The following is a 115,343-nucleotide window of genomic DNA, read 5'->3' on the forward strand; positions in this document are numbered from 1 at the left end:
GAAAGGTCTTCTAGCTCCCACTTTAATTGGGCAATGCCTAAACGGTTAGCAAGCGGAGAAAAGATCAACTGCGTTTCTGCAGCAATTTGGTGGCGTACCTGTTCCTCTTCAAACTTCAAGTGGCGTAAACGGGCAACGCGATAAGCAAGCTTGACAATCATAATGCGAATATCAGAAGTCATGGCGAGCAACATTTGACGTAGTCGTTCATTCTGAACGTCATCCGATTGCCTCACAATATCAAATTCTTTGAACTGATTGAGTTTACGGATACCAGAGACCAAGTCCGCTGTCGCTCGACCAAAACGCTCTTCAATCATCTCATCGGTATAAATGTTCTCCAGATTTCCATCACTCACCAGGGTTGCTATTAAGGTCTCTACATCCATATTTATCTTGGCTAGGATTTCCGCTACATCGGCACTGCGAACCACGGTAAGCTCAGGTAAGCTTTGCGCCTCAAGGGCAATCGCGCAGGCGAGTTCGCACCGGTGCAGTTGCTCCGGTGTTAAGCGCTCTGTTTTAAAGAGGCGTAAAAATAGTTCTCTTGCTTGATTCATAGTGCTTTAGTGTTCATATCTAGAGTGATGACGTTATTTAAAATTTTGTTTTTTGATGGGCTATTCTAGCTATTTTTCCGTAGCAAGCCTATTTATTTCAGCCTTACTCTTTACTATCAGGGTATAGATTGTTTGCAAAATAAGCATTAACAGCCCGGTAAGTTGCATAATTCAGGCATAATTAATGTCAAAAGAGGGAGGTGTTTGATTCATTTATTTTAGACATAAAAACCGATTTTAATCGGCTACTTTGTTTACTAATTTGCTTTAGTCGTTGAGTTTAATTGCTCGTAGCATAGGTGGTGTTCTAGTATTAATACGGTTTGACGGAGAGAAGTTGATGTAAGCTCCTCTAGAGAGCTTACATCAACTTCTCTAAGCGCTCAATCTCAGCCTGCACGTAGAACTTGATCTTCTTTGCCTCTTTCAGCATATCACGGTTTGATAGCATACTGTAACGATAGCAAGCGCGGAACACTTCCCCAATTTGGCTATTCATATTACGATGGCTAATAAGGTGTTGTAGCTCAGTTGATCCGTTAGGAAGTTTGTAGTGGTTCGCGGTACAGCTATCTAAGGGAACTTTTTTACGATTAACTTCCATATCAGGCGCAGTAATCACTTGCTCCTCTTTGATTTCTTTTTCACGCTTCATTGCCCAAGTCTTCGCAGCAGACTCCTTTGAAAAGGTTTTACTTTCCGAATGAACTAATACACCTTGTTTGCTTATCCTAATCTTAGCCATATATGAGGACGAGCCATCTAGATTTTTTCTTTCGACTATTGTTGCCATAGCACTTCCTTTTACGTTGTCACAACCATTCTAAGTGACATCTTTTGTTGGATTTAAAGTGACACTTAATGTGACAACTATGACTCACTGATGTGACAAACTTTACAAGCCATGTGACAAGAAAGTGACAGTCCAATATTCCTGAATAGTAATGCATAGTGACAAAACAGTAAAGAACAATATATTGCTGAATGTACATGGAAGTATCAAACTAGCGGCCAATAAAAACCTCAAATCTAACCTTAGAAAACCACTGGTGCTTGATTGTTATGCCATCATATTGGAACCAAGTGACAAAAAAGACTTAAATGGCTTAAAATAGTCGAAAATAACTGAAAAAAGTAAAACTAAACGAATGATAAAATCACCAATAGCCCTTGAATCTTATGGTAAATCCAGTGATAACAGTCACTTAAATAGTGCTAATCAATTCAGCGTAGCGCCCATGCTGGATTGGACCAACCGTCATTGTCGCTACTTTCACCGTCAGCTCAGTCAGAATGCTTGGCTCTATTCTGAAATGGTCACGACCGGTGCCATTATTTATGGCAATAATTTAGAGCGCTTTTTAGGGCATGACGAATCTGAAATCCCCGTTGTCTTACAACTAGGCGGCAGTGGGACTAAAGATATGGCCATCTGCGCTAAGCTTGGTGAGGAGTGGGGCTATTCTGAAATAAATTTGAATATCGGCTGTCCTAGCGACCGTGTGCAAAATAATATGATTGGTGCCTGTTTAATGGCGCATCCTGAATTGGTTGCTGAAAATGTGGCGGCGATGAAAGCGGTCGTAGACATACCTGTTACGGTAAAGACTCGTATCGGTATTGATGACCAGGAAGAGTTCGAAACACTTTATCAGTTTATCAATGGCTTAGTGGAGGCAGGGGTGGATGGTGTTATTATTCATGCTCGTAAAGCCTGGCTACAAGGGCTTTCTCCTAAGCAGAATCGTGATGTACCTCCGTTGAACTATGCTTGGGTTCATCAAATTAAGGCCGAATTCCCTCAACTCTCAGTAGCTATTAATGGGGGGATTAAAACCCTTGAACAAGGTCTGGTACATCTAGAGGATTATGAAGGTTTACCCGCAGTTGATGGCTTAATGTTAGGCCGTTCGGCTTATGAACAGTCCTATTTATTAGCGCAAGTGGATCAGCAACTCTATGGCAGTAAGCGGACTATTATTTCACGTGAGCAAGTTTTAGAGAACATGAAACCTTACATAGAAAACCATCTTTCTAATGATGGTAAATTAAACCAGGTCACTCGTCATATGCTAGGCCTGTTCCACGGACTACCAGGTGGTCGAATTTGGCGACGTCACCTTTCTGAACACGCTTTTAAAGCAGGTGCAGGTATCGAGGTCGTTGAGCAGGCTTATCGTTTAGTCGCGGATGAAATCCAAAGAATGGAGGATCAAAAGTGATTTTTTTAGACGTACCATTTCGAGAGAAAGACGAAGCTAAAGCGCTAGGAGCGCGCTGGGATGGTGTGAGTAAAAAATGGTATATTCCGCAAGAACTTTCTGAGCAACCAGAACCCTTTCAGAGATGGCTAACGAACGTAAATACAATCAATACAAATCAGGTTTTAAATCATGATCTTCAGCAAACCCTGACACAAACACAGCACCATATTTATAGTGAAAACAGTCCTTTACAAACGGGTGCACAAGATAATTCGAACCCCAAAAAGACTGAAAAGGGCGCTTTGCTTTCTACGGTATTACGCAAAGTTCAACAAGCCCTTCGCCAAAGCTTCCCAGGTGCGACTTGGGTGGTTGCTGAAATTGCTAATCTGAATAATAGTCGTGGACACCTCTATCTTGAGTTGACTGAAAATAATGAGCAAGGACAATCTATTGCCAGTTGCCGTGCCATGATCTGGCAAAGCCAGGCACAAAGATTGTTACAACGCTTTGAAACGGAGACCGGCAGTCCATTTAGCATCGGCCAAAAAGTATTGCTCTTAACGGAAATTAGTTTTCACGAAAAGTACGGTTTTTCGATGGTGGTGCAGGATATTGATCCAAGCTATACTCTTGGAGAGCTGGAACTGAATCTAAGTAATATTCGAAAACAGCTTATTACTGATGGAATCTATCAGCAAAATAAACAGTTTACGCTTCCTAGTGACTTCTTTAGAGTGGCGGTTATCGCACCGCCTAAAGCCGCAGGCTTGGGTGATTTCCGGGCTGATGCTGATAATCTTCAAGCCGCAGGACTTTGTGATTTCAAATATTTTTACAGTACTTTTCAAGGGGATTCAGTTGAAAATGAAATGCTTTCAGCGATTGAAGCAATTCACGCATTGCATCATAGCCAGGCGTTTGATGCCTTAGTTATTATTCGCGGAGGCGGCGCTAAACTTGACCTAAACATGCTCAATTTATACTCTGTAGCCAAGCAGTTATGCATGGCTCAGCTTCCCGTATTAACGGGGATAGGTCATGAGCGTGACTCAACAATACTGGATGAAATATCTAACCATCGTTTTGATACGCCAAGTAAAGTCATCGCATTTATCCGCCATGAAATATTCCAAAGAGCACAGCAAGCTAAATCAGATTGGCAAAAAATAGAGCACTCTAGCCGTTTAATGGTTCAATATCTAGAGCAAGATTTATCTCAATTAAATCAAGAGATTACCCATAACAGTCAAGGGGCTATCTATCGTTGGAAGCAAGCGATGGAGCCGCTTCAGTTTCAGATTCAGCGGTTGAGCGAAAATCGCATTCAGTCTGCTTTGGTCAGTATTAATGAACTGAGACAAACCATTGATGTTCAACTTAAAAGCAGCCTTAAGATGATTAAGGCTAATCTTGATTTATACCAACATACGACAGAAAAAGAGTCTAAAAGGGTGCTCGAAACTAAGCATCAGCAAATCATTCAATGGATTGCACTGGTATTGAGCTCAGGCCCTAAAACACAGTTGAACCGTGGTTTTAATATCGCCAAGAATGCCATTACGGGTAAGCCTGTTACAACCGCCAACCAGGCACTGAAGACCAAATCCATTCAATTGGAATTCGTTGATGGTAAAGTATTGGCAGAAATTGACCAAGCAACCGGTATTCTAATAGAATGAAAGATTATTCCAGTATTGAGTTTTTATTGTTTAATCAGTCATTATTAGCCGGATAGATGAAGCTAAAATACATAAATAAATTCATAAAAATCGTAGAAAAAGGGCGCCATAATGAGCCAGAAATCCGAAAGCTTTAAAGAGAATTATCAAAAATTACAGAAAATAGCCCAAAAACTATCCGATACTTCAGAAGTGGATATTGACGAACTTGTGCCAATGGTTGATGAAGCAACCAGAGCTTATCAACTTTGCAAGTCGAGAATAGAAGCGGTTGAGACGGCTCTAAATAATCGTTTAGATGCTGAAAAGCCTCTTTCAGCGGAGAAAATAGATGGTTAAAGCGGTTATTTATCACAATTCGAGATGCTCAAAAAGCAGGGATAGCCTAGCGATACTGGAAGAAAAGGGCTTAGAAATTGAAGAAATCCATTATTTGGATACGCCGCCTTCTAAGGAAACTCTGGCTGAATTGTGTCAAATGATGGGCTTGAAGCCACGTGATATTATTCGTAGTGGTGAAACTTTATTCAAAGAGCTTGGATTAAACCAATACGATGTTAAGACAGATGGTGAGTGGCTTGATCTCTTAGTCAGTCATCCGCAGTTGATTGAACGTCCAATTGTTAGAGTAGGTGATGCAGCCATTATCGGACGACCGCCAGAAAATATTTTGAAAATCTGTTAGAAGCTGAAAGTCACAGTTGTGATAAAAATATCATGCCCAATCATGCAGTCACATTTTATTCAATTTGAAGTTTAAAACAAAACAACCAGGCCTGGTTGTTTATGGAAATCCAAAAAGTCTACTCATTATTCTTTGGACTGGCTAAAGCAAAAAATAAAATATACAACCTCCAAGGAACATACATTGTTCTTTTTGGTGCAAACCTTAAAAAGCCTTGTTTAATATCTAGTAAGGCTCATGCGGATTAAATATTCATTTCACTGCATGAAAGTTCAATCCACCGTTCAGTAGACTTTAATTAATGACGTATATTAAAAAGTGGGGCAATAGTTGCTCATGAATGCCATTCCATACAAATACCAATTTAACATAATATATATTATACGAACTTAACATATGGTTTTTTATGAAGAGTTTATTCAATATTACGCCAGATAATCTAGATTTACTTTGAACATGGTTTTATCGTCTTGACGATAACGCTGTTCTCTATCGTATACAAACGTATACAAAGCATTGTCCAAACAGAATATTTAAAAACTGCCTTCTAAGCTTTATTTTTCAAAGACGGAAATTAGATACAAAAAAGGCCGAACCATTCGGTTCAGCCTTTTAGTGTATAAAGATATTTAAAAAACGTTTTAAACAGGATCAAATATATTATTCATATTTGTTAACCTGCAAGCCCAGCATCACCAATGAGCAAAATCGTCATCATTGGAATGGCTGAGACTAATGATAATAGAATTGGCACCCACGCCTTTTCCTCTTTGTTTTTTAAGCCAATAACACCTGAAATAAATGCAACTGGTGCCGCTATCCAGGCAATTGGTGGAAACACAAAGCTGAATAAAATGGCAATCACCCCTGCAACCATCCCCAGTGTAGATGCATTCCCAGGCTGATAAGTTCGTGTATTTCGCATGTCTGTTGGCTCTGAACTGGAGGATTCTATGCGCCCTAAAATAGAGTTGATATCCGAGTCTGTTAATTCAGGTTGCGCCACTTCAAGAGCCGTCATTCCAAGAGTTATTCTTTTCTTCTTATAGAGTAACTTAACCAAATCATCCCAATCTGCATCGTTAGGTAATTGATCAACCAGTGCATGTGCATCTTCTTTAATCGACATAAACCCCTCTCTTTTGTTAAATGTTGAATATTTTTTACTTAAATGAACTGAATACAGTGGCGTTACTTAAAAGCCTTGAATATAAAGACGATCAGAGTAATAAATACGCGCTTGCAAGTGCTTTTAAATTACCTTTCCTGCTTTTTTAGATTATTATATCTATAATAATTTGTTTTACGAATCCAAATTTCCGTTTAAACAAAATTACCCTTATCAGGAGTCGTTTTTAGTATGGCACTAATGCCCGGTCTACAGTTAAATATTGGTCAGCAACTTAAATTGACGCCGCAATTACAGCAGTCAATTAAAATATTGCAATATTCCGCTTTAGAGGTTCAACAAACCATTGAAGCGACACTCGAAACAAACTTTATGCTTGAAATCGATGAAGAACTCTCCCTAGATGATGAGCTTTCATCTGAGCAAAACTCCGATACGCAGAAGGATGCTAAAGAGACAGAGTCCAACTCTACTGAAGAAAAGCCTCTCGATATAAATGAAGCTGACAGCATCTCTGACGAACTTGATATCGATTGTAACTGGGAAGAGGTTTATTCTGACCATACGGTAAGCTCAAACTCCCAATCCGCTGAGGACTACATCGGTGCTGAAACCTATACAGCTTCGGAAAAAACATTGCATGACCATCTACATTGGCAGTCAGACATCTACCCTTGGGATGAAGCTGATGAGGTTTTAGCTTCCTATTTAATTGATGACATCAGTGATGAAGGCTATTTATCAACGGAGCTGTATGAGCTGCTTGAGGAAATCAATCTTAATGAAGAGTCCGACTATAACCTGGACGCATTAACGTCTGTACTCACAATTATTCAGCAATTTGAGCCGACCGGTGTTGGCGCTAGAAGCATTCAAGAGTCTCTTTTATTACAGTTAGCAAATATGCCAAACAACCCTTTTGTGGTGACGGCTGCTCAGCTGATTACAGATAATTTTGACTGGCTCTCTTTTCATGACAGTAAACGCATTAAAAAACTTTACGGCCTAGACGATGAACAACTTAATCAACTGTTTAGATTAATCCAGTCTTTAAACCCCCGCCCAGGTCGAGACTTTTCATCGACACAATCTGAAATCATCATTCCGGACTTACGCATCAAGCGTTCTAAACAAGGTTGGTTGGTTGAGTTGAATGCAAAGGCTTTTCCTCGCCTTGCAGTAAACTCTACTTATATTGATTTGGCGAATACTCTGGACAGTAGTGAGCAGTCTAAGAAAATTAAAGAACAGTTGATTGAGGCTAAAGGTTTGATTAAAAGCATTCATAGTCGAGGTGAAACCCTACTTCGCGTCGGTCGGTTCATCGTTGAAAAGCAGCATCTTTTCTTTGAAGAAGGTGAGCAAGCCATGCAACCTCTTGTTTTACGCGAAGTGGCTGAAAATCTAGAGCTGCATGAATCCACAATCTCTAGAGCAACGAGTCAAAAATACATGCAAACGCCGCGTGGCACTTATGAATTAAAGTACTTTTTTTCGACAGGTGTGAGTCAATATGGCAGTGCAGACCAATCGGCAACGGCAATCAAAGCACATATTAAAGGTCTCGTAGATCAAGAAAATGCCAAAAAGCCCTTAAGTGATAATAAACTTATGGCACTGTTAGAAGAAAAAGAGATTTCTGTTGCCCGTAGAACCATTGCTAAGTATCGGGAGGCACTAAACATCCCCTCTTCCAGTGAACGTAAGAAACGTAACCAATTCAAGATGTAGAATTGCTTGCCCTTCACATTACTCTTATAATACGCAGATTAATAAATAAAATTTTAGCGAAGGTTAATGGATATGAATCGAATAAATATTGAACAAATACAAGTTGCCGCTCAGCAAAAATGGGAACATCAAGCGCAAGTAAAAGAATACATGTCGGCTGTTAACCCATCGATGCCTAAAATTGATGTCGTTGACTATCCAAGTAGCTTACACGAAGGTGGCGATACCCGCATTATTCCGTTTGATTTGTCTACAACCCTAGAAACACCCTATCCAGCGACCTCTCCTAACTTAATGGCGAATTATCTGCATATTTGCGAAGGTGATACCCTAAAAACAGATGTTTCTGCGACGTCTCAAATGTTTTACATCATTCGTGGCCATGGTCGTACACAGATGGAAAACGGAACCATTGAGTGGAAACAAGGGGATTTATTCACCTTGCCTGCCATTCCAGATGCACTGCATTCCGCTAGCTCGGATGTCGCTATTTATTGGGTGCATGATGCACCTCTTTTAAAATATTTAGGGGTTGGACCAACGGTTCAGCGTTTTGAACCCGTTTTATATACCCATGAACGCTTAACGCAGGAATTAAACTCTATTCGTGAGGTTGCTGCTGGCAAAAATCGTACTGGCTTCTTACTGGCACATCCAAATTTTCCACAGACGCTGACATTAACTCATACTTTATGGGCGCTTTATAATGTATTACCTGCTGGTGTTGTTCAAAAAGCGCACCGTCATAATTCAATTGCATTGGATTTCTGCGTCTCAGCAGGCCCAGATACTTATACGATGATCGGTAAGGATATTGATGAAAATGGCAATATAATCAATCCAATTAAAGCGATGTGGACTCCGGGTGCAACTTTCATTACACCACCCGGTTGGTGGCATTCTCACCATAATGATTCTAATGAAGATGCCATTGTATTACCGATACAGGATGCTGGCCTTATTATGAATATGCAAGTTTTAGATTTTCAGCTTATTAGTTAACAACTGATCCCTTTTATCTTGTTACGGAAAACGGAGTTTTATGCAAAATACAGATTATCGAATCGCCGTTATTGAAGACGATCCAATTCAATTAGAAAACCTTGTCACAGCACTTGAGCAACAAGGGTTTATGGTCGATTCTTTTGATAATCGCCAAAGTGCAGAAGAGAGCTTTGCTGCAGGCCTGCCTAATTTAGTGATTTCAGATATCATTCTTGGATCTGAGGTCGATGGTGGGTTTGATTTAGCAAAACACCTTCTCGGTTACAACCAACCTATTCCAATCATCTTTCTCTCTGAAAGACAGTCTGAATTCGATATATATACTGGACATACTCTTGGTGCGATTGATTACCTACCAAAACCAATTAGTTTAAATATGCTGATTGTTAAGGTTAAAAATCTGCTTAGAATTACAGGGAATACCAACACAAGCAATGCTGATGAAGAAACTTCAAAAATCCCCAACTTAGCTTTGGTTCAAGATCAATTCAAGGCATATTGGTTTGAAAAACCTTTAGATCTGACGGCCACTGAATTTGAAATGCTCAAGCAGTTTGCCGTTGCTGGTGAATCGAGTGTTGTTTCGTATGATGCTTTGCAAGCTTCGACACAGGGCGTGGTGGAACGAAACACCATTAACACACATATTTGTCGTATTCGAAATGCTTTTAAAAAAATTACACCTGAATTTAATTCAATTCATAATGAATATGGTCGTGGTTATAGCTGGCAGAAGGATGTTTAGTATTTTTTAATGGCTTTTGAAGTCAATGCATTAAACCCTTTAAAAAACACTACGACACGTTAACATTCGTCAGTTCATTCACCTCAAAGAGAGGTTAACTTTTGTCATTCAACATTAAGCTCATCGGCCTAAGACTTTCTATTCGAACAAGATTTTTTGTCTTGTTGCTACTTCTTACGATCCTTCCCTTTTTGGCCTATCGATTTGCGATTGATTTACATCGTATTATGCTGAATAACCAGGCAATCGTTCAACAGCAAACCGTTGAAAATTTAGCGCTTATTTTGGAGAATCGCACCGACTTATGGGCATTACAAATTCAATCAGGAACACCGACTCGACTCTCTCACTTAAATTTAGCTAACTCTGTACTTTGGGTGGTCAATGAACGAGGCCAAACGACCTATGTCGTGGGTCAGCTTCCACAAGAAAGTAGTCATGAAAAAACGGACCTGTTTACGGCTGTCGGTAAAAGCCTGATTAAAACGCTGGCTACTTTTCTACCCTACTCGCTCCCCTATCCTTACCCTCAGAGTGAAATGCCTGAACGCAATCTTATCAACCAATCACTTAAAGGTTCAACCATTCAGCAATATCGGATGGATAAAAGCCAACAACCGGTGTCACTCATGTCGGCGACCCCTTTAATGGTGAAAGAGCAAATTATTGGTGCATTGATACTTGAACAGCGTATGGAAACTCTTTTCAGCAAAAGCCTGAATTATTTTTATCGACTCATTGGAATTGGGGCCGCTATTTTCCTCATTGTTATTATTGGGGCGATTATACATACTGCCTCATTATCCAATAGAATCATGCGCTTAGATAACGATGTAAAAAAGACTTTTAATGCTCAAGGGCGCTTAACAGATTTGGGTTTTCCTGACAAAATCAACCGATTCTACCAAGATGAACTTTCTGACTTAAGGCATCATATCCATGAAATGCTCAAACAGTTGGGGGCCTATGAGCGTTACCTAAAGCAGTTGCCAAAAACATTACGGCATGAATTACACAATCCTTTAAACCGCCTAGCGATGTCGTTAAGCCTCTTAGAGAAAGAGACTCAACACACACAATTGGATTATGCTCAGCACGCTGTCGCGCAGTTAAAACAGATTATTGCATCCCTTTCAGAAGCAACAAGTATAGAGGATAGTCTCAATCTTCAAGCACCAGAAGCATTTCCGATTGGCAAAATGCTTAATCACTATATGAAAAATAATATTGATCTGCACCCTGATTGGAATTTGGCGTTTAAGAATAGTGTTCCTGAAACCACCTTGATTTTGGGAGATGGGTTTATGCTCGAACAGATGTTGGATAAATTATTAAGTAATGCCAAAGATTTTTCGGATGGCAATATGCCTATTACCGTACAAGCTCAAGTTAAATCTCAGAAAGTTAAGATAATGGTTGAGAACTCAGGTCGACATTTGCCTGCTGGTCATGAACAACAAATTTTCGATGGTATGACGTCTATCAGGCATCTAAATCAAGATGAACAAACACATCTAGGCCTGGGCTTATACATTGTCAAACTCATAACCGACTTCCATCGAGGAAAGGCTTACGCAGAAAACTTTGAAGAGTATCAAGGACGAGAATTGCAAGGAGTACGCTTTATTGTTGAACTGCCCATTCTGAAATCAGAAATTTAAGCACGTTATGTCCAAAATCTTAACGCGGCTTATGATATGCATTTTGGTATATTGAGCCATTCAAGCATTTCTTATTAAATATTGATTTTTACTTTAAAGGCGAGGTAAAGGAGGTGTTGATTTAAAGAGAAAAGGATTGGCAGTGCCATACAATGGTGAGGTTTAAGTTTGTCATCGTTATGCTAGAGTTAATTTCTTGGCATTATGAACATAATGAGTTCAACCTCCTCCCTTTTATTTAACGCGTGCCGTTATATTCTTCACTTTGCGGACCCATGGGGAAATACCAAATTCCATTTTATACTGTTGAGCAAATTTATCTGCCGTTTTACGACTCTTAAAAGAGCCTGTCAGCAAAATATAGTTAGTCGTTTGGTTCCTCGTCTGTGGAATAATTCTAACATCGGTCAGATTTTTTTTGCGGACAACAGCTTCAACGGATGGCTGGTCAGGCATGCTTGCTAACTGTAAAGTATAATTGAGAGCAGGTTCATTCATTAACCACTTTACGTCAGCAGTATAGTTCTCAATAGGTGCGCTTGCCTCCTGGGGAGCCACCGGTGCTTTAATGGATTGAACAGACTGAACCTGTGGCTGAGTAATAACGGGGGACTGGGTTTCTATCACACTGGGTTCTGCTATTGTCATGGCTACTGAAGGCTCTTTTTCAGTGGCGGGTTGCATATCTTCGCCCACAGAACTTATCTCTGAAAAGGGTTCTTTTCCGGATGACAAGAAGTTAATAATCGTTTGTAGCTTTTGATCAATTTTCTGTTCAAGTTGCTTAAGTTTTTCATCTAAAACGGCTTCAGTAATGATTTTATTAGAGTCCACCGATACATCAGCTTGTTGAGCGACTTGTGATGTACTGTTGAGTGCCGAGTTTGAACCTATTGTGCTATTTGTTGTTACTGATTTTTTGAGCGCTGTCTGTAAAGCAAGAACCTGCGCTTCTAATGCAAAGACTTTATCTTCTAATGAAATGAACAATTCTGGCTTACCACCCGATGAGGTCGATTTCTGTAAAGCATCCATATCAATCTGTAGTTGATTCATTTTATTGGTATTGTGCTGATTGGACTCTAAGACACTTTGTAACTCTTTATGCACACTGGTGTAAGCGATATAGAGCACTCCTAATAAAGTGAGCAGTAAAGAGAGCATAATAATGACACCAAAGAAGGATGCTTTGTTTTTAGCCGGTTTCATCACTTGTGTTGAGTAACTTGAACGAGTTTCACTATTTTTCATGTCTTGCGTTTCCTTTACGGGTTCTGATGTTGGCATCACCTCTTCGGCCGCCTTTAACCAATCTTTCAAAGAGTGATTTTCTCCAGCGCTCATTTTACTAGAAGAAATACTTTGAGCTTTGCTCTCAATTTCTTCCAATATTTTGGCTCTTTCTGATTCAAGTTCCGAAATTGTTAATGACATATTTTTAGACAAACCCTAAGTCAAAATTAAAATTTATTGTAAAATGCTTTAGATTAAAAAGATACTGAAAACATAACTCTTTGGAGAGATAAATATGCCTGATATGGAAAGCGTTGGATCTGCTCTACTCATTACCTTTGGATTGCTTGCAATATCCATTATTGTTGTCAGCCTATCAATGTGGTGGCTGTATCGTTTCTTTAAAAATAAAGAAGACTAAATTTCTAGCGAATCACTCTTAAGTCGTTAAAAATGACCATTAGAGTCTTCATAAAAATACGACCATTTTCTCAAAATTGAGAGTTTGATAATCTAGACATTGAACTCTCCATCCACATAACACCAATGTCCTTGTCCATCCCGTATAAAATAACTTTTTTCTTGTAATGTTGCACGGTCCAATCCCACTTGATAAGATGCCGTAAAGCTCACCCACCCCTGCTGGTCTTTAAGTCGACCTTTTTTGCAACGACCAATGATTAACGACTTCCAAGTCAATCCATTATCAAACTCAAACTCACCAGGCCTGGTTGAAATATCCCATGTTTCCAGCAAGTAGTTTTTTAAGTGCAAAGCGTAAGCCGTGTAGCGCGACCGCATCAACTGCTCTGCCGTTTCTGGATAGGTTTTTCGGGTATGAAAAGCAAGGCAGCAAGATTCATAGTTTTGACCGGAGCCACATAAACAGAGAGCATCATTAGCATTTTTAGACAAAATGGACATGATAGATCTTCTTCAAACGTAATGATAATAAGATTGCAGCCAGCAATAATCCTAGGATAATGCCTAGCCAAAAACCTTGAACCCCCATCGGCTCAACAATCCAATCCTTAAAGGCGAATACATAACCCAGCCCAATACCCACTCCCCAGTAGGTTACAAATGTCACAAACATTGTTACCTGAGTATCATGAAAGCCTCTTAAAGCACCAGCAGAGGTGACCTGTATGGCATCAAAAACCTGATAGATGGCCGCAAAAATAAGCAATGAACTTGCGATAACAATAACGGAAGTATCATCAGTGTATAGCCCCACAATCTCTAACCGGAAGAAGTAACTTATAAATGCCAATAAGAAACCAATCAACAATGCAAACGTAAAACCGATGATTAGGCTGATACGAATCTGGTCACGGTTATTTCTACCGAAACCGTTGCCTACTCTGACCGTTAATGCCATCGCCAGGCTTAACGGCACCATAAAGGCCATAGATGTGAAACTTAAAGCGATTTGATTGCCCGCAATGACTTCTGCCCCTAATGGAGCGATAAATAGAACAATCATACTGAATAGACTGACTTCAAATAATATCGCTAATGTATTAGGAACCCCAAGAGCAAGTATTGGTTTGATGCCTAATGCCCAACTAGGGCGTAATGGAATGCGCAAGGCAATGACTGGCCAGCAAAAAGGTCTGGTCAACCTGGCGTTAAAAACATAGAGAATTCCTGCTAAAAGCATTACCCACATAACAATCGTACTAGCTATACCACAACCAGCAGCGCCTAAAGGTTCAATAGGCCCCATTCCATAGATAAAAAGGGTATTTAACGGCACATTTAAGAACAGAGCAAAAAAACTAATCCACATCGTAGGGAGTGTCGTACCTAACCCCTCCCAAAAAAAACGAAGAGCCTGATAGAGTGCGATAGCAGGCAAACCAAATGCAATATAGAATAAATAATCTTGAGTCAAATGGTAAATAGAATGGTTTAAATCCAATAAATTTAAGACCCATTCAAGATTCATTAAAACCCATAAGCTAACAAAGCCAAGGGGCAAAGCCAGCCAGAGACCTTGATATAGGAATCCAGTGATTTTATTGACCTGATTCTGACCATTTGCTTTAGCGACTAAAGGTGTAATCGCGAGCAGTATTCCTGTCGAAAACATAAAAACAGGCAACATGATGCTTGATCCAAGACCAATGGCAGCCAAATCATTGGTGCCAACCCAACCTGACATCAAGGTATCTATCACCCCTAAACCAGTGAGCGCCCACTGCGCTAATAGAATAGGCATGGCTAATTTTAATAAAAGCGATGTTTCAGTCTTAAGCTCAGACAATCTATTATTTTTCATAGAGATACATGAATGGCTTGATTGTCACTTGATTTCATCGAGTGCTTTTTTGTTGGCTTTTGAAGGGTCTGATTCTAAAGAAGCCTCATCCTTTGCCCAATACTCAGAACCATGCCTCTCTTCCAAAGTTTGGATATGATCTTCTTCAACTTGCTCTTGTAATGCATTTTCCTCTGGTTCTGTGGGCATAATGAATTTTGGTAAAGCAAAAATAATCAGTATCTTACAGGTCCAGTAAATGGTGGCATAAACAACGACAGCCATCATTAATACTAAAGGTAAGCCGAATACTAAATCAACAATTAAAGCATCACCGCTCATGACCATATTGACCAATGATTTCTCAATAATAGTGAAATACAACCACCCTATCACGCCAGAAAGACTTAATAAAATGACATAGCGATTCAAACTAGGGTGAATATGTGAATTTCTAAATAAGCAAAACATAATTTTTTCTCTAAATAAATTTATTGAGTATGGTGTACTAATATTTTTGACGGTTTAATTGAAATCAAATACATTAAATCGTATAAAGAAGTCACCAAAAAAGACAAACCGAGTAGTCAAACCACAAGTTTCTGAAAAAATAGCCATTGCAGTGCAATATAGGTACTGGCCACATTAAATTCCGCATTTAACAACCTGCGCTTCGCTTCTGTAAAAGAGAGCTTGATGACTCGAATATCCTCATGATCATTCGCTACCCCAGCAAACTCACTGACTTCACTTGCACAAATATCAGCGGCATATAAGTGCAAAATTTCATCACAGCCTCCTGGACTCGGATAGAATTGGCAAACATATTCCAATTCTGAAACATCAATGCCGGCCTCTTCACGGGACTCTCGCACGCCTGCATCAATAGCGGTTTCACCTAGATCTATCATGCCCGCCACAGGTTCAATTAACCAGGCCTGTTCAGGTTTATTCAACTGTTGGGCGTGTTGTAAAGCACCAGGACGACACTGTTCAACGAATACAATTTGGTTTAACGTTGAATCATAAAGTAAGACGACTACCGCTTCTCCACGACAAAACAACTCCCGCTTAATTTCTGGTGAGCAACCACCTTGATATAAAGAGTGCTTAAAAAGTAAAGACTGAACTTTGAAAAACCCCTGAAACTCAGTCGCAATGGATCTGATATCAATCTTTTTTTCGGGTGTCACACGCATTGTCATCTGGCTATTGCTTTGCTCAACATTTGATGACATACACACTCCTACTGTATTTCTATCATCGGAACACGTTGTGTAATCCCGCACAATAGTTCATAACTAATCGTTCCAGCCCATTGCGCGACTTCATCGACACTTAAAGAGTCGCCCCAAAGTTCAGCCATACTCCCGACTTCGATTAAATCAATATAATCTGTTATATCGACCGTAATCATATCCATTGAAACTCTCCCAACCAAAGGCACTCGATAGCCATTGACTAAAACAGGAGTGCCTGAAGGGGCATGCCTTGGATACCCATCTCCATACCCAATTGCAATCACAGCAATGACTGAATCACGCTGGGCTGTCCAGCTATTACCATAACCAACGGATTCGCCCGCATTGATCTTCTTAATAGCAATGACGTTGGATTCTAGCTTCATCACCGCTTTAAGTTTTAATGTTGAATTTTGTAATTGTCCTGAACCGTACAACATGATACCGGGACGTATCCAATCGAAACCTTTACTAGAGAAGTGCTGAACGCCTGAAGAGTTGAGCAAGCTTCTGGGCAAGTTATAATCAGAACTGACTTGTTCAAAAGTCATGACTTGGTGCTGGGTAAAGTTGAGAGCAGCGAGAGTATCCTCATCCGCGGACGCCAAGTGTGACATTAAATGTAAGTGAAAGTCACTTGAACTCGCCTTTAGTTTGTTAATAATAGAATCAATTTCATCAGGATGAAAGCCTAAACGATGCATTCCAGTGTCTATTTTAATCCACACATTAATCCTAAATGGGGCTGAAAATTCAAGCAACCACTCTAGTTGGTAGTGAGAATGGACAACTAAATCAAGATGATTTTGAATGACTAAAGGTAATTCAACCTTGGAAAAAAGGCCTTCGAGTAATAAGATACGGTGTAAAAAACCCTTTTGACGTAAAATCAACGCTTCGTCAATGGAAGCAACGCCAAACCCATCCGCATGGCTTAATTGTTGAGCGACTCGACTGATCCCATGCCCATAACCATTCGCTTTGATGACGGCCAGCACTTTGCTATTGGGAGCAAGCTTTTTAGCGACCGCCAGGTTATGACCTAATGCGGGTAAATTAAGATAAGCCTTCGCAGGACGGTAAAGCACTTATAAACCTGCTTCAGGTGTCAATTTTAAACTAAAAAAGCAGCAAATTATCATAAACGTTTTAACCATTAATACCTTAATAATGTCCATCGGCCACGGCAAAAGCCGCATGATTCTCAAAACGTGTATATTCACCGATAAAGGTAAGTCTGACCGTCCCTAAAGAACCATTACGGTGCTTACCGATAATGATTTCCGCAGTGCCTTTGTCTTCAGTTTCTGGGTTGTAAACCTCATCGCGATAAATGAATACGATGATATCTGCATCCTGCTCAATCGCACCTGATTCACGTAAATCTGACATAATGGGGCGCTTGTTTGGACGCTGCTCTAAACTTCGGTTTAACTGAGAGAGTGCAATCACTGGAATATTAAGTTCCTTTGCTAGCGCCTTGAGACCACGTGATATTTCTGAGATCTCATTGACTCGGTTTTCAGCATTCGCCGAGCCACGCATTAACTGTATATAGTCGATTACAATGAGACCCAAGCCCGTTACCTTCGTTTCAGGCTCAGCATGCCCTGCTTCAAGTGCTTCTTTTAACTGCTGTTCGCGTATGTCTTTATCAATCCTACGGGCACGAGCTCTTAATTCTGTAATCATAAGAGCGGGAGTATCATCAATAAAGACTTTAGCTTGAGATAGAAGGTTAATGGCTTTATTAAGCTTAGGCCAATCATCTTGAGCTAACTTTCCTGTTCGCATTCTACCCGCATCAATACGACCTATCGAGCTAATCATACGCATTGCAAGAGACTCTCCCGGCATCTCCATACTGAAGACAGCAACGGGCGTATTATTTTTGGTGGCTATATTCTCTGCAAGGTTCATTGAAAAAGTGGTTTTACCCATTGAAGGTCGACCGGCAACAATAATTAAATCCGCTTTTTGTAAGCCCGCGGTAATCTCATCAAATTCCGTTAAGTGCGTCTCTTGACCAGTGATCGTGCCTTCAGAGTTAAACAATTCATCTATTTTGTTAATGGCTGCTTCTAATAAAACATCCATCGATTTGTACTGGCGCTCTTTACCTTCACCATGTTCAGCAATTGAATTAATCTTAGCTTCGGCAATATCGAGAATCTCTCGAACATCACGACCCTGTGGAAAATAAGCGGTTTCAGAAACTTCATTACTGGCTTGAATTAAACCTCTTAAAATCCCTTTATCTCTGACTAACTGCGAGTAATATAAAATATTAGCGGACCCTGGCGTGTTTTTAACCAGTTCAGCAAGATACGTTCGTTCACCTGCAAGCTCTAGCTGACCTACTGAGTCGAGATACGCGACACAAGCGACTAAATCAAAAGGTTTGTTATGGCGGCTTAAAGCCGTCAAGGCAGAATAAATTGCTTGGTGTTGTTTAGTATAAAAGTCATTTTCATTGACGACAGCACTTACGTCATCATAAGCACTATTAGACAGCATCAAGCCACCCAAGACCGATTGTTCTGCCTCAATGGAGTGCGGAGGGACTTTAAATAACTCTTCTGATTTAACTAACTTGGCGGATTTGTGATTCATAGACTAACAGTATGTTTTTAACTCAAAAATGAAGAGTCATTATACCGTCAAGCATGCTTAGATGACTTTAAATATTCAAGTCATTTTCATGAAAATACATCGGGTATTTAAAAGAGGACACAAGAGCCAAGCTCTATGCAATAGAAGTAGTTTTTAGAAACTCAATATTTTATTCTTAAACAAAAAAAGCGAAGCCATTCTAAGAATGAACCTCGCTTTTTTAAACAACCGAGAGAACATTACTCTGCGATTGGTTTGATCTCAACTGTAATTGAAGCAACCACATCGGAATGTAGTTGAATATCAATTTCATAAGTACCGATATGACGCAGTACACCTTCAGGCATACAGACATCACGGCGCTCAACTTCGAAACCAGAAGCCTTAATGGCATCAGTAATATCTTGAGTACCAACAGAACCGAATAACTTACCTTCGTCTCCACAAGTTGCTTCAATCGTGACCACTTGACCATTTAAGTTTTCGTAAACACCTTGTGCTACGGCTAATTCAGCAGCTGCCGCTTTTTCAAGCTCAGCGCGGATTTCAGCAAATGCTGCAACGTTTTCTTTAGTTGCTGCTTTTGCTTTACCTTGTGGAATCAAAAAGTTACGAGCATAACCAGACTTAACTGATACTTCATCGCCTAAAGACCCTAGGTTTTGTACTTTTTCAAGCAGAATAACATTCATAGCTTAAACCTCTATAATTCTTCTTTTTCCCAACGGTTTCGAAAGTCTACCCAAGTATCTACTAAACCGATGGTTGCTAATATCAACATCGTTTGAGGAAATAAAAATAACAGGAGATAAAGCCCCACTAACCAAGCCGTGTGTAACTGCTTAATTGAGACGGTTTGATGTGCAATAGCAATGCCTTGAAACATCAAACCGACAATGACAATACCGGATAAATCATAAACCAAGCCAGCTGACTGACCTGATACCAAACCTAAAATAGCTAGTAAAACTGCTACATAAGCTGTTGATTTAGGAAGTCTTAGTTGATAGAAATCAGCTTTAAACTGCCCTGGATTGTATAACTCACTTTGCCACCAGCGCCCCACTGTTAAGATTGAAAACCAAAGTATCACAGCAAAAACTGCTAATAACATGGTGACCATCTTAGTCATTTCAGCGACTATGTCCGATTGATAAACAATCTCTGCAGTCTCTAAAATTGGAGCGACATGTTGGTTAAATAAAGCTAACCACCATTCCGCTGGATTAGGGATCATTAGATGAAACCCTAGGATACCTAACCCAGTCATAATCATTGCTGCTTGAAGTGCTGATGCTAATGAATCTGTTTGTCGTAAGACAACACTCATTAACCATACGGGCAACATATACTCTAAAACTGAAATAATCGCAGGCCAATAAGCACCAGAAATTACAACCGTCAATAACACATGACTCGTAACACCCCAAACAAGGGTTTTAAAGCCTTCTGCAACCGAAACTCTCAAGGTCACTAAGGCAATAATTGCACCTACAAATATACCAAGTGGTGCAACCCATACACTGAGTGCGGCGAATAGACAAGTCGCGATGATTGCCTGCGAAGGGCCTTTCATGGAGTATTTGGCTATTGCTAACATTCAGTACCTGTTAAATTTAACTAATCTTCAAATTTCTATTTATGTTGATCAGTGTATGGCAATAAAGCAATATAACGCGCACGTTTGATTGCAGTCGCCAATTGACGCTGATACCTAGCGCTTGTTCCTGTAATACGGCTAGGAACAATTTTTCCTGTTTCCGTAATATAGGCTCTCAAAGTATCTAGGTCTTTATAGTCAATTTGTTTTACGCCATCAGCGGTAAAACGACAAAATTTCTTTCTTCCAAATCCTCTAGACATTCTTCTCTCCTTGTCCGCGGGAATCATTTGAGCGAGTGTCTGGGCGTGCATCTTGACGTGTATCACGACGCTTATCAAACTTCTCATCTTTCTTGCTAAGCACGACTGAAGGCTCAGTGATAGCTGTTTTTTGCTTAACGATGATGCTACGTAAAACCGCATCATTGTAAAAGAAAGCATTCTCTAATTCATCAAGTGCTGCTTGGTTACATTCGATATTCATCATAATGTAATGGGCTTTGTGTACCTTATTGATAAGGTACGCAAGTTGACGGCGACCCCAGTCTTCTAAACGGTGAATTGAACCACCAGACTGTTCGATAAGGGCGCGGTAACGCTCTAGCATTGCAGGAACCTGTTCAGATTGATCAGGGTGCACTAGAAATACGACTTCATAATGACGCATTCATTCTCTCCTTATGGATAATAAAAAGTTTCCTGACACTCTCGCAAGAGTACAGTGAAACAAGGAATTTTCAGACACACTGCCTGAAAAGCGCGAATTATAAACGATATTGATAGTGGTTACAAGGCCTTATCTCGGCAACTCCCAACAACAAATCTAGACAAGGCTATCATTCACCTCTTTAAGAACTTGCAGAGGAAATCTCGATTGTGTAATTGGACGACCGATCACAAGATAACTTGAACCCGCATCTATAGCCTGTCGAGGTGTCATAATGCGTTTTTGATCATTGTTATCACTTCCATTTGGGCGTATACCAGGCGTCACTAAGCAGAAATCAGGCCCTAGCCTCCTACGTAACAGCTTTGCTTCTTGTGCTGAGCAGACTACCCCATCCAGGCCTGAAGACTGAGCGAGTTGAGCTAATCTAAGCACGTTATCCTTAGGTGAGCCTTGTAGACCGATCTCAACCAAGTCCAATTGTTCCATGCTCGTTAATACCGTCACGGCAATCAGCAGAGGGCGTTCCTCAAACTCATCTAAGGCCTCCCTAGCCGCTTGCATCATCTTACGCCCCCCTAAAGCGTGCACATTCACCATCCAAACGCCCAAACGTGCTGCAGCCTTAACGGCCTTGGCAACTGTATTTGGAATATCATGATATTTCAGGTCTAAAAATACATCGAAGCCTCTGGATATTAAAGTGGCAACAAAACTAGGCCCCGCAACGGCAAACAACTCTTTACCGACTTTTAAGCGACACTCTTTCGGGTTTAAGCCATCCACAAAATTCAATGCAGATATTTCATCCGCAAAATCTAATGCAACCAAGACCTTAGGATCGACTAAATGAATTAATGATGGGTTATTCTGTAACTTTTCTTGACTCATGAAAGACTCTACTTTTCCAATTTTAACAAGGCGTTATCGGACTCTTTTAAAGCCCTATTAACATTTACTTGCTCTTTTTTAAGTTGAATTAATTGACTGGATTGTTTTTGGTTAACCTTAACCTGCTTACGTAAGCGCCATTTAAGTTGTGCGACCTGCACAAGCATAACGCTAGCCCCCAGAAGGACACCTAAAATAAGCATCGCAGCCAATACAAGACTCAAAGGTAAGGTAGGCCTAATCAAGAAAAGATCTAGTGTGACGGGTGCTGGATTGAGTACACCTAAAACCATGCCTATCGCAAGAATAAATAAGGTTACTGTAAACGAAATGAGTTTAAACATAATCAATCTCTCCATGATAAGAATAGATGGATTATAGAGGAATAAAAAAAAAGGGGCTACATAAGTAGCCCCTTTTTTAGGATTAAACTAGAATATCCGTTGTCTCTTTAGAGGAGTCAACGCGTTCTCTTAGAGATTTACCTGGCTTAAAGTGCGGAACGCGCTTATCAGATAACTCGACCGTTTCCCCCGTTTTGGGGTTACGACCTACTCTAGCTTTTCTATGATGAAGACTAAAACTCCCAAAGCCACGAATTTCAATTCGCTCACCTTCGGATAATGTATCAATCATAGAATCCACGATTTGATTCACCGCAATCTCAACATCTTTTTGAGAAAATTGAGTTTGTTTTCTTGCGATGAACTCGATGATTTCTGACTTAGTCATTTGATCATTCTCTTAATAATCTCTAAAAAAAGAGAGTGTTAATTAAAACTAGCACCGTGGTGCTAATAAGATCAAAGAGTGACTCATATTTTACTGCATGAGCCACAAGTAAGTAACGGCTTGCTACTTACTCTCAGATTACATCTTATCCTTGAAAAGGTCACCGAATGTGGTGCCCGCAGTCGCGATAGTTTGTTGCTCAGAATAACCTTTAACAGCTTGAGCTTCTTCATGCGCTTCTTTTGCTTTCATAGAAAGTGAAACTGAACGATTCTTACGGTCGATATTTGTAATTTTAGCAACGACCTTATCACCTTCTTTAAGAACGCTTGAAGCATCACGAGTGTCTTCGACTAGCTCTGAAGCGCGAAGATAACCTTCAACTTCTGGACCTAGATCGATAACCGCACCACGCTCATCAACAGACTTAACGACACCTTCAACATCAGCGCCTTTACCATTGTCAGCAACAAACTGACCGAATGGGTCTTGCTCTAACTGCTTAAGACCCAATGAGATACGCTCACGATCAGGATCAATCGATAGAATAACCGTTTCTAACTCATCGCCTTTCTTGAAGTCGCGAATGGCATCTTCACCCGTTTGCTTCCAAGAAATATCCGTAAGGTGAACAAGACCATCAATTCCACCTTCTAGACCGATAAAGATACCGAAGTCAGTGATTGATTTAATAACACCAGAGATCTTATCGCCTTTCGCATGAACCGCTGAGAAACCTTCCCAAGGATTGATTGCACATTGCTTAATAGACAATGAAATACGACGACGCTCTTGATCAACATCAAGAATCTTAACGTTAACCTCTTGACCAAGGTGAACGACTTTAGATGGATGAATATTACGGTTAGTCCAATCCAATTCTGAAGTGTGAACAAGCCCTTCAATCCCTTCTTCGATTTCAATGAAAGCACCGTAGTCAGTAATGTTTGCAACTTTACCAGAAACTTGCGCACCCATTGGATAACGAGCAACCATGTCTGCCCAAGGATCTTCTTCAAGCTGCTTAAGACCTAGAGATACACGGCTACGCTCTTTGTCGAACTTAAGAACTTTAACGTCAATCTCATCGCCAACATTAACGATTTCAGAAGGATGGTTAACACGACGCCAAGCCATATCAGTAATGTGTAGAAGGCCATCAACACCACCAAGGTCAATAAATGCACCGTAGTCAGTAAGGTTCTTAACGATACCTTTAAGGACAGAACCTTCTTCCATGTTTGCAAGAATAGCTTCACGCTCAGCAGAACTTTCAATTTCGATAACTGCGCGACGAGATACAACAACATTGTTACGCTTACGATCAAGCTTAACAAGTTTCAACTCTACTTCTTTCCCTTCTAGGAAACCGAAGTCGCGGATTGGACGAATATCCACAAGTGAACCAGGTAAGAAACCACGAACGCCTTCAACGTCAACAGTAAGACCACCTTTAACTTTACCAGTCACAAGACCGATAACAACTTCACCCTCTTCCATCGCTGTCTCAAGACGATCCCAAGTCTTAGCGCGCTTCGCTTTTTCACGTGATAAACGAGTCTCACCCAAACCATCTTCTAATGATTCTAGGTAAACTTCTACTTCATCACCGATTGCGACTTCAAGGTCACCGTTAGCGTCTAAGAACTGGCTCTTAGGAATAGTTGACTCAGACTTCATGCCTGCATCAACAAGTACGGCTTCTTTATCAATACCGATTACAGTACCGATGATTAAAGCACCAGGGTTAAATTTTTCTTGAAAAGATTCTTCAAATAGTTCAGCGAAAGATAATTCACTCATGGATATAGCTACCATTTTTTTTCATACCGTTTTCTAATGGCTGATGGGAGTATTAATCAGTCAACGGGTCAGTTAGTTAAATGTCAGCATCCCAATTGCCAACAAAATACAAATCCCCAGCCTAAAAACAAGACCAGGGATTTAAAAAGCTTTCATAATCAAGAGGTTGATACCTTATAAAGGCGATACAACAACTAAAAAAATTTGACTAAATTATTTAATCAAGCCTCTATCCCACAATAAAGAGTCTATTTTTTTACAGACATCTTCAATGTTTAAATACGAGGTATCCACAATGATTGCGTCATCGGCTGGCTTTAATGGCGCAGTCTGACGATTTAAGTCGCGTTCATCACGTTCTTTTATGTCTCGAGTTATTTTGTGAATGTTAGCACTAACCCCTTGGTTTTTCAACTGATTAACACGTCTTTCTGCTCTAATTTCTGCCGAGGCGGTTAAATAGAGCTTTAAATCTGCACTTTGGAAAACGACTGTCCCCATATCACGACCATCTGCGACCAGACCTGGTAACACTGCAAACGCCTTCTGTCTTGCCATTAGAGCGGCACGAACCTCAGAAATGACAGCAACTGTTGACGCAACTCCAGCCACCTCTTCAGTGCGAACTTTAGAGGTTACATCTTCTCCTTCATACAAAATACTTGTTGCTACAAATTCAACCGGCAAGGATTCTGCCAAAGTCACCAGGCCTGATACATCATCTAAAGCCAGCCGGTTTTTGACTGCACCAAATGCTAAAGCGCGATAGATTGCACCGCTGTCCAGTAAATGAAAGTGTGTCTTACCGGTTAGATACTGTGCAAGCGTGCCTTTGCCAACACCACTTGGGCCATCGATAGTAATCACTGGAACAGTTAACTGCGTCATTCTTAAGATTCCTTAACCGCTTCAACCTGCATACCGACTTGATTAATTAACTCAAGAAAGGTTGGGAATGAAGTATTTACATTAGCGCAATCATCAATCACAATTTCAGAAACTGCATTTAAGCCGGCAATGGTCATTGCCATAGAAATCCTGTGATCATGATGGCTTTGAATGACGGCCGATTGCTTTGTTTGGATGCCGCCATTAATCACCATACCATCCTCTGTCGGTAAAGCATCAACCCCTACGGCTTGCAAGGCATCCGCCATCACCTGTATACGATCCGACTCCTTAACGCGTAATTCTTCTGCACCCGTTAGAACGGTTTTCCCTGATGCACTTGCGGCCACCACAAACAATACTGGAAACTCATCAATCGCCAAGGCGACTAATTCTTTAGGAATGTTAATCCCTTTTAAGGGTGCATATCGTACGTGTACATCCGCGACGGGTTCACCGCCGACTTCATGTGCATTTTCGAGTGTAATATCGGCCCCCATTAACTGCAGGATATTCACAATACCAACACGGGTAGGATTCATCCCAACGTGTTCAATCACTAAATCTGAATCCTTAGAGACGGCCGCAGCCGCCATAAAAAATGCAGCGGATGAAATATCGGATGGTACATCAATATGACGCCCGGTTAATTTACCGCCACCCATTAAACAAGCCTTCATCTGCTGGCTATCAATCTTTTCTGAAATGACTTCATAACCAAAGCCATTCAACATACGCTCTGTATGATCTCGCGTGGGTGCAGGTTCTAAGGCACACGTTCTACCTTTCGCATACAAGCCCGCTAATAAGACACAAGATTTAACCTGAGCGCTGGCCATGGGTAAAACATAGTCAATTGCAGTCAGTGACCCATCGCCCGTCCCCGTAATCTTTAGAGGCGGCATACCGCCTTCTGCTGTCTCTATTTGGGCACCCATGGCACGTAAAGGATCTGTAACACGTTTCATAGGACGTTTTGACAAAGAGGCATCACCGATTAACTCACAATCAAAGTCTTGCCCAGCCAAAATACCAGCCATCAAGCGCATCGCCGTTCCAGAATTCCCCATATCTAAAGGTTTATTAGGTTTCTTAAGCCCTTTTAAACCAACACCTTGAATCGTTACATTGCCTTTGTTAGGCCCTTCAATTTGAACACCCATTTCCTGAAAAGCTTTTAAGGTCGCTAAACTGTCGTCACCTTCTAAAAAGCCAGTAACCGTTGTAGCGCCTTCAGAAATAGCACCCAACATAATACTTCTATGTGAAATAGATTTGTCACCAGGTACACGAATGCGACCTTTAATAGTGCCACCAGGTTGAACTTTGAATTTTACGTTTGCCATAATTTTGATTCTTTTTGTTTTGACTGTTCTTGTGTCATTTTTTTAAATATAGATTGGTTAATCATGCATTACGACATCAGTGACCGATATGACGATCACGTGTACTCTTAGCATCTTCAAACAGTTTAAATAACTGCTCACCTTGTTGGGTTTCAACCAACTCAGTTAAAGCTGCAATTGATGCTTGATAATTCTTTAACCACTTTACAATCGCAGTTGAATTCGTTAAAGCAATATCCCGCCACATGGTCGCATCACTCGAAGCAATACGCGTAAAGTCTCTAAAGCCACCGGCCGTATAAGGGAAAACATTGCCAAGTTCAGGATGTTCATTCAATAGATCAACCAGCGAAAAAGCTAGTAAATGCGGCAAATGGCTGGTTGCAGCGAAAATATCATCATGCTGCTCAGCGCTCATGACTTCAACATTGGCCCCTAAAACCTGCCACAATTCCGTAACCAGTTGAACAGCGTCGGCATTGGTATGTTCAGTGGGCGTCAAAATGACACGATGTTTGAGATAAAGCGCTGGATCTGCAGCCGTTACACCGCTTTTTTCTTTGCCTGCAATCGGGTGACCTGGCACAAAAAACTCTGGTAACTGACCAAAGACTTTTATTGCCGAAGTAATTACACTGCTCTTAGCACTACCTGCATCTGTAATAATCGTGCCCTGCCTGAGATAAGGCTTCATTTCCTCAAGCACCGCTTCCATAACGCCTAGAGGCACAGCCAACAGAATCAAATCACTGTCCACGACCGCCGTTTGCATATCGGTACTGAATTCATCAATAACACCAAGCTCAATGGCTTTACGTAAACTAGATTCATCTTGACCAAACCCCATGACGGTCTTGACCAGGCCTGCATCCTTTAATCCCTTCGCAAAAGAGCCGCCGATTAATCCTACGCCAATAATGGTGATTTTATTGAGTGACTTCAATTTATAAATCCTTGGACATCGAGAATAAAATGGACTTAAGTGCATCAATAAAATGTTGGTTTTCAACCTGGGTGCCAATTGACACACGCAGAAATTGAGACAAACCATAATTACTCAAAGGACGCACAATCACACCTTCTTCCAATAACTTCTGATTCACCTTAAGCGCTTCTTTACCTAAATCAATACACAGAAAATTTCCAGCAGAAGGAATTGAGTCAACGCCTAATGTTGCCAAAGCATCCTTTATTTGGCGCATGCCTTGTTGGTTCAGTAGCAATACTTTTTCAACAAACCCCTGATCATTCAAGGCTGAAATAGCGGCGATTTGAGCATAATTATTAACATTAAATGGCGCTCTTATCTGATTGATATATTGGATTATTTCTTTACAACCAGCCATATAACCCACTCGCAAAGATGCCAAGCCATAGGCCTTCGAGAAGGTTCTAGAAACCAATAAATTAGAATGAGTGGTCAGGTAATCAATGCCATTAGCATACTCATCATCACTGAGCTGTGCTTGAGCGTACTCAATATAAGCTTCATCCAGCACCACAATCACATTTTTAGGGACTTGGTTAATAAAGTCTTCCCATTCAAGACGACTGAAAACCGTGCCCGTTGGGTTGTTTGGGTTCGCAAGATAAATCAATTTTGTTTTATCGGTGATGGCGGCTAACATGGCTTGTAAATCATGCCCCCAATTTTTCGCAGGCACTTCAATGCCCGTAGCACCGACCACTTGGGCTGAAATAGGATAAACTGCAAAAGCATATTGTGAATAGAGTATCTCATCACCGGGGCCAGCAAACACGCGCGCAACTAATTCTAACAACTCATTAGAACCGTTCCCCACCGCCAGCTGCTCAGGTTTGATTGACAAAAACTCAGCAAGCGTCGCTTTTAAAGTATAAGCACTGCCATCGGGGTAACGCGCGATCTCTTTGAGTTCATGTTGAATAGCCGTCAAAACACTTGGGCTTGCCCCTAAAGGGTTTTCATTGGACGCCAATTTAGAAACATAGGTCAATCCCAATTCACGCTGTAATTCGCTAACAGGCTTGCCAGGAATATAAGGATGAACACCAAGAATTTGTGGTTGAACCACATCACAATAGGCTATATTTATTTCATTCATAATTTTGTTAGTTTACCTACCCAAAAGGGAATTCTATTTTCTTTTTAAGTGTCATCATGATTAAAGAGGTGAAACGGGAAAAGAACCTAATAATTTGAAGAATGCGGATTTAGACTTAACTTCTGCAAGAGCTTGTTTCAGATTTTCATCTTCCTGATGCCCCATAACATCAATAAAAAACTGATAATCCCAAGTGGTATCCAGTGATGGACGAGAGATGATACGTGTCATATTAATCCCACGACTGCTAAAACAAGACAAAATATCTAACAGTGCGCCCGATTGATTTTTCATGGAAACAATCATAGCCGTTTTATCTTCACCACTCGACTGCGTCGCATCACGCCCTACTACCCAAAATTTAGTGCTATTGTCTGACTGATCTTCAATATGAGACTCAAGAATATTCAATTGATAAAGCTGCGCGGCCTGCTCAGAAGCAATTGCTGCAACAGCGGAATCGGTTTTCGCCATTTTGGCCGCCAGAGCATTAGATGCAACGGCTTCAATTTCCGCCCATGGCAAGTTATTTTTAATCCACTGTTCACACTGCCCTAAGGCTTGTTGATGGGCGACAATTTTGTGAATATTTTCAACTGTTTTTGACTTTGATAATAAACAGTGATGAATTTCAAGAGCGACTTCACCAGACACCTTCAAATCCGTTGTCACCAAGGCATTTTGTGTACTTTTCACGACCCCTTCAGAAGAGTTTTCGACGGGGACCATGCCATAACTTGCATCGCCCTTCTCAACCGCTTCAAATACCTCTTCAATGGTCGAAACGGCGATAGAATGCACCGATGAACCAAATTGTTTGATGACACTGGCATGAGAATAACTGCCTTCAGGACCTAAATAAGCGACCGTAGTCGGCTGTTCAAGCGCTAAACAGGCAGACATAATCTCTCTAAAGAGCTTCGCCATCTCTTCATCTGGCAATAAACTGGTATTGCGGGCTTTAACGGCGCGCAACACTTGTGCTTCTCGTTCAGGTCTATAAAAAACCGCATCGACATTATCGCCTTGGGTTTTAATGTCGGCCACTTTTTGAGCACATGCCGCTCTTTGACCAATCAAATCTTGGATTTGAGCATCGATTGTATCAATTTGATTTCTAATCTCTGTCAATTGCATCTGTTCTGTCGTCATTCAAGTGCCTGTCTGTTATCGATTCTTCATTCTATTCATTAAGCTAGTGCGTAGTCGCCAGGATTAAGATTAAGCGTGTGTTTTTGCAAACTGTTCCATAAAGGCAATTAAGGTATCAACCCCCTCTTCAGGCATGGCATTATAAATACTTGCACGCATCCCACCAAAAGCCTTATGACCTTTCAAACTTAATAACCCAGCCGCCTTAGACGCTTGAACAAACTCTGACTCTAACTCGTTATTCGTCAGATAAAAAGTCACATTCATCCATGAACGTTGCGTAGGTTTAATCGTATTATAATAAAATGGGGAGTTGTCGATATAATCATAAAGCTTCTGTGCTTTACGTTGATTAACCGATGCAATAGCCTCAACGCCTCCATTGGCTTTAAGCCACTCGAAGACCAGGCCTGCTAAATACCAAGCATAGGTTGCTGGGGTATTAAACATGGACTCATTATTCGCATAAGTTGCCCAGTTTAATAAAGTCGGCGTGATCTCACGTGCATGACCCACTAAATCATCGCGAATAATCATAATCGATAAACCCGCCGGCCCTATATTCTTCTGAGCCCCTGCATAGATGATGGCATAACGACTTACATCAATCGGACGACACATAATATTAGATGACATATCTGCAATCACAGGTTTACCTTGAGCAAACACATGCTCCAGCTGGTCTTCTTGAAACTCCAGTCCCGTAATGGTTTCATTGGTACACAGGTGAATATATTTAGCATCGTCACTAAATGACCACTCTGCTACATCAGGGATTTCAGTTGGGTTATCCGCTTCACCACCGGTGACAATATTGACATTAACGTAGCGCGAAGCCTCTTTAATCGCTTTATCAGACCAAACACCGGTATTAAAATAGTCTACCGTATCACCCTCTTGCGTTAAGTTAAGTGGAATCGCCGAAAACTGCATTGAAGCCCCACCATGCAGAAACAATACTTTGTAGTTGTCTGGAATGGCCATTACTTCTCGTAAATCAGCTTCGATTTTATGCGCGACGGACATGTATTCTTTACTTCGATGACTCATTTCCATCACCGACATGCCCGCATGATTCCAATCTAGAAACTCTGCTGATGCTTTGCGCATGACCGCTTCTGGCAACATTGCTGGACCTGCACTAAAGTTAAACGCTCTTGCCATGCTAATTAAATTCCTTATTCCAAGATAAAAGACGTTCTAGAATCCGGCTTCAAGCCTGATGCTAAAACGGCTAAAAGACCCAATGCTATAAGCAGTGAGCCTTTGATTCATTATTATTTTATGATTACTCTGAATCGTTACTTTCAGTGTCTTTCTCTGAGTCATCGCTTTCAACGATGCTACCTTCAACACCCTCTTCAGCATTATTCTCAAGAACCGCTTCAGTTGTAAGACCTTCAACAACAGACTCTTCATCTTCTAATAAGAGTTCGTCTTCAACATCCACGACCGCTAGGCCAACAACTAATTCGCCCTTACCGACGTTAATCAACTTGACCCCTTGCGTATTACGGCCCACGACGGAGACTTCTGAGACACGTGCTCGTACTAAAGTGGCTTTATTGGTAATTAACACCATCTCTTGCTCAGGAACAACGGAAACCGCTGCCACAACTGAACCGTTACGCTCAGAGGTTTTAATGGAAATAACCCCTTGGCCACCACGATTAATGGTTGAGTAATCCTCTACCGGCGTACATTTTCCATAACCATGTTCAGTCGCCGTCAGAATTAAAGTATTAGGTTTAGCGACTTGCATACTGATGACTTTAACCCCTTCTGCCAGCTTCATTCCACGAACACCACGAGCCGTACGTCCCATGACACGAACATCAGACTCTTTAAAGCGAATCGCTTTACCGATATTGCTGAACAACATAATTTCTTGCTCACCATCGGTTAAAGCCGTCCCGACTAACTCATCATCATCCAGTAAATCAACAGCAATAATACCGTTAGCACGTGGGCGAGAGAAATCTTTCAGCGCGACGCGTTTGACAACCGAGTTACGGGTTGCCATAAAGACAATGCGTTCATCAAATTCATCGACCGGTAATACTGACGTGATATATTCCCCATCACCTAAGGGCAGAATATTGACGATTGGCTTACCACGACTACCACGACTGGCGAGCGGTAACTGCCAAGTTTTCTGCCAGTAAAGCTTCCCTTTGTTTGAGAAACACAACAGCATATCATGCGTGCTCGCCACAAATAGTTGTCCGACTTCATCTTCTTCTTTCATGGCTGTTGCAGATTTACCGCGGCCACCGCGTTTTTGCGCACGATAGTCACTGAGTGGCTGCGTTTTAATATAACCATCTTCAGATAAAGTCACGATACGATCTTCAACCGCAATTAAATCTTCTGCATCTAGGTCTTGGTAGCTGTAATCAATGACAGTACGACGTGCATCACCGAAGGTTTCAACGACTTCATTCAACTCTTCCCTAACCACTTCCGTCAAACGATCAGGATTTCTCAAAATATTTAAGAACTCTGTGATTTTTTCAACAAGACCTTTGTATTCTTCAATAATTTTATCTTGCTCTAAACCTGTTAAACGATGCAAACGCATCTCAAGAATAGATTGCGCCTGAACGGGTGACAACTTATAAATATCACCACTCTCATCCACACCAAACCCTTCTGGCAAGTTTTCTGGACGAATATCTTTAAGCTCAACGCGCCCTAACAATTCGACCACTTTACCCACTGGCCATTGTCTTTCAAGCATGCGTTCTTTCGCAACCGCTGGACTTGGAGAGGCTTTGATCAGTTCAATCATCTCATCGATATTATTTAAAGCAATTGCCAACCCTTCTAAGGTATGGGCTTTTTCACGTGCTTTACGCAGTTCGAAAATAGTACGGCGTGTAACCACTTCACGACGATGTTTAACAAAGGCGGTGATGATTTCTTTTAGATTCAATAATTTTGGCTGACCGTCAATCAAAGCAACCATATTGACACCAAACACCGTCTGCATTGCAGTCTGCTTGTATAGGTTATTAATCATGATTTCAGGGACTTCACCGCGTCGCAGCTCAATCACAACACGCATACCATCTTTATCGGATTCGTCACGTAAAGCGGTAATGCCATCAATTTTCTTTTCTTTTACTAATTCGGCAATACGTTCAATCAGACGTGCCTTATTAACCTGGTATGGCAGCTCATCAATAATGACTTTAGATTTACCGCTTTTATCCGTCTCAATAGACGTTTTTGCACGAATTTTAACGCGACCGCGGCCGGTTTCGTATGCTTCCCTTATACCGCTCGCGCCATTAATAATGCCGTACGTCGGAAAGTCTGGTCCAGGAATGTGCTCCATCAAGCCATCAAGATCGATATCAGGATTATCAATCACCGCTAAACATGCGCTAACGGTTTCAGTTAAGTTGTGTGGCGGAATATTTGTGGCCATACCGACCGCGATTCCAGAAGAACCGTTGACTAATAGGTTAGGAATTCTGGTTGGCATGACGACCGGCTCTGATTCAGAACCATCGTAGTTTTCAGCAAAGTTAACGGTTTCTTTATCTAAATCGGCAAGCAAGTGATGAGCAATTTTTGACATTCTAATTTCGGTATAACGCATTGCGGCAGGAGAATCACCATCGACCGACCCGAAGTTACCCTGTCCATCTACCAACATATAACGTAACGAGAATGGCTGAGCCATACGAACGATTGTATCGTAAACTGCCGTGTCACCATGCGGGTGATATTTACCGATTACATCCCCGACAATACGGGCAGACTTTTTGTAAGGTTTGTTAAAATCGTTATTCAGTACATTCATAGCGTAAAGCACGCGACGGTGAACTGGTTTTAAGCCATCTCTTACATCAGGAAGCGCTCGTCCTACAATTACACTCATGGCATAACTTAAGTACGATTGTTCCATTTCATCTTCTAACGCAATGGGAATAATTTCACGTGCAAATTCAGACATCGATAATCCAATTATTTAGTTAACTATATTAAAGTCTGTATTATACCCGCATAACCACCCTAAAGCGATAGTTATAATGACCCTTTCCCCGTATCGATAAAAACTTTTTAAGCCGCTAGGGAGCTTTATTTTAGCTTAGAGGGCTTTAAGTAAATTAAAATCCCGGTAAAGCTGTCAAATTAGGTATAATTTTTGGGCTACGTTTTGCCTTTATATATTTTTTATTGAGGCAATCAAACCTCCTTAAGAGGTAGAAGCGAATCCTAGGCGAATAAAAGTGAATCCTAATGAGTGAATCAACTTCCACAGAAAACTCAAAAACCCCCGATAATGCACCCAAAGAATCTAATGTAGATCAGGCAGAGTTAGATAACTTTAACCGCTTGTCTAATACCTGGTGGGATACCGAAGGTGAATTTGGTGCTTTACATAAAATCAACCCCTTCAGAATTGAGTTTATTCGACGTTTTCAACCGCTTGAAAACCAATCGGTTGTCGATATTGGATGTGGCGGGGGCATACTCTCCGAGTCTCTAGCGTCAGCAGGAGCAATGGTGACCGGTATTGATTTAGCTCAAGAAGTGCTGAGCGTTGCAAAACTGCATGGTTTGGATTCGGGTATCAAGGTCGATTACCAATTGATTGCCGCAGAAGAGTACGCTGAGTTGCATGCAGAAGAACATGATATTGTGACCTGTATGGAGATGCTAGAGCACGTACCCGATCCACAAGCGATTATTAAAGCGGCCGCTTTGTGTGTCAAACCAGGTGGATGGGTTTTCTTCTCAACACTGAATCGTAACTACAAATCCTACTTATTGGCGATCTTTGCGGCTGAACAGGTTTTGAATTTAGTGCCTAAAGGTACGCACACCCATGAAAAGTTCATTACACCTGCTGAGATGGATGCGATGGCCAGACAAGCAGGGCTCTATTTAAGAGACAGTGCGGGCATTCAGTTCAACCCATTACTCAACCAATATGGCTTAAATGAGAATGTTGATGTGAACTATCTTTTGGCGTATCAAAAAGCCGTTTAGGTTCGCTTAAAGAAGATCCCTTCAAGCAAGTGATCAACATTCCATCACCCAACATCTTTTAGACTTATCTATTTTTAGGAACACTTTATTACCATGCCAATCTCTTCTCCCATTGAATGCATTCTTTTTGATTTAGACGGTACCCTACTGGACACCTCATATGATTTTGCGTTTGCCCTTAATCAAACCTGCCGTGATTTCGACCAAAAACCTTTACGTTACCAAACGATTAGAAAAGTGGTCTCGCAAGGTGGCCTGGCCATGACACAACTGGCCTTTCCTTTATTAGAAGGAGAAGCGCTTGAAGCACGTAGACAACACTTTTTGAAGATCTATTTTGAAAATATTGACAACCACACTCGGATATTTCCAGGGCTCGAATTAGGTTTGCAAACCTTGGCACAACAGAATATTCCCTGGGGCATTGTCACCAATAAGCCAGGCTGGTTGACCGAAAAATTATTAGCCAACTTAACGTTCCCAAGTAAGCCTTTAAGTGTCATTAGTGGCGACACTCTGACCGTTCGAAAGCCAGATCCAGCGCCTTTATTGCTGGCGGCCAAACAGTGTCATGTTGCGCCAGAAAAATGTCTGTATATTGGGGATCATATAAGAGATATAGAAGCGGGTAACAATGCTGGCATGAAAACAGCCTCCGCGCTATTTGGTTATTTGCCAGACCTACCAGAAAGCCACTGTGAAAAACCTTGGCCTGCTGATTTTCATTTTGAAACCCCTTTTGAAATCAGTCAGTTTTTCAAGACACTCAAAAGCACATAAACATTGCGCAAACCGTTACATGTGTAAAACCGAATTTATTTGAAATAAAGAAAAAAGATAGAGAGACCTGTATGCAAACTTATTTAGTCACCGGTGCCGCCCAAGGGTTAGGTAAAGCCTTAAGTACACAGTTAGTCGAAAAAGGCCATCAAGTCATTCTACTCGATAAAGAACTCAAAGCCCTTAATGCACTTTATGACGAGCTCAACTCTGATTTGGTCGCCCTTTATCCTATCGATTTATTGGGTGCAAATATTGATCATTACCAAGCACTTCAGGACACCATCACAGAAGAATATGGGCAATTGGATGGCGTGATTCTCAATGCCGCTATCTTGCCCGCCTTTACACCCTTAGAGCAGTTTGATTATATGCAGTGGTATGAGGTATTACACACTAATCTCAACGCCAACTTCCATCTGATTCAAAACACTCTTGAACTATTGAAAAAGAGCGATAATGGAAAGCTTCTGGCCGTGTTAGATCAAAACATCAACTTGTACCCTGCTTACTACGGTGCTTATGGCGTGGCTAAGGCGGGCTTAGAGCAACTCATGATCACGGTCGCGACAGAACATAAAAACACAAATTTAGAGGTCTACAATGCAAAACTGGAGGCTTTTGCCACAGAATCCAGAGGCCGGTTATTCCCGGGTGAAAACCCATTGAATTTGCCTTCTGCCGAGCGTATCGCAAAGCGAATCTTAGCCCACTTACTAGAAGACAAAACGCATCCAACGATCCAATGCCTTTAAAAACACTCAAAGAGGAAACATGTTCACCTGATTTAAACCAAAACGATTAGGTCATAAGCCTCATTTTTTGACCTCTATCCACCCTACTCTTCAAAACCTTTTCAGTGAGCGTGCTCTCAAAAAAGGCCTCTTATCGCGTTTTATAATGCCCCTTCCCTGCAACAAAATTCACGATTGAGTTGAGCTCTTAAAACGACCTATCCAGCTTAACCGGAGATTCAAAACCTTTGGGTTTTACAGCCAATACGGAACAATCTATCTGCTCAATAATATCCTCGGCCGTATTGCCAATGATCATACCTGAAAGCCCTGTTCTGGCAATCGTACCCATTATCAATAGATCGTTGCCATGGTTCTTTAATAACTGTGCAATGGCTATTTCAGGCTTTCCTTTAGGGAGGTACGTTTGCAACGCCAAACCTGACAGCCTATAGGCCTGCACCTCTTTTTCAAGGGCATTTTGGTGAAACTGTTGCTCACGTTCATTAAATAAAAACAGATCTTTTTCAGTCCATTCAGTATTCCAGTAGTAAATTAAATTTTCACCTTCAGATTGCCACGCGTGCACCACTTCTAGCGGCGCACTCTGCAGTTGATGCAGTTTCACCGCCCAATCCATAATACGCGTGTTAAGACGGTCTTCTTCCAAGGGTTGTTCATTTTCACTATCGATATCAATACTGGCGATCATCTTGACAAACGGCAACTCAATTTGAGGATTGTGTAGTAACAGGGTGCAAGGGCATTTACGTAAAAGATGCATATCATGGCTGTCAAACAGGGGGCGGTCACTCCTTTCACTAGAATTGTCTACTAACTTAATCAGCAAGTCGGCATGAATTTTGAGCACCTGCTGAATGATTTGATAGAAAAATTTACCAAAGACCACTTCCACAGAAAACTTGACGGTTGCCTCTTGAGCTTGCTGTTGCAAAGGTTTTAATTGCACCAGTTGGATTTGTTTCTGGTGTTCCATAAGAGCCGTTGGCTCGTCGTTGTTTAACCAAGCGGCCAGGCCTGATGATATTTCTGGCAAAACACGTAACACCTTTAGGTGCGCTTGATGTTGTTTGGCTAGTTGCAAAGTCCAGGAAAACAACTCTTGTTCAGCAAGAGAGTTTTCCTGCGAAACAAAGATAATCGTTTGAATAGATGGCATATTCAATTCGCCTTTATTGAAGGGGTATTTAAAATGCGCTCAACAGCTTGCAAAGCGGCATCGTGAAAAGGAATCAGAACCAGGTCAGCCCCCAAGCTTTGAAAATAATCACTATCAGACTGATTGTGCCCAGCTAAAGCGACTTTACCCGGGTAGTGCACTTCTTTAAGGGATTTTAATAAGATCAAGTTAAGATGATAATCTCTTAAAGTACCAATTACCCATGTAGCCTCCATAAGGGGCAAGCTAGCAATAAACTCGGGATCCCCTGCATCACCATAACGTGTAGGTACACCATGCATGACATTATCTTCTACTAATTGAGGGTTGAAATCCACTGCCAGCACATTCAACCCCCGTTTTTGCAGTGTCTGTGCCATCAGCATACCGAATCGTCCGAGGCCAAAGATAATGACATCGGTCGACTTAGCCAAAGGCTGCTGATCAATGGCTAATTCTCGGTAAGGTTTTAGACGTTCAAATACCGTCAAAAAGGGTGCAAGTTTTTCGTACAAAGGTTGGGAGTAGAGAATCATATAAGATGAGACTGAAATGGTAATGAGACCGACCAAGGTGATTAAGCCGACGGTATCCTGATTTATATGCCCTAAAGTAAAACCTAAGGCCGCCAGAATAAGTGAAAACTCACTAATCTGTGCTACTGTCAAACCCGCTAAAAAGCCAGTGCGTTTACGATAGCCCATATACCCCATAATAACCATCACAATAAATGGATTGCCTAACAGTACAAACAGCGAAAGAATTACAGCCGGCTCAACTTGAGAACTTAAAATACTCATATTTAGACTCGCGCCTAAGCTGATGAAAAAGAACAATAATAAAAAGTCACGCAGGCTTACCAGTCTAGCAGCGATCAACTCACGATAATGCGTAGAGGCCAAAGATATACCCGCTAAAAAGGCGCCTACCTCTTGACCAAAACCCAAAACGTAACCCACCGATGCACCCATTACAGCCCAAGCAATGGCGAATAAAATCAACAATTCAGACGAGTACGCTAAACTCCGCAATAAACCAGGAAGCACGTAACGCATCAACAACGCGACAACAAGCAGCATTAAGATCCCTTTGATCAATACCATCAAAGCATCAAAGCCTAAATGGCTTACCTCCTCCGCTTGCCCTAATGCGGTCAGACCAATCATCACCAAAACGACCACAATGTCTTGCACAATCAAAAAACCAACGGCAATACGGCCATGCAATGAATCAAGTTCGCCCTTATCGGACAGAAGCTTAACGATAATAATCGTACTGGAAAAAGTAAGCGCCACGGATACATAAATAGCTCCAACTACCGAGAGCCCAAGTGCCAAACCGATTAAAAACCCGATTAAGGACGTGAAAATAACCTGACCAAATCCCGTAAAAAGTGCCACGGGGCCCAACGTACGGATAATATGCAAATCCAACTTAAGACCGACCACAAACAACAAGACGGCAATGCCTAAATGAGACAATAGCTCAATCTGTGCATAATTGGCAATTAGACTAAAACCTGCAGGCCCTGCTAAAATACCCACAGCAATAAAGGCGACAATTAAGGGTTGGCGTAACTTAACAGCAACAAAGCCAAATACCGCAGAAATGCCCAGCAGCATGCTAAACTCGAAAAATGCACTCTCAAACATGGCCGGCTCCTAGCAAAAATCAACGTCATATGACGGATAACGACAGTCAGAGTATAATTAAATACTCCTCAAAGCGACAAGTCTATACTTAATATCAAATTAACAACTGACCAGGCCTGGTCACTTTAGAATGGGTATAAGCTTTATTGTATTAATTCTTTTAGTACCCGTATCAAATAATCGGAGAACAGAGCAAACCTTATTTTTACCCTTACTTTCAATTTATTATGAGTTTAACCTTACTCAACGCTCAATTATTGAGCCGACAGTTGAATTTTTATTCCTGGTATAAAATAGCCTGTTTAACATACAGCGTTTCTGGATATACCGTAGGATAAAGCTCACACCAACTGTTGTAGCAAGCCTTGATTGGCATCAGCATATTATCGCTAATGGCCCAATGCTGTTTAAATAGTCCAGATGTTGTTTTTATGTAAAAAAACAAATCATCATCATCCTGCTTGTAGTCAGGTTTTCCATTATGTTTTACCTGCCACATATGCTCTGTCGGAATTTGCGTGACGCTGGGCTCTCCATTACGTGCCGCAATATAATATTTAACAATATAGTGGTGTTTTACCTTTTCTGCCGCGGTACCTTTAGGGGTTTCAAAGTTTTCACTGGGCTCTAAAAACCATCGTTCAACATACAAGCCACCCACCATACTCCACTTTTGAGCGCCTAAAAACTCGACACTACTGCAGCCACCGACCAGTAAAACAATAAACGTAAGCAGTATGATTTTGGTTTTCAAAGGGTGTTCTCCACAATATCTTTTAAGAAGCTTTATATCCATGAATATTAAAAGTAACCAGGCCTGGTTACTTTTCTGATGACTTTTTACAGGATGTTTTACATACGGTTCAGCGGCTATTTGAGGGTGAATTCGCTGTATTTTGCTGTGCCTTAAGTTGCTTTAAGACGTATGGCGGTGGGTTGTGTAACAAGCCTTCTTTTTGCATTCTGACGACATCCATATTCGGTATCTTCAAGGTCGATAATAGATGGCTTAAGGCATCTTGCAGATGCGCGTCCAGTGGCTGTGCGCTTGGTGGTACGGGCTGTTTAATGGCTTCTTGCCATTGGGCTTCATTATAGTCACCTTTGTTAAACATATAATCATATCGAGTTTGCAATATGCGCTTGCCCTTATGGATATCATAATAACCGCAATAGGTTTTCTGGTCTCTAAACGACGTTGAAATTAAAGTAGTTTCTAGACACTTTAAACCATAGATATATACAACTTTGTTCCAAGATGGATTCAGGACCCACAGGCCACCGTGGTTTTTGGTCATCATTGCTGGAATCCCACGCTCATCTTTAAGCACCTGAGTGTAATCCGCATCCTGATCAAAAAACATCTCAGAACCCGGTAAAAAGGCTTGACCAGGATGTCTGTCGTCAAAATAGGCTTGGCTTCTTATATTTACATAGGAGGATCTATACTGCTGATTATAGTTTATATCGGCACTTATGCCGTAAGTGTCCCCTGCCACACCTGGTGATAAACGAACTTTTGACGGATTTTTATCCCGATTCAAGCTCCAATCATGACTGTTCCAGTTGATCGAGAAGTAAGGGTTTTCAACCAGAAGTCCTTGCTTAGGTATATGCGCACTGCAACCGCTAAAGAGTACAACAATAAACGTTAATATTAATAGTTTGAATGTCAAAATTTAATCTCCACATACATTTTAATGGATTCGACCAGGCCAGGCCTAGTCAGTTTGGGTATATTTCTTTAATACGCTAGATAAGACAGATGCTAATCAAATTCAGACAACATTGGACAATATTATTCGGAACATTGCGCATAAAGAAACTTAGTTTTCTAGGCATGCTTTAACACTAGCAGGTTCGACATTAAGACATTAAAAGGGTAGCGTCCCCTTTTTTACCTTTTTTACCTTTTTTAGGGCATAAAGAAATGTGGTTTTCTAAGCATGGTTTAAAGCCACAGTTATTTACGTGCTAAAGCAACTTATAGACAGAAATGGGCTTTGACCTATTTAACTTCTGCACTACATAAAAGGATTATAAAGAAGAAATAGAACTAAATTAACGACAAAAAACATGAAAATAATCTTAAACACCAATTGATTGTCTTCTACATTTTCACTAATAATTTTCTCTTTGATGAGTTTTTTCCGGTAAAAATTAGTGACCACAACCATAATCGGATAATAAATGAGCATAGGCAGCCAAATAACAGGAATTGATATCCATACAAAAGAATTCATTATTGCCAGGGTAAACAACCATGTATTAGCGAACTTTTTACCATGTAAAACAAATGCTAAAGGGGACAATATTAACAATGTAGGCAAAGCCATTGCATACATAAAATATAGATAAATATTATCAATATTGTGAGGAAATTCCCCTGGTACTGAATTCAGAAAAAACAGCAAAAAGATACAAAACAAAAAGAACAACAAAATTAAGTTAGCCTGAACATAGACCATTCTCAATTTCAACTTTTCTAACCAACCGCTCTGAACAAGACCTATATATAGAGGCAATAACAATAAGCTTAGAAGAAATGCCGACAGAAATAAAATTAAATTAAAAGAAGGCTCAACAAACCATATAATGCCAATTGCTACTACAGAAGAAAGCAAAGCATACACTAATTGCTGTAATGTTTTTGATAGCCTCATTTTTTTACTCTTTGATATATTTTATACAAAACAACCTCTAACACAAATTAATCCACCTGATAGCCCATCTCAGTTAAAAAAAGGAAAAAGGGGATTGACTCATTTTTCTAAAGAAACTTAGAAGTAAAAAAGCTCTACCGTCTTTTTGTCCTTTATCTTAAATTCACTTTACTTGTACCTTTTCGATTTTTAAAACGTCGCATCCAACCACTCAAGATGCTTTCATCACCGAGAATTTGATTTCCGTTTAAAAAGCCCTTGTCTAAACGCATATCTTCTTTATCTCTCCACATCAATATTTGTTTCTTTATTCTTATTCGAAAAGCTAAACAAAGAAGTTTTAATGGATTTATCGGCATAGACTCTAAATCAAACATAATCGCTATAAAATACATTTCAGAATAGACATGGCCTTGCTTCATGGCTTTTTTAAAATAGACAAGCGCCCTTTTATATTCATTTAAGATGAAGTACAAAAAACCAACATTAAAATTTGCAGTAACTGAATCTCGCTCATCAGAAAATGTACAATTAGAATATTTCTTTGCCGATTTCAACGATTTTTGTAAATCCTGTTCCTTTTTACCTTTATGCACGTATTGACTATAATATTCTCTAGATAAAAAATAGAAAATTGCTGGCGAATAATCAATATTATAGCTAATAGCTTTTTTGCTCCAATAAAATACTTCACTCCACTCTTGTTTAGAATTATAAAAAACCGCGATTAATATTATAAGGTCATGATCATTTTTATAATTAAGCAATGCGAATTCTAAAGCTGAATTAATACCTTTATTTTCAGACATCGCTTCAACCTGTGAAAATAATTCACTTGTAACATCATGACTCATCGGTTAATGACTGCATTTTTGGCATAATATTCTGCTCAGTATATGTTGGGAAAAAGGGGAAGGAAAAAAGAGTACGCTACCCTTTTATACCCATGTCGAATACTCTCCTTTGGAGAATGTGACAAGAGATATAGGTAAAACAACTCAGGCTACTCTAGGCATACTTCAACACTAGCTGGTTCAACATTAAAAGGGTAGCGTCCCCTTTTTTCGTATTTTTAATAATGTTAGTTAGAAAGCAATAATTGTCTCAGCCATTGGTTCGGGGATATCATGTTTCAAGGGAAAAAACCATATTTAATTATGTAACAATCCCTCTTGCTGCATTCTTTCTATATCAAGGTTATTTATCTTTAAAGTACTTAATAGCTTTTTTAGCACATCTTTCAAATGATCATCTATCGGTTGAATACTAGGAGGTACATCTGTTTTGATCGCCTCTTCCCAGTCTGCATATAAATAATTATTTTTGTAATCATATTTCAATAAGGTATATAAAATCCGCTTGCCTTTAACTTTGTCGTAATAACCGCAATAAGTTCTAACATACTTAACACTTTGGGTTATCAGGGTACTTTCAAAGCATTTAAGACCATTGATATAAGTCACACTGTCCCATTTTGGATTGTAAAACCAACGGCCACCATGATTTTTAACCATCATTTCAGGAATACCCTCGGCATTTCTCGGCACCTTTGAATAATCCGCATTTTGGTCAAAAAACATCTCTGAACCAGGAAGAAAAACACCTAAAAATCGGCGATAAATAAGAGGTTGACTACTTATGGAAACAGAAGAACCTCTATACTCCTGATTATAATTTACATGAACAGTAGTACTCCTAACTTCTTCACTTAGACTGGGTGACAAAACCACCCGAGAAGGGTTTTCATCCTTATTCAAGTTCCAAGAATGGCTATTCCAGTTAATCGAAAAATACTCATTATCAATCAATTGTCCTTGCTTAGCGGGTTGTGTACTACAAGCAGACAATAAAGCGATCAAAATAACGAAAATTAATTTTTTCAAGGTGTTTCTCCACACTTATTTCCATTCTCAGTCTTGCACTCATATGAACTATGAGGTGATTTGTCAGTAAATAGTTTAGGAACATTCACAACAGATTTTAAACGATCCATTGCCCCAACTTGTTGATCAACCCCTTGGTTTCCACCTAACCCCTCTGCCACAAAGTCACCAGGGTTCGCGGTACTCCCATTATAAATAAAAGGAGTCTTATTCATTGTAGTTTTCATATCATTGGTATTAACAGGCGAGCCAAAACTAGAAAAAGTAGGAATTCCACGAACCGTTTCACTGTAACTACTGCCATTTGGATTTATAAAATATTCTCCGCCTTTAAAACCACCATTATCTAATTGGTACTCAATACCAGCCTTTAAAAGCAGATTGGCTTGTGAGTGTCCAGCCATATTAAATCCATTTTGGCCTCGTGCAGTCGTTGCCTCATTCACAAATTGCCCTGTTTGTTTCGCAACTCCCGTTGTTACAATTCCTAGTTTATCGACACCTGACTCTAGTCCATCGCCAATAAAACCGTGACTAGGATTATAATTAATCGTAACCACCTTTGAGCCTGTTTGAGCTATACCATTTTTAATGGCATCCGCTTCCGAATTCATCATTCCATTTGTAAAGTTTTGATATGTCGCGTTACTACTATCAATCTGTACTGGCACTATTGATACCAAAAGACCTTGTCCTTTCAATTTATCACGCGTTTCACTAGAGGCTTTTTGATAGAGTTCGCTCTCCTCAATAGGAATAAAATTTTCAGGATTGTTTTTTACCTTAATGTAATCCGTTGTAACAACCTGTAGCACTTTATGATTGATATCCTTGTCTCCAAGCATGACGGGAATATTGCCTAAAAGCCCACCGTTAGAACCGTTACTAGGAATAATTCCAACAGTATAGGACGATAACTCATCCAGAGCCTTCCCTATAGCCGCAACCACAATATTTTTGTTGTCCGCTTCTGGCAAACCTTGAGCAACCTTTTGAATGTTTTGCCCAAACTCATTCAAATCCTTCGCAATTTGGTTTCTACCTGCATCGGTCAATAAATTGGTATCCAAACTCCCGCTTAAGCCCTTGTGCGACTCTATATTGTAGATATCGACTTCATTGTCTTGAATATCGCGGTTGAGCAGTTGCGTTTGTGAGTTTTCACTGTCTGCTATTTGAAGATTACCCTGCCCTAAAGTAGCGAGGGTTTTGGTTTTACGGTTGCTATTGTCGTTGCTGAAATCGATCCCCACACTAGAGATAGAGCTGCTCGTTTCGGCAGTTTGATTACTGGCACCAGCAATACTGGCGTTAAGTCCTAATGACTGAGATCGACTGTTAAGGGTGTTATTTAAAGATTTAGCCTCTAACGTTTGGGTACGTAGGTTCAGTTGACCATTGTCATGACCATTACTGTCAACCGCCGCAATGGTGGCCCCTTGAATAAGGGTGTGTTGTTGGGTGTTGATATCTACCTGGTTGGCGGTAAGACTGGTCTGTACAGTCGTTTTTTGTTTACTATTCGCTTTGGCGTTATTGACACCTAATGCGTTCAAACCGCTCGAGCCAAAGCCTGCACTTAAGCCTTGAGACTGCGATTTATTGGTTGAACTATCTTGTACCGAGGCGACGTTTAAGTTTTTAGTATTGATAATGAGTTGTTCATCGGCATGTACGGTCGCACCTTCAATCGTAGTGGTTTCAGCGGTATTGATGCGGATATTGCTGGCTAAAAGACGGCTGTTGTTTTGACTGAGTGCTTTTGAACTCTGCTTGGATGAATCCGTACTCACGGAAACACTCGCAGCGCCACCACCGCCATACAGGTCAACACTGACATTGATATTTTTGTGATCCATACTGCTGTCACTGTTTTTAACATTCGTAGACGCTAAAACATTCAGGTTTTGACTGTTAATGGAAATATTTTGTTTGGCATTTAGATGAGAGCCTTGTAGGGTGGTTTTTTCACCTGAATTAAGCGTGATGTTGTTGGCGGTGATATTAGACGCTAAAGCGCTTTGTTCATAAGCCGCCAACTGTTTTTCAATGGCATCAACATCTAACTCTAAACCGGCATTAAAACCATAGGTTCCCGTTGAGGAAGCGGCTTTTGCAGTTTGCGCGGCTAAAGCGGTGGTCTTGGTCGCTAAATTGGCGGTGGCTAATGCGATATTGGCTTGATAGAAGCTGGCATCTGACTTTAAGTCATTTACATATTCTGACAGTTCTTCTACATCCACTTGTTCTATGCCCAATTTACCATTTTTTAGATCACTCTTTAATTGCGCTAAATTCGCTTGTTGATTTTTCAGGTCGGTTTGATAGTTAGCGTAACTTGATTGGGAATCATCTAACTGCGATTTTGCCGTTTGCAATGCCTCTACAGCCGTTTTGATTAAAACATATTCGTTTTTAACAACCAGCTTTAATTCGGCCTTACCCTCGACTTCACTCTCTTTGGTAACCACACTATTTTTGGCTTCTTTAACGGTTAAATCATTGGTTGCCGTAAGATTTATATCACCTGTGGCGTTAAGATCACTGCCTGTGATATTAAGGTTACCCAGAGCCGCATTTTCAGTTTGGTCTGTGGTGGCGCTTAAATTAATATTAGCCGCCCCTAACTTACTGGCAATGGCTGTAGTTGTGGTCATGACCTTATCAGCCGAGTCGTAGGTTGCTTTCGCTAGAGTCAGTGAAACCTTCCCGTCTTCATCATCATTAATGAGTTCATCTGGCCGCAATAGAGAGGTCGCTACGTCACCGACACTGACCGTTAACTTGGTGTGTTTGGAGTAAACTTTTTCTTCTTTCTCGGCATGACTGATGGTGATGTTTTCAGCATTGGCATTTAGGCTATCTTGGGCTTGGATATTGACCCCTGCAAGATTCAGATTCTTGTTGGCATTGAATGCAATATTCTTCGCTTGAATATTAGACTGAACATCGGATTTTTTTAATTTACCTTCCAAATCTTCACTTTCTGAAAAAAGCGCGCCACCAGTAAGCCAACCAGATTCTTTTTTATGAGATTCATTTAGACTGCCTTCATAACCCGCTTGAACATTGATATCTGTGGCGCTGTCTAAGATTAGATTACCCGTAGCGTCAATATTGGAACCGGTAAGTTGGATGCCCTTCTCTGTTGCGTTAAGACGAATGTCTTTCGCCGCCAAATTTGAGGCAATATTACTCGATGATATATTGGTATTTTTGGCACTTTTCGATGCCATAAAATCACTGAATGATGAGTTGGATAGGACTGAATTAGAATCATTGACGGCTGTTATATCAATTGCTTTTGCGGTTAGATTTAGGGCTTCAGTTGCTTTGATGTCGGTTCCAACCAATGAGATTGTTTCTGCTTGAAGTCCAACGTTTTTAGCTGTCAAGTTAGTGATTTGCGCAGTGTTTGAAGCTGAGCTATCAAAGGATTTTTCGGTGCTTTGAATCAGGCCGCCATTTTTGTGTTTATGGGCTTCATTTACTTGTTGGGTGTTTTCACCTGCGGTTAATGAAATATTGCCTCCGGCGATTACATTCAGATCACCTCCAGTACTGGTCACCTGAGCCGCTCTAGCATTCAGGTCCTGACCCGCGGCCAGATTTAAGTTACCCTTTGTCTGTATTGTGCTACCGGTTTCCGTTTTACGACTATCGCTACGCCAGTTACTGCTGTCCCAAACTATTTTCTCGTCCTGAGATTCGGTCACCGTGGCCAGGTTTAAATTTTGGCCAGCGGTTAAGCTTGTATCACCAGATGATAGGTTTTGTAACTTAACCGCTTTAAGACTAAGGTCTCGACCTGCAGAAATATTCAAAGCACCTGTACCGCCTGTTACGCTGATTTCTGCAACACTGGCAATATTGGTTCGACGGCCTTGTGCACCGTTTTGTGTATTGGTCGTGCTGGCAAGGTTTATATCTCGACCCGCTACCGCCTGTAAACTATTCTGTGCGGTGATCCGTCCGCCTAGATTGTTAAGATCGGTTTGAGCTTGTAAATTGACATCTTGCCCGCGAATACGTCCGCCCAAATTGCGAAGATTATCGGCACTGATCCACGTATTGGCACTGGCTTGAATGGTCCCGCTATTGATTAAATCATTGGCCAGGTTTAGGTTCATGCTGTCAGCTGAAATAAGTCCACCCGATGCAGCGAGTTCCGTATTTTGCACGCGTACATATAATTGAGGAACCAGTGCTTTTTCTACGGAACCATCTGGCTGAGCAATCTCTTTTTCAACCATCCAGACCATGTCATTAGTCAGTTTTGCCATTTGATCTGCGCTTAATGCAACGCCTGGTGTCACTGCAAATTGTTGTGCATAATCAATTGCGTTATTCATAAGCGACTGATACTGTGCTTCGTCCGTTGCATAACCGGTTAAAAAACGGCGCCCTGTGAGTTGGGCTACCTGCTCTCTAATGAGCTTTTGTTCGTAGAAACCATCACCCAACCGTTTTTGAGTAATAGTAGGGTCAAAAGCAAGTTGGTCTAGAATGTAATCTGAACTCAACCAGGCTTGATTATTGGTAAAAGCCGAGTCTGTTTCAATAAAATAATGGGCACTTGGGTTGGGATTTGTTTTATACAAACGGTTATTTGGAAGCTCAACATTGCCGCCGACGGTACGAATAATGGTGGTGTTGCCCGGCAGAACGACGCTCATTCCATTGTTGGCAGTAGCCGTCTTAGTTTGGACGCCTGTGGTCAAGCCTGCCACTTGAGTACCTGTTCCATTTGGAGCGGTATTTTGTTTATAGAGCGCGGTACTAAGTGTGATGGCTTCGACTTTAGCGGCAGGGTTATATGCAGCCGTACTAGATCGAGTAGTATCTCTTCCATCGCGTTTCTTGCGCCATGATGTTGTCACAGTGCCTACATCACGGGTTACCCGTCGGCCTTGTGTTTGTTGGTTGTTTATCGATCCAACATGGGCTGATAAGTTACCGCCTGCGATGACCTGGCTGTCAGCATTTAATAAGCTGTCGGCTGTAATGGTCATATTGCCACCTGATAAAATTTTACCTGGATCTGACGTCAGAATCGTTGTTTGCGTCGGGGTGCGTTGATAATTATACTGCAGCCATGTTAAATACTCCCCTTCGGGTGTCATCAAACGTACGGACTCATGCAAACGAAGCCAAACGCCAGGTGTTCCTACCAGATAACGTTTACTTGCGCCACTTCCTTGGTATTCCTTAACGGTTTCGGTAGGAAGCACTAACTCAGTCGTTGTGATATGTTTATTGCGATTATTGATTGATTGAGAAGCGAGGTTAAGATGACCCAAGGCTTCAATAGTTGCACTATTATTATTTACGGTGGTCGCTTGTCCTGTGGCGTTTTTATTAGTATCTAGGGCTCCTCCAATTGAAAGATCCCCTGCACTAAAGATAAGTCCATGTTCGGTATTTGTCAGATTTTTTGTGCCGATATCCAACTGGTTGCGAGCGGCGATGACAGGGGCTCCGGCTCCTTCAGCTAAATTATTGATCGTGGTGGCTTCAATCGCGATATGGTCGCCATATATTCGTCCTGTACCAAGGTTATTGAGAGTGATGGTATCGATGAATGTCTCTTGCCCATTAATGAGCCCCCTGTTAATCAGGGTATTCGCTGCGGTCGCTTCTAATGTTATCTTATTGGCGCTCACTTGCCCATTTACCTGATTGTCAATCGTTGCCGCTTTGAGATACACCTCTGCAATGGACTGAATATTTGACTGGTTTGTTAAAGTAGCAGCCGTTTCAATACGGACTTGACCATTCGTTTTAATTAACCCGGTGTGTAAATAGTCATCTGTCACTTTGACAGAGATATCCCCCTGACTTAATAGTTCACCATCGCCCGTTAATTTCGCACTAGTGATATCAATTTTTTGGTTGGCTATGACCGTTCCACCCGTATTTATGATTTGCAGTGCTTGATCCGTTGAATGAGCATTATGTAAAGTCGCTGTCGTCGCAGATGAGATTAAACCATTGGTGTTATTAAGCCTATTAGAGCTATCAATGTCGAGCGCCTTTTCAGCCAGCAATTCTCCTTGCGTATTATCCAGTTGAGCAGCAGAGAGGGTTAGTGCCTGGCCTGAGCGAATAAGACCATTGGTATTATTTAAGGTTTCATCCAGTTTAATATCAGTATGAGTTTGCGACTGAACCAAGCCTCCTGAGTTATTTAAGGCGACCCCATCAATCGTCAAACCATTAGAACTTTCCATTACGCCATTTTGTGTATTATCAATATGAAGGCCACTCATATTCAAATCTGCTTCACTGCCAATGTAGCCCGACTGGTTTACAAGTTGACCAGTTGCTAGCGTTACCGTTGATTGGCCGACTATTCCCGCATTACGACCAGAGTCAGTATTACTTAAAAGGTTACCATTGGTGTTGATATTGAGTGCGGCTGTAGCTCCAATAAGACCAGCGTGATTGTCAAAGGCGCCACTTTGTACATCAAGGGTTCCAGTGCCATTCTCACCTGTCGCAATGAGCGCTCCTTCACGATTGCCCAACGCTTGCAACTGAGTGTCAATGTCTAGTTGACTGGCAATGATTCTTCCTTGTAAGTTACTGACCCCTTGTGCCACAATACTAACCACTTGTGAAGCTTCAATATTGCCTGAATCATTTTGTAAGGCACCAGCTGACGCCTGTAAATTGACCTCTTTATACACGGAACTAATTGTTCCCTGAGTGTTTATAATCTTTGATGCGCTAGCATCTAATGATTGATTTGAAAGGAGTAGGCCCTTCTGATTACTTAACGGTCCTGATGCTGAAATAGACAACGAATCAACTGCGAGCACTTCACCAAGATCATTGTCTAAACGGCCTGCTGTCGTGAGTTTGGTACTTTGTCCTGAGGTAATAAAGCCTTGGTTTGTTATATCGCCTTTAGCCGTAAAATCAATGTTATTCTGAGCCTCTATCGAACCACTATTTGCAATATCGTTGGTCGAATTCATTTTGACACTGGAATTACTAGAAATATTACCGAGATTCTCCACACGACCCTCGGCTATAAAATCAACGTTTTTTTGTGCCTCCATCGAACCGCTATTTGCAATATCATTGGTCGAATTTATTCTTATATTGGACTGACTAGAGACATTACCAAGGTTTTCTATGCGACCATCTGCAGTAACAATGATGTCCCCTGCACTCGCTGCAATATTACCAATACTCCGAACACCAACCCCGTCCTCAGTGCCAACCAGTGTAATTTTACCTGCATACATACCGCCTAGCTGAGAGACATCAATTGCATAGGAAGGTTTCGCGGAGTTTGTTTTTATCACAGTGGTTTGAGTGTTATCGACATTGACTTGGTTAGTCCCCGTAGTGACCTTAAGTTGATTTGCCCAAATTCCAGCATTCACTTTTACAGATTGTGCAATTAAATCGGTGTAGTCGGTTTGCGTTGCATCCATTCCGGAACCCGTAATAAGGATTTCGCCACCTTGTACTCTATAAGCGTCAAGGCTTCCTGAATTCAATACGGCGGCACCTGTCGTTAACGTTGCTCGATTAGCGTTAATAAAGCCACAGCCATTACATGTTATTCCTGAGGGGTTTGCCACAACGACTTGTGCGCGCGTACCGGCAACCTCAATGTAACCATGCAGTTGACTTGGATTGCTAGAATTGACCTCATTTAAAATAACACGAGCTGAACCTCCCGCTAACCAGGGATTTCCCTGTACCCAGCCGCCAATTTGAGTTTGCACACTGTTTCTTGAATTATTGAGAATAGCTCCTCGTCGTTCTACATCAAATTGACTGTAGGTATTTCTTGAAACTCCAGCGGCACTGGGCGTTTGAATATTAACTTGAGGTATCCCATTGGCCGTATTTAATACCGTTGCTTGTTGATGGTTCGGTGCATTTTTATCTGCCACAATTTGAGCTTGTGCTGCATTTGAAAACGCAACCATACCAAGCGCTGTCCATACCCAAAACGTTAAAGGTCGCAATCCGAAGTTCGCCATTTGTGGAGCACCACTACCACGGCTATTTTTAACGCCTTTGGTTCGACTAACCGCAATTTCTGACACGACCATAAGCTGTCCACGAGCTTTATTAAAAACAATACGGTAACAATTCTTATTCATAATTTAATTCCAATGGAATACGTTAATATAATTTTGCATATCATTTATCTAAAATCCTGTTTCACTGGCATCTCTATTTGCAGCTCTTTTTTAGCAAGTCAAAATCAACATACCCACTTAAAATAGGTTGTTTACGTATCACCGGTTAAAAATATCATGTCACGTGGGGAGCTCTTCAACTGAGCTTGTCTCTTTCTGTTTGCAGCGACCTAATGTTTACCTAAAAATAGAAGCGAATCACACCTAAGGATTCCGTCATCATTAAAACGCCAGAACAAGCAAGACTAAAACGAGGCATTAACACTGAAACCTATCACACTGTCTGAAACGATGAATTTGCTTGGTTTAGAAATAGGCTTACCAAAAAACAAATCATAGATGAAAGCTTTGTAGCCCCCTCTTAAACCAATGACTCCGCCACTTAAGGTTGTTCCAACGAGTTTGGTACTTGTCGGTCCTGACACCTCTCCTGAATCAACCCCTAGATACAGCGCTTGTCCAGTGTGACTTAATGCTAAACTCAATTCATTCCGAAATAGCCAACCTCGTTCTGCGGATAGTTGCTGGTTACCGTCAAAACCTCTGACGGTATAACGACTGCCAATGCTAAACCTATCCAGAGGAACTAACGGGGTATAATTTAATTGCCCTTTGAGGATTCCATGATAGTTTAGGGTATGATTTTCTACTTGAAACGGTATGGATAGTTGAACTTGAGAAGTTAGAATTTCAGGTTGAGATGTCCCCTCTTCGAAGGCTTCCTCTGGTGCAGGTAAGGAACCATAACCTTTCACACCACGACGGTAATTAACTTCAATACTAAGTGAACCCTTAGCAATAAATTGTTGGTGTGATATACCAAAATCCCAGCCAGCCATGCGCCGTCTCTGAACAATCACTTCCGTATCATCTATATAGTTTTGAGAAGAGCGCAACCATCCTCGAATTGACAAAGACGTTTTTCGGTATGCATCACGATAAATCATGCGTGAAAGCTTAATTTCCTGATTAGCACTGTCCCCACTATAGATATAGTTTTGTGTGAAACCAGCAACCGTTTGATGGTACTGATTATTACTCCCCGTAGCAGCCAGCAACCAATATCCGAAGGGTATCGAATAATGAATGGTATATCCTTTGGTTCCCCGTCTCCCAATATCCCCACCGCCCAAATCATGATTAAAACTCACATAAAATAGATCATTTAAGGTCCACCAATGATCATACGATAAGGTAAGATTGCCTTGATATTTGCCCGTTGCAGGCGATCCTGAGTCGTCCAGAGATAAATTTAGTCTAAAAGGAAAACCCTGCTTCCAATCAAAGACTAAATCACTGTCTCCCGGTTGTGAATTTTCTGTAGAGGATGGTTGGATTTTAATATCGGCTTCGGCCGTAGGAAGCCGTTTGAAGTTTTCAAGGGCCTGCTCTATATCTCGCAAATTGAGGAGATCCCCGACCTTAGCGGGAACAGCGTTCCAGTAAGTCGCTCGTATATTATCCGCATCTAGAAAAGATATTTTATGAATGCGCCCTGGTACTAGGGTGAGTTTTAATGTACCCGTTGTTAAATCCTGAGGTGTAACCACAATACGAGTGGTAATGAAGCCTTTATTAACAATCGCATTTTGCACTCGTTTCACCAATATATTGATACCAGACGAGCCTAGACAACGTCCGAGTGCAATATCGGGAGTACCATCTGCTAATTCATTGGAGGCATCCAGTGCCCATTGGAATTTGTCGGCACTAGAATGGGAGGGGTTAACCCCTGAGATGTCTTCCAACACTATTTTATCAATGCTAAAACAGGGGGATTCATGTTCTGGTAAAAGGCCTTGATCAAGTTGTCCGGAGAGCCTTAAACGAACATCAGGCTTTACTTCCAATTTTTGACGTAATCGCTGCTCTTGCTCTTGAGTACGAATTTGCTCGATTGAATCTAATTCAGTTAAAGTAGCAGCTTGGCATTGGAGTGGAATGGAGAGAAAGAATACTGAAAGGTATCCCCAAATAAAAACGACGTTAACAAATAGTAAAGGCTTTTTTTTCAAAAAAAAATTATATATTTTGGCTAACATTCAATACTTTTCGTTTTATTTAAAAAACCACACAAATAGTGGTTGAAATAAATATTACTGCATATTTATACTTTAGTCCAGCGTATAAATACAAGTATCATTAAATATTCCTGTGGAATGTTTATGAAATTGTTGTTTTGCATAAATTTGACGATATTTAATAAGTCAATCGAGAGTGATCTTCTGCATTGAAAGAATTTATGAAGTAAGCAACGATTAATTTATCTTTGAAACATTCGGATCAAAATAAAACTAAATCTGCTTATTTAGCCGAATTTAACTCAAAAAAAACCCACTTAACAAAACGATTAAGTGGGTTTTACCTATTTAAAATGACCAGGCCTGTTCGTTTTAAATAGATTTGTAGAGCTTATAGAGTTTTCATTACTTATTATGTTTAGTACCCGCTCCGGTCATTCCCGCTGTTAAGCTAAAGCGCATCGCTTCTTCCATGCTCATATCAACAACTGTAACGGAGTCTTTGGGCACCAGTACAGCATAACCACCGATCATATAGCTCAACGGCAAATACACCAAGACATTGTCATCATCATTAAAACCTTGCGGTAACTTATGCATTTCATGCTCGGTGATAAAGCCGATAACTTTCATATTACCATTGATCTGTACCGACACCACCTGTTCAAAATCCTGGTCTTTTTTGGGTTTGAAGTAATCGAAGAAATCTCGAAACGCATTATAGATTGGCTTGATAATGGGCATATGAGAAATTAAATTTTCTAATTTTTCAAACAATACGCGTACCACATAGGCATGCATCAAGACACCGATTAAAAACAGCACCAATAAACCTGCAACCACTCCCATGCCAGGCAAGTACAATGCATTCGGCAAAACATAGGCAAACAAGCCAACAAGCACAGATTCTGCGGTGATTGCCATCCAATACAACAGGTATAAGGTTAAAAATACTGGCAGAATGGTAATTAGGCCGGTCAACATATTTCTCGAGATAAAACCAAACATTAAAACTTCCTTTTTATAAAGTGGAAAACCTGTTATCCAGGCTCTGAATCTGTTTTAAAAATAATAGCCAATATTTAATTCAAGCTAAATAAGAGCTTATTCTTCACGGGTAAACATTTAGTAATTAACTCAAACATGACCTTAGTGGTCGTACTGGTTAACGTTCATAGCCATTTTTTTCTTCTAAAATAGATCAATAAAACAACAGGAATCGTTATAAATACGACCCAAATGGCTGGATAAGCCCATTTTAAGGCAAGCTCAGGCATGTATTGAAAGTTCATTCCATAGATACCCGCAAGGAACGTCAGTGGAATAAAAATTGAGGCAAATACGGTGAGTACTTTCATGACTTCATTCATTTTATTACTGATACTGGAGATGTAAATATCCAGTAAACCAGACAGTATGTCTCTGTAGGTTTCAATGGACTCTAATACACGTATTGCGTGATCAGAGACATCTCTGAAATAAAGATGTGTACTCTGGTTAATAAGAGTGGATTCAGAGCGAAGTAATCCCGACATTAGCTCTCTAACCGGAGAGATACTTTTTCGAATATGAATGATATCCCGTTTTAGGTGCTGAATCTTATTGAGAATTTCTTTAGTGGGGTCAGAGGTAAGAAGCGCATCTTCAATGTATGTGACCACATCATCGAGGGCATCAATCAGAATAAAATTTTGATCGACAATGGCATCCAATATTGCATAGGTGAGATAATCCGTTCCAAGGCTTCTAATACGCCCTTTACTTGCTTTAATTCGCTTTAATACGGGGTTAAAAAGCTCATCTTTTTTCTCTTTAAAGGTAAACACAAAATTACTAAACACAAGAATACTGACTTGTTCATAGATGACCAAAAATTGCTCATTTTCAGAGGTTGATTCAGGTAGCAACCCATCTAGAACAATATATAGATAATCATCATACTCTTCAAATTTTGGCCTTTGATGTGTGTTTAAAATATCTTCTAAAACAAGAGGATGGACATCAAACTCCCGTCCAATCGTCTCAACCACATCCACCGTTGCTAACCCCTCAACAATGACCCATGTCGTGGTTGAATTATTTTTATACTTTAAGATCTCTTCAATGGAATCAATCTGCAGCTCTTCAACGACCTCTTTACTGTAATCAATTAATGATATTTGAGTGTCAGCTTCATGCACTTCACCCACATGAACGAGTGTACCTGGTGGCAGTCCTATTTTCTCAGAGGGATAGTTTAAAGATGTCCTCATACCATTTGTCCTTAGCAGAAATGTTCAACACGGTTTAATAAGAAGCTTTGATTCAATTGAATCAAATTATGTCTCAAAGCCAAAAACTGAAAGCCTTTTATCATGGATTCGTTTAAAAAGGACCCATCTATGACTCTATGAATAAATTTATTTGGTTCAAGATAACATTTCAATCGTCATTAACCGATTAGGCTAATATAGGAAAAATGCCTTTCAGTCCATTTGCAATGAACTCAATCGCAATCGCGGCCAAGATTAAACCCATGATTCTAGTAAAAACATTAATGCCGGTGATACCAAGACGTTTTGAAATCCAAGGCGATAGATGAAGCAGGATCCAAACAATTAGGCTTAGTAAGAGAATGCCCGCAGCAATCGTAAAATAGTGGCTCACAGCATGTGACTTATTGGCCGCCAATATCACCGCGCTGATGGCGCCTGGTCCCGCTAATAAAGGGATGGCAAGTGGCACAATGGCGACCGACTCTTTTTGCGCGGACTCGTTTGCTTCGGCATTCGTCTGTTTTAATAAACTTGTTTTAGCATGTAGCATCGAAATCGCCATTAATAAAATCAATATGCCACCTCCCACTCTAAATGAATCAATCGTGATGCCAAAAAACCGTAATAATAATTCACCGAAAAATAGCGTGACGAGCAGGATGATGGCAACGCTAATAGCGACAAGGTTAATCGTCTGTTTGTGCTGCTTCTCATTTTGATCAGCCGTTATGCTTATAAATAACGGTATGGCGCCAAACGGATTCACAATGGCTAACAAACCGATGAAAATTTTAATGTAATCAGCGTAATCAAGCATTTTTATTCATTCTCATAGGTCGTCAACGGCGACAGCAAGATAGTCATAAGGTTGGATCAGATAATATATACCGCCCATTCAACATAACGCATTAAAATAAGTTATGGTCTACCATGATACCTGGTCTGTTTACCTTTAAATAAAACACCAAAGCGGTTCGCCATTCAAAAAAAGACGTTAAGGCATCGTTTGCCTTAATAACTTCGGAGCTGAATTCAATAGGGCTTGGGTATATTCATGTTTTGGAAATCGCATCACTTGTTCAACACTGCCTTGCTCGACAATACGTCCTTCTTTCATGACAGCAACCTCATGTGCAATCGCAGGAATAATCGATAAGTCATGCGTAATAAAGAGGAAAGAGAGTTGATATTTTTGCTGCAACTCTTCAAGTAGATTCAATACCTGTGCACGCACCGTCACATCCAACGCACTGGTGGGTTCATCACAGATAATCAATTCTGGCTCAACCGCCAATGCCCGTGCAATACCGATTCTTTGGCGCTGGCCACCCGAAAACTCATGAGGGAAGCGATACTTATGCTCTGCTAATAAACCAACTTGCTCTAATAACTCTTCAATACGTGCATCTTGGTCTTTTTTATTAGGCGAACCGACTTGCAGGCTATTCATACCTTCGCGAATGATTTCACTGATGGTCATACGCGGATTCAACGCTGAAAAAGGGTCTTGGAAAATAACCTGCACCTTCTTTCTAAACGGTTTCATCTGCTTTTCGGTTAAAGCGGTAAAGTCGACAATACTTTCGATGTTTGACCCACCCTCACCCGGACTGCTGAAATTTACAGAGCCAGAAGTGCTATTAACCAGTTTTAAGATGGCCTGACCAATTGTACTTTTGCCACTACCGGACTCACCTACGAGCGCCAAAGTTTGACCTTTTTTGATGGTTAAGGTGACACCGTTTACGGCTTTGACGTAACCAACCGTACGTTGAAAAAGTCCTTTCTTAACAGGGAAATGTACTTTTAAATCATTTATTTGCAGTAATGATTTAGTGTCAATAATCGGTTTAAAGGATTGCTTAGGTATGGCATCTGCCAATAACTGTTGAGTATAGGGATGCTGGGGGTGACTGAAGAAGTGTTCTTTATCCGCCTGCTCGACAATCTCACCTTGTTTCATGACGGCAACCCGATCGGCCATTTCATTGACGACGCCCATATCATGGGTAATAAATAAAATAGACAGACCACGTCTATCACGAATCGTTTTTAGCAACTCTAAGACTTGTGCTTGGATGGTGACATCTAAAGCAGTGGTCGGTTCATCCGCAATCAACAGATCCGGCTCGCAAGCCAAAGCCATGGCAATCATCACCCGCTGCATCTGACCGCCGGAGAGTTGATGTGGAAACCAGTCATAACGGTCATTGGCTTGGGGGAGACCCACCTCTTCAAATAGAGAGACCACTTTTTGACGCGCGAGTTTACCGCGAATTTTCAGATGCACACGTAAAACTTCTGCAACCTGTTCACCGACTTTCATGACGGGGTTTAAGGAGGTCATAGGCTCCTGAAAAATCATCGCAACCTGCTTGCCGCGAATTTTCTGCATTTGATATTCAGGTAAGGTAAACAGATCTGTTTGATTAAGTGAAATTTGTCCAGCCGTAACCTGCAAAGCTTCAGGCAGTAATCGCATAATGGCAAGCGAGGTTAGCGACTTACCACTGCCCGACTCTCCGACCAATGCAAAGATTTCGCCCGACTCAATCGAGAAGCTAACATCCTTTATTAAAGGCGAGTCATTCACTGAAATACTCAGGTTTTTGATGTTTAATACCGTTGAAAGTGCTTGCGCCATCATTTTATTTCATCTTTATCAATTTGTGGAAATTGTCATTTTTTGCTTAAAGTTATCTTTATGTTTACGTTTATTAAATTCTCAAATTAATGAACCCGTCTCGGGTCTAATACGGTCTGTACTCTGTCTGAGAATAAATTCGCAGACAGAACCAAGGTAAACATAAAAACAAATGCCGAGAACAAAGACCACCAAACCATCGGTTCTCGGGCCATTTCTAAACGTGCTTGATTAATCATATTACCCCAACTGGCCGTGGTTGGGTCCACCCCAACGCCCACATAAGAGAGCACTGCTTCTGCCAGTACCAACCCACTGAAGTCTAACACTAAGGCAATTAAGACCAAATGCATTAAATTGGGCAAAATATGATTTTTAATAATTTTAAAAGGCCCTAAACCAAAAGCTTTGGCAGCAGAAACATATTCTACTTGGCTTATTTTAAGAGTTTCAGCACGTAATAAACGGCACAATCCCGTCCAACTGGTTAACCCTAAAATAAAGATTAAAAAGAGTAGCCGCAGATCTGCACGCTCTTCTGTGCTGCCAAACCAGTCGCTGTTATTGGTGATAATCACTTGCATGACCAGCACGGCGGCGGCAATCAACAATACCCCAGGAATCGAATTTAAGGTGGTGTATATATACTGAATCACATCATCTACCCAGCCTTTAAAGTAACCCGCGCTAATGCCTAATATCAGTGCCAAAGGCAACATGACTAAGGTGGTTAACAGTCCAATCAATACACCAGTACGGATACTTTTGATCGATTGTAATAAGACATCCTGCCCGACTTTATCGGTTCCTAAAACATGATAAAAGTGGCTTAGGTGATAAAACCAAATAAAGAGAAATAATAAGCTAAATACGCTGATATAAGCTGTTTTCCACGGCAATGTCTTGGCTTTGTTATTAATGTCTCGAAGAGCGGCCGTTCGAAATCTGAAAAGACCGTGAAGCAAGAGTAACAGTGCCATAATTCCAAACGTGAGCAGTAACGGCAAGCCTGTTTTCTTCAAAACATCCAACCAAATGGAAGCACCTTTTGTTAAGTGCTGCCCCCCATATTTCAGGGCTAAATAACTCTGTGAGACTTGGCCGTTTTCATCAAAATTTAAGGATGTACTGTATTCATGCGTGGCAAATGGCGCAGAATAAGTGCGTTCTGTTTGTTCGATTAAATGCATCAAAGAAAGATCTAATACACTATAGACCCCATGTCTTTTGTCTAAGCTGCTATCACCACTAGAGGCTAGCTGAATATGTACAGAACCCAATAATGCAAACACAAAATAAAACGTTAAGATCACCGCTGAAGCCATGGCAATTGGCGACTCAAAAATACTACGCCACTGCTTTCTAGCTTGCTCGGAGTGTTTAATCGAACGAATCCCTGCCAAAATAACAAACAGCAAGCTCCAAACCATTAAATCCGTCCACAACCATACAAAACTCATGCTAACTTTACCCGAGGATCAAACAGCGTATAAGAGATGTCCGTGAGAATCAGGCCGATAATATATAAAACCGAGCCTAAAAACACCATGGCTTTCACGATGCCAAAATCTTGGGCATTAATCGCATCCAGCGTATAACTGCCCAGGCCTGGTATACCAAAGAAGGATTCCATAATCAGACTGCCCATAAAGAGCGTCGGAATAACGACCACTACACCCGTTAGAATCGGTAGCATACCATTTTGGAGCACATGACCAAATAGGACTTTGAGATCAGATAAGCCTTTGGCACGGGCCGTACGAATATAGTCCTTATTCATCTCTTCTAAAAAAATACTTCGATACCAACGCATGCCTGCACCAATACCAGAAAACACCCCGATAAAAATCGGTAAGATCAAAAACTTAAACCCCTCCCAGCCTTCTGTATATCCCGAAATGGGTACCCAATGCCAAACCTTACTGAACAAGACTTGTCCGGCAATGATATAAAACAGGCCTGAGATAGACATAATCGCGACCGCCACCATCATGGTGGCAGTATCTAAGGCCGAACCTCTGAATAAAACAATCAGCAACGCCAAAGCGATATTAGTGACTAAACCAATGACAAACGTCGGTAAGGCAATGGCTAGGCTTGGCCACATACGTTCATAAACATCCGCCGTAATTTGTCTACCTGAATCAGACTGACCAAAATCAAAGACAAACAACTTCATGGATTCTTGCACAAACAGGGTATCTTGCACTTTGGCCAGCCCTGGTGCATCTGCATTAAAAAATAGTGGCTTATCGTAGCCGTGATCTACTTTCCACGACTGTATCATTTCGGGCGTGGTTTGCTTAGCCCCTAATTGGGCACGTGCCATGTCTTCTGGCGTATTCACCATGAAAAACAGTGCAAACGTGATAAAGTTAACTCCAATCAAAATCGGCAGTGCGAACAGCACTCTTCTCATAATGTAAGCAAACATCTAGGTGTTCTCACTTTGCGTGTTTTTTGCGCTTATCTTAATAATGGCGGCCTGGCGGCGACGATAAGCCAAATGTAAAGGATAGATACTGCCAATGATAATCGTAAACACGATTATCATTGGCCAAATAACAGGTTGATTCCATGCGGTTTGTTTTAAGATACGCTCTTTCGCGTCAATACGTCTATATTTAACAGTATTATTTGCTAAAGGGTTGGGCCAAACATTGTGCAACCAATGGTGATACAGCGCCAACGATTTTGGATGATACCCCCATATCCAAGGGGCATCTTTTTGCAATAACAGAGTCATTTCCTCAATAATCGCTAGCCGTTTGGGCCCATTTTTCATAGTCTTCATTTTTAAGAAAAGCTTGTTGAATTTTGGATTATCGTAATTGGCGCTATTAATTCCGGAACCATTGGTATTGATAATTGCATTGCCTCCATAGAGTAAAAACAGAAAATTCTCAGGGTCGGGATAATCGGCATTCCAGCCCCAAGAAAACATCTGTACTTTAGCACCCCGTACTTTGTCTTGAAAGCGATTGTAGTCCGTTGCGCGAATCACCAGTTCGATACCAAGCTTAGCAAACTGTTTACGATACCAGTTCAACATCGATTGACTGTCTGGCCCTGTGGCGGCCGTATCATAATGTAAGGTTAAAGGTGATCCATCTGGCATACGTCCATTGGGATATCCCGCTTCAGTTAGCAGTTGTTTAGCGACCTCTATAGACTTACGTTGTAAGCGATCATCTCTCCAATCGAACACAACACTATTGCGGCCAGCTTGACCTGATTGATAACCAAAAATACCAGGTGGTATCGGACTTTGTGCTGTGACACCTCGACCATTGAGAAAGATCGATATATACTCTTCAAAATTAACCGCAATGCTCAATGCCTGACGCAACTTACGCTGTTTCTTAGAGTAACCACCTACCACAGGGTCTACCATATTAAAGCCAAAATAGAGAATACTGGGCTGAATCATATTTAAAAACTGAATGCCTTTTTTCTGCATTTCTGGCGTGAGGCGCATAGAGCCCGAATTGGAAACTGAGACGGCTTGATCGAAACTATCAGAACTGACACCTGAAGCATCGTAATAACCCTGCAAAAACTTATTCCATAAAGGTACGCTTTCTTTTTCAAGCGAATAAACCACTTCTTTAATAAAAGGTAACCGCTTGCCTGCATCATTCAATAGAGCAGAATCTGCACCTTCTGCTAAGCCATCGACCGGATAGGTTTCTAGATGATAGTTCGGGTTAGCGAGTAAACGCATGCGTTTATTGGGATTATTCTCAACCAGTTGATAAGGTCCCGTACCAACGGGTGAGGTATCCAGAGTTAAGTTTTTTTCGACCAGGCCTGGTTGTTTATAAAAAGCTTCGGCCTCCCATGGAATCGGCGCAAAGAAGTTCATACTTAACCAATATAAGAACTGCGGATACACTCCTTTTATTTTTATTTTATAATGATATTTATCAATAACTTGAACACCACTAATATCAAACTTATTTAAGTTGAAGAAATGGGTTTTGGTGGTTTTATCATTAACGGAAAGTTCTATTTGATAAGCGTTAGAAACCGTCTCAGAAAAGAGTGTAAGGCCTTCAATATAGCGCGCCATAGAATCAAATATTGGTGAGTGATTTTGCCTTAAAGCCATGCGTTTCAGTGCATAAACATAATCTGCTGCGATGAGTTCTCGAGTGTCTTTTTGTTTAAAGTCACGCAATGTTTCAATCTTGGATAACGCCTCTGAATCCAGATGATGATATTTAAACTGTCCAAGCTGATCTTTAACAAATGCCGGGTGGGGTTGAAATTGTATGCCAGGCTTAAGCGTAAAGAGATACTCAGTAAAAGCAATTTTTGGATACGCTTCTGCTACGATTTTCCCTTTGGCATCAAAATACGTGGTTTCAGGCATCTTAGCGAGGGTTAAAGGCTCTAAAGTATAAGGGCGTTTCAAATAATGGTACTGGAGAGGTGGTTCGTACACTTGGCTTAAAATCGCCCACTCGTTAGAGTTATAAGACACCACTGGATCTAAATGTTTAGGCGACTCGCTAAAGGAGCTAAACAGCGTTTGAGAACGCGTTTGATCAGCACTATAAGGGGTATTCCAGGCCGATGCAGAGCAACTTGAGGCATAAACAACCATGGCCAAAATTCTGTACCAAGGACGACAGAGGTCAGTGACCTGATTTAGGAATGGTTTCTTAAATAACAAAGGTAGATTCACTATACGTTTACACACGCTAAAAGAAGATAAAAGTATTGGTAGACAAAGATACACTCTCATCTAAATAATCTAAACGGATTTTATCAATTACAGCCATTATAACTGCCTGTTTAGCGTTATAATGCTCATAAAATTTAATACTCATCATACGTGATTTTAAACTAAATTGACGTAATTATAAGACTCAATAAGATTGGAGAACAACATGGGATTCCTAACCGGAAAGAAAGTTTTAGTCATCGGTGTCGCAAATAACAAATCTATTGCTTACGGAATTGCAAAGCAAATGCATGCACAAGGTGCTGAAATCGCCCTAACCTATCAAAATGAAAAACTGAAAGGTCGTGTTGAAAAGATTGCCGAAGAACTTGGCTCTTCAATTGTTTTACCTTTGGACGTGGCGAATGATGATGAAATCAACAGTGTGATGACGGAACTCGCACAGACTTGGACAGAGGGTTTGGATACATTAGTACACTCCGTGGCTTTTGCACCTCGCGCTGAACTAGAAGGCCGAATGATTGATGCCTCTACCCGAGAAGGCTTCAGCATTGCACACGACATCAGTGCCTATAGTTTAACAGCTTGTACTAAAGCCGCTTATGAAATGCTTAAGGCCAAGAATGGCTCTGTCATTACGGTTTCTTATCTTGGGGCTGAACGCGCTGTACCGAACTATAACGTGATGGGCATTGCCAAAGCCTCTTTGGAAGCAACCGTTCGCTATTTAGCGGCTGATTTAGGTCAAGACGGTATTCGTGTCAATGCCGTATCAGCCGGCCCTATTCGTACCTTAGCAGCCGCTGGCATTAAAGACTTCAGAAGTATGCTTGATAAAGCAGCTGCTTCTACCCCGTTGCGCCGTAATGTGACCATTGAAGAAGTCGGCAATACCGCTGCTTTTTTATGTTCAGATTTAGCCTCTGGAATTACCGGTGAGATCACTTATGTAGACGGTGGGTACAACATCACTGCTTCAACTTAAACGCCATCACTCTTCACTCAAGCCCTAATTGGGCCTGAGTTCCACCACCTCTTCTATACTCGGATTTCTTATCCTTCCCCAAAAAAAACCTCATTACCTTTACACGCCTTTTTTGTTATATTCAAAACTCTACTATAAAAAACAACTACCGTAAGTTTATTACTGTGTCCAGTTGAGACGCATAAGCACCACACTCTGGGTGGCGAAAAACAAAGGTGAATCATGACTAAAAACAAAGATTTCTCAGGATTTATTTCAAATCTAAGCATGTTCAATAAGCTATTAATAGCCCCCTTAATCATGTTCACATTTATGATTGTCACAGCAGCCGTGACTCTGACCGACGCGCACCTTATCGAAAAAGAGGTCAATAGCGTTAAGGATTCCTCCATTCCAACGGCTAATCTCGCCAGCAATATTCTGGAAAACAGTCAATCTGCACAATTAGCTGTCCTTAAATTTTTACTGCAACATTCAGACTCTACCATCAAAGAATTAACCGTTCTTGAAAAAACAAACAGTGCGACCATCAAAAAAATGTACGACTTTCCACTCACTGACCTTCAACAAGAGCAAGTCGGCAAACTGAACGATGCCCATCAACACTATTACGAAACCGTCTTACAGAACCTCATTCCTAAGAGTCAAGAAAGTGTACGCCTCCTGCATGATATTAGTGACAAACAAGTCGAGAGCATTATCCATGACCTACACCAATTAAAGATAAGCTCAGGTTCAGAAACGGCACTACTTGCTGCTACCGCGATCGAACATGTCCAAACAGCCGAAGTGAAGCTTTTGCTTTATGTCGAAGAACTGCGTGAAGCAGACTATCAACTTGTCCAAAGAGAGTTGAAAGCCTTAAAAGACAGCCTATCAGTCATTATTGAATACGACCTATCGCCTGGTGTCTTGGCGTTAGTGCCTGAAATACAAGCTTCGGTTGGTCGTTTTGACGATGACATCAAACAACTTAAAGTAGACCTACTTTCAATCCGAAGTCTCATTGACGAAGATTTATCACAAACCACTCATCATTTAGAGCAGTTAAGTCATAAACTGCAAAATGAAAGCTGGGGAATTGCTAATCAGAATATTGATATGGCCTATTCAAAAGCAGAAGCATTGATTACCGCGGTTGAAATCAATACGCTACTCGCGCTCGTGCTTTCAGTACTGATCGTAGTATTCCTTGCCCGTAAAATTTCAGCGCCTATCAAACATCTAACCCAATGCATTAATCAAGTTAATAGCAAAGGGGATTTTAGCCTCCATTCTGGCATTCAATCTAAAGATGAAATCGGCCAAATTGCCCACTCTTTTGATAAAATGTTAAACACTCAATCGCACGCCTTTATGGATATAAAACGCATAATGTCGCAGGTATCTGAAGGCCAATTTACCGGACGGATAGACAGCGTATTAGTGGGAGAATTTTTAGCCTTAAAAACATGCATCAACGACTCTGCCCACCAACTTGAATCCACCTTTAATGAACTAAATAGAGTCAACTATTGCATTTCTCAGGGGAATTTTGACGAACATATTACGGCTGAGCTTAAAGGAGAATTTAAGCAAGCAGCCGATTCAACCAATCACACGGTTGAAAGCCTTAAAGCATTTATCACTGAAACCAACTCTGTTATGGAGCAAATCAGCCAAGGCCATCTACATTCTAGGATTCAAACGGAATTGCCCGGGGAAATTAATACGCTTAAACAGCATATTAATGCAACGGTAAGCACAGTTGAAGCGGCCATAACCGAAGTGAAAACAGTGGTTCAAGCGCAAGCATCAGGTGATTTGTCCAAAACCATCTCTGGCGATTACCAGGGGGACTTTGATGACCTTAAAACCGCCATCAATACGTCAGCCAAAGAGGTAAACCGAATAGTAACTCTGATACAGTTATCCGCTCAAAGCGTCCAACAGGCCGTACAGGAAGTCGGCACAGCCAGTATCGACCTCTCTTCTCGTACCCAAGCGCAAGCAGCCAGTATAGAAGAAACCGCAGCAGCGTTAGAACAGATTACAGCAACCGTCAGTGAGCATACCGACTCGACTGTCCATGCTGATGTGCTAACACACAAAACAAGAGAACAATCACAAACAGGCATGGAGATTGTTGAAAAAGCACGTCAATCAATGAACAAGATCACGACTTCCAGTGAACAAATCTCGGAGATCACCTCTTTAATCGACAGCATTGCATTTCAAACGAATTTGCTCGCATTGAATGCGGCCGTTGAGGCCGCAAGGGCTGGAGAACATGGGCGTGGATTTGCAGTAGTCGCCAGTGAAGTCAGAAACTTAGCACAGAAATCAGCTGAGGCTGCGAGCAACATTAAAAAGATCATCGAAGCCAGTGTCAGCCAAGTTAAAACGGGGGAGCAGCAAGTGCGCCAATCTGGCGAGATGCTCTTCTCTATTAACGCTTCAATTATTGAAATTACAGACATCGTTGATCAAATTACGACGAGTAGTCGGGAGGAAAAAATAGGCATCAGCCAAATTAACATTGCGATTTCCCAAATTGATGGTATCACCCAACAAAATGCAGCTTTATCTGAACAGGCCTCTGCCGCAGCAAACCAAATGCAAAGCGATACTGACAGCATGATGGATGCCCTTGGGTTCTTTAAGGCCTCTCCTCATAAAGCACTTGCACTCGCTTAATCATACATAGACAGGGTGGCGTCAATCGCATACGACCCATCCACCCTCACCTATAAAACACCTATAAACCCACTTAATAAGCTCTCTAAACAAAAGAGTTGAATATATAGCTACCTTCAGTAAGAGGTTTAGGTAACCGCATTTTAATATTCTGCTGGCTTAAATTACGACAAGGATGGCGTCTTGAAAAGACGCCCACAAGGACAGATTCAAGAAATGAAAAAGGCGACATACAGAATTAACTCTATGTCGCCTTTGAATATGGCGGTCCTGAAGAGACTTGAACTCTCGGCCTCCCACGTGACAGGCGGGCGCTCTAACCAACTGAGCTACAGGACCAAATTGGTGGGTGATACTGGGCTCGAACCAGTGACCCTCGCCTTGTAAGGGCGATGCTCTCCCAGCTGAGCTAATCACCCTAATTAAGTTTAAAACCCTTGGTAAGAAAACTTACTCAAAATCTTTGTACTCAATTGATGTGGCGTATTATAGAGTGCTACGGCAACATGTCAATCAAGTTTTTGATGTTTTTAGCATATTTTTAAAGGCGCTTCGTTAACCGCTTGTTTTATTGCAGTATATCTAAACTTTGCAAACTAATCCGAGGGGTAATGGTCTGCTTATCAGGGCCTTAAAAACACAAAACCCTTAATAAATAAGGGCTTTGATACGATCTTTGTAATGTTAAAGCGGAAGAATTATCCGTTCACACTATCCTTTAGCGCTTTACCTGCTGTGAACTTAGGTACTCTAGCAGCCGGGATTTGCATCTCTGCACCCGTTTGTGGGTTACGGCCAGTACGGGCTGCACGATCACCTACTTTAAAAGTACCAAAACCGATGATTGCAACAGAATCGCCTTTGCTCATTGCACCAGTTATTGCAGCAACAGTTGCATCTAATGCTTTTGCTGCATCAGCTTTCGTTAAACCAGCTTTTTCTGCAATTGAACTTACTAATTCAGATTTATTCATTATTTTCTCCATGACTATTTTAAAGTTTTATATGTATCCACCGCTTTGGGTACAGCATTTATAGCAATCAACCCCAAAGGGTGTCAAGCAAAAATGCGATTTTTTCGTAATTAATGGTGATTTGTGCTGTTTTCGGTGGCTTTTTCACTTTCAGGCTCCTTAAATACGCCACTCTTAGCGTCTGCATCTAAAGGTTTAGGTTTTGCTGTTAAAGCCAAGTCTAAAACTTCATCAACCCATTGAACCGGACGAATATCCAGTTGGCTTTTAACTTCTTCCGGCACATCCGCTAAATCTCGAACATTGTCATGCGGAATAAGCACCATCTTGATTCCACCCCGTAAGGCGGCCAATAACTTCTCTTTAAGACCACCAATGGGCAAGACCTCACCTCTGAGTGTAATTTCACCTGTCATGGCAACATCCGCCCTTACAGGGATACCTGTAAACACTGAAGTGATTGCAGTACAAATGGCAATCCCAGCACTAGGACCATCTTTTTTAATAGCGCCTTCAGGGAAATGCAAGTGAAGGTCAAATTTTTCATAAAAATTGGGCTCTAACCCTAACGCATTTGACCGGCTTCTAATAACACTCATAGCCGTCTGTACCGACTCTTGCATCACACTGCCTAATTGCCCTGTACTGTCCAACTTGCCTTTACCAGGCATCGCTGTGGCTTCAATTCTTAGTAAATCCCCTCCTACTCTTGTCCAAGCCAAGCCTGCAACTTGACCAACACGATTCATCTCATCCACTAAACCAATACGATAACGAGCAACTCCCAAATACTCTTCTAAATCGTCTGGTGTCACCGTGATTTTACCTGAGACCTCATGAGTCACTAATTTCTTAACCGCTTTACGGCAAATCTTAGCCAACTCACGCGCTAAAAGGCGCACCCCTGCCTCACGGGTATAACATTGGATAATCGCCTTAATGGAAGACTCTTGGACGTCGAGTTCACCTTTTTTCAGGCCGTGATCCTTTTCCGCTTTGGGCAACAAGTGCTGCATCGCAATATTAAGTTTTTCAGGCTCGGTATAGCCTGAAAGGTTAATCACTTCCATACGATCTAAGAGCGCCTCAGGAATATCCATCGAATTTGAGGTTGCGACAAACATAACATCAGACAGATCGTAATCGACCTCCAAATAATTATCATTAAAAGAGGCGTTTTGCTCAGGATCAAGTACCTCTAAAAGTGCAGAAGCAGGATCACCACGCATATCACTCGATATTTTATCGATTTCATCTAATAAAAAGAGTGGGTTTTTGGTGCCTGCTGTTTGCATTTTTTGAATAATTTTACCGGGTAAAGCACCAATATAAGTTTTTCGATGTCCACGAATCTCGGCCTCATCACGCACACCCCCTAAAGACATACGGACGTATTTACGATTAGTCGCCTCTGCAATAGAACGCGCCAGCGTGGTTTTACCGACACCAGGAGGCCCTACAAGGCACAATATAGGCCCTTTCATCTTACGGACACGCTGTTGGACCGCTAGATACTCGATAATGCGCTCTTTGACCTTATCAAGACCATAATGTTCAGCATCCAAGAAAGCTTGACTTTTATTTAAGTCTTTAGAAACACGACTGCGTTTCTTCCAAGGAATATCCAGCAACCAGTCCAAGTAATTTCTGACCACGGTGGCTTCAGAGGATTGTGCAGGCATCATTTTCAGTTTTTTTAGCTCTATTTTTGCCTTAGCTTTCGCTTCTTCCGACAAACCAGCCTTTTCTATGCGTAAAACAAACTGATCATGTTCATTAACGACCGTTTCATCACCTTCGGCAAGTTCACTGTGAATCGCTTTAATTTTTTCATTTAAGTAGTATTCACGTTGCGTTTTATCCATTTGGCTTTTTACACGCGTCGTGATACGTTTTTCAGACTCTAAAAGCTCCAACTCGGTCTCGACCATCGATAACATACGTTCCAAACGTGCATTAATCGAAGTAATTTCCAGCAGTGACTGCTTATCACTGACATTCAAATTAACATTAGCGGAAATAAGGTCCACCATACGTTCAGAATCCTCTTCTTTCTGAACGGAAGCTTTTACCTCTGCAGGCACTTTTTTCTTTAAGTCAGCGAATCTTGAGAACTGGCTTCTTAAGGTTCTCATTAAAGCCTGAGTATCTGCATTAGCGGGTTCACTAGCAACAATTTCACTAATATCTCCAAGCAAAACAGCACCTTCATTATGCAAGCTCGTTAATTCAAAGCGCTGAATCCCCTCAACCAAAACTTTAACCGTACCATCAGGTAATTTTAACAACTGTAAAATAGTTGCCATTGTACCCACTGAGTAAAGGTCTTCTAATTTAGGAACATCCTGCTCAGCACTTTTCTGTGCCACCAAAAAAATCTGTTTATCGCCATTCATGGCTTCATTGAGAGCATGGATGGACTTTTCTCTGCCAACAAACAAGGGCATGACATTACCAGGAAAGACGACAACATCTCTTAAAGGCAGCACCAATACATTCATTTTCATACTTATTTGATCAATATCCATTTTTATCCTCTCATGCGAAATTGAACCACACCAAATTTCACCTTAAAAAAAACCCAGACAAGCTGGGTTTTAAAACAATACCGCACTTATTTCTCGTGCTTCGTTTAAACCAGAGCTATTCACTTGATGCCTTTTTCGGCACCTCATCTTGATAGACCAACATCGGGGGTTTTTTCCCTTGGATGACTGCTTTATTAATAACGACTTTAGCGACATTTTTCAAGCTTGGTAAATCATACATTGTATCTAGCAATAATAACTCCAAGATTGAACGCAGACCACGCGCACCCGTTTTACGAGCGATTGCTAACTTCGCAATTTCAGTCAAAGCATCTTTTCTAAACTGTAATTCAGCGCCTTCCAACTCAAACATTTTTTGAAACTGTTTGACGAGAGCATTTTTAGGTTCCGTTAAAATTTTAACCAATGCCTCTTCATCCAACTCTTCTAAAGAGGTAATCACCGGCAAGCGCCCGACAAACTCAGGAATCAAACCAAACTTAATTAAATCTTCCGGCTCTATTTTTTGAAATTTTTGAGAAACCGTTAATTTATTTTCAGCGGTTTTTACTTTTGCTGAAAAACCAATACCGATATTGGTTTCAGTACGTTGGTCAATGATCTTATCCAAACCATCAAACGCCCCACCCACGATAAATAGGATTTTAGACGTATCAACTTGAATCATATCCTGATTAGGGTGCTTACGCCCACCTTGTGGAGGAACGGAGGCAACCGTGCCCTCTATCAATTTCAGTAATGCTTGCTGAACACCTTCACCAGAGACATCTCGAGTGATCGATGGATTTTCAGATTTTCGAGTAATCTTATCAATCTCATCAATGTAAATAATTCCACGTTCTGCTTTCTCTGGGTCATTATCACAATGCTGCAATAACTTGAGAACAATGCTCTCAACGTCTTCACCTACATAACCCGCTTCCGTTAAAGTGGTTGCATCCGCAATGGCAAAAGGCACATCTAATAGGCGTGCTAGGGTCTGTGCTAACAGCGTCTTACCTGAACCCGTAGGTCCTATCAGTAAAATATTACTTTTTGTCAGCTCAACATCATCTTTAGCATGCGCATTTTGTAAACGCTTGTAATGGTTATAAACGGCAACTGACAGTACTTTTTTCGGCTGCTTCTGACCAATGACATAATCATCCAAAATAGCACTAATTTCATGCGGGGTTGGTAAATTATCCAACTCAAATTGGCTCATCTCTTCTTCGCCAAATTCTTCGCGTAAAATATCATTACACAACTCTACACACTCATCACAAATATAAACCGATGGGCCTGCGATTAATTTTCTAACTTCATCCTGGGTTTTACCACAAAACGAACAATCTAAAGTTTTGTCTTCGCTCATTCTTTTCAACCCTATCGGTTCGTTAATACTTTATCAATCAAACCATACTCACACGCTTGTTGCGCACTCATAAAGTTATCACGGTCCGTGTCTTTTTCTATTGTTTCCATTGGTTGCCCAGTATGCTCAGCTAACGCCCTATTCAACTTCTCTTTAATTTGCATAATTTCTTGTGCATGAATCTGAATATCGCTTGCCTGGCCTTGAAAACCACCTAAAGGTTGGTGAATCATGACTCGAGAATTTGGCAAAGCAAAACGTTTACCTTTCTCGCCTGCTGACAATAAAAAGGAACCCATACTGGCGGCTTGACCAATACACATCGTGCTCACATTTGGCTTAATAAAGCGCATGGTGTCATAGATTGCCATACCGGCCGTGACGCTGCCACCGGGTGAATTGATGTACAAATGAATATCTTTCTCTGGATTTTCGGATTCCAAAAACAGCATCTGAGCAACAATCAAGTTTGCCATATGATCTTCAACTGGGCCTACTAAAAAGATAACACGCTCTTTTAAAAGTCTAGAGTAGATATCATACGAGCGTTCGCCACGGCTAGTCTGCTCGACGACCATTGGTACTAATGCATTGTTAATCATATTATCCATATTCTGTATTTCATCCTATTTGAAGACTTCTGGAAAATTTTGCATAACCTTAGTGAACACGTAAAAGGGTTAAAATCATTCTTATTTTCGACGAAAATCTGAAAAGATCGCTCTATTTCTTTTTTTGTCTCAATGAGCAATTTAGCCCCATGTTTTCTTCATTCCTAAGGTAGTCAAAACTCTCGTTTGATTATTTAAGGTGTATCTTAGCTGTTTCTTAGGCAAAAAAAAACTTAACCCCACCGACAAATCGAAGATTTATCACCAGGATTAAGTTTTCGAGTGAATCTTAGCGAACTAAGATCAAACTAAAGCCCAAATTAAGCAGCTGGAGTTATTACTTCATCAAAACTTTTAGTGACTTCAGTCACTTTTGCTTCCGCTAAGATATTGGCTGCAACTTTACTTTCAACTAAGATGGCACGAATTTCACTCTTAGCACCTGGATTTTCTGAATACCAGTTAATCACTTCAGCAGGATCTTCATAAGAAGACGCTTGTTCAGCAATATAAGCATTCACTTCGTCATCCGTTGCTTCAAGGTTATTCTCCTTGATGATATCCCCCAGAATCAAACCTAACTTAACACGCTTCTTAGCTTCCTCATGGAAATGCTCAGCTTCAACATTAACATCCGCAGGATTCATCCCTTGCTGTTGAATATTTTGTACCGCGCGATCCATCAAACTCTTAACTTCTTGCTCCATAAGTGACTTAGGAACATTAACGTCCACGACTTCTTGTAAAGAGTCTAATACCGCAGTACGATTCTTACTCTCAACAGCGCGTTGTAATTCTTTCGCCATACTGTCTTTAATTTCGACCTTAAGAGCCTCTTCAGTACCTGCTTCAACACCAAAAGATTGTACAAATTCTTCATCGATATCAGGCAAGACTTTTGTCATAACAGAATGAACGGTGATATCAAATGTAGCCGTTTTACCTTTTAATGCGTCTGAATGGTACTCTTCAGGAAAAGTGACTTCAATCACTTTCTCTTCGCCTTTTTTCATACCAATAATTTGGTCTTCAAAACCTGGGATCATTCGACCAGAGCCTAACTCAAGCGGCGCATCTTCTGCAGCGCCACCGTCAAATTCTACACCGTCAATTTTACCAACGAAATCGATAATAACCTGCTCGCCTTTTTTAGCTTTTTTAGCGGCACTTTTCGACGGCTTCCATGCCATACGTTGCTCGCGTAAACGAGTAATCATATTATCAACGTCAGTATCTGTTACTTCAGCATTCACGGTTTCAACGGTAATGCCGCTGAATTTTGGCAAGGTAATCTCTGGATAAACTTCAAAACGTGCCGTGAATTTAACCTGCCCATCGACATCATTCAAATCATCAAACATTGGGTGGCCAGCAACATTTAGCGATTCTTGGTCCACTGCATCATAAAATGCCTTTTGTAAGGCTTCACCCATCATTTCTTGGTTTACTTGCGCCCCATGACGCTTCTTAACAACGTTTAATGGCACTTTACCTGCGCGAAAACCATCCATTTTGATAGTACGACGAATCTCGTTTAAACGCTTTTCTACGCTTGCATTTAGGTCTGACGATGGAAATGTGACCGTCATCTTATGCTCAAGACCTTGTTCTGGTTTTTCTACAGTTACTTGCATATTAAATCTCAAAGTTGATGTTTAAAATTGGTAAATCAGTTAATTCTCATTAACTAAAAATCAGGATCAAAATTATACTTACTTCACCATTAAAGTGGAAGTAAAACCGTTAAAATTGACCAAATATCGAATAAAAACAAGGTTGGGAGAGGTTACCATCTTGTATAAACGTTAAAAAATGCTAGAATTCCTATCAAATTATCTTATAGGGTGTAAAGTTTTCTGCCTACGACTTCACTCATCAAGAATACCTAATGAACAAAGGATTTAGAAATGAATATCGAACGTATTGTATTGTTAGTGGCTGGTTTTATGGTTCTAGCAAGTGCTATCTTAAGTGTTTGGCATACCCCAGAATGGATTTACCTTACTGGTTTCGTGGGCGCGAACCTTATGTTCTCAGCGATGACGGGCTTCTGCCCAATGGTTTTAATTCTCCGCAAACTGGGTTTTAAGCACGGTCACTCGTTTAAATAAGACTTTACACTCCGAGTTGTGTTGCAAAAAAGGCCTGTCATTTAATATGACAGGCCTTTTTTTTGAATAGGCATTGAAAATGCCTACTTTGTGAGCTCAGCCTCTACGATTTCTTTTTCAACTTCTAACCGTTCCTGCAGTTCTAACCACTCCATCTCACACTCTTCGATTGCGCCTTCACACTCTGCCTGAGATTGAATGCACTCCGCTAATTTAGTTTTATTTTCAGCTTCATATAAGCGACTATCTTCCATTAACGTATGATATTCAGACTGTTTGGCCTGCAACGACTCTAACTGACGTTCTATTTTCTTAACGGCTTGAGTAATTGGTTTAAGGCGCGCATCCACCTTTTTTCTCTGTGTTGCATTGATTTGACGCGCCTGTTTTTTCGTTTGACCAGGCCTGGTCTCTTTAGATTCAAGATCAACTTGCTTCAACTGTTTAAGGCGCGCTTGAAGATAGGTGTCTAAATCCCCTACAAAACGTGAAACCTCACCATTATGTACCCACCAAAACTGATCTGCAATGCTGGTCAATAAATGCTTATCATGTGTGACAACAATTAAGGCTCCCGTAAAATCTTGTAGCGCCATATCTAATGCATCACGAGTTTCCATATCCAAATGGTTAGTCGGCTCATCCAAAATAATCAAATTGGGTTTTTGAAAAACAATCATCGCCAGTGCTAAACGCGCTTTTTCGCCACCTGAAAAATGATTAATGGAGTCCAAGCATTGTGTATTTGAAAACCCAAAACCTCCTAAGAAATTACGCGCCTCTTGGTCCGTAGGGGCCTCTGGTAACATTAATAAATGTTGCAATGGACTCTTATCCAAAATGAGCGATTCAAGTTGGTGTTGAGCAAAATAGCCAAACTTAACCCCCTTGTTGATTTGAACTTTACCACTGCTGGGTTTTAAATCACCGACAAGCAATTTAATCAAGGTTGATTTACCCGAGCCATTAACCCCCACCAATCCAATACGATCCCCCGCACGTAATACCAACTTAACAGAGTCTAAAATCGGTTTTTGTGGGTATGAAAAACTGGCCGAATCCAATGACAACATGGGATCAGGCTGATGCAAAGGTGGAATGAATTCAAAATGAAAAGGGTTGGTTGCCTGCACCGCCGCAATAGACTCCATTCTCTCCAATGCTTTTACACGGCTCTGCGCCTGCTTGGCTTTGGATGCCTTAGCTTTGAATCGTTCAATAAAGCTTTTCAGATGTTGCATCTGTTGTTTTTGTTTATCATGTAGAGATTGCTGTTGCATCAACTGTTCATTTCGCTGGCGCTCGAAGGAGGCAAAGTTACCAGAATAGAACGTGATTTTTTGATCATGGATATGAGCGATACCTTGCACCGCTTGATCCAGAAAATCACGGTCATGGGAAATAATTAAAATCGCGCCTTGGTAGGATTTAAGCCACTGTTCTAACCAAGCAACCGCTTCAATATCCAAGTGATTGGTCGGCTCATCCAGTAACAATAAATCGGAACGCTGCATTAATGCTCGGCCTAATTTAAGGCGAACTTGCCAACCACCTGAAAACTGGGCCATGGGTTTCGTAAAATCGCTCTCTACAAACCCTAAACCATACAATAACTGCTTGGCTTTGCTCGGTATTGCAAACCCATCCATTTTATCCAAAGCATCATAAGCCTTCACCAATAAATCATGATCATTCGAGGCTTCCGCTTTCTCAATCAACTCTTGCGCTTCAGCGTATTTGGTATCGCCAAAGGTGACATAACGCAGTGCTTGAGCATCCGGACGACGTACTTCCTGCTCAACATAACCAATCAGCCAATTAGCCGGAATACCAATGTTTCCCGCCTCGATTGAGACTTCACCTAACAGACATTTAAACAACGTCGTTTTACCCACCCCATTTTGACCGACCAAACCAATTTTTTGTCCAGGATGAATATTAAGATTTGCGCCATCGAAAAGAGGCTTAACACCTGCACGAATCGATAAATTTTGTAGACATAACATGTATGGGGTTTCCTTAACCGTGTGTCATTTAACTGAACCTTTGCACAAGATAGGGACAAGATAACAATGAGATAAATTTAGACCAATGGCAATAAAACAGTGTGAGTTATAACGAACGACTGTCTCATGTTTAACAAAAAACAGTCAAATATTAGCTTTGATAGCTGTTGATTAGTGCTTGTAAAGTCCTCAAGTGTCGACGATAAACTCTATTCGACGAGCTGGCCATCAAGCAAAGTCAGTTGTCGATCCATTTTTGCAGCAAGTTCAAGATCATGGGTGACAATTAAGATGGCTGTCTGCAACTCTTGATTCAACTCTAACAAAAGGTTAAAGACTTGATTGGCGGCACTATGATCCAAATTACCAGTTGGCTCATCAGCGAGAATGCATTTGGGTTCTGTAATAAGTGCCCGTGCTATTGCAACTCTTTGACGCTCGCCACCAGAAAGTTCGCTGGGTTTATGCTCCATACGTGCTGCCAAGCCCACACGTTTTAATAACGTTTGAGCTTTAATACATGCAATAGCGCTATCAGTACGACGAATACGTAATGGCATCATGACGTTTTCCAATGCCGTTAATTCGGGCAACAAATGGTGAAACTGATATACAAAACCCATATGCTGATTTCTCAATCGCCCTCGTTTAGCTTCGCCTTCAGTTGAAAAAGGCGCGGAATTTAAACGAACTACACCGGAATCTGGGGTATCCAAACCCGCAAGCACATGCAATAAAGTACTTTTCCCTGAACCTGACGCGCCGATAATAGCAATTTTCTCGCCGGCATACAGACTGAAATCAATGTCTGAAAATACCGATGTCTGGATAATGCCTTCATGGTAAGTTTTCGATAGCTGAGTCGCTTCTAATACTAAATTACTCATAACGTAATGCCTCTGCTGGTTGCACTTTTGAGGCTTTTCTAGCCGGATACAAGGTGGCTAACAAAGTCAAACCAAAGGCGATACTGGTAACGTACCCCACATCCGTCCACTCCACTTTTGAAGGCACCTTGCTAATGTAGTAGACATCCGCAGGAAAAAATTGAATACCTAATAAAGACTCAATAACAGGCACAATAACATCAATATTCAAAGCCAAACTCAATCCACCCACCAACCCTAAAAATACGCCTAATATACCGATCACTAAACCTTGGATAATAAAGATCACCTGAATGCTTCCCGGGGATGCTCCGAGGGTACGGAGCACAGCAATATCCCCCTGTTTGTCCGTGACAACCATCACCATGGTTGAGACGACATTAAAGGTAGCTACCATGATAATCAGCGCCAAGACAATAAACATCATCTTTTTTTCCATCTCAATGGCCCTGAAGAAATTAGCATGTTGTTGGGTCCAGTCTCGAATATACAAGGTTTTTTGGGCAATATGAGCAAGGTCTTTCTTCACTTGACCCACCAAAAACATATCATCCAATTTAATTTGTAAGGCCCCGACCGCATTGCCATATTTAAAGAGCTTTTTAGCATCCTCAATATGCATAATCGCCAGACCACTATCATACTCATGCATGCCTGCCTCAAACAAGCCAACCACAGTAAAACGCTTAATACGAGGTACAATCCCGACGGGTGAAATACTGCCTTGAGGGGCAATCAGCGTGACTTTGTCTCCTACTGAAACACCTAGATCCAGAGCCAACTCACTCCCTAAAATAATACGATATTTTTGAGGTTTTAAATCGGATAAGTGACCCTGCAACATCTTGCTATCAATATCTGCCACCTGACCTTCAAACTCGGGCAAAACACCTCTAATCGCGGCACCCTTTACCAGACTTCCGTTTGTCAGCATCCCTTGTTCCATGATATTAGGTGCAGCCCCCTCAACATGTGGTTGATTAATCAGTTCATTATAAAGAGTATCCCAATTTTCGAGGCGATTATGCTCTTCGCTGATGGTCATGTGGGCTGTCATCCCCAAAATACGTTCTCGTAACTCTTCTTGGAAGCCATTCATAATTGATAAAATAGTAATCAAAGCCGTCACACCTAATGCGATGCCCATCATGGATGACAGTGAAATAAAAGAGATGAAGCCATTACGTCTTTTAGCGCGAGTATAACGAAGTCCTAGTAGCAATTCATACGGGAGTTTAAACATAGTTAACCTAACTTATCATTCTTGAGTTTACTGTCCACCTTATCGGGCGAAGAATTCGAACGGGTGATTTGACTTACGTTTTGAACGCGATCCTTGTAAGAGATAAAGACGGGCAGCTCAATCTTAAAAACGATGGCCCAAACTCGGATTGAAAGCGTAATGATAATGGAGATAATGACTGAATATTCGACCGACAATCCAAGCTCTTCCAAGGTTAAGAAGATGCTGGCTCCAATAAAAGAAGCCGTCGCGTAGATCTCTTTTCGAAAGACCAAGGGAACCTCTCCCACCAATACATCACGCATAATCCCGCCGACAACCCCTGTCATGATACCTGTCATAATTGCAATGGGGTCTGAAAATCCCAATGCCATTGCTTTTTGTGTGCCGACCACAGTAAATACAGCCAATCCTAACGCATCTAAAAACAATAAGAGTTTGACCGGTAAGCGCTTGTAACGTGCCAGAAAAAAAAGTAGCAATGCAGAAACCACCACCACATAGATATAGATATTCTGCTGAGTCCAGAATACAGGAACATCAATGATCAAGTCTCGTAAAGTTCCCCCACCAATCGCAGTCACCATAGCAATGACAATGGCACCAAACAGATCAAGTTCCTTACGACGCGCAGCCAAAAGTCCAGTCACTGCAAAGACAATGGTTCCGAGGAGGTCTAAAGAATAAAGGGTCTGTGTAAGTGTCATAGCGACAACATTATAAACGAGCAAATAAAAAAAACCCTCATTAAGAGGGCTTTTTTTAATCTAAACACAATTATTCTTTATTTATCCGATTTAAGACGTGTAATGCCTAACATTTTGAGGATGTATTTTTGATAAATAGGCTCTGAGTTACCCGCTTTCATATTACGAATAAAGTACTTTTCAAACGCAATTTTTGCCAAATGGACCCATTTCCCTTTTTTTGCCCACGTTAAATTACGAGGTGGTATCTGTGGTAAAGCAACAAATGCCGCGCCAGTATCGCCCATGTCCGCTAAACAAACTGTATTCCATGTCGGTTCTGCCGTGGGCTCTTTACCTTCGATATTGTCTGCTATATTTTGACAAATCGCGGTGACCATCGATTCAATCATTAAGCCCGTTTTGGGTGTCCCGCAAGGGACTGGACAAGTTGTATCGACAGGGGGAATCGCGATCCCTACTCCAAGAGCATAAATATTGTGATACGTCGGGTTTCGGCTGAACTGGTCAACCTTAACAAAACCACGCGGATTTACTAAAGCTCCCCCCATTTTGGTTGAATCTGCATCCACCATCTCTTGTAAAAATTTAGAGCCTTTAAAGGCAGGCAGCATCATTGAGTATTTGAATGGCAATTCATGTTGATCAATCACATCTCCACGATTATTGTATTCATCAACATAGAGCGTGTCGACGGTGATCTTTGTGACTTTTGCATTACAGATCCAATTGATATGACGATTACGCATTTCAGATTCCATCAAACCTTTAGAATCACCCACGCCTCCTAAACCTAAATGGCCAATATAAGGTTCCGCTGTGACAAAGGTCATCGGCACTTGGTGACGAATTTTACGCTTACGTAAATCCGTATCCATAATCATTCCAAATTCATACGCAGGACCAAAACATGATGCACCTTGAACGGCTCCAACAATAATGGGGCCAGGTGCTTTACAGAAGGTCTCCCACTCATCATAAGCTTCAACCGAGTGAGCTGTTGAACAAACTGAAACCGTATTGCCTCCTTGTCTTTTAGGACCAAAACCTTCAATTTCATCAAAGGCTAAAGCTGGTCCTGTTGCCAGAACAAGATAGTCGTAGCTCATTTCTGAACCATCAGACAACTTAATTGTGCTTGTTTCTGGATCCAAGCCAACACACGTAAGATGATAGAATTCAATCCCTTTACGCGTTAGATGTGGTTCAAGCTTGAAAGAGATATCTTCTGCTTTACGCCAGCCGACAGCCACCCAAGGATTCGATGGAATGAAGTTAAATTCATCTGTATTACTGACCACTTTAATTGTATGGCCTTTATCTAAATGCTTACGTATATCGTAAGCCATTGGTAAACCACCTGTACTTGCACCCACTATTACAACAGTTGTCATGTTTATTCCTTTTAATCTTCAATCAGCGAAAGAAATGCTTCATTCGGTTGTAAAAGCATGAAATAACGCTTAATTGTCCTGATGGGAAAAAATAATGCCTACTGTGATAATGGACCCTACATCTGTTAATTAACAATTAAATGTTTCAATACTTTATTAGTATTTTTAATAACAACCCAAGTATACTTTAAGCATTGGTCCTCTCTATTTTGGATAGATAGGAATATGGCGGACACGCCTAGTAAGATAAAAAGGTCCAGATGAATAATAACGTGAGGACAATTGGTATCACATTGGTTGTTAAAACTTCTGCGACCGCCTCAGACTGAAATAGACCACGAGCCGGCTCTCTCTATAATGTGCTCAGAATATGAACTCAATTACATATAAAGACTCAATGCCAATTACACTTATCTAAACTTAAAGAAACCTATCAACGACGTCACTGTCAAACTCACCAAGCCAAACGCATGATGAACCCATTTAAGTCAGACAACCAAAGATTAAATCAGTCAAAACCAACCCAGAGAGTGCGAGCAAGCTTGATAGTGCCCGGCCAAAGAATAAAATTGACTTATTGTGCGCCATAATTTAAATCTCGCTATACGCCCAGTTTGCATTCATGCTTAATTCTAGTGAGACACAAATCACTTCTCTGCTAATAATTAATCATTTTAGGATGCCAGTAGTTTAAAATATTGCGCATTCAATATGACAAAGCATCCCCAGGTATTATGAAAAAACTGCAGCCGCCTTTAGCCACTCATGACATTTCTCTTAAAGGGAATCGTTCCTACTGGGGGCCATTAAATACCTCAGAAAGTGCATTAGTCATTGCGAACACCTACCAGAGTTCACCAGGCCTGGTGGTTGTCTTAACGCAGGACAGCCAGTCTGCAAATCAATTGCAAGAATCTTTACAGTTTTTCTTAAATCACCCTGATTCGAATCAAGATGATATTCATGCCTTTCCTGAATGGGAGACATTGCCCTACGATCAGTTTTCACCGCATCAAGATATTGTTTCGGAACGTTTAAAAACGCTCTATCGCTTGCCACAACTTCAGCAAGGGATTCTGATATTACCCATCTCGACCCTTATTCAAAAGATCGTGCCACACGAATACATTAGTCAATTTACCTTTTTATTGGCCTGCGGTGATACGCTAGAAATAGAACCCTTTACGCTTAAATTAGAAGCCAGTAGTTATCAACGCGTTAGTCAAGTGATGGAACATGGTGAATTTGCCATACGCGGTTCAATCATTGACCTATTTCCCATGGGCAGTAAGACCCCTTTTCGCATTGATCTATTTGATGATGAAGTTGAAACCATCCGTAGCTTTGATCCAGAGAACCAACGCTCGATTGAACAAGTCGATAAGATTCAGCTACTACCTGCTAAAGAGTTTAACTTTACTCAGCAAGGAATTGATTTATTTAGACTAAAGTTCCGTGAACGATTTGGCGACAGTGCAAGAAATTCCCAAATATATAAAGACGTTTCAGATGGCCAAGCGGTGGGAGGATTAGAATATTACCTCCCTCTTTTCCATGAAACCTTAACCAATTTATTCGATTATCTACCGGATGACACGCGATTTTTCGAGTTTGGAAACTTAGAAACAGGTATCGATAAAATTCATAATGAATACGAGGAACGTTACCAAGTTGGCCAACATAATCCGGATTTTCCTCTGCTTAAGCCCCAAGAAATCATCCTAGATAAAACCGATTTTTTAACCTTATTAAAACGCTATCATCGTATTAGTTTACAGTCAGACATATCGACCAAAAATACCACTCAATTTGCCACTAAAACCCTACCTGAATTGGATGTGCAATCCCAAAGCGAATACCCACTTGCCAAACTGAATGCCTTTTTAGACCATTATCAAGGTAAAGTGATATTCAGTGCTGAGAGTACTGGGCGCAGAGAAACCCTGATCACGCTACTGGCTAAGCATAAACAATTCCCGTTGATTGTTGATCAATGGTCGGATGCATTAACCACCCAAAAATCACAATGCATTTTAGTGAGTCCGCTCGAAGAATCGATTTATACCGAACACTACTGCATTATTTCCGAAACACAGATTTTTGGACAAACGGTAGTGCAAAAACGCCGTCGCAAAAAGAAACATGATGACTTCAATAGCGCAATCAGTAATCTTATTGAACTCGACATCGGTAGCCCAATTGTGCATATCGACCATGGCGTTGGGCGTTATCGCGGTTTAGAAATTCTCGAAATTCATGATGAAGCCAAAGAGTTTCTAATGATTGAGTACGCCGGAGAAGCCAAACTCTATGTACCGGTCACCTCTTTGCACCTCATCAGTCGCTATACGGGTGCAACCCCGGAAACCGCGCCTCTGCATCGACTGGGCAGTGATCGCTGGGAAAAAGCCAAGCGTAAAGCCGCTGAAAAAGTCCATGATGTGGCTGCAGAACTGCTGGATATCTATGCACAAAGAGCGGCCAAGCCCGGTTACGCCTTTAAAACTCCTGTTGAAGCCTATCAACGTTTTGCCTCAAGCTTTCCTTTTGAAGAAACCCCTGATCAACAGCAAGCCATTGAAGCCGTCATCGCCGACATGCACTCGGACAAACCGATGGATCGCCTGATCTGTGGTGATGTGGGCTTTGGTAAAACCGAAGTGGCGATGCGGGCGGCCTTTATCGCCGCCTATGATGGCAAGCAAGTGGCTATTTTAGTGCCGACCACTCTACTCGCCCAACAACACCTTGAAAACTTTCGAAACCGATTCTCAGATTGGCCTGTCAAAATCGAAGTGTTATCGCGCTTTCAAACCGCTAAAGAGCAAAAAATCGTTTTAGAAGATTTGAAAGCCGGTAAGGTCGATATTATTATTGGCACCCATAAATTAATCCAAAAAGATGTCGCTTATCAAGAACTTGGTCTGATTATTATTGATGAAGAGCACCGTTTTGGTGTTAGACAAAAAGAACAACTTAAAAAAATGCGGGCCGAAGTCGATGTCATGACCATGACCGCGACCCCTATTCCGCGTACTTTAAATATGGCGATGAATGACTTACGTGATTTATCCATTATTGCCACACCACCGGCCAAGCGTTTAGCCGTGCAGACCTTTGTACAGGAGTGGAACGAGGATGTCGTGCGCGAAGCTTCTTTACGTGAAATCCGTCGTGGTGGACAGGTTTATATCCTCTATAACCAAGTTGATAAAATTGAGCAGATGGTCGAGACCATTCAAGAACTCATCCCAGAAGCGAAAGTTACTTTTGCACACGGCCAAATGAATGAACGTGATCTTGAATCGGTGATGGAGGACTTCTATCACCGCCGCTACAATATTTTAGTCTGTACCACCATTATTGAAACAGGCATTGATATCCCGACTGCGAATACTATTCTGATTAATCGAGCCGATAAGTTTGGCTTGGCGCAATTGCATCAATTACGCGGTCGTGTCGGCCGCTCACATCACCGTGCTTACGCTTATCTATTTACCGGTGGTAAATCGACTATCTCTAAAGATGCCGAGAAACGCCTGGCCGCGATTGCCAAACACAATACCTTAGGGGCCGGGTTTATCCTTGCCAGCCACGATTTAGAAATCCGTGGCGCTGGCGAATTATTGGGTGACGGCCAATCAGGTCAAATACAAGAGATTGGTTTTGGTCTGTACAGTGAACTACTGGAACGTGCTGTTAAAGCCTTGAAATCCGGCAAACACCCAGAACTCAATACAACCTTGCATACCGGCAGTGAAGTCGATTTGAGTGTTCCAGCACTGATTCCCGAAGACTACCTACCAGATGTCCATACGCGATTGGTTTTCTATAAACGCATTGCCAGTGCGGATGATAAAACCAGTTTAAGAGAGCTTGAGGTAGAGATGATCGATCGCTTCGGTTTACTGCCCGACCAGGTTAAAAACCTACTGGTGGTCACGCAGATTAAATTATTGATTGAGCCAATGGGCATCATTAAACTCGATGCCTCGGATTCGATGGTTCGCTTACAGTTTAATCAACAGCCAGACATTGATCCCATGAAACTTATTAAGCTCATTCAAGGTCAACCTAAGCAATATCAATTAAAAGGCCAAACGGAATTGAAATTTTTCGATACAATGCCTGAATTATCTCAAAGAATCGCCGCGATTGAACTGATGGTGAGAAGTATTAAAATAGGTTAGATTATGTTTATGATCTCAACTGATTTAAATGAACAATTGTCGTAATAGAAAAGGTTATGAAGCACGTTATGAAACACGTTATTAATTTTACACTGACCGCAATCTTCGTCTATGCGAACGATGCCTTAAAAAGCACACGCAAGATCTTCTTAACCAATACCTTAAAAGGCCTACTGTTAAGCGCAGGTCTTGTCGGGTTTAGTGGCACACTACATGCCGAAGAAGTGCCACGCTATACGGTGGAAGTGATTGTCTTTGAAAACTATGCATTACGCGGTTGGACAGAAGAGCACTGGCCTGATGAAATTGAGTTACCAATAACCAAAGACAGTACTTCAATATTCACAACTGGAAAGCGTCCATTATTTATTGAACATGCCAAAACGTCGCTGGATACGGTGGCTAAAAAAATCAGCAAAAATTACAGGGTTTTATTCCATAGAGCTTGGATACAAAATGCGATTGATACCAAGAATGCGCCCACTACACTGATTGAAAATACCCAAGAAGGCGGCACCCAAATAGTTGGGACGATCAAACTGTACAAAACACGTTTTGCCCACGTTGAAGTCGATTTGGAATTTGAAAAAGCTATTCCAGCCAAAATTCGTGAAGCGTTTGCCGAAAATCAACAACTGGCCTTAGAGGACTTACCGAGCCATTGGCGTTTTAATTTAAAAGAGGCCCGTAAGATCAAAGAAGGTGAACTACACTACATTGATCACCCTTTATTTGGGGTGTTAGTCAAAGTGCATAAAAACGATTAAAATCAGAAAGGCTTACGCGCGCTTAGCTTATGTTCTGCGCCTATGACTCTTATTACTCCCCGATGGATCAAGCCCATTTTAATATGACCTTCTTGACTCTTCTTTTAAAAAGCAAGTCGATCTTCTAGCTTTTCTAGTGCCATTAATGCACAGGCCTCATCTTTTTCACCCCCAGGTGCTCCGCTGACACCAATGGCACCAATTCGACGACCACCACTGATAATAGGGACGCCGCCCACCAGCATTAAAATGCCCTTAACATGATTCAATTCAGGACGAATATCACTGCGTTGAGATCTAAAGTCCCCCGACTTTAAGCCTGACATAATGGTGGCATTGGCTTTTTCTTCAGCTATTTGCAATGTAAATTTTGAGGCAAAATCATCGCGTAAAGCGACTCTTTGGTTGCCATGTTTATCAACCACTACCGCGCTGACAGAATACCCTTTGTCACGACACGCTAAAATAGCCTCTGTAGCCAAATCTCTGGCGAGTGTCATACCGATGTTCTTTTCATCCAAAACATCCTCTGCATGGCTGTTTGAGATAGGCAGCAAAAATACAAGGCTGCACAAACCTAAGCCGATTTTTTGTAACATGAAATCTCTCCTATAAATAGAATGAATACGCCCTAATTTTAAGACGAATCGGCTGATAACACCAAACTTTTAACGGTTGGATATTTGCACCAGACACAATAGCACCTTAATCGTGATAATGAGCCGTTTAAAAGGGGGGAACTTTAAAAAGAGGAAACATTTAAAACGACCAGGCCTGGTCGTTTTAAAAAAGGTAAAGTTAGCGTAATTTAGCCTAATTTTACGATTATTATGGTCAAACTTAGAAAGGTTTTACAACTACTAAAATCAAGATAATAATCGTTAATAGTAATGGAATTTCATTCGCCCAACGGTAGTAAATTCCGCTGTGGTTTAAATATCCTTCTTGCATCTCTTTCATACGACGTTTAGTCCATAGATGGTACACCAGCATTAAGACGACAAAAAACACTTTAGCATGTATCCAACCGGTTGCTGTTGGGAAGTAAGCCAGCCATAGCCAGATGCCTGACCCAATTGCGAGCATCATCATAATGGTCATAAACTTATACAATTTCTTTGCCATCACGGCTAAACGTGTGACATCTTGACCTGCTTCTTTGCCTTCTACAAAATGTACAAAGATGCGTGGCAGATAAAAAATACCCGCCATCCATGACATCATAAATAAGATATGAAATGTTTTTAACCAAAGCATGCTGTTTTCTCCAAATGAAATGACTGCAAAAGGTGCAGAAACCTGCGTGACTCTGTATCATATCTATTTTGAAAATAATTAAAACTCTAAACTAGGAATTCAACATGAAAATTGAAAATAACAAAGTTGCGTTAATTGAATATACCTTAACGGATAACGAAGGTGAGCAGATTGATGCTTCTAATGGTAACCCATTAGCCTATTTACACGGGCACGGCAACTTAATCCCTGGATTAGAAAAACAACTTGAAGGTAAAACGGTTGGTGATAAGTTCACCGCAAAGATTGCAGCCGCAGATGCTTATGGTGAGCGTGCTGATGCATTAGTACAGACCGTTGGTAAAGAGATGTTTCAAGGCGTTGAAGAGCTTGAAGTAGGCATGCGTTTTGAAGCACAATCTGAGCAAGGTATGCACTCAGTAGAAGTCACCGCGGTCGAAGGTGACCAAGTAACGGTTGATGGTAACCACCCTCTTGCGGGTCTTGAGTTAACATTTGACGTTGAAGTAACGGGTGTGCGTGAATCAACGGCAGAAGAAGCTGAACATGGCCATGCTCATGGTGCGGGTGGTCATCACCACGACTAAGTCTTAAATAAGGCTTAATTTCTAGTGGCTCTAATTTTAAAATTGGAGCCATATAAGTTACATAAACCATACCAGCTCCACTTTTATCTCCCCTCATTTAGTGTGCCCTCCAAACTAACTATTCTTCCAGGTATTTTCATCAGAAAATTGTCCACGTAAAGGCATAATCCACATTTGATATAAGGATGTGAACAACATCACCGTGGCTGCTAGACTGTAACCAAATCCACCGATAATAACCAGATAGGCGAAGCCCGGATTGATTTTAGTTAACCACCAAGACGCGATATCTAGGATTAAAAAAGCAAAAGGTACGATAATCAATAAAGCTTTAACCCATTTCTTAAAACCAACGGCCATTGAAAAAATCAAACCGATAAAGAAAAAGATAAAAGCAATTCCAAATAGATGAATATGTGAAACACGCGTCAACGAGCTAATCTCAGCGCCTTCATCAATATGAGCAACTTCTTGCATCGTTGTATAATTTGTTAAGTTTGGTAGGCTCGACATGTGTCTATCCGTATGACACACAGCACATTTGGCCATTACAATCGGTTTAATTTTCGGTTCCCACTGTTCTTTTGGCGCACCCTCTCTAGCCCACTTAATCATCGTTAAATTTTCTTCTGGCGTAGCCTTCCCTTTCATGGAACCGTTCAGCTTACTTTCTAACTTAGAACCCTCTCTATTGCCATAATAACTGTAAACAATGTCATCAACCGATAAACCAAGTTTGCCATCAGCCATACCATGAGTCAGCATAATTTGTGCGCCAGCCATCAATAAACCTAGACCAGTCACTAAAATATAGCCTGTAAAAAGAGCCTTAACCGATAGAGAAAGACTGGGCAGGTTTAACCAAGATGATTCCTTCATAACAACTCCTTTCAGTGAAAGACTGATAACGACAATAGACAATCTTTTTTATAAATCCTAATAACATAATGAGTATTAAGCCTTAACGATAGTTTGCGTAAATATCAGTAACCAACGCCATTGAGAGTTAACCACTTGAATAAACGAGTATTTAGGAGCCATCAACGACAAATTGATGAAACCACTTATCAGTGAAGTGCTTATGGAACATCGTGGCTTAGCAGCCATTAATAGCCACTAGATTGAGAAAAAAAGCTAAGGTTTAGAGATTAAAAAGTCCTCATAGTCCAAGTTGCCTGTATCCACTACCACTGGAATCGCCAGCAGTCCAATACCAGCGGCCTTGACACTTTGCGGCTTGCCTGAAATTAAAGGGTGCCAATTCGGTAAACTTTGCCCACGGTACAAGACTCGGTAAGCACAGGTGTCCGGTAGCCAATCAAATTCAGCGACCCGTTCTTTAGTGAGTTGCACACAGGTCGGTACATTGGTGGATCGATTCGCATAATCACTGCACTGGCCGGTTGCCAAGTCTGAATAAGCACAGACCACACCTGTATAGACGATCTCGTCGGTTTCATCATCTTGTAACTTAGTTAAGCAGCACAAACCACAGCCATCGCAGACGGATTCCCACTCTTTTTGGGTCATTTCATCTAGACTTTTGGTCTCCCAAAAAGGGAGTGAAGGGTCGGACAGGTTCATTATTTAAATACTCGTGTCATTAAGGTTAAAAAATAAGGGAATGATAAGCTATTTTTAGCGCCCTCTTATCTGTGGATGATTAAAAGTGATCCCAAGGACTTTCCCAACGGGTTATCAATTGCTTACTCGCGGGCTTGAGAAAAACCTCGCCAGCTTGCGGTGCCTGTAAAAATTGATAGACCTGATCATAAAGCGTGAATTGTATCGCAAAAGCATGTAAGTATCCCCTATCCGCCAACTTAGCCTCATGGGCGTCACTGTAACGAACATCTCCGAGGATAGGTGCACTAATACTTTTTAGGGCGACTCTTATTTGATGGGTTTTACCCGTCATTGGTTTCACCAAATAAAGTCGTAAACCCGGTTCTATCGACTGACTGATAAACTGGGTTTTGGCTGGGCTCACTTTAGAGTTACTCAGCTTCCAGTTACCTCGGCGTGCCGGTAACATGTCGCCGATCACCCAGCCTTGTTTCTTTTTCGGTTTTTTGTCAGAGACGGCTAAATAAAACTTCTGAACAAGATGTTGTTCAAACATCACCTGAAAAGCTTGCGCCGTTTTTTTATTCAAGGCAAAAATAACTAAACCGGAGGTCATTTTATCCAAACGATGCACGGGATATAACTCCTCGACGTCTAAATCCTGCTTAACCAAAACAACCAGGCCTGGTGAGTCTTCGGAATGGAAATTTAAACCTGCCGGTTTACTCACCACCACAAAATCTGTATTTTGAAAGACCACTTCACTGTTTAATGAACTCTCTTTCACAAACGTTTCTCACACAATATAAAGTCACTCTCTGTCATAACCACCCCATTCACTAAAAGTTCTAACTTATGTTTACCAGTACAATACGTTCTGGTAGAAATTGCTTTAAAATCATGTCGTTTATAAACATTCTTAATAGCTGTTATTGCAATAAATTCACTTATTTTAAACACCTTTCGATAAGGGGAGCTTTGTTTTCTCACAAAACTAATGGCGTATTCAAGACGTACTTTTTGACCAATCAATTTTTCTAAATTAAGAGTGGCTTCAAACCCTATCTTTTGCCCCATCATCACTTCAGAATCAACCGCCCAACTCTCTATCTTGACCCCATTCGGTTTTTGATACCCTATTAGACTTAGTGCTCTTGCATCACCCTGTTTTAATAAAGTGCGCAAACCATGTTTAATAACCCAATCCGTCTCGACACTTTGTCCATACCATTGGGTACACCAATCCAAAACCCATCCTGGATGGTCTTTAGAGATATCATTTAAATTATTAGCCACACTTTTGCGGACATACAGACTTTCATCACTGCGTAAGGCATCTAATATTGGACGTAAAGGGTCTGGATGAACTTTCAGTGCCACTAAAGCACGCCCCCAAGGTAATCTCGGTCGACTGCCTTCACAGGCAAGGCGACGAACATGCGCATTTGAATGCTGTGTCCACTGCAACATCAAACCCAATACAGAGGATTGATTATTTTCAATAAAGGGACGAATGGCAAACTCAGAGCTACTGCCTTGCGTTAAACGCATTAGGGCAGCCAATGACTCTTCTGGTGCATCCAAACCATACCGTTCAATAAAGTCAGGAAACACCAAATGGGGTAATCCAGAAAAGGTTTTGGCGATCGCTTCTAAAAGAGGTAATGCATCGTTGTACTCTACCGGGAGTACCTCTGATAAGCAGAGTGTAATATGACGAATACGTTGCTTTAGAACCAGTTCATCCCAAATTTCAGACATGATTTTTTCTCGGAAGTCATCCGCATCAAAATCAATCCTCTGTTCTTGCAAAGCAAGAATAAGTTTTTCCAACCACACCCTGTCAAAAACCAATCTTAATGCGATCGCCACAATAAAAATTCCCTTACTATACAATTAGTTATAAAATAAAACAAAAACTGGCATTAAAGTTGATATAACCTTCATGACTTTATTAAAAACAGCCTTAAAGCGTCAAAAATTTGTCACTTTAAAGATTACGACCCAGGAGACAACCATGACTCAGATGAATACTACTCAGAAAGTTCAAACTTGTTTAGAGTTTATTGATAATCGCTTAGAAACCACTTCTGAGCAAACCATACACATTGCAGAAATGATCATAAACGACATCAAAAACCTAACGGTAGGATATCAAGAGGCCTTACAAGCTGGCAGTATGCAATCACACTCAGAGCTGGTGCGTGATACGCAAATGAACTGGGTTAACCAATTACACGATATTATACTCGAACAAACTAACCGAGATTTAAATGGTCAAGTCATTCAAGCCTTACAAAAATTTGCGAGCAAACTGAATGAACAGCAGGTGAAATATGCTGACTTTGAATTACCAAGCATCGTTGCACGTGAAAATGCGGATGAACATGAATATTTAAGTCAGGCTGAAATTGACATATTAATGGGCCAGCAATGTTTGTTTAATGACAATATGCGTCATTAAACAAAATTAAGAATATATATAAATATAGACCGTTTTACCATAGCCTCTAACCCTCTTTTGAGGGTTTTTCATCCCCCCTAGCTTAGGCGTTCACTCCGATTTAAAACTCATCTGAACATAATCCATGTAAAACCCCGTAATTTTTTAGACCTTCTCTCATCCAATCTTAGTCATATACAATCAATCACCGATGTACAATATTACAAAGCGTATTAATCCGCCCTTAAGCATGCATTTTCGTTACGATAGACGCCTAACATTTTGTATTCAAGTAGACATATTGACCCAAGCTTTAATGCCCTTTGAAACTGTTATATTTAAACAGATATGACTTTTTAAACTGATTCAACCAATGAGAAACCATGCAAAAACACACCTTGGACATTAAGGTTCACAGTCAAATATCTGAAATTTCTGCAACAGATTGGAATGCTTTATTAAAGGATGACAACCCTTTTATACGCCATGAATTTCTTCACGCTTTAGAACAACATCAATGCGTCTCTGCCAAGTTTGGCTGGATTCCAAAGCATCTCGGGATGTATGAAAATGGCTCCTTGATTGCTGCCATGCCACTGTATGAAAAACACAACAATTATGGTGAATTTGTATTTGACCAGGCCTGGTCAAATGCTTGGCAACAAGTGGGGTTGGAGTATTATCCAAAGTTAGTATCAGCCGCCCCCTACACCCCCGCTTTAGGAGATCGTTTATTGATCTCTAGCGACTTGGATAAACCTAGACAAGCCTTGATTCAAGGCCAACTTATCGAAGCCGTACAAGAGCTGTGTTTCGAACAGGCGTTTAGTGGCGCCCATATTTTATTTCCCAATAAAGCCCAACAGACCTGGTTAGTAGAACAACCTGAGTGGCTGCATCGGCATGACTGCCAGTTCCATTGGTTTAATCAAAACTACCAAAACTTCGATGATTTCTTAGCCACTCTAAGTGCCAAAAAGCGTAAAAATATCAAACAAGAACGTAAATCCGTTTTAAACGCGGGCATTACTTTTAGAGTACTTAATGGTCACACTGCAACCGAACAGGATTGGCAACAGCTTGCAATCTTCTATCAAAAAACCTTTATTGAAAAGTGGAGTACACCCACCTTAAATATCGATTTCTTTAAGGCTGTTGCCCAAGCATTGCCTACCCAAATTGTTTTAGTCTTAGCAGACCTAAACCACCAGTGTATTGCAGGTTCTTTAATGTTCCGTTCAGAAACCCATCTGTATGGTCGTCACTGGGGTTGTCTTCAAGAGGTTAAGAACTTGCATTTTGAAGCCTGCTTCTATCAAGGCATTGAGTATGCGATTGAAAATGGTTTGCAGGTATTTGAACCGGGTGCGGGAGGCGAACATAAGATTGCCCGAGGATTTGTGCCGGTCAACATGCAATCGTCGCACTGGCTAAGAGTCAATCCATTTCCAGAAGGCATTGAACGTTTTATCTTGGAAGAAAAGCAGGCGGTTGAAGAGTATGCGGCAGACTGTTTAAAACACGCCCCCTACAAAGAGATAGACTGCTTTTATGAGTAGTCATCCCTCCGAAGAGCAATTGATCGTCTAAAACGTCTCTTCGCGTATCAGGTTTTATAAATGTAAGAGCAACAAAGTCCAGCTGTTAAAAACCCCCTCCTCACATTAAGTACCAATTTATGAATCATCCCCCTCAATTTATGTAGATTGATGCCAAAAAGGAGAATCAATGGTCGGGGTACTTGGACTGGCAGCTGTCCGTTCTGCCATAGGCCCGGCTAAGTAGGCGGAGCGCCCAGCCTCAATCGCTTTAGAGAAAGCTAACCCCATTAACAGAGGGTCTTTCGCTTTCGCGACTGCGGTATTCAACAATACGGCATCCATGCCCATCTCTAAAGATTGGCTAGCATGTGATGGTAAGCCAATCCCTGAATCGACAATCATGGTCACATCCGGAAAGCGATCACGTAAGGCTTGCAAGGCATACGGGTTCAAAATGCCTTTGCCGGTGCCGATCGGTGAACCCCAGGGCATTAATACCTCACACCCTAGCTCAACCAGGTGACGGGCAATCACGAGATCATCGGTACAGTAAGGCAATACTTTAAAACCTTCACTTAAAAGAATCTCCGCGGCTTTAACCAAAGCAATCGGATCTGGTTGCAGATTGTAGTCATCGCCGACTAACTCTAATTTAATCCAATCCGTTTGAAACAATTCCCGACTCATGCGCGCCATATTGACAGCATCGTTCACGGAATGGCAACCTGCGGTATTGGGTAATAAAAGCAGTCCTAATGATTGAATCGACTCCCAGAAAGCTTGCCCACCTGATGCCTGTGGATTTTGGCGACTCAATGAAAGCGTAACCACCTCTGCTCCTGAGGTTCGAATCGCCTGCTGCATGACATAGGGCGAAGGGTACATTGAACTGCCTATCAATAAACGGCTATTGAGTTTTGTGCCATAAATATTTAATCTGTTTTTACTGCTGTGTTCATTACTCATAGGTTCTTCTTCTGTTGCCTAGTGTTTGTTGCTACCATGAAGTCACCCCCCTTGAATAGCAGAGATGACTTCCACTCGATCATCTTGCGTCAAAACAAAATGATTATGTTGTGACAATGGCAAGAAAGTATCATTCACCAAAATAGCGTACGGAGGCTTAGCGCCAAACATCTTCGCGGCCTCATGAATCGTGCTGCTTTCAGCAACTTCGTGCGTTTCATTGTTAATAAAAATAATCACCCATCACCTCCTTGGCTTAACGCTATGATTTTCAACCAGCTTAGGCATTATCTGAGTGAAACTTTCCTCATCGGTACTACCTTTTAGGATCGTTAGACATTGTTGCAACATAACAGGCGCTAATAAATAACCATGCCTGAATAAGCCATTGATCGAAACAAGCCTCTCTTTAATGATAATCTTAGGTTCGTTATCCAAATAAGCCGGACGGAGTCCAGATTCAATACCCAGAATTTCCGCTTCGGCAAAACCGCTGTGAACGCTAAAGCAAGCTGACAATAGCTCAAGTGTTGAACGCACCGTAGGATTGCGGGTATCTTCTGATTCAATTTGAGTGGCGCCCACCACAAATAAGCCATCGGTTTTAGGCGCAATATAAATAGGATATCGGGGATGCATCAAACGAACAGGTCTGGTTAAATGCACACCGGGCGCTCTTATTCTCACGACCTCTCCTCTCACGCCCCTTAACATTTTTGTGCTAGAGGCAATATTGGAAGCCATATCGCAAGCGTCAGCCTTTAAAGCTTCATCTGCTTGTGCGCCCAAACCACGACAATCCAATACCCAGTCAAACTGGTTATGGGAATTGGAACGGCTATTGCAATGAATAGACTCATTCAAAAAGCTTTCCAGTGGCTCGCCAGCAACTTGAAAACCGCTCGAAGTAGATTCGATAGCCATATGGTCAAACCAGAAAACATCGCTGTTATTCAAGGTTGAGGCCATGGCATTGAGCAGCTGTCGATTATCCAATTGGCCTTCATTCGGTAGGTATAAACCTGATTTTAAATGTGGGTTCAATCCAGGTTCCATCTGCTCCATTTCGGCGTCGGAAACGACTTTATAATCAGAGCTTTTTAAGCGGGATTTAAACTGTTTTAAATCACTCTTATCCTGCTCAAAAGCCACGATTAAACTGCCTTTTTGTTGGAAGAAAACCGGCGTATCAAGTCTCTTTAAAAAGCCAGGCCATAACGCCAAGGCCATTTCACCCAATTGCATTATTTCTCGAGAACAATCGGCAGATTCTGCTAAAGGTGCCAACATAGCGGCGGCCAAATAAGCTGCACTCTGCTGACCCTCTTTAGAGTCTTTATCAAACAAAAAAACCTGATAATCTTCCATTAAAGAGATGGCCAGCATTCTGCCCATCAGCCCTGCGCCCAAGATGGCTATCGGAGGTTTGTTTTGGCCCTGCTTTGCCTCTTGAGTTGGACGCTCTGCAAAACTGGGCTTGCCTGATTCAAGCATCGCCAATTCAGACTTCCTTTTGATATATTTCGCTGCCCGAAGCTCTAAATTCCTTAGATTTTTCAATCATGCCTTCTTTAATGCTGTCCAATGAAATTTCAGTAATCTGTCCGACTAAAGCTTTAGCGGTTTCTTGCGCTGCCGCATATTCACGGACTTCATGGGAAATTTTCATCGAACAGAATTTGGGTCCACACATGGAACAGAAATGGGCGACCTTACCGGACTCTTGCGGAATGGTTTCATCGTGATAAGCGCGTGCGCGTTCTGGATCAAGTCCCAAGTTAAACTGGTCTTCCCAACGGAATTCAAAACGGGCTTTCGATAAAGCATTGTCGCGAATCTGCGCACCGGGATGGCCTTTTGCTAAATCGCCTGCATGCGCGGCAATCTTATAGGTCATCAAACCTTCTTTGACATCCTCTTTGTTCGGCAGACCTAAGTGCTCCTTCGGTGTGACATAACACAACATAGCGCAACCATACCAACCGATATTGGCCGCACCAATTCCAGATGTAATGTGATCATAACCCGGTGCAATATCCGTGGTTAAAGGCCCTAACGTATAAAAAGGCGCTTCCCCGCAGACATCAAGTTGTTTTTCAACATTCTCTTTGATCATATGCAGAGGAATGTGACCCGGGCCTTCGATAATGACTTGGATATCATGTTTCCAGGCAATCTTAGTCAACTCACCTAAGGTTTCTAGTTCTGCAAACTGTGCTTCATCATTCGCATCAGCAACCGAACCTGGACGCAGACCATCCCCTAATGAGAAGGTGACATCATAGGCTTTCATGATTTCGCAAATATCTTCAAAATGGGTATACAGAAAGCTTTCTTCGTGATGTGCTAAGCACCATTTCGCCATAATAGACCCACCACGCGAGACAATACCGGTAACACGTTTCGCGGTCATCGGCACATAACGCAGTAAAACCCCGGCATGGATTGTGAAGTAATCGACGCCCTGCTCTGCTTGCTCGATGAGGGTATCGCGAAAGACTTCCCATGTTAAATCTTCAGCGACGCCGTTAACTTTTTCAAGTGCTTGATAGATTGGTACTGTGCCGATTGGCACAGGTGAGTTACGCATAATCCATTCACGAGTTTCATGAATATTACGCCCTGTAGACAGATCCATAACGGTATCCGCGCCCCACTTAGTTGACCAGACCAGCTTCTCGACTTCTTCTGGAATCGACGAACCCACAGAGGAGTTACCAATATTGGCATTTACCTTAATTAAAAAGTTGCGCCCGATTATCATCGGTTCACTTTCAGGGTGATTGATATTACAAGGAATCACCGCGCGGCCACGTGCAACTTCATCACGCACAAACTCAGGCGTGATCTCTTTAGGTAAAGCGGCACCAAAAGACTCTCCAACATGTTGCTGAGTCAGAGATTCATCACGTAATTCTGCTCGTTGCATGTTTTCACGAATAGCGATGTATTCCATCTCAGGCGTGATAATACCTTGGCGAGCATAGTGCATTTGGGTAACGTTCTTACCTGCTAATGCGCGTTTGACCGTGGGTAAATTTTCAAAACGGATGTGATTCAGACCTTCCTTTACCAGACGTTCTTGGGTAAATTTTGACGTCACTGAATGTAAAGTTTCCGTATCGCCACGGCTTTCAATCCAGGATTTTCTGAGCTGCGGAAGACCTTTATAGACATCAATTTCAATCTTTGGATCGGTATAAGCACCTGAGGTATCGTAGACGTGAATCGGTTCATTCGGCTCTACTATTGGATTGTCTTCGCTGCCACTGACAAAGGTATCTGTGACGGCAATTTGGCGCATACCGACTTTTATATCGTGGGTTTTACCCGAAACATAGATCTTTTTGGAATTTGGAAATGATTGACCTGAAACGTTTTGAATAAACGCTTCTGCCGACGCACGTCTTTCACGGCGATCGGTGCTTTTGCGATCAGTTGAGTGAGTGTTTGTTTGATTGGTATTCATGGCTCTGCCTTTTTAAAAGAATTAAAAATAGGCGAAGCTCTTAGACGATGTAGAAAACAGATGAAATTAAATGCGTGCTATAACGGAATTTTACAAGGATTCAGGGAGAGGCTTTAGTCATGCAAATAGGGAACTTGGCATGGACTGTCAATCACTTCATCATCATGAGACCCTTTCACGAGATCATAAACGGATAAAAATGGCTAAAATATTACTGATTTTCGTTGAAAAACTTGTCAATAGCTAGCTATTAACTGCATTTCCCGCCTTAATCAGTAAAATTTTATCTCATTTCTCTCTCGTCCCTGACTCGTGCAAAGATCTCAGTGTAAATAACGTTGCAGCAATCATGAAATTTAAGAATAAATATCTGATTGTTCCCTCCGCTGGTACTAACCAGTTCAGGTTCTACGGATCCCGCTTTCGCGATCTCAGCCTAAAGGCACTCCGACAAAATTTGAATTCAAGTATACCCCAAAAATTTGCAAATACAAGCGCAATAGCCTCTCGCCATAACTCACAATACCCTAGCAAACTGGTACAATGACCCGTTCATTAAATGGCTACTTCTGTCCGATAGATAGACCGGCCAGACGGTACCCGTCAGAATGGGTAACGAATTTAATGATGAACTCCAACCCAAATCACCCAAGAAAATCGCAGAGAAAATTCATGTTTAAAATAGAGACCATTGATCCTAAAGTTTATAGAAAAAAAACCCGTAACGCCACGCTGATTATCATGTTCATGTTTATAATCATCGGCTTTGGAACGGCCCATTTGGCCGTAACGACCTTAGGCGAATATTCAAACAACAAACTGATATTGAACCTATTGGGGGCGTTTGTTGGATTAATGATTACCGGTTTAATCGTCAAAACCTGGTTTGCGGATAAGGATTGGATGAAAGAATCGATGTATTCATGGCGCTTAAAAAGAAACTTGATGCACGTTACGAATGTCCTGCAAAAAGTCAAAGATCAAGTTGATGAAAATGATGCTCACTCCCTAAAAATTCTACGCTTTTATCATTTGGGGCTGGAACAGATGCATCAACTTGAAGACAATAACCATGCTCTGATTGATTTGGGGGCTGAAAAACGTGCATTAGAAGTCAAAATGACGGAGCTAGGACAAGACCTAAATCAAACTGAGTTTGATCCGCAGTGGATCCAAAGATACAAAGCGGATTAAGCTCAACAAAACAGACTGGTTGAGATGCCTTAAAGTGCGACTACAGTGCTTTAATCCTCTTTTCGATACGGGGTACCGAAATCGGCATTAGGGTTTTCATCGGCTGTGCAAACAGTGACAACCTTAACTCCTCAATCAACCACCGGATTTCGACCAGGCCTGGTAGGTCTTGATAAGCGGATTCTTGTGCCAAAGCTTGATAAGCCTTTAATACCGGTTGAATCTGCCGAATCGACAATTGATCTTTACTCGGGTCTTGCTCTATCTTCTCCAAACGCACCTCCAAGCCTTTCAAGTAACGGCTGATTTGCTTGAACCACTCTTCTGGCGTATTCCGGACAAAATCTTTGGAGATTAGAGCATCTAACTGTTGTTGAATATCCGTTATAGAAGCCAACCAACGTGGATTAACACGCCCTCTTACCCGCTTGGCAATGACCTGATGTTGGATAAAAATCGCATTGACCTGCACGGCAACCGCTTGCGCAGACTCAATCCAATGCAGACGTACGTTTTCCAATGTGGCTTTATAATCCGCTTGACGACGTACTGTTTCAGGATATGGCACTAACTGCTGTAACGCACGATCAATCACCTGTTGGGTTAAGTCCTGACAAGTTCCGTAAGGTGCATAACATAAGCAAGCCTTTTGCAAAGGTAGCTTCTTTTGCAGATACCTGAGTTTATCGGCCAATTCCGTGCGAATCAAAAACAACACGGCTTCAGCATGCGCTTCTAAGGCCTCCACTTCATCCCCCATTAACTCCAAGCTAAGCTTCTCGTCCTGATACTGTAAAGCGGGATAAGCCACCATTTCGACGCCATGGCTTTTAATGGTTTGTGAAGACTCCAAATCGCCAAAATTCCATTCGGTAACAAGCGTACTGCTCTGTTTTTTGCGAGATTGATGTTGCTGGATTTTGGCATCGACCAAATGTTGATACTGAGATTTTAAGTGGCTAAGACTGGCATCTTCTGCAATCACCTTGCCTTTGTCATCTTCTAAAACAAAAAATGGTAACAGGTGATCTGGTAACGCAATTGCTTCAAAATCTGAATCAGACACTTTGAGATTACCACGGCGATTGAGTGCCCAAATCAATTGATTGAGATAAGACTCTTTACGGCCACTTTTAACGGTTTTTTCAGGCGACATTTCAGACAAAACTAACGCTGCATAATGCGGAGCAGGTATAAACTGCTTTCTAAGTTGTTTCGGTAATGCTTTGATATAAAAAGAAGTCTTTTCTTTTAAAAGACCTGGAGTTAGCCATTCAAAATCACTTTCTTGGAGTAAATTCAGACTCGACAAAGGAACATGATAAATCAAACCATCACGCTTTTTACCCGGTTCAAAATGGTAATCCACCGCAAAATTCAATTGATTAGAAAGCTGTATTTGATCCGGATACTCTTTAAGGAAATCGGCATTAGTTTCCTGTTTCATCAAGTCATTTTCAGTTAAGAAAAGTGCCTCTAATTTCTCAGGAGCCTCTCGCAAAGATTTCTTAACCCACTTGTCTAACGCCGGCTGGCTGAAGATATGTTTAGGAATACGCTCATCATAGAATTGATAAAGCACCTCATCATCTACCAGAAAATCCGGACGACGCAATTTGTGCTCAAGCTTCTCTATTTTCTCAATCAAGGCTTGGTTATGCTTAAAAAAGGCCGCACGCGTTAATAACTCGCCCTCCACCAAACCATGACGAATGAAAAGCTTATGGGATTCAACCGGATTAATAGGGCCGTAATTACAGTGACGTCGATTGACGATCGGTAAACCGTACAGCGTAATGGATTCATAGGCACCCACTTGGCCGTTTTTCTTTTGCCAATGCGGATCAGTGTAGTTATGTTTTATTAAATGCTTGGCAAGGCTTTCTATCCATTGGATATCGATGGCGGCATTGTTGCGCGCGTAGAGTTTTGTAGTTTCGACCAACTCGCCTGCCAACAACCACTTTGGTTTACGCTTATAAAGACTGGAACTAGGATGGATAAACAGTTTGGTATTACGTGCACCGATATAAGACTTATCATCGTCACGCAATGCCACATTACCCAGTAGACCGGCCAATAAGGATTTATGTACAGCTACACTGTGCAAATCGCTAAGGCGTTCTCTGACGACATTGCCTTCTGTGACCTCTTCAAACAGGTGTAATTGGCCTACGCGCAACCCGATACGCTTAAGACTCTGCTCAATCTGCATCGTTAGCTCATGCCACTCTTTCATCCGCATATAAGAGAGAAAGTTGGTTTTGCATAATTTGCGTAATTTATTTTCTGAAAGGTGGCGGCGTTGATGTTCATAAAACTGCCATAGATTTAAAAAGAATAAGAAATCAGAACGCTCATCTTCAAAGGGTTTATGGGCAACTCTTGCGGCCTGCATGGTAGTTTGATTGATATCACGTGGATCTTGAATACTTAATGCTGAAGCGATGACGATCAACTCCGCCAATACACCATTTTTATCTGCTTCAACCACCATTTTGGCGACACTAGGATCGACTGGTAGTTTGGCGATCTGGCGGCCTTCTGCCGTTAAGCGGCGTTGATCATCCAAAGCCCCTAACTCATGTAACTGACGATAACCATCATTCACCGATTTATCCGATGGTGCCTCAATAAAGGGAAACTGCTTCACATCACCTAAAGACAATTGCGCCATCGTTAGAATGACGGATGATAACGAGGTACGATGAATTTCAGGGTCGGTAAACTCGGGACGTGAGTTAAAACTGGCTTCATCGTATAGGCGAATACAAATCCCGGCACTGACACGTCCACAACGACCTTTACGTTGATTAGCAGAGGCTTGCGATATTTTCTCAATTGGCAAACGTTGTACCTTGTTACGCACACTGTAGCGACTGATTCTCACCAGGCCTGGGTCAACCACATATTTAATACCCGGCACGGTTAACGACGTTTCGGCCACATTCGTACTGAGAATAATGCGTCGTTTTTGTGAGGTTTTAAAGATCTTTTGTTGTTCGGTCATCGACAAACGTGCATACAGAGGTATTACTTCGGTATTTTTTAGATTACGTTTACGCAGTACCTCGGCGGTTTCTTTAATATCACGCTCACCCACTTGAAACACCAATACGTCACCAAATGGATCTTCTAGCGCCAACTCGTCAATTGCATCTGCAATACCGGTGGTCATGTCCTGCTCAATCTCATTGCCTGCATCGTCTTCATAAGATGACAGTGGGCGATAACGTAATTCAACGGGATAGGTACGTCCTGAGACTTCAACCACGGGTGGACGCTTACCATTCAACGTAAAGTGGTCGGCAAATCGCTGGGTGTCAATGGTTGCCGAGGTGATAATGACCTTGAAATCAGGGCGTTTCAATAATAGCTGTTTAAGAATACCCAATAAGAAATCAATATTGATGCTGCGCTCATGCGCTTCATCGATAATAATGGTGTCATATTGCAAAAGCATTTGATCATTCTGAATTTCAGCCAGTAGAATCCCATCGGTCATGACTTTAATCAAACTGTGCGTTTTGACTAAATCTAAAAAACGCACCTGATAACCGACGATATCCCCAAGTTGCCCCCCTAACTCTTCGGCAATACGTTCGGAAACGCTACGCGCTGCCAATCGTCTTGGCTGCGTACAACCGATCCTGCCACGTACACCTAATCCAGCTTCTAAACAAATTTTAGGAATCTGTGTGGTTTTACCTGATCCAGTCTCTCCCGCGATTACCACCACCTGGTGGTCGCGAATAAGTTTGACCAGTTCCTCTTTTTTAGCGGCCACCGGTAAAGAATCATCGTATTCAATCTTAGGCACACTATTACGGCGTTTCTCGACCTGTTGGATAGAAGATTGAACTTGGTTCGCCCAGTTTAACCAGGCCTGGTCAGTTTCCTTGAGCGTCTTCAGGTCCAACCTGTTTAATGCATTTTGCAGGCGCGAGCGATCTTTAATCAGGCAGCTATCCAACAGGTTGGATAACTCATTTTTTTGAACAGTAAAGGAAACTTCAGACATAGTTGACGGGGATACTTTTTACCAGGATAATGATGAGTTAAGGATTTGCTTATATCGCATGCTTAATGCATACGCATATTGCTCAAAATACTTCATGAAATACAATTGAAACGTATTATAGCAAACAAACCACAAGGCCCTTAATATGAAAATCCGTCAACTGTTTGATTATGACACCTGGACTTACACCTATTTAGTTTGGGATGAAGCCACGATGGAGGCCGCCGTCATTGACTCCGTTTTAGAACGGGTTGAGCGTGACATGCAACATATCAAAGAGTTGGGCTTAAAGGTTAAATACCTTTTAGAAACCCATATTCATGCTGACCACATAACCGGTTCAGGCCCTATGCGTAAACAAACCAAGGGACAAATTGTCGTTCATAAAAATTCTGGCTCTGAATGTGCGGATATTCTAGCGGTTGAAGGCGACACTTTCAAACTGGGTCATCAAGAAATTAACGTTCTGCACACGCCAGGCCATACCAATAATGACATAACCTATCTAATTGAAGGCGCGGCATTTACCGGTGATACCTTAATGGTTCGAGATTGTGGACGTACGGATTTTCAACTCGGCAGTAACGAAAACCTGTTCCATTCGCTGACAGAGAAGCTTTTCACTCTCCCAGAAGAGACGATGGTCTTTCCGGCTCATGACTACAAAGGTTTTAGCCAATCGACTATTGGTGAGGAAAAGCAGTTCAATAGCCGAGTAGGTTCAGGTAAATCGTTCCAAGACTTCTCTACCGCCATGGACAATTTAAACCTACCCAACCCAAAACGTATCGACGTCGCCGTACCCGGTAATTTGCAGTGTGGAAACTTGGACGACTAATGGTCATCTAAGGCTTTAAAAGCCAGACACAAAAAAGCCTCATAAATTGAGGCTTTTTTGTGTCTGAAATCTAGATTTAACCTTTAAATAGGTTTGGGCTGAGTGCAGTCAATTCAAGGAAAAACAAGGGGGCGTACAAGTGTACGTGACCGTTTTTAACAAAGAAGTGGCGGTTCTCAGCACGAACCGAAAAAGTTAATGTACTTCTAGGACTTCTACTTTATAGTCCAATGTCTGGTCTGCTAAGGGATGATTACCATCAAGATAGACTTTATCTTCACTGATTTCAATAATACGGAAAATAATCGTTTCGCCATCAGGATCTTCTGTCTCAACGGTTGAACCAACCTCTAATGCAACATCATCTTCAAAATTTTCGGGGCCCGCGAAAACAACGAGGTCATCATTGGTCACACCATAAGCTTTTTCTGCTGGAATAGTGACTTTTGCCGAAAATCCTGGCTCTTCACCTTCTAAAAACGCCTCAAGCCCTTCAATGATTTCACCTTCGCCTTGAATATAGATAACCGGTTCGCCATTGTAGGTAGAATCAACGACTTCCCCGCTTTCATCACGTAGCTCATAGTGGAATGTAACGCGACTGCCTTTTTTAATTCTCATAACTCGTACCCTTTGGTCATTTTTTGCATTAAAATAATGAGCGATATTTTACCGTAAAGAGAACTCAAATGCGTCAGATTCTACTCGATACCGAAACCACTGGTTTTGACCCTCATACAGGCGACAGAATTGTCGAAATTGGCGCGGTAGAACTCATAAAACGTAAGTTGACGCACAACAATTACCATCAATATGTCTTTCCTGAACGTTCAGTGCCTCAAGATGCGATTGATGTTCACGGAATTACGGATGCCTTCCTTAAGGATAAGCCACTTTTTTCAGCCATAGTGGAAGACTTTATGGAGTATGTCAGCGGTGCTGAACTCATCATTCACAATGCGCCGTTCGATGTCGGCTTTATCAATAAAGAGCTCTCTTTATTAAAGAAGAATAGATGGGGCAAGATTGAAGATCATTGCATGATCACTGACTCGCTTAAAATGGCGAGAAAGACTTATCCTGGACAACGTAACTCTTTAGATGCTTTATGCAAGCGACTGGGGATTGATAACACCAACCGGACTTTACATGGAGCCTTACTCGATTCAGAGATTCTGGCCGATGTCTACTTAACCATGACGGGGGGGCAAACGGCATTGTCTCTCAATAGTGATTCTGCAGAAAATGACGATCACAATACAACGATTTCTTTAGCAAACTTGCAAAATAGGAAACCTTTGCGCGTCATGCTGGCCACCCAGGATGAGCTCGCGAGGCATCAGAAGAAACTGTCTGAGATCTCAGAAAAATCTCATCTAGAGATAAATTGGTAGTAGGTGACGATTCCACAATTATAATACGTTGATATTTTCCGACCGCTTAGAAAACAGCTGCAAGCTTTAAACAGACTCCATCATTTCAGAGTAAGTCATGGAATGACTAACGCTTTGAATTATTTCTGAGGAGCTTAGAATGGGCTCTTGTTGCTGACGTCACGCCTCGACTGGGAATCGCCATCCAACGGGGCATATGCCACCTTGAACCGACCAAGGTAGGTGAATCAATCCTTTTTTTGGCCACTAAACAGTAAACATTCCCAAACTGTAATCCTAAGCCCGACAATCCTCTTTCAAACCACTCAACGAGACTGATGAATCCCCCTTCTGATGGCCGCTGAACAAAACAAGTGACAGAACTGTAGCTTTGTATTTGTATATCATAACCGAGCACCTGCAACCACTCTTTGATGCGTTGTGATGTCTCTAATTTTGCTTGCTCAAACACTCTGTCTCTTTTAAACCAACGATGGCGCATAATAAAACAGCCATAAGGATTAAAGCCAGTAATGATCACATGACCTTCTGGCACAAGCATGCTGTCCACCTGTCTTAGCAAATAATAAGGATCTGCAGCAACCTCTAAAGTGTGAGGCAGTAAGACCACATCCGCTTTTTCTTTACCAATGGGTAAATAGTCCAAATCGGCACGAATTAAGTGACAATGCGGATCTTTGAGCGCTTCAGTCGACTCATATTCAAGCAATGGATCGATTAAGAGCTTGTACTTTATGCGACTGCTTGCCATTAAATATTCAGAAGATGACACGCCAAGCTGCACGAAAAAGTAGCCAAATAAATTTTGGACGGCTGACTCAACCAATCCCTTTTCCTGTGCTGAAACGGCACGGCCTGAGCCCGTGGAATACCATTGATGCAAAGAGTGTTGAAAACCCTGTTTCATTCCATTCTCCTTCCGCGCAATTTCATCGTTAACCTTTTCGTTCTTCACCGTACAAAACCAAGCGATAATTTGCTAAAATATGTTTAATTATAGCAACTAAATCGGTTCAAAAAATTATGAATATCGTTGGCCTTCCCTCACTCATAGACACCTATGAAAATTACATTTGGATTCTCTATGAAGGAGATAAAGCATGGGTGGTTGATCCGGGTGAATCGACGCAGGTGATTGATTTTCTAAATCAGAACAAACTTAATCTACAAGCCATTCTAATTACTCACACTCACTTTGACCATATTGATGGGATTCCAGGCCTTAAAGAAGCCTTTCCTGAAACGGTCATTTATGGACCTGCAAAAAATCAGCATCACATTATTCAAACAGGTTTGTTTGAGGGAGATGTTATTCCCTTAACCATGAACTTTAGCTTGACCGTTCTTGACACACCTGGCCACACTGCCAATCACATCAGCTTTTATAATGATCAAGCGTTATTCTGTGGTGACACTTTATTTACCGCTGGTTGTGGTCGTCTTTTAGGCGGAACAGTTGAGGAATTCACGCAATCCATCATCAAACTTCGTGATCTACCTGACAGCGTCTCTTTTTACTGTGCACATGAATATACTGAAGACAATCTTAAGTTTGCACTACTGGTTGAGCCTGATAATGAAGCATTACAACAACGTGTCAAGCAACCGTTGTTTAAATATCCTCAGATTCATAAAGGTCCGCTTTCAACGTTACTCGAAGAAAAAAACACGAATCCATTTATGCGGTTTGATGACCTGACCCTCAAAGGCAAGTTAATGGAACATGGTGCCTCGGACTCGCCAACAAGTCTATTTAAGACTTTACGTGAGTGGAAAGATCAATTTGATCAACAAGCTTAATTTTAATAATTTTCACCATCCGGTCATCGCTAGGGTAATATTGAAATATGACGATTTCTTCTGAACACACAACTTCTAATAGACAGGGAAAGTCATTGACGGACTCTTCAAGAAAAATGGTACTCTTAATAAAAACCACTCAAACCTCCTTATCAATCTCTGTCCTGCTATTTCTCTCGAGCTGCGTGACTTTACCAACCGACTTTGTTTCCACTGGAACATCGGGACAACTGAATCAATCAACGGGTATAAAGCTTTCACCCCAACAAAACCTAGCGAATTCTAAGAATGATGATTCTCAACAGTTAGAAATTAATCAAACCTTTCACCCTATCATTTGGGATGAAATGCATGACCAATTTCATTTAGCTTCAGCTAACCTTGGCCATTATGACTCTCAACTGACTTACTTCGAAAAAAATCCAGGCTACTTAAATCGAGTTTCGAAACGTTCAAAACCTTACTTGCATTTCATCCTCAGTGAAGTTCAAAAACGTGATATGCCTTATGAGATGGCTCTCCTCCCAATTGTAGAGAGTAGCTTTCAGCCGACCGCTTACTCTGAACAAAGCGCTGTTGGTCTATGGCAGTTCATTCCCAGCACAGCGCACCTGTGCGGTTTAGATAAAAACTGGTGGTATGATGGCCGTCAGGATACGATTCAGAGCACGCAAGCCGCTTTAGATTACCTGCAAAAGCTTTATGCTTTAAATAACAATGATTGGTTACTTGCGCTGGCATCCTACAATGCCGGGATTGGCAACGTTTACAAAGCCATAAAGCAATACAAGAAAAAACATACCTCAGAGGATGTACAGCCTACGTTTTGGGAGATCAAGCCTTATCTTCCAAAAGAGACTCAGAACTATGTTCCACAATTACTCGCTGTATCGTACATAATCAATCAAGCAGATGATTGGGGCATAGAGTTAGAACCTATCGAAAACAGCCCTTTTTTTACTGAAGTTGAATTAGATCAACAGATTACTTTGAGTGAAGCTGCAAAACTGTCTGGCATTTCTAAAGAACTGTTTGGTATTCTTAACCCAGGGTACCTCAGACCAACCACACCTCCTAAAGGTCCGTTTAATATTTTATTACCAGTGGAGCATGTAGCAGATTTCAAACATCTCCTTGCCACAGAAACGAACCTGTTTGATATTCAATGGATGCGTCATAAAATCAAGCCAGGCGACAGCCTTGGACTTATTGCTGAAAAATATCACACGTCCCGTAAAGCAATTCAAAACCTAAATGGCTTAAAAGACAATCGTATTCGTGCTGGCAAAACGTTACTTATTCCGGTACCCACTCAATATGCAGATAAAGTTGAACGTTTTACAAATAAAAGCCAATATAAAGGGGTAAAAAAAATTCACACCGTCGCTTCTGGAGACTCTCTATGGCGCATAAGTCGTTATTACAATGTGGATACAAGAACTCTTTGTAGATGGAACAATATTGGGATTCAAACCCCTCTGCGTAAAGGTCAGAAACTCGAAATCCGTAGTGCACGTTATGACAATAAGTTCACCTATACTCTTAAAAAAGGTGAAAGCCTATGGACTGTGGCTAAAAAATACAATGTGAGCACTGATTCGCTGATACGCTGGAACAATATTAAACAATCAGAAATAATTCAGCCAGGCACGCAAGTTACAGTTTGGCAACCTAAAGCACCACACAAAAATTATCACGTCAAAAATGGGGATAACCTTTGGAACATAGCCAAAGCAAACCAACTTTCGGCAAAGCAGCTAGCAAACTATAACCAGCTCTCTGTTAAGACCTATTTAAAACCAGGTCAAATCTTAAAAATACCACTGGAGAGCTAAAAAATTCTAATGCATTTTTTGAAAGGTTTAAACATATTAGACGAGTGCCCATACCTTAATTCAAATTCGGGTATTGACGTTGTGTTCAGAAATCAGTTCACTCGTTTAGGCTTTACGTGTCTATTTTTAATTAGCTTAATCAGCTATCAATCTAACGCTTTTGCTGCAAACAAGACACTTAGTAGCCAGCAACAGGCCTTTTTAGACGCTTACCAGTCCATCAAACTCAATGACCGTAAAGCCATTGCCCAATATAAAGTTCAGCTTAAGGGTTATCCACTCTACCCTTATGTCCTTTATCATGATTATCGTTTGCACCTAAAAAACACGCCAGAGAGCCTCATTAAAAACTTCATAAAAACTTACAAGAAAAGCTATCTAAGCGACTCACTTTATGGGAAATGGTTAACTCACTTAGCCAAGAATAAGCAGTGGAAAAAATTTTCAAGAACATATACGCCACAAAAAAACCAGGATTCACAGTGTTATAACATCCAAGCACTCTCCCATACAAAACAGCTCAATACCGCATTAGAATTGGCCATCCCTATTTGGGAAAATTCCACGAGCCTGAGTACAGCTTGTCGCCCGATTGATGATTTGATCAGAAAACATAAAAGACTCACAGGTAGCATGATTTGGAAAAGAATTAAGTTGGCTATGGAAAAACATAAACTCTCACTGGCTAAAACACTGAGCCAAGACCTCTCTCGAAAAGACCAAAGCATGCTTAATGAATGGATAAAGGTTTATAAAAACCCCAGATTAATCTCAAAGCCTTTGCCAATAAACGTAACACCGCTTGTTAAGAAAGCAATATTCACACAGGGTGTTCGTAAATTAGCGGCTAAAGACCCTGCACTGGCCCAAAAATCGCTCGATTTGTATTCTAAGCAATACGGTTTAAACCGTAATCAACACAATGTATTAGCACGTAAAATTGCTTTGCATACTGCATACCGCTCTGATCCTCAAGCTAAGACGCTGTTACATCAGGTAAACAGGAATGGTTCTAAAAATGCAGATAGTTTGCGTTGGCAAGCTCAGATAGCCATTAAACAATCTGATTGGCCAGGCCTACTAGAGACCATTGAATTAATGGAAACCGTTTCACAGCAATCTAAACAATGGCTATACTGGAAAGCTCGTGCGCTCGAAGCGACTCAGCAATTTAAAGAGTCAAATGATTTGTACCGAATGCTCGCTAGACAGCGCAATTACTATGCTTTCATGGCCGCTGACCGATTAAATTTGGATTATCAGTTTAATCCTAAGCCGATTAAAAAACTAAAGACTGATGAGTTGCTTAAAAAATATCCGGGGTTATTACGAATCCAAGAATTACTGGCAATTGATTGGCCTTTAAGCACCCGACGTGAGTGGTATCATCTGCTCAAAAAAGCCGATAAAAATGAGCTGCAAGCCGTAGCCGTATTGGCAAGTCAATGGAAGCAACACGCGCAAGCGATTCGCTCTTTAGCGAAAGCAAAGTCATGGGATGCCTTAAATTTAAGATTTCCAACTCCCTACAAACAACCCGTCATGCAGAATGCTAAGCGTAATGGTATTGATGCCGCCTGGATATACGGCATTATGCGGCGTGAAAGTGCATTTTCGAAAGATATTAGGTCTCCAGTAGGTGCAACCGGTTTAATGCAACTCATGCCCAAGACGGCTAAATACATGAGCCAAAAAATCAGTTCGAAAAACATCTCTTACCAAAAACTCACTGAAGCGAAAAACAATATTGAATTAGGCAGCGCTTACTTGAGTTATCTGAGCCAAAAATACAGTGCGAATAAGGTTTTAGCAACGGCTGCTTACAATGCTGGCCCTAACAGAGTTGACAGGTGGATTCCTTCTAAAGGAACCTTAGCGGCGGATCAGTGGATTGACTCAATCCCTTATACTGAAACTCGAGCTTATGTTAAAGCTGTATTAGAATACACCACTATTTTCAATTCGCTTTTGAATCAAAGATACACTCGACTAAAAGATGTTATGCCTGATATCGGTGACCAACCAATATTGCAATCCGATCCTAAACACCCTTAAACCCAAACCTAACTTGCCCTTTCTAAAGACTCAATATCATTTGATTTCTAACAGACAAAAAAAAACCTTCGCTGGACAAGCGAAGGTTCAAATAAATTATCTCAATTGAAATAATCAGAGGAGGATACTCATGAAGAAACATGAATGTAACAATTGTATTAGCGGTTACTTATTTTGTCAATCATAAAGACATTAATAAATCATTATATTTTCTTATAGCCGCATATAACGCACTGTTTTTAAAAGACTTATAAATAGCATGGAAATACATAAGGTAATGAGAGCAACCTAAAGCCATCCAAATCGACTCATCATTTTATAACAATGTCTCGACTTGATTAAGGCTACACTCTACGCCAACTGGTTCCTTGTGGTGAGTCCAATAGTTCAACGCCCAAAGCACCTAACTCATCTCTAATTTCATCTGAGCGTGCAAAGTTTTTATCCGCCCGTGCTTGTTTACGATCTTCTATAAGCTGCACGATCATCTCTTCCGTCAACTCCGAATCACTTGGCTGAAACTTAAAAAATGTTTCAGGTGATTGCTCTAATAACCCTATTTGATTGCCAAGTTTGATCAACAATCCAGCCAAACCAGTGTCTTTGGTTTTATTGACTTCTTTTGCCAACTCAAATAACAGAGCCATGGCTTTTGGAGTATTGAAGTCATCATTCATTACCGTCATAAACTGGGCTTGATACTCTGTATTTTCAGACGGTTTGCCTGGAGTAATACTTTGCAAAGCCGAATATAATCGACCGACATTGGCTTTAGCAGATTCTAAGTTTTCTTGAGAATAATTTACTGGGCTACGGTAATGACTCGCCAATAAAAAGTAACGAATCACCTCGGGTTGAAAAACCTTTAAGACTTCTCGAATGGTAAAGAAGTTATTTAAAGATTTAGACATCTTTTCATCATCAATACGCACAAAACCGCAATGCATCCAAGTATTGACATAATGATCACCTGTCGCGCATTCAGATTGAGCGATTTCATTTTCGTGATGTGGAAAAGACAGATCCATTCCACCACCGTGAATATCAAAATGATTGCCTAGACATTTAGTCGACATTGCTGAACACTCAATATGCCAACCTGGACGACCTTCGCCCCAATTAGACTCCCAAGCGGGCTCATCTGCTTTAGACGCTTTCCATAAAACGAAATCCAATGGATCTTGCTTCATTGCATTGACTTCAACACGCGCACCGGCTTCGAGGTCTTCTAGTTTCTTACCTGAAAGACGACCATATTCTGCAAATGAGTTGACCTTAAAATAGACATCACCGTTACTGGCAGGGTAAGCAAAACCTTTGTCTACTAAGACCTGAATCATGCCTTTAATTTCAGCCATATACTCTGTCGCTTTAGGTTCCATATCAGGACGTAATACATTCAAGGCTTGTTCATCGGCATGCATTTCACTGACCATACGTTCAGTGAGTGTTTGAATAGATTCACCGTTTTCTAAAGCACGCTTAATAATCTTATCATCAATATCTGTAATATTACGCACGTAGTTCACATCATATCCTAATAGGCGTAGATGACGCACCACCGTATCAAAAACCACCATGACACGCGCATGACCGATATGACAAAGATCGTATACCGTCACGCCACAGACATACATACCAACTTTATTATCATGAATGGGTTTAAATAACTCTTTTTGGCGTGTTTCAGTGTTGAATATCTGTAAACTCATAGTGTTTCCTGTCATCAAATAAGGTGCAAAGAGGTTCGACCCACTTGAAAAAGTGGCCTGACTCCCCAAAATATAATATATTCACAGACAATTTCTTGATGTAATTCTAGAAAAGTCTTTATAAATATTTAGGTCTGAAAGACCTAGGTGTTAGAATGCGTTTATTGTAACTCAAACTAATCAAAAACTTAGGAGTGAATCATGACAAAAGGACTATTTTTAGGCCTTAAAACGGCGACCATCGGCTTACTGTATTTAGCATTAAGCTCAAGCGCTTTCGCACAAACTGACCCTGCTTCTGTGCCGAAAAAAGGGGCTGTGGCGCCACAGGTTTTAATTGAGACCTCAGAAGGAAGTTTCGTATTAGAGCTTTATCCTGACAAAGCCCCTAAAACGGTTGAAAACTTTTTGCGGTATGTTAACGAAGGGTTTTATGACAATACGATATTTCATCGAGTGATCCCAAACTTCATGATCCAAGGTGGCGGTTTTACTGCTGACATGCAAAAAAAGCATACACATGCTGAAATACAAAATGAAGCTGACAATGGATTACGTAACCGTATTGGTACTGTCGCTATGGCGCGTACGAATGATCCGCATTCTGCAACCGCACAGTTTTTCATTAATGTTTCCCAAAACACCTTCTTAGACTTTCGTGAGAAACATGGCCGTGGTTGGGGATACACCGTATTTGGAAATGTGATCAAAGGCATGAAAACCGTTAATCAAATCCGCAATGAACGAACTGGTTTTAAAGACGGCTTTAAAGACGTCCCACTTAAAACTGTTTTGATCATCAAAGCTAGACAGATCAAATAAATTTAAATAGCATTTATAACATTTAGAATAAAAAATAAAGGAATAGCGATGACAGAAGTTAAAATCAGCACGACTATGGGCGATATTACAATCGAATTAGATGATGAAAAAGCACCGATAGGCGCTGAGAACTTCACTCACTATGCCATGGATGGTTTTTTCAATGGCACAATTTTTCACCGCATCATCCCTAACTTTATGGTTCAAGGTGGTGGGATGTTACCAGGCATGGAAGAGAAATCCTCAGGTGCCGCAATTGAAAATGAAGCGGATAATGGATTGAAAAATGATCGTGGTACATTGGCTTATGCACGTACTGGCGACCCACATTCAGCCACCACTCAGTTTTTCATTAACCTAAAAGATAATGACTTTTTAAACCATTCAGGGAAAAACCCACAAGGCTGGGGTTATGCCGTCTTTGGTAAAGTCACGAAAGGTATGGATATCGTTGATGAGATGGCCAAAGTTGAAACCACAGCACGTTTGGGTCACCAGGATGTACCGCGTGAAGACATTGTCATCACTAAAGCCATTTTGCTTGAAGCGTAATTCAAAAGCCTTACCTCACGATTCACTAGAAAGGTAATATCTATAAAGCCGAAGCTCCTCTTCGGCTTTATTGTTTTAACGCCACTACAACGATTACCCCCTTTTAGGCTCAACCCCTCACTTTCCATTAACCTTTAAAGTTGTTAGAATCTCAGAATGAATCCATACACCTTATTCGTTGCAGATATACATTTGCAACCCGAACCGAACCACCCTATCAATCAGGCATTTGAAAACTTCCTAATCGAAGAAGCCCCAAAAGCACAAGCGCTTTATATTTTAGGGGATTTGTTTGAAATGTGGGTCGGTGACGATATTGGTTTAGAGCAGTATGCCCCTATTATCAGCACACTCAAACTGCTGACGGATAATGGCCTTCTTATTTATGCCCAATATGGCAATCGTGATTTTCTTATGAGAGAAGACTTTTGGCATGCCACAGGCATTCAATTTTTAGCAGAACCGACTCAAGTGACCTTGTATCAACACACCTATCTGATCATGCATGGTGATAACCTGTGTACTGATGATAAGGGCTATCAAAGAATGCGTTCAATTCTACGAAACTCTCTAGTACAGTGGTTATTTTTGAACCTCGGTCGAAAACGACGCCTTGCGATTGGTCAGAAAATGCGCTGTGGATCTGCCCAACACAGTCAAAACAAATCTCAGGCCATTATGGACGTCAATAGCCAAGCAGTTTGTGATCTGTTTAAACAATATCCACATATCGAACACATTATCCATGGTCACACACACCGACCTCAGCACCATTTAATAGAAGTCGATCATATTACCCTGCATCGTTGGGTTCTAGGCGACTGGCAAGCAGTAATAGATGGTCCAAGTACACTACTCAGAGTCTCAGCATCAGGACCTGAACTGATTGATTACCCCTATTAATTCTCTTTCGTTTATGACGTCTTTTAATCATAAATAAGCTTGGTGACGCTCTTGATTAAACACGACTCTATGAGCTAAATTTAGTATACGTGGTGTATGTAACTTTAATGTCGACACAAAAAAGCCCGCTTAAAAAGAATTCTTAAGCGGGCTTTTTATTGGATGAATTTATCTATAACCTTCTAAAAGGTCTTTTGCGTTAAGACCCCTTCCTCCCCTTCTGACTTTGCAATCACCACAGCGCCAACAGAGTCACTGAAAATATTTACAGCGGTGCGCATCATGTCTAATAATCTATCCACCACCAGGAGTAAGCCAATTGCTTCCGCAGGTAGACCCACCGCGA

Annotated in this window: 95 protein-coding genes, 2 tRNA genes and 1 riboswitch (2 of these 98 cut by a window edge); of the genes, 29 read left to right on the plus strand and 68 right to left on the minus strand. The window is 41.3% G+C overall.

Annotated elements, in window-relative coordinates; all coding sequences use genetic code 11:
* Together F612_RS0102930 and F612_RS12875 are read right to left on the minus strand one after the other, a co-directional pair.
* Positions 1 to 560 carry the 5' portion of a RelA/SpoT family protein gene (locus tag F612_RS0102930; RefSeq protein ID WP_019556254.1) on the minus strand. Its footprint begins 1,600 nt before the window's first position, so only the first 560 of its 2,160 coding nucleotides appear in the window; its start codon is at positions 558 to 560; its stop codon lies beyond the left edge, outside the window.
* A 361-nt stretch (positions 561 to 921) separates the two neighbouring features.
* Positions 922 to 1,353 (minus strand): hypothetical protein, encoded by a 432-nt coding sequence (locus tag F612_RS12875; protein ID WP_019556255.1) that lies wholly within the window; start codon positions 1,351 to 1,353, stop codon positions 922 to 924.
* Positions 1,354 to 1,708: 355 nt separating this feature from the next.
* On the opposite strand from F612_RS12875, the gene dusA reads away from it, so the two are divergent.
* From dusA to arsC, 4 genes are all read left to right on the plus strand, one after another.
* A complete protein-coding gene (gene dusA / locus F612_RS0102945; protein ID WP_019556257.1) occupies positions 1,709 to 2,782 on the plus strand; it encodes a tRNA dihydrouridine(20/20a) synthase DusA in 1,074 nt (357 codons plus the stop codon).
* The gene (xseA, locus tag F612_RS0102950; protein WP_019556258.1) at positions 2,779 to 4,446 is read left to right on the plus strand and encodes an exodeoxyribonuclease VII large subunit; all 1,668 of its coding nucleotides are present in this window, start codon (positions 2,779 to 2,781) and stop codon (positions 4,444 to 4,446) included. The genes dusA and xseA overlap by 4 nt, the downstream gene beginning before the upstream one ends.
* Positions 4,447 to 4,557: 111 nt before the next feature.
* Positions 4,558 to 4,785, plus strand: a complete 228-nt coding sequence (gene xseB / locus F612_RS0102955; protein ID WP_019556259.1) for an exodeoxyribonuclease VII small subunit — start codon at positions 4,558 to 4,560, stop codon at positions 4,783 to 4,785.
* A complete protein-coding gene (gene arsC / locus F612_RS0102960) occupies positions 4,778 to 5,131 on the plus strand; it encodes an arsenate reductase (glutaredoxin) (protein WP_019556260.1) in 354 nt (117 codons plus the stop codon). The genes xseB and arsC overlap by 8 nt, the downstream gene beginning before the upstream one ends.
* Before the next feature lie 673 nt (positions 5,132 to 5,804).
* On the opposite strand, the gene F612_RS0102970 is transcribed toward arsC, so the two are convergent.
* Positions 5,805 to 6,260, minus strand: a complete 456-nt coding sequence (locus tag F612_RS0102970) for a hypothetical protein (RefSeq protein ID WP_019556261.1) — start codon at positions 6,258 to 6,260, stop codon at positions 5,805 to 5,807.
* Positions 6,261 to 6,491: 231 nt separating this feature from the next.
* On the opposite strand from F612_RS0102970, the gene F612_RS0102975 reads away from it, so the two are divergent.
* From F612_RS0102975 to F612_RS0102990, 4 genes are all read left to right on the plus strand, one after another.
* Positions 6,492 to 7,991, plus strand: a complete 1,500-nt coding sequence (locus F612_RS0102975) for an RNA polymerase factor sigma-54 (RefSeq protein ID WP_019556262.1) — start codon at positions 6,492 to 6,494, stop codon at positions 7,989 to 7,991.
* A gap of 72 nt (positions 7,992 to 8,063) precedes the next feature.
* Positions 8,064 to 8,993: a cupin domain-containing protein gene (locus tag F612_RS0102980; RefSeq protein ID WP_033394500.1), complete on the plus strand. Its 930-nt coding sequence runs from the start codon at positions 8,064 to 8,066 to the stop codon at positions 8,991 to 8,993.
* 40 nt (positions 8,994 to 9,033) lie between these two features.
* Positions 9,034 to 9,741, plus strand: coding sequence for a response regulator transcription factor (locus tag F612_RS0102985; RefSeq protein WP_019556264.1), 708 nt, complete (start codon positions 9,034 to 9,036; stop codon positions 9,739 to 9,741).
* Positions 9,742 to 9,902: 161 nt separating this feature from the next.
* The gene (locus F612_RS0102990; RefSeq protein ID WP_019556265.1) at positions 9,903 to 11,402 is read left to right on the plus strand and encodes an ATP-binding protein; all 1,500 of its coding nucleotides are present in this window, start codon (positions 9,903 to 9,905) and stop codon (positions 11,400 to 11,402) included.
* Positions 11,403 to 11,636: 234 nt separating this feature from the next.
* Here F612_RS0102990 and F612_RS0102995 read toward each other — a convergent pair whose 3' ends face one another.
* Positions 11,637 to 12,836: an SPOR domain-containing protein gene (locus tag F612_RS0102995; RefSeq protein WP_019556266.1), complete on the minus strand. Its 1,200-nt coding sequence runs from the start codon at positions 12,834 to 12,836 to the stop codon at positions 11,637 to 11,639.
* Between the two features lie 94 nt (positions 12,837 to 12,930).
* Here F612_RS0102995 and F612_RS13370 point away from each other — a divergent pair, with 94 nt between their 5' ends.
* Positions 12,931 to 13,056, plus strand: a complete 126-nt coding sequence (locus F612_RS13370) for a hypothetical protein (protein ID WP_019556267.1) — start codon at positions 12,931 to 12,933, stop codon at positions 13,054 to 13,056.
* A gap of 92 nt (positions 13,057 to 13,148) precedes the next feature.
* On the opposite strand, the gene F612_RS0103005 is transcribed toward F612_RS13370, so the two are convergent.
* The 21 genes from F612_RS0103005 to gyrA all read right to left on the minus strand — a co-directional run bounded on the left by F612_RS0103005 (position 13,149) and on the right by gyrA (position 33,881).
* Positions 13,149 to 13,559: a YchJ family protein gene (locus F612_RS0103005; RefSeq protein WP_019556268.1), complete on the minus strand. Its 411-nt coding sequence runs from the start codon at positions 13,557 to 13,559 to the stop codon at positions 13,149 to 13,151.
* Positions 13,543 to 14,919 carry an MATE family efflux transporter gene (locus F612_RS0103010; protein ID WP_019556269.1) on the minus strand — a complete coding sequence of 459 codons (1,377 nt, stop codon included), beginning with the start codon at positions 14,917 to 14,919 and terminating at the stop codon, positions 13,543 to 13,545. The genes F612_RS0103005 and F612_RS0103010 overlap by 17 nt, the downstream gene beginning before the upstream one ends.
* Before the next feature lie 24 nt (positions 14,920 to 14,943).
* The gene (locus F612_RS12105; RefSeq protein WP_019556270.1) at positions 14,944 to 15,369 is read right to left on the minus strand and encodes a hypothetical protein; all 426 of its coding nucleotides are present in this window, start codon (positions 15,367 to 15,369) and stop codon (positions 14,944 to 14,946) included.
* Between the two features lie 116 nt (positions 15,370 to 15,485).
* Entirely contained in the window at positions 15,486 to 16,136 is a 651-nt protein-coding gene (locus F612_RS0103020) for an NUDIX domain-containing protein (protein WP_019556271.1), read from the minus strand.
* An 8-nt stretch (positions 16,137 to 16,144) separates the two neighbouring features.
* Complete coding sequence (gene alr / locus F612_RS0103025; protein WP_019556272.1) at positions 16,145 to 17,227, minus strand: alanine racemase; 1,083 nt, start codon at positions 17,225 to 17,227, stop codon at positions 16,145 to 16,147.
* A 76-nt stretch (positions 17,228 to 17,303) separates the two neighbouring features.
* Positions 17,304 to 18,752 carry a replicative DNA helicase gene (dnaB, locus tag F612_RS0103030; protein ID WP_019556273.1) on the minus strand — a complete coding sequence of 483 codons (1,449 nt, stop codon included), beginning with the start codon at positions 18,750 to 18,752 and terminating at the stop codon, positions 17,304 to 17,306.
* Positions 18,753 to 18,991: 239 nt separating this feature from the next.
* A complete protein-coding gene (gene rplI / locus F612_RS0103035; protein ID WP_019556274.1) occupies positions 18,992 to 19,444 on the minus strand; it encodes a 50S ribosomal protein L9 in 453 nt (150 codons plus the stop codon).
* An 11-nt stretch (positions 19,445 to 19,455) separates the two neighbouring features.
* On the minus strand, positions 19,456 to 20,352 hold the full coding sequence (locus F612_RS0103040) for a YybS family protein (RefSeq protein WP_019556275.1): 897 nt from the start codon (positions 20,350 to 20,352) through the stop codon (positions 19,456 to 19,458).
* A gap of 35 nt (positions 20,353 to 20,387) precedes the next feature.
* Positions 20,388 to 20,615 carry a 30S ribosomal protein S18 gene (gene rpsR / locus F612_RS0103045; RefSeq protein WP_019556276.1) on the minus strand — a complete coding sequence of 76 codons (228 nt, stop codon included), beginning with the start codon at positions 20,613 to 20,615 and terminating at the stop codon, positions 20,388 to 20,390.
* A complete protein-coding gene (gene rpsF, locus F612_RS0103050) occupies positions 20,608 to 21,021 on the minus strand; it encodes a 30S ribosomal protein S6 (RefSeq protein WP_019556277.1) in 414 nt (137 codons plus the stop codon). The genes rpsR and rpsF overlap by 8 nt, the downstream gene beginning before the upstream one ends.
* Positions 21,022 to 21,177: 156 nt before the next feature.
* Entirely contained in the window at positions 21,178 to 21,912 is a 735-nt protein-coding gene (gene pyrF / locus F612_RS0103055) for an orotidine-5'-phosphate decarboxylase (protein ID WP_019556278.1), read from the minus strand.
* Positions 21,913 to 21,920: 8 nt separating this feature from the next.
* A complete protein-coding gene (locus F612_RS0103060; RefSeq protein ID WP_019556279.1) occupies positions 21,921 to 22,256 on the minus strand; it encodes a LapA family protein in 336 nt (111 codons plus the stop codon).
* Positions 22,257 to 22,338: 82 nt separating this feature from the next.
* Positions 22,339 to 22,644, minus strand: coding sequence for an integration host factor subunit beta (locus F612_RS0103065; protein WP_019556280.1), 306 nt, complete (start codon positions 22,642 to 22,644; stop codon positions 22,339 to 22,341).
* Positions 22,645 to 22,782: 138 nt separating this feature from the next.
* Positions 22,783 to 24,447, minus strand: a complete 1,665-nt coding sequence (gene rpsA / locus F612_RS0103070) for a 30S ribosomal protein S1 (RefSeq protein WP_019556281.1) — start codon at positions 24,445 to 24,447, stop codon at positions 22,783 to 22,785.
* A 213-nt stretch (positions 24,448 to 24,660) separates the two neighbouring features.
* Positions 24,661 to 25,335 (minus strand): (d)CMP kinase, encoded by a 675-nt coding sequence (gene cmk, locus F612_RS0103075; protein ID WP_019556282.1) that lies wholly within the window; start codon positions 25,333 to 25,335, stop codon positions 24,661 to 24,663.
* A 2-nt stretch (positions 25,336 to 25,337) separates the two neighbouring features.
* Complete coding sequence (aroA, locus tag F612_RS0103080) at positions 25,338 to 26,681, minus strand: 3-phosphoshikimate 1-carboxyvinyltransferase (protein ID WP_019556283.1); 1,344 nt, start codon at positions 26,679 to 26,681, stop codon at positions 25,338 to 25,340.
* A 76-nt stretch (positions 26,682 to 26,757) separates the two neighbouring features.
* A complete protein-coding gene (locus F612_RS0103085; protein ID WP_019556284.1) occupies positions 26,758 to 27,624 on the minus strand; it encodes a prephenate dehydrogenase in 867 nt (288 codons plus the stop codon).
* A gap of 1 nt (position 27,625) precedes the next feature.
* A complete protein-coding gene (gene hisC, locus F612_RS0103090) occupies positions 27,626 to 28,765 on the minus strand; it encodes a histidinol-phosphate transaminase (RefSeq protein WP_019556285.1) in 1,140 nt (379 codons plus the stop codon).
* 60 nt (positions 28,766 to 28,825) lie between these two features.
* Positions 28,826 to 29,917: a prephenate dehydratase gene (pheA, locus tag F612_RS0103095; protein ID WP_019556286.1), complete on the minus strand. Its 1,092-nt coding sequence runs from the start codon at positions 29,915 to 29,917 to the stop codon at positions 28,826 to 28,828.
* 69 nt (positions 29,918 to 29,986) lie between these two features.
* Entirely contained in the window at positions 29,987 to 31,081 is a 1,095-nt protein-coding gene (serC, locus tag F612_RS0103100) for a 3-phosphoserine/phosphohydroxythreonine transaminase (RefSeq protein WP_019556287.1), read from the minus strand.
* Positions 31,082 to 31,205: 124 nt separating this feature from the next.
* Positions 31,206 to 33,881 carry a DNA gyrase subunit A gene (gene gyrA, locus F612_RS0103105; protein ID WP_019556288.1) on the minus strand — a complete coding sequence of 892 codons (2,676 nt, stop codon included), beginning with the start codon at positions 33,879 to 33,881 and terminating at the stop codon, positions 31,206 to 31,208.
* Positions 33,882 to 34,168: 287 nt separating this feature from the next.
* Between gyrA and ubiG the strand changes: the two genes are divergently transcribed.
* The 3 genes from ubiG to F612_RS0103120 all read left to right on the plus strand — a co-directional run bounded on the left by ubiG (position 34,169) and on the right by F612_RS0103120 (position 36,456).
* Positions 34,169 to 34,921, plus strand: coding sequence for a bifunctional 2-polyprenyl-6-hydroxyphenol methylase/3-demethylubiquinol 3-O-methyltransferase UbiG (gene ubiG / locus F612_RS0103110; protein WP_019556289.1), 753 nt, complete (start codon positions 34,169 to 34,171; stop codon positions 34,919 to 34,921).
* Between the two features lie 93 nt (positions 34,922 to 35,014).
* Positions 35,015 to 35,701, plus strand: coding sequence for an HAD family hydrolase (locus tag F612_RS0103115; RefSeq protein WP_019556290.1), 687 nt, complete (start codon positions 35,015 to 35,017; stop codon positions 35,699 to 35,701).
* Between the two features lie 71 nt (positions 35,702 to 35,772).
* On the plus strand, positions 35,773 to 36,456 hold the full coding sequence (locus F612_RS0103120; RefSeq protein ID WP_019556291.1) for an SDR family NAD(P)-dependent oxidoreductase: 684 nt from the start codon (positions 35,773 to 35,775) through the stop codon (positions 36,454 to 36,456).
* Between the two features lie 187 nt (positions 36,457 to 36,643).
* On the opposite strand, the gene F612_RS0103125 is transcribed toward F612_RS0103120, so the two are convergent.
* The 16 genes from F612_RS0103125 to F612_RS0103200 form a co-directional block, all read right to left on the minus strand.
* A complete protein-coding gene (locus F612_RS0103125) occupies positions 36,644 to 37,615 on the minus strand; it encodes a universal stress protein (protein ID WP_019556292.1) in 972 nt (323 codons plus the stop codon).
* A 2-nt stretch (positions 37,616 to 37,617) separates the two neighbouring features.
* Positions 37,618 to 39,267: a cation:proton antiporter gene (locus tag F612_RS0103130; RefSeq protein ID WP_019556293.1), complete on the minus strand. Its 1,650-nt coding sequence runs from the start codon at positions 39,265 to 39,267 to the stop codon at positions 37,618 to 37,620.
* A 277-nt stretch (positions 39,268 to 39,544) separates the two neighbouring features.
* The gene (locus tag F612_RS0103135) at positions 39,545 to 40,021 is read right to left on the minus strand and encodes a hypothetical protein (protein WP_019556294.1); all 477 of its coding nucleotides are present in this window, start codon (positions 40,019 to 40,021) and stop codon (positions 39,545 to 39,547) included.
* A gap of 109 nt (positions 40,022 to 40,130) precedes the next feature.
* On the minus strand, positions 40,131 to 40,943 hold the full coding sequence (locus tag F612_RS0103140; protein WP_019556295.1) for a hypothetical protein: 813 nt from the start codon (positions 40,941 to 40,943) through the stop codon (positions 40,131 to 40,133).
* Between the two features lie 348 nt (positions 40,944 to 41,291).
* The gene (locus tag F612_RS0103145) at positions 41,292 to 41,930 is read right to left on the minus strand and encodes a hypothetical protein (protein ID WP_019556296.1); all 639 of its coding nucleotides are present in this window, start codon (positions 41,928 to 41,930) and stop codon (positions 41,292 to 41,294) included.
* A 152-nt stretch (positions 41,931 to 42,082) separates the two neighbouring features.
* Entirely contained in the window at positions 42,083 to 42,784 is a 702-nt protein-coding gene (locus tag F612_RS0103150; protein ID WP_019556297.1) for an SEL1-like repeat protein, read from the minus strand.
* A 297-nt stretch (positions 42,785 to 43,081) separates the two neighbouring features.
* A complete protein-coding gene (locus F612_RS0103155; protein WP_019556298.1) occupies positions 43,082 to 43,813 on the minus strand; it encodes a hypothetical protein in 732 nt (243 codons plus the stop codon).
* Positions 43,810 to 51,939, minus strand: a complete 8,130-nt coding sequence (locus F612_RS0103160; RefSeq protein ID WP_019556299.1) for a two-partner secretion domain-containing protein — start codon at positions 51,937 to 51,939, stop codon at positions 43,810 to 43,812. The genes F612_RS0103155 and F612_RS0103160 overlap by 4 nt, the downstream gene beginning before the upstream one ends.
* Before the next feature lie 284 nt (positions 51,940 to 52,223).
* Positions 52,224 to 54,020 carry a ShlB/FhaC/HecB family hemolysin secretion/activation protein gene (locus F612_RS0103165; RefSeq protein ID WP_019556300.1) on the minus strand — a complete coding sequence of 599 codons (1,797 nt, stop codon included), beginning with the start codon at positions 54,018 to 54,020 and terminating at the stop codon, positions 52,224 to 52,226.
* A gap of 384 nt (positions 54,021 to 54,404) precedes the next feature.
* On the minus strand, positions 54,405 to 55,007 hold the full coding sequence (locus tag F612_RS0103170; RefSeq protein WP_019556301.1) for a DUF502 domain-containing protein: 603 nt from the start codon (positions 55,005 to 55,007) through the stop codon (positions 54,405 to 54,407).
* Positions 55,008 to 55,171: 164 nt separating this feature from the next.
* The gene (gene corA / locus F612_RS0103175; RefSeq protein WP_019556302.1) at positions 55,172 to 56,251 is read right to left on the minus strand and encodes a magnesium/cobalt transporter CorA; all 1,080 of its coding nucleotides are present in this window, start codon (positions 56,249 to 56,251) and stop codon (positions 55,172 to 55,174) included.
* A 187-nt stretch (positions 56,252 to 56,438) separates the two neighbouring features.
* Positions 56,439 to 57,071 carry a YchE family NAAT transporter gene (locus tag F612_RS0103180; RefSeq protein WP_019556303.1) on the minus strand — a complete coding sequence of 211 codons (633 nt, stop codon included), beginning with the start codon at positions 57,069 to 57,071 and terminating at the stop codon, positions 56,439 to 56,441.
* A 177-nt stretch (positions 57,072 to 57,248) separates the two neighbouring features.
* Positions 57,249 to 58,901 carry an ABC transporter ATP-binding protein gene (locus F612_RS0103185; RefSeq protein WP_019556304.1) on the minus strand — a complete coding sequence of 551 codons (1,653 nt, stop codon included), beginning with the start codon at positions 58,899 to 58,901 and terminating at the stop codon, positions 57,249 to 57,251.
* 83 nt (positions 58,902 to 58,984) lie between these two features.
* Positions 58,985 to 60,358 carry an ABC transporter permease gene (locus F612_RS0103190; RefSeq protein ID WP_019556305.1) on the minus strand — a complete coding sequence of 458 codons (1,374 nt, stop codon included), beginning with the start codon at positions 60,356 to 60,358 and terminating at the stop codon, positions 58,985 to 58,987.
* The gene (locus F612_RS0103195; RefSeq protein ID WP_019556306.1) at positions 60,355 to 61,332 is read right to left on the minus strand and encodes an ABC transporter permease; all 978 of its coding nucleotides are present in this window, start codon (positions 61,330 to 61,332) and stop codon (positions 60,355 to 60,357) included. The genes F612_RS0103190 and F612_RS0103195 overlap by 4 nt, the downstream gene beginning before the upstream one ends.
* Positions 61,333 to 63,507: an ABC transporter substrate-binding protein gene (locus F612_RS0103200; RefSeq protein ID WP_019556307.1), complete on the minus strand. Its 2,175-nt coding sequence runs from the start codon at positions 63,505 to 63,507 to the stop codon at positions 61,333 to 61,335.
* 286 nt (positions 63,508 to 63,793) lie between these two features.
* On the opposite strand from F612_RS0103200, the gene F612_RS0103205 reads away from it, so the two are divergent.
* Both F612_RS0103205 and F612_RS0103215 read left to right on the plus strand, forming a co-directional pair.
* The gene (locus F612_RS0103205; RefSeq protein WP_019556308.1) at positions 63,794 to 64,573 is read left to right on the plus strand and encodes an enoyl-ACP reductase FabI; all 780 of its coding nucleotides are present in this window, start codon (positions 63,794 to 63,796) and stop codon (positions 64,571 to 64,573) included.
* Between the two features lie 222 nt (positions 64,574 to 64,795).
* Positions 64,796 to 67,249, plus strand: a complete 2,454-nt coding sequence (locus tag F612_RS0103215; RefSeq protein WP_019556309.1) for a methyl-accepting chemotaxis protein — start codon at positions 64,796 to 64,798, stop codon at positions 67,247 to 67,249.
* A gap of 262 nt (positions 67,250 to 67,511) precedes the next feature.
* Here the strand turns inward: F612_RS0103215 and F612_RS0103220 are convergent.
* The 7 genes from F612_RS0103220 to tig all read right to left on the minus strand — a co-directional run bounded on the left by F612_RS0103220 (position 67,512) and on the right by tig (position 74,371).
* Positions 67,512 to 67,588 (minus strand) — tRNA-Asp (locus F612_RS0103220).
* A 4-nt stretch (positions 67,589 to 67,592) separates the two neighbouring features.
* Positions 67,593 to 67,668, minus strand: a tRNA-Val gene (locus F612_RS0103225).
* A 279-nt stretch (positions 67,669 to 67,947) separates the two neighbouring features.
* A complete protein-coding gene (locus F612_RS0103230) occupies positions 67,948 to 68,235 on the minus strand; it encodes an HU family DNA-binding protein (RefSeq protein WP_169335981.1) in 288 nt (95 codons plus the stop codon).
* Between the two features lie 98 nt (positions 68,236 to 68,333).
* Positions 68,334 to 70,751 (minus strand): endopeptidase La, encoded by a 2,418-nt coding sequence (gene lon / locus F612_RS0103235; RefSeq protein ID WP_019556311.1) that lies wholly within the window; start codon positions 70,749 to 70,751, stop codon positions 68,334 to 68,336.
* Positions 70,752 to 70,866: 115 nt separating this feature from the next.
* Complete coding sequence (clpX, locus tag F612_RS0103240) at positions 70,867 to 72,126, minus strand: ATP-dependent Clp protease ATP-binding subunit ClpX (protein WP_019556312.1); 1,260 nt, start codon at positions 72,124 to 72,126, stop codon at positions 70,867 to 70,869.
* Positions 72,127 to 72,137: 11 nt separating this feature from the next.
* On the minus strand, positions 72,138 to 72,737 hold the full coding sequence (gene clpP / locus F612_RS0103245; protein ID WP_019556313.1) for an ATP-dependent Clp endopeptidase proteolytic subunit ClpP: 600 nt from the start codon (positions 72,735 to 72,737) through the stop codon (positions 72,138 to 72,140).
* Positions 72,738 to 73,057: 320 nt separating this feature from the next.
* Positions 73,058 to 74,371, minus strand: coding sequence for a trigger factor (gene tig, locus F612_RS0103250; RefSeq protein ID WP_019556314.1), 1,314 nt, complete (start codon positions 74,369 to 74,371; stop codon positions 73,058 to 73,060).
* Between the two features lie 273 nt (positions 74,372 to 74,644).
* Here tig and F612_RS0103255 point away from each other — a divergent pair, with 273 nt between their 5' ends.
* Positions 74,645 to 74,848 (plus strand): YgaP family membrane protein, encoded by a 204-nt coding sequence (locus tag F612_RS0103255; RefSeq protein WP_019556315.1) that lies wholly within the window; start codon positions 74,645 to 74,647, stop codon positions 74,846 to 74,848.
* A gap of 83 nt (positions 74,849 to 74,931) precedes the next feature.
* Here F612_RS0103255 and F612_RS0103260 read toward each other — a convergent pair whose 3' ends face one another.
* The 5 genes from F612_RS0103260 to F612_RS0103280 form a co-directional block, all read right to left on the minus strand.
* A complete protein-coding gene (locus tag F612_RS0103260) occupies positions 74,932 to 76,854 on the minus strand; it encodes an ATP-binding cassette domain-containing protein (RefSeq protein WP_019556316.1) in 1,923 nt (640 codons plus the stop codon).
* A gap of 209 nt (positions 76,855 to 77,063) precedes the next feature.
* Positions 77,064 to 77,741 (minus strand): lipoprotein-releasing ABC transporter ATP-binding protein LolD, encoded by a 678-nt coding sequence (gene lolD / locus F612_RS0103265; protein WP_019556317.1) that lies wholly within the window; start codon positions 77,739 to 77,741, stop codon positions 77,064 to 77,066.
* Positions 77,734 to 78,984, minus strand: coding sequence for a lipoprotein-releasing ABC transporter permease subunit (locus tag F612_RS0103270; RefSeq protein WP_019556318.1), 1,251 nt, complete (start codon positions 78,982 to 78,984; stop codon positions 77,734 to 77,736). Before F612_RS0103270 ends, lolD begins: the two co-directional genes overlap by 8 nt.
* 2 nt (positions 78,985 to 78,986) lie before the next feature.
* A complete protein-coding gene (locus tag F612_RS0103275; RefSeq protein ID WP_019556319.1) occupies positions 78,987 to 79,691 on the minus strand; it encodes a trimeric intracellular cation channel family protein in 705 nt (234 codons plus the stop codon).
* A 77-nt stretch (positions 79,692 to 79,768) separates the two neighbouring features.
* The gene (locus F612_RS0103280) at positions 79,769 to 81,085 is read right to left on the minus strand and encodes an NAD(P)/FAD-dependent oxidoreductase (protein ID WP_019556320.1); all 1,317 of its coding nucleotides are present in this window, start codon (positions 81,083 to 81,085) and stop codon (positions 79,769 to 79,771) included.
* A gap of 734 nt (positions 81,086 to 81,819) precedes the next feature.
* Between F612_RS0103280 and mfd the strand changes: the two genes are divergently transcribed.
* Both mfd and F612_RS0103290 read left to right on the plus strand, forming a co-directional pair.
* Positions 81,820 to 85,275 carry a transcription-repair coupling factor gene (gene mfd, locus F612_RS0103285; protein ID WP_019556321.1) on the plus strand — a complete coding sequence of 1,152 codons (3,456 nt, stop codon included), beginning with the start codon at positions 81,820 to 81,822 and terminating at the stop codon, positions 85,273 to 85,275.
* 68 nt (positions 85,276 to 85,343) lie between these two features.
* Positions 85,344 to 86,042, plus strand: a complete 699-nt coding sequence (locus tag F612_RS0103290) for a CsiV family protein (RefSeq protein WP_169335982.1) — start codon at positions 85,344 to 85,346, stop codon at positions 86,040 to 86,042.
* 104 nt (positions 86,043 to 86,146) lie between these two features.
* Here the strand turns inward: F612_RS0103290 and F612_RS0103295 are convergent, their stop codons facing one another.
* Both F612_RS0103295 and F612_RS0103300 read right to left on the minus strand, forming a co-directional pair.
* On the minus strand, positions 86,147 to 86,641 hold the full coding sequence (locus F612_RS0103295) for a GlcG/HbpS family heme-binding protein (RefSeq protein ID WP_019556323.1): 495 nt from the start codon (positions 86,639 to 86,641) through the stop codon (positions 86,147 to 86,149).
* 241 nt (positions 86,642 to 86,882) lie between these two features.
* Positions 86,883 to 87,299, minus strand: a complete 417-nt coding sequence (locus F612_RS0103300) for a CopD family protein (protein WP_019556324.1) — start codon at positions 87,297 to 87,299, stop codon at positions 86,883 to 86,885.
* A gap of 104 nt (positions 87,300 to 87,403) precedes the next feature.
* Here F612_RS0103300 and slyD point away from each other — a divergent pair, with 104 nt between their 5' ends.
* Positions 87,404 to 87,886 (plus strand): peptidylprolyl isomerase, encoded by a 483-nt coding sequence (slyD, locus tag F612_RS0103305; RefSeq protein ID WP_019556325.1) that lies wholly within the window; start codon positions 87,404 to 87,406, stop codon positions 87,884 to 87,886.
* Between the two features lie 114 nt (positions 87,887 to 88,000).
* Here slyD and F612_RS0103310 read toward each other — a convergent pair whose 3' ends face one another.
* The 4 genes from F612_RS0103310 to F612_RS0103325 form a co-directional block, all read right to left on the minus strand.
* Positions 88,001 to 88,765, minus strand: coding sequence for a hypothetical protein (locus F612_RS0103310; RefSeq protein WP_019556326.1), 765 nt, complete (start codon positions 88,763 to 88,765; stop codon positions 88,001 to 88,003).
* Between the two features lie 255 nt (positions 88,766 to 89,020).
* Positions 89,021 to 89,470, minus strand: a complete 450-nt coding sequence (locus F612_RS0103315; protein WP_019556327.1) for a YcgN family cysteine cluster protein — start codon at positions 89,468 to 89,470, stop codon at positions 89,021 to 89,023.
* 79 nt (positions 89,471 to 89,549) lie between these two features.
* On the minus strand, positions 89,550 to 90,239 hold the full coding sequence (locus tag F612_RS0103320; RefSeq protein ID WP_019556328.1) for a TIGR01621 family pseudouridine synthase: 690 nt from the start codon (positions 90,237 to 90,239) through the stop codon (positions 89,550 to 89,552).
* The gene (locus F612_RS0103325; RefSeq protein ID WP_019556329.1) at positions 90,236 to 91,324 is read right to left on the minus strand and encodes a DNA alkylation repair protein; all 1,089 of its coding nucleotides are present in this window, start codon (positions 91,322 to 91,324) and stop codon (positions 90,236 to 90,238) included. The genes F612_RS0103320 and F612_RS0103325 overlap by 4 nt, the downstream gene beginning before the upstream one ends.
* Before the next feature lie 145 nt (positions 91,325 to 91,469).
* On the opposite strand from F612_RS0103325, the gene F612_RS12110 reads away from it, so the two are divergent.
* Complete coding sequence (locus F612_RS12110; RefSeq protein ID WP_245539509.1) at positions 91,470 to 91,916, plus strand: hypothetical protein; 447 nt, start codon at positions 91,470 to 91,472, stop codon at positions 91,914 to 91,916.
* Positions 91,917 to 92,278: 362 nt separating this feature from the next.
* Complete coding sequence (locus F612_RS0103335; RefSeq protein ID WP_019556331.1) at positions 92,279 to 93,454, plus strand: GNAT family N-acetyltransferase; 1,176 nt, start codon at positions 92,279 to 92,281, stop codon at positions 93,452 to 93,454.
* 138 nt (positions 93,455 to 93,592) lie between these two features.
* Here the strand turns inward: F612_RS0103335 and F612_RS0103340 are convergent, their stop codons facing one another.
* From F612_RS0103340 to thiC, 4 genes are read right to left on the minus strand one after another with little or no spacing between them, the layout of a single operon-like run.
* Positions 93,593 to 94,402: a thiazole synthase gene (locus tag F612_RS0103340; RefSeq protein ID WP_019556332.1), complete on the minus strand. Its 810-nt coding sequence runs from the start codon at positions 94,400 to 94,402 to the stop codon at positions 93,593 to 93,595.
* Between the two features lie 42 nt (positions 94,403 to 94,444).
* On the minus strand, positions 94,445 to 94,642 hold the full coding sequence (gene thiS, locus F612_RS0103345; protein WP_019556333.1) for a sulfur carrier protein ThiS: 198 nt from the start codon (positions 94,640 to 94,642) through the stop codon (positions 94,445 to 94,447).
* Positions 94,643 to 94,645: 3 nt separating this feature from the next.
* Positions 94,646 to 95,896, minus strand: a complete 1,251-nt coding sequence (locus F612_RS0103350; RefSeq protein ID WP_019556334.1) for an FAD-dependent oxidoreductase — start codon at positions 95,894 to 95,896, stop codon at positions 94,646 to 94,648.
* A gap of 7 nt (positions 95,897 to 95,903) precedes the next feature.
* Positions 95,904 to 97,871 carry a phosphomethylpyrimidine synthase ThiC gene (gene thiC / locus F612_RS0103355; protein ID WP_019556335.1) on the minus strand — a complete coding sequence of 656 codons (1,968 nt, stop codon included), beginning with the start codon at positions 97,869 to 97,871 and terminating at the stop codon, positions 95,904 to 95,906.
* Between the two features lie 361 nt (positions 97,872 to 98,232).
* Positions 98,233 to 98,331: riboswitch (TPP riboswitch) on the minus strand.
* Positions 98,332 to 98,543: 212 nt separating this feature from the next.
* On the opposite strand from thiC, the gene F612_RS0103360 reads away from it, so the two are divergent.
* Positions 98,544 to 99,065, plus strand: a complete 522-nt coding sequence (locus F612_RS0103360; protein WP_019556337.1) for a DUF3087 family protein — start codon at positions 98,544 to 98,546, stop codon at positions 99,063 to 99,065.
* Positions 99,066 to 99,105: 40 nt separating this feature from the next.
* Here F612_RS0103360 and hrpA read toward each other — a convergent pair whose 3' ends face one another.
* Entirely contained in the window at positions 99,106 to 103,086 is a 3,981-nt protein-coding gene (hrpA, locus tag F612_RS0103365) for an ATP-dependent RNA helicase HrpA (RefSeq protein WP_019556338.1), read from the minus strand.
* A 145-nt stretch (positions 103,087 to 103,231) separates the two neighbouring features.
* On the opposite strand from hrpA, the gene F612_RS0103370 reads away from it, so the two are divergent.
* Positions 103,232 to 103,924, plus strand: a complete 693-nt coding sequence (locus F612_RS0103370) for an MBL fold metallo-hydrolase (RefSeq protein ID WP_019556339.1) — start codon at positions 103,232 to 103,234, stop codon at positions 103,922 to 103,924.
* 195 nt (positions 103,925 to 104,119) lie between these two features.
* On the opposite strand, the gene F612_RS0103375 is transcribed toward F612_RS0103370, so the two are convergent.
* Positions 104,120 to 104,545: an FKBP-type peptidyl-prolyl cis-trans isomerase gene (locus tag F612_RS0103375; protein ID WP_019556340.1), complete on the minus strand. Its 426-nt coding sequence runs from the start codon at positions 104,543 to 104,545 to the stop codon at positions 104,120 to 104,122.
* A 68-nt stretch (positions 104,546 to 104,613) separates the two neighbouring features.
* On the opposite strand from F612_RS0103375, the gene dnaQ reads away from it, so the two are divergent.
* Positions 104,614 to 105,318 carry a DNA polymerase III subunit epsilon gene (dnaQ, locus tag F612_RS0103380; RefSeq protein ID WP_019556341.1) on the plus strand — a complete coding sequence of 235 codons (705 nt, stop codon included), beginning with the start codon at positions 104,614 to 104,616 and terminating at the stop codon, positions 105,316 to 105,318.
* Positions 105,319 to 105,424: 106 nt separating this feature from the next.
* Here dnaQ and F612_RS0103385 read toward each other — a convergent pair whose 3' ends face one another.
* Positions 105,425 to 106,225, minus strand: a complete 801-nt coding sequence (locus tag F612_RS0103385) for a class I SAM-dependent methyltransferase (RefSeq protein ID WP_019556342.1) — start codon at positions 106,223 to 106,225, stop codon at positions 105,425 to 105,427.
* 116 nt (positions 106,226 to 106,341) lie between these two features.
* On the opposite strand from F612_RS0103385, the gene gloB reads away from it, so the two are divergent.
* From gloB to F612_RS12120, 3 genes are read left to right on the plus strand one after another with little or no spacing between them, the layout of a single operon-like run.
* Complete coding sequence (gene gloB, locus F612_RS0103390; RefSeq protein WP_019556343.1) at positions 106,342 to 107,118, plus strand: hydroxyacylglutathione hydrolase; 777 nt, start codon at positions 106,342 to 106,344, stop codon at positions 107,116 to 107,118.
* Positions 107,119 to 107,165: 47 nt separating this feature from the next.
* Entirely contained in the window at positions 107,166 to 108,953 is a 1,788-nt protein-coding gene (locus tag F612_RS12115) for a LysM peptidoglycan-binding domain-containing protein (RefSeq protein WP_019556344.1), read from the plus strand.
* A gap of 9 nt (positions 108,954 to 108,962) precedes the next feature.
* Positions 108,963 to 111,008 (plus strand): transglycosylase SLT domain-containing protein, encoded by a 2,046-nt coding sequence (locus tag F612_RS12120; protein WP_019556345.1) that lies wholly within the window; start codon positions 108,963 to 108,965, stop codon positions 111,006 to 111,008.
* Between the two features lie 344 nt (positions 111,009 to 111,352).
* Here F612_RS12120 and cysS read toward each other — a convergent pair whose 3' ends face one another.
* Positions 111,353 to 112,720: a cysteine--tRNA ligase gene (gene cysS, locus F612_RS0103405; protein ID WP_019556346.1), complete on the minus strand. Its 1,368-nt coding sequence runs from the start codon at positions 112,718 to 112,720 to the stop codon at positions 111,353 to 111,355.
* A 201-nt stretch (positions 112,721 to 112,921) separates the two neighbouring features.
* On the opposite strand from cysS, the gene F612_RS0103410 reads away from it, so the two are divergent.
* The 3 genes from F612_RS0103410 (at position 112,922) to F612_RS0103420 (ending at position 114,997) form a co-directional block, all read left to right on the plus strand.
* Positions 112,922 to 113,542: a peptidylprolyl isomerase gene (locus F612_RS0103410; protein ID WP_019556347.1), complete on the plus strand. Its 621-nt coding sequence runs from the start codon at positions 112,922 to 112,924 to the stop codon at positions 113,540 to 113,542.
* A gap of 48 nt (positions 113,543 to 113,590) precedes the next feature.
* Positions 113,591 to 114,094, plus strand: a complete 504-nt coding sequence (locus F612_RS0103415; protein ID WP_019556348.1) for a peptidylprolyl isomerase — start codon at positions 113,591 to 113,593, stop codon at positions 114,092 to 114,094.
* Between the two features lie 156 nt (positions 114,095 to 114,250).
* Positions 114,251 to 114,997: a UDP-2,3-diacylglucosamine diphosphatase gene (locus tag F612_RS0103420; protein WP_019556349.1), complete on the plus strand. Its 747-nt coding sequence runs from the start codon at positions 114,251 to 114,253 to the stop codon at positions 114,995 to 114,997.
* A 182-nt stretch (positions 114,998 to 115,179) separates the two neighbouring features.
* On the opposite strand, the gene F612_RS0103425 is transcribed toward F612_RS0103420, so the two are convergent.
* A protein-coding gene (locus F612_RS0103425) for a dicarboxylate/amino acid:cation symporter (protein WP_019556350.1) crosses the window boundary here: on the minus strand, positions 115,180 to 115,343 show its end. 1,099 nt of this gene lie beyond the right edge of the window; the window shows 164 of its 1,263 coding nt (coding positions 1,100-1,263); its start codon lies beyond the right edge, outside the window; its stop codon occupies positions 115,180 to 115,182.

The sequence above is a fragment of the Thiomicrorhabdus arctica DSM 13458 genome (assembly GCF_000381085.1).
Taxonomy (GTDB): domain Bacteria; phylum Pseudomonadota; class Gammaproteobacteria; order Thiomicrospirales; family Thiomicrospiraceae; genus Thiomicrorhabdus; species Thiomicrorhabdus arctica.

Excerpts from the sequence above, each read along its gene's own strand:
- F612_RS12875 (WP_019556255.1), bottom strand. The coding sequence starts at position 1,353 with ATGGCAACAATAGTCGAAAGAAAAAATCTAGATGGCTCGTCCTCATAT.
- dusA (WP_019556257.1), top strand. The coding sequence starts at position 1,709 with ATGATAAAATCACCAATAGCCCTTGAATCTTATGGTAAATCCAGTGAT.
- xseB (WP_019556259.1), top strand. The coding sequence starts at position 4,558 with ATGAGCCAGAAATCCGAAAGCTTTAAAGAGAATTATCAAAAATTACAG.
- arsC (WP_019556260.1), top strand. The coding sequence starts at position 4,778 with ATGGTTAAAGCGGTTATTTATCACAATTCGAGATGCTCAAAAAGCAGG.
- F612_RS0102970 (WP_019556261.1), bottom strand. The coding sequence starts at position 6,260 with ATGTCGATTAAAGAAGATGCACATGCACTGGTTGATCAATTACCTAAC.
- F612_RS0102975 (WP_019556262.1), top strand. The coding sequence starts at position 6,492 with ATGGCACTAATGCCCGGTCTACAGTTAAATATTGGTCAGCAACTTAAA.
- F612_RS0102980 (WP_033394500.1), top strand. The coding sequence starts at position 8,064 with ATGAATCGAATAAATATTGAACAAATACAAGTTGCCGCTCAGCAAAAA.
- F612_RS0102985 (WP_019556264.1), top strand. The coding sequence starts at position 9,034 with ATGCAAAATACAGATTATCGAATCGCCGTTATTGAAGACGATCCAATT.
- F612_RS0102995 (WP_019556266.1), bottom strand. The coding sequence starts at position 12,836 with ATGTCATTAACAATTTCGGAACTTGAATCAGAAAGAGCCAAAATATTG.
- F612_RS13370 (WP_019556267.1), top strand. The coding sequence starts at position 12,931 with ATGCCTGATATGGAAAGCGTTGGATCTGCTCTACTCATTACCTTTGGA.
- F612_RS0103005 (WP_019556268.1), bottom strand. The coding sequence starts at position 13,559 with ATGTCCATTTTGTCTAAAAATGCTAATGATGCTCTCTGTTTATGTGGC.
- F612_RS0103010 (WP_019556269.1), bottom strand. The coding sequence starts at position 14,919 with ATGAAAAATAATAGATTGTCTGAGCTTAAGACTGAAACATCGCTTTTA.
- F612_RS12105 (WP_019556270.1), bottom strand. The coding sequence starts at position 15,369 with ATGTTTTGCTTATTTAGAAATTCACATATTCACCCTAGTTTGAATCGC.
- F612_RS0103020 (WP_019556271.1), bottom strand. The coding sequence starts at position 16,136 with ATGTCATCAAATGTTGAGCAAAGCAATAGCCAGATGACAATGCGTGTG.
- dnaB (WP_019556273.1), bottom strand. The coding sequence starts at position 18,752 with ATGAATCACAAATCCGCCAAGTTAGTTAAATCAGAAGAGTTATTTAAA.
- rplI (WP_019556274.1), bottom strand. The coding sequence starts at position 19,444 with ATGAATGTTATTCTGCTTGAAAAAGTACAAAACCTAGGGTCTTTAGGC.
- F612_RS0103040 (WP_019556275.1), bottom strand. The coding sequence starts at position 20,352 with ATGTTAGCAATAGCCAAATACTCCATGAAAGGCCCTTCGCAGGCAATC.
- rpsR (WP_019556276.1), bottom strand. The coding sequence starts at position 20,615 with ATGTCTAGAGGATTTGGAAGAAAGAAATTTTGTCGTTTTACCGCTGAT.
- rpsF (WP_019556277.1), bottom strand. The coding sequence starts at position 21,021 with ATGCGTCATTATGAAGTCGTATTTCTAGTGCACCCTGATCAATCTGAA.
- pyrF (WP_019556278.1), bottom strand. The coding sequence starts at position 21,912 with ATGAGTCAAGAAAAGTTACAGAATAACCCATCATTAATTCATTTAGTC.
- F612_RS0103060 (WP_019556279.1), bottom strand. The coding sequence starts at position 22,256 with ATGTTTAAACTCATTTCGTTTACAGTAACCTTATTTATTCTTGCGATA.
- F612_RS0103065 (WP_019556280.1), bottom strand. The coding sequence starts at position 22,644 with ATGACTAAGTCAGAAATCATCGAGTTCATCGCAAGAAAACAAACTCAA.
- rpsA (WP_019556281.1), bottom strand. The coding sequence starts at position 24,447 with ATGAGTGAATTATCTTTCGCTGAACTATTTGAAGAATCTTTTCAAGAA.
- cmk (WP_019556282.1), bottom strand. The coding sequence starts at position 25,335 with ATGACGCAGTTAACTGTTCCAGTGATTACTATCGATGGCCCAAGTGGT.
- aroA (WP_019556283.1), bottom strand. The coding sequence starts at position 26,681 with ATGGCAAACGTAAAATTCAAAGTTCAACCTGGTGGCACTATTAAAGGT.
- hisC (WP_019556285.1), bottom strand. The coding sequence starts at position 28,765 with ATGAATGAAATAAATATAGCCTATTGTGATGTGGTTCAACCACAAATT.
- pheA (WP_019556286.1), bottom strand. The coding sequence starts at position 29,917 with ATGACGACAGAACAGATGCAATTGACAGAGATTAGAAATCAAATTGAT.
- serC (WP_019556287.1), bottom strand. The coding sequence starts at position 31,081 with ATGGCAAGAGCGTTTAACTTTAGTGCAGGTCCAGCAATGTTGCCAGAA.
- gyrA (WP_019556288.1), bottom strand. The coding sequence starts at position 33,881 with ATGTCTGAATTTGCACGTGAAATTATTCCCATTGCGTTAGAAGATGAA.
- ubiG (WP_019556289.1), top strand. The coding sequence starts at position 34,169 with ATGAGTGAATCAACTTCCACAGAAAACTCAAAAACCCCCGATAATGCA.
- F612_RS0103115 (WP_019556290.1), top strand. The coding sequence starts at position 35,015 with ATGCCAATCTCTTCTCCCATTGAATGCATTCTTTTTGATTTAGACGGT.
- F612_RS0103120 (WP_019556291.1), top strand. The coding sequence starts at position 35,773 with ATGCAAACTTATTTAGTCACCGGTGCCGCCCAAGGGTTAGGTAAAGCC.
- F612_RS0103125 (WP_019556292.1), bottom strand. The coding sequence starts at position 37,615 with ATGCCATCTATTCAAACGATTATCTTTGTTTCGCAGGAAAACTCTCTT.
- F612_RS0103130 (WP_019556293.1), bottom strand. The coding sequence starts at position 39,267 with ATGTTTGAGAGTGCATTTTTCGAGTTTAGCATGCTGCTGGGCATTTCT.
- F612_RS0103145 (WP_019556296.1), bottom strand. The coding sequence starts at position 41,930 with ATGAGGCTATCAAAAACATTACAGCAATTAGTGTATGCTTTGCTTTCT.
- F612_RS0103150 (WP_019556297.1), bottom strand. The coding sequence starts at position 42,784 with ATGAGTCATGATGTTACAAGTGAATTATTTTCACAGGTTGAAGCGATG.
- F612_RS0103160 (WP_019556299.1), bottom strand. The coding sequence starts at position 51,939 with ATGAATAAGAATTGTTACCGTATTGTTTTTAATAAAGCTCGTGGACAG.
- F612_RS0103165 (WP_019556300.1), bottom strand. The coding sequence starts at position 54,020 with ATGTTAGCCAAAATATATAATTTTTTTTTGAAAAAAAAGCCTTTACTA.
- F612_RS0103170 (WP_019556301.1), bottom strand. The coding sequence starts at position 55,007 with ATGTTTGGTTTTATCTCGAGAAATATGTTGACCGGCCTAATTACCATT.
- corA (WP_019556302.1), bottom strand. The coding sequence starts at position 56,251 with ATGAGGACATCTTTAAACTATCCCTCTGAGAAAATAGGACTGCCACCA.
- F612_RS0103180 (WP_019556303.1), bottom strand. The coding sequence starts at position 57,071 with ATGCTTGATTACGCTGATTACATTAAAATTTTCATCGGTTTGTTAGCC.
- F612_RS0103185 (WP_019556304.1), bottom strand. The coding sequence starts at position 58,901 with ATGATGGCGCAAGCACTTTCAACGGTATTAAACATCAAAAACCTGAGT.
- F612_RS0103190 (WP_019556305.1), bottom strand. The coding sequence starts at position 60,358 with ATGAGTTTTGTATGGTTGTGGACGGATTTAATGGTTTGGAGCTTGCTG.
- F612_RS0103195 (WP_019556306.1), bottom strand. The coding sequence starts at position 61,332 with ATGTTTGCTTACATTATGAGAAGAGTGCTGTTCGCACTGCCGATTTTG.
- F612_RS0103200 (WP_019556307.1), bottom strand. The coding sequence starts at position 63,507 with ATGGTTGTTTATGCCTCAAGTTGCTCTGCATCGGCCTGGAATACCCCT.
- F612_RS0103205 (WP_019556308.1), top strand. The coding sequence starts at position 63,794 with ATGGGATTCCTAACCGGAAAGAAAGTTTTAGTCATCGGTGTCGCAAAT.
- F612_RS0103215 (WP_019556309.1), top strand. The coding sequence starts at position 64,796 with ATGACTAAAAACAAAGATTTCTCAGGATTTATTTCAAATCTAAGCATG.
- F612_RS0103230 (WP_169335981.1), bottom strand. The coding sequence starts at position 68,235 with ATGGAGAAAATAATGAATAAATCTGAATTAGTAAGTTCAATTGCAGAA.
- lon (WP_019556311.1), bottom strand. The coding sequence starts at position 70,751 with ATGGATATTGATCAAATAAGTATGAAAATGAATGTATTGGTGCTGCCT.
- clpX (WP_019556312.1), bottom strand. The coding sequence starts at position 72,126 with ATGAGCGAAGACAAAACTTTAGATTGTTCGTTTTGTGGTAAAACCCAG.
- clpP (WP_019556313.1), bottom strand. The coding sequence starts at position 72,737 with ATGGATAATATGATTAACAATGCATTAGTACCAATGGTCGTCGAGCAG.
- tig (WP_019556314.1), bottom strand. The coding sequence starts at position 74,371 with ATGCAAGTAACTGTAGAAAAACCAGAACAAGGTCTTGAGCATAAGATG.
- F612_RS0103255 (WP_019556315.1), top strand. The coding sequence starts at position 74,645 with ATGAATATCGAACGTATTGTATTGTTAGTGGCTGGTTTTATGGTTCTA.
- F612_RS0103260 (WP_019556316.1), bottom strand. The coding sequence starts at position 76,854 with ATGTTATGTCTACAAAATTTATCGATTCGTGCAGGTGTTAAGCCTCTT.
- lolD (WP_019556317.1), bottom strand. The coding sequence starts at position 77,741 with ATGAGTAATTTAGTATTAGAAGCGACTCAGCTATCGAAAACTTACCAT.
- F612_RS0103270 (WP_019556318.1), bottom strand. The coding sequence starts at position 78,984 with ATGTTTAAACTCCCGTATGAATTGCTACTAGGACTTCGTTATACTCGC.
- F612_RS0103275 (WP_019556319.1), bottom strand. The coding sequence starts at position 79,691 with ATGACACTTACACAGACCCTTTATTCTTTAGACCTCCTCGGAACCATT.
- F612_RS0103280 (WP_019556320.1), bottom strand. The coding sequence starts at position 81,085 with ATGACAACTGTTGTAATAGTGGGTGCAAGTACAGGTGGTTTACCAATG.
- mfd (WP_019556321.1), top strand. The coding sequence starts at position 81,820 with ATGAAAAAACTGCAGCCGCCTTTAGCCACTCATGACATTTCTCTTAAA.
- F612_RS0103290 (WP_169335982.1), top strand. The coding sequence starts at position 85,344 with ATGAAACACGTTATTAATTTTACACTGACCGCAATCTTCGTCTATGCG.
- F612_RS0103295 (WP_019556323.1), bottom strand. The coding sequence starts at position 86,641 with ATGTTACAAAAAATCGGCTTAGGTTTGTGCAGCCTTGTATTTTTGCTG.
- F612_RS0103300 (WP_019556324.1), bottom strand. The coding sequence starts at position 87,299 with ATGCTTTGGTTAAAAACATTTCATATCTTATTTATGATGTCATGGATG.
- slyD (WP_019556325.1), top strand. The coding sequence starts at position 87,404 with ATGAAAATTGAAAATAACAAAGTTGCGTTAATTGAATATACCTTAACG.
- F612_RS0103310 (WP_019556326.1), bottom strand. The coding sequence starts at position 88,765 with ATGAAGGAATCATCTTGGTTAAACCTGCCCAGTCTTTCTCTATCGGTT.
- F612_RS0103315 (WP_019556327.1), bottom strand. The coding sequence starts at position 89,470 with ATGAACCTGTCCGACCCTTCACTCCCTTTTTGGGAGACCAAAAGTCTA.
- F612_RS12110 (WP_245539509.1), top strand. The coding sequence starts at position 91,470 with ATGACTCAGATGAATACTACTCAGAAAGTTCAAACTTGTTTAGAGTTT.
- F612_RS0103335 (WP_019556331.1), top strand. The coding sequence starts at position 92,279 with ATGCAAAAACACACCTTGGACATTAAGGTTCACAGTCAAATATCTGAA.
- F612_RS0103340 (WP_019556332.1), bottom strand. The coding sequence starts at position 94,402 with ATGAGTAATGAACACAGCAGTAAAAACAGATTAAATATTTATGGCACA.
- F612_RS0103350 (WP_019556334.1), bottom strand. The coding sequence starts at position 95,896 with ATGCTTGAATCAGGCAAGCCCAGTTTTGCAGAGCGTCCAACTCAAGAG.
- thiC (WP_019556335.1), bottom strand. The coding sequence starts at position 97,871 with ATGAATACCAATCAAACAAACACTCACTCAACTGATCGCAAAAGCACC.
- F612_RS0103360 (WP_019556337.1), top strand. The coding sequence starts at position 98,544 with ATGTTTAAAATAGAGACCATTGATCCTAAAGTTTATAGAAAAAAAACC.
- hrpA (WP_019556338.1), bottom strand. The coding sequence starts at position 103,086 with ATGTCTGAAGTTTCCTTTACTGTTCAAAAAAATGAGTTATCCAACCTG.
- F612_RS0103370 (WP_019556339.1), top strand. The coding sequence starts at position 103,232 with ATGAAAATCCGTCAACTGTTTGATTATGACACCTGGACTTACACCTAT.
- F612_RS0103375 (WP_019556340.1), bottom strand. The coding sequence starts at position 104,545 with ATGAGAATTAAAAAAGGCAGTCGCGTTACATTCCACTATGAGCTACGT.
- dnaQ (WP_019556341.1), top strand. The coding sequence starts at position 104,614 with ATGCGTCAGATTCTACTCGATACCGAAACCACTGGTTTTGACCCTCAT.
- F612_RS0103385 (WP_019556342.1), bottom strand. The coding sequence starts at position 106,225 with ATGAAACAGGGTTTTCAACACTCTTTGCATCAATGGTATTCCACGGGC.
- gloB (WP_019556343.1), top strand. The coding sequence starts at position 106,342 with ATGAATATCGTTGGCCTTCCCTCACTCATAGACACCTATGAAAATTAC.
- F612_RS12115 (WP_019556344.1), top strand. The coding sequence starts at position 107,166 with ATGACGATTTCTTCTGAACACACAACTTCTAATAGACAGGGAAAGTCA.
- F612_RS12120 (WP_019556345.1), top strand. The coding sequence starts at position 108,963 with ATGCATTTTTTGAAAGGTTTAAACATATTAGACGAGTGCCCATACCTT.
- cysS (WP_019556346.1), bottom strand. The coding sequence starts at position 112,720 with ATGAGTTTACAGATATTCAACACTGAAACACGCCAAAAAGAGTTATTT.
- F612_RS0103410 (WP_019556347.1), top strand. The coding sequence starts at position 112,922 with ATGACAAAAGGACTATTTTTAGGCCTTAAAACGGCGACCATCGGCTTA.
- F612_RS0103415 (WP_019556348.1), top strand. The coding sequence starts at position 113,591 with ATGACAGAAGTTAAAATCAGCACGACTATGGGCGATATTACAATCGAA.
- F612_RS0103420 (WP_019556349.1), top strand. The coding sequence starts at position 114,251 with ATGAATCCATACACCTTATTCGTTGCAGATATACATTTGCAACCCGAA.